General features: G+C 59.2%; 114 protein-coding genes and 2 pseudogenes (2 of these 116 only partly in view). 52 read left to right on the top strand and 64 right to left on the bottom strand.

Features of this window, described 5'->3' with window-relative positions:
* Window positions 1-183, top strand: the end of a protein-coding gene (locus BLW11_RS04935) for a DUF2059 domain-containing protein (RefSeq protein ID WP_048361353.1). Its footprint begins 570 nt before the window's first position; 183 of the gene's 753 nt are visible here — the last part of the coding sequence; the start codon falls outside the window, past its left edge; it ends in the stop codon at window positions 181-183.
* Between the two features lie 41 nt (window positions 184-224).
* Here BLW11_RS04935 and bipL read toward each other — a convergent pair whose 3' ends face one another.
* Window positions 225-1166 carry a phospholipase BipL gene (gene bipL / locus BLW11_RS04930; RefSeq protein ID WP_048361354.1) on the bottom strand — a complete coding sequence of 314 codons (942 nt, stop codon included), beginning with the start codon at window positions 1164-1166 and terminating at the stop codon, window positions 225-227.
* Between the two features lie 110 nt (window positions 1167-1276).
* On the opposite strand from bipL, the gene BLW11_RS04925 reads away from it, so the two are divergent.
* Window positions 1277-1897: a DUF6436 domain-containing protein gene (locus BLW11_RS04925; RefSeq protein ID WP_048361355.1), complete on the top strand. Its 621-nt coding sequence runs from the start codon at window positions 1277-1279 to the stop codon at window positions 1895-1897.
* Here BLW11_RS04925 and BLW11_RS04920 read toward each other — a convergent pair.
* Window positions 1890-2744 carry a hypothetical protein gene (locus BLW11_RS04920; protein WP_048361356.1) on the bottom strand — a complete coding sequence of 285 codons (855 nt, stop codon included), beginning with the start codon at window positions 2742-2744 and terminating at the stop codon, window positions 1890-1892. The two genes, BLW11_RS04925 and BLW11_RS04920, sit on opposite strands and share 8 nt — an antisense overlap.
* A 681-nt stretch (window positions 2745-3425) precedes the next feature.
* On the opposite strand from BLW11_RS04920, the gene BLW11_RS04915 reads away from it, so the two are divergent.
* Complete coding sequence (locus tag BLW11_RS04915) at window positions 3426-5807, top strand: penicillin acylase family protein (RefSeq protein WP_048361357.1); 2382 nt, start codon at window positions 3426-3428, stop codon at window positions 5805-5807.
* A gap of 51 nt (window positions 5808-5858) precedes the next feature.
* Here the strand turns inward: BLW11_RS04915 and ubiA are convergent, their stop codons facing one another.
* Window positions 5859-6749: a 4-hydroxybenzoate octaprenyltransferase gene (gene ubiA / locus BLW11_RS04910; RefSeq protein ID WP_048361358.1), complete on the bottom strand. Its 891-nt coding sequence runs from the start codon at window positions 6747-6749 to the stop codon at window positions 5859-5861.
* The gene (locus BLW11_RS04905; RefSeq protein WP_048361359.1) at window positions 6749-7312 is read right to left on the bottom strand and encodes a chorismate--pyruvate lyase family protein; all 564 of its coding nucleotides are present in this window, start codon (window positions 7310-7312) and stop codon (window positions 6749-6751) included. The genes ubiA and BLW11_RS04905 overlap by 1 nt, the downstream gene beginning before the upstream one ends.
* 202 nt (window positions 7313-7514) lie before the next feature.
* On the opposite strand from BLW11_RS04905, the gene BLW11_RS04900 reads away from it, so the two are divergent.
* The 4 genes from BLW11_RS04900 (at window position 7515) to BLW11_RS04885 (ending at window position 9899) form a co-directional block, all read left to right on the top strand.
* A complete protein-coding gene (locus BLW11_RS04900) occupies window positions 7515-7682 on the top strand; it encodes a rubredoxin (protein ID WP_003437744.1) in 168 nt (55 codons plus the stop codon).
* 39 nt (window positions 7683-7721) lie between these two features.
* Window positions 7722-8870: an NAD(P)/FAD-dependent oxidoreductase gene (locus tag BLW11_RS04895; protein ID WP_048361360.1), complete on the top strand. Its 1149-nt coding sequence runs from the start codon at window positions 7722-7724 to the stop codon at window positions 8868-8870.
* A gap of 189 nt (window positions 8871-9059) precedes the next feature.
* Window positions 9060-9335, top strand: a complete 276-nt coding sequence (locus BLW11_RS04890; protein WP_048361361.1) for an HU family DNA-binding protein — start codon at window positions 9060-9062, stop codon at window positions 9333-9335.
* A 183-nt stretch (window positions 9336-9518) separates the two neighbouring features.
* Entirely contained in the window at window positions 9519-9899 is a 381-nt protein-coding gene (locus tag BLW11_RS04885; protein ID WP_048361362.1) for a hypothetical protein, read from the top strand.
* Window positions 9900-9974: 75 nt separating this feature from the next.
* On the opposite strand, the gene BLW11_RS04880 is transcribed toward BLW11_RS04885, so the two are convergent.
* The 6 genes from BLW11_RS04880 to exbB all read right to left on the bottom strand — a co-directional run bounded on the left by BLW11_RS04880 (window position 9975) and on the right by exbB (window position 16768).
* Window positions 9975-11369 (bottom strand): aminoacyl-tRNA deacylase and HDOD domain-containing protein, encoded by a 1395-nt coding sequence (locus BLW11_RS04880; RefSeq protein WP_048361363.1) that lies wholly within the window; start codon window positions 11367-11369, stop codon window positions 9975-9977.
* Window positions 11370-11448: 79 nt separating this feature from the next.
* Window positions 11449-13524 (bottom strand): ATP-dependent DNA helicase RecG, encoded by a 2076-nt coding sequence (gene recG / locus BLW11_RS04875; protein ID WP_048361469.1) that lies wholly within the window; start codon window positions 13522-13524, stop codon window positions 11449-11451.
* An 8-nt stretch (window positions 13525-13532) separates the two neighbouring features.
* A complete protein-coding gene (locus BLW11_RS04870; protein ID WP_048361364.1) occupies window positions 13533-14453 on the bottom strand; it encodes a hydrogen peroxide-inducible genes activator in 921 nt (306 codons plus the stop codon).
* A 159-nt stretch (window positions 14454-14612) separates the two neighbouring features.
* On the bottom strand, window positions 14613-15359 hold the full coding sequence (locus tag BLW11_RS04865; protein WP_048361365.1) for a TonB family protein: 747 nt from the start codon (window positions 15357-15359) through the stop codon (window positions 14613-14615).
* A complete protein-coding gene (exbD, locus tag BLW11_RS04860) occupies window positions 15356-15781 on the bottom strand; it encodes a TonB system transport protein ExbD (RefSeq protein ID WP_016782713.1) in 426 nt (141 codons plus the stop codon). The genes BLW11_RS04865 and exbD overlap by 4 nt, the downstream gene beginning before the upstream one ends.
* 6 nt (window positions 15782-15787) lie before the next feature.
* Complete coding sequence (gene exbB, locus BLW11_RS04855) at window positions 15788-16768, bottom strand: tonB-system energizer ExbB (RefSeq protein WP_048361366.1); 981 nt, start codon at window positions 16766-16768, stop codon at window positions 15788-15790.
* A 189-nt stretch (window positions 16769-16957) separates the two neighbouring features.
* Here exbB and BLW11_RS04850 point away from each other — a divergent pair, with 189 nt between their 5' ends.
* Window positions 16958-17815, top strand: coding sequence for an SDR family oxidoreductase (locus BLW11_RS04850; RefSeq protein ID WP_048361367.1), 858 nt, complete (start codon window positions 16958-16960; stop codon window positions 17813-17815).
* Window positions 17816-17837: 22 nt separating this feature from the next.
* Here BLW11_RS04850 and BLW11_RS04845 read toward each other — a convergent pair whose 3' ends face one another.
* The 6 genes from BLW11_RS04845 to BLW11_RS04820 form a co-directional block, all read right to left on the bottom strand.
* Complete coding sequence (locus tag BLW11_RS04845; RefSeq protein ID WP_048361368.1) at window positions 17838-18581, bottom strand: hypothetical protein; 744 nt, start codon at window positions 18579-18581, stop codon at window positions 17838-17840.
* 67 nt (window positions 18582-18648) lie between these two features.
* Entirely contained in the window at window positions 18649-19029 is a 381-nt protein-coding gene (locus BLW11_RS04840) for a RidA family protein (RefSeq protein WP_019410296.1), read from the bottom strand.
* 24 nt (window positions 19030-19053) lie between these two features.
* A complete protein-coding gene (spoT, locus tag BLW11_RS04835; protein ID WP_016782708.1) occupies window positions 19054-21159 on the bottom strand; it encodes a bifunctional GTP diphosphokinase/guanosine-3',5'-bis pyrophosphate 3'-pyrophosphohydrolase in 2106 nt (701 codons plus the stop codon).
* Window positions 21160-21219: 60 nt separating this feature from the next.
* Window positions 21220-21483, bottom strand: a complete 264-nt coding sequence (gene rpoZ, locus BLW11_RS04830) for a DNA-directed RNA polymerase subunit omega (protein ID WP_003437783.1) — start codon at window positions 21481-21483, stop codon at window positions 21220-21222.
* Between the two features lie 168 nt (window positions 21484-21651).
* A complete protein-coding gene (gmk, locus tag BLW11_RS04825; protein WP_048361369.1) occupies window positions 21652-22272 on the bottom strand; it encodes a guanylate kinase in 621 nt (206 codons plus the stop codon).
* Window positions 22273-22285: 13 nt separating this feature from the next.
* A complete protein-coding gene (locus BLW11_RS04820) occupies window positions 22286-23149 on the bottom strand; it encodes a YicC/YloC family endoribonuclease (RefSeq protein WP_048361370.1) in 864 nt (287 codons plus the stop codon).
* A gap of 194 nt (window positions 23150-23343) precedes the next feature.
* Between BLW11_RS04820 and rph the strand changes: the two genes are divergently transcribed.
* Together rph and BLW11_RS04810 are read left to right on the top strand one after the other, a co-directional pair.
* Window positions 23344-24066: a ribonuclease PH gene (gene rph / locus BLW11_RS04815; protein WP_048361371.1), complete on the top strand. Its 723-nt coding sequence runs from the start codon at window positions 23344-23346 to the stop codon at window positions 24064-24066.
* Between the two features lie 34 nt (window positions 24067-24100).
* Window positions 24101-24469 carry a DUF4870 domain-containing protein gene (locus BLW11_RS04810; protein WP_048361372.1) on the top strand — a complete coding sequence of 123 codons (369 nt, stop codon included), beginning with the start codon at window positions 24101-24103 and terminating at the stop codon, window positions 24467-24469.
* Window positions 24470-24529: 60 nt separating this feature from the next.
* Here the strand turns inward: BLW11_RS04810 and BLW11_RS04805 are convergent, their stop codons facing one another.
* Window positions 24530-25309 (bottom strand): exodeoxyribonuclease III, encoded by a 780-nt coding sequence (locus tag BLW11_RS04805; protein ID WP_003437806.1) that lies wholly within the window; start codon window positions 25307-25309, stop codon window positions 24530-24532.
* A gap of 82 nt (window positions 25310-25391) precedes the next feature.
* Here BLW11_RS04805 and pyrE point away from each other — a divergent pair, with 82 nt between their 5' ends.
* Entirely contained in the window at window positions 25392-26033 is a 642-nt protein-coding gene (pyrE, locus tag BLW11_RS04800) for an orotate phosphoribosyltransferase (protein ID WP_048361373.1), read from the top strand.
* A gap of 163 nt (window positions 26034-26196) precedes the next feature.
* Here the strand turns inward: pyrE and argB are convergent, their stop codons facing one another.
* The 4 genes and pseudogenes from argB to coaBC all read right to left on the bottom strand — a co-directional run bounded on the left by argB (window position 26197) and on the right by coaBC (window position 30345).
* Entirely contained in the window at window positions 26197-27102 is a 906-nt protein-coding gene (gene argB / locus BLW11_RS04795) for an acetylglutamate kinase (protein WP_048361374.1), read from the bottom strand.
* Between the two features lie 25 nt (window positions 27103-27127).
* Window positions 27128-28504: pseudogene (locus BLW11_RS04790) on the bottom strand (phosphomannomutase/phosphoglucomutase); the annotation flags it as partial.
* A gap of 171 nt (window positions 28505-28675) precedes the next feature.
* Window positions 28676-29131: a dUTP diphosphatase gene (dut, locus tag BLW11_RS04785; RefSeq protein WP_019828201.1), complete on the bottom strand. Its 456-nt coding sequence runs from the start codon at window positions 29129-29131 to the stop codon at window positions 28676-28678.
* Window positions 29132-29136: 5 nt separating this feature from the next.
* Window positions 29137-30345, bottom strand: a complete 1209-nt coding sequence (gene coaBC / locus BLW11_RS04780) for a bifunctional phosphopantothenoylcysteine decarboxylase/phosphopantothenate--cysteine ligase CoaBC (RefSeq protein ID WP_048361376.1) — start codon at window positions 30343-30345, stop codon at window positions 29137-29139.
* A 110-nt stretch (window positions 30346-30455) separates the two neighbouring features.
* On the opposite strand from coaBC, the gene radC reads away from it, so the two are divergent.
* The gene (gene radC, locus BLW11_RS04775) at window positions 30456-31130 is read left to right on the top strand and encodes a RadC family protein (protein ID WP_048361377.1); all 675 of its coding nucleotides are present in this window, start codon (window positions 30456-30458) and stop codon (window positions 31128-31130) included.
* A gap of 3 nt (window positions 31131-31133) precedes the next feature.
* On the opposite strand, the gene BLW11_RS04770 is transcribed toward radC, so the two are convergent.
* On the bottom strand, window positions 31134-32720 hold the full coding sequence (locus BLW11_RS04770; protein ID WP_048361378.1) for an ABC transporter substrate-binding protein: 1587 nt from the start codon (window positions 32718-32720) through the stop codon (window positions 31134-31136).
* A 500-nt stretch (window positions 32721-33220) separates the two neighbouring features.
* Between BLW11_RS04770 and rpmB the strand changes: the two genes are divergently transcribed.
* Complete coding sequence (gene rpmB / locus BLW11_RS04765; protein ID WP_019410280.1) at window positions 33221-33454, top strand: 50S ribosomal protein L28; 234 nt, start codon at window positions 33221-33223, stop codon at window positions 33452-33454.
* Window positions 33455-33465: 11 nt separating this feature from the next.
* On the top strand, window positions 33466-33621 hold the full coding sequence (gene rpmG, locus BLW11_RS04760) for a 50S ribosomal protein L33 (RefSeq protein WP_003437824.1): 156 nt from the start codon (window positions 33466-33468) through the stop codon (window positions 33619-33621).
* An 84-nt stretch (window positions 33622-33705) separates the two neighbouring features.
* Here the strand turns inward: rpmG and BLW11_RS04755 are convergent, their stop codons facing one another.
* Together BLW11_RS04755 and BLW11_RS04750 are read right to left on the bottom strand one after the other, a co-directional pair.
* Window positions 33706-33999: a hypothetical protein gene (locus tag BLW11_RS04755; RefSeq protein ID WP_048361379.1), complete on the bottom strand. Its 294-nt coding sequence runs from the start codon at window positions 33997-33999 to the stop codon at window positions 33706-33708.
* Window positions 34000-34226: 227 nt separating this feature from the next.
* Window positions 34227-34589 carry a cupin domain-containing protein gene (locus BLW11_RS04750; protein ID WP_048361380.1) on the bottom strand — a complete coding sequence of 121 codons (363 nt, stop codon included), beginning with the start codon at window positions 34587-34589 and terminating at the stop codon, window positions 34227-34229.
* A 169-nt stretch (window positions 34590-34758) separates the two neighbouring features.
* On the opposite strand from BLW11_RS04750, the gene BLW11_RS04745 reads away from it, so the two are divergent.
* On the top strand, window positions 34759-36252 hold the full coding sequence (locus BLW11_RS04745; RefSeq protein WP_048361381.1) for an aldehyde dehydrogenase: 1494 nt from the start codon (window positions 34759-34761) through the stop codon (window positions 36250-36252).
* Between the two features lie 137 nt (window positions 36253-36389).
* Window positions 36390-37538 (top strand): MFS transporter, encoded by a 1149-nt coding sequence (locus BLW11_RS04740; protein WP_048361382.1) that lies wholly within the window; start codon window positions 36390-36392, stop codon window positions 37536-37538.
* 1 nt (window position 37539) lies between these two features.
* Here BLW11_RS04740 and BLW11_RS04735 read toward each other — a convergent pair whose 3' ends face one another.
* Together BLW11_RS04735 and BLW11_RS04730 are read right to left on the bottom strand one after the other, a co-directional pair.
* Window positions 37540-39090: a phospholipase D family protein gene (locus tag BLW11_RS04735; RefSeq protein WP_048361383.1), complete on the bottom strand. Its 1551-nt coding sequence runs from the start codon at window positions 39088-39090 to the stop codon at window positions 37540-37542.
* Window positions 39091-39125: 35 nt separating this feature from the next.
* Window positions 39126-40547 carry an aminotransferase-like domain-containing protein gene (locus BLW11_RS04730; protein ID WP_048361384.1) on the bottom strand — a complete coding sequence of 474 codons (1422 nt, stop codon included), beginning with the start codon at window positions 40545-40547 and terminating at the stop codon, window positions 39126-39128.
* A gap of 169 nt (window positions 40548-40716) precedes the next feature.
* On the opposite strand from BLW11_RS04730, the gene BLW11_RS04725 reads away from it, so the two are divergent.
* Entirely contained in the window at window positions 40717-40950 is a 234-nt protein-coding gene (locus BLW11_RS04725; RefSeq protein WP_048361385.1) for a DUF1127 domain-containing protein, read from the top strand.
* A 118-nt stretch (window positions 40951-41068) separates the two neighbouring features.
* Here BLW11_RS04725 and BLW11_RS04720 read toward each other — a convergent pair whose 3' ends face one another.
* Window positions 41069-42370: an NAD(P)/FAD-dependent oxidoreductase gene (locus BLW11_RS04720; protein ID WP_048361386.1), complete on the bottom strand. Its 1302-nt coding sequence runs from the start codon at window positions 42368-42370 to the stop codon at window positions 41069-41071.
* A 147-nt stretch (window positions 42371-42517) separates the two neighbouring features.
* On the opposite strand from BLW11_RS04720, the gene BLW11_RS04715 reads away from it, so the two are divergent.
* Window positions 42518-42871 carry a YkgJ family cysteine cluster protein gene (locus tag BLW11_RS04715; RefSeq protein ID WP_003437837.1) on the top strand — a complete coding sequence of 118 codons (354 nt, stop codon included), beginning with the start codon at window positions 42518-42520 and terminating at the stop codon, window positions 42869-42871.
* Window positions 42872-42998: 127 nt separating this feature from the next.
* On the opposite strand, the gene BLW11_RS04710 is transcribed toward BLW11_RS04715, so the two are convergent.
* Window positions 42999-43487: an Lrp/AsnC ligand binding domain-containing protein gene (locus tag BLW11_RS04710; protein WP_048361387.1), complete on the bottom strand. Its 489-nt coding sequence runs from the start codon at window positions 43485-43487 to the stop codon at window positions 42999-43001.
* 156 nt (window positions 43488-43643) lie between these two features.
* Here BLW11_RS04710 and dadA point away from each other — a divergent pair, with 156 nt between their 5' ends.
* The 6 genes from dadA (at window position 43644) to BLW11_RS04680 (ending at window position 49783) form a co-directional block, all read left to right on the top strand.
* The gene (dadA, locus tag BLW11_RS04705; protein WP_048361470.1) at window positions 43644-44945 is read left to right on the top strand and encodes a D-amino acid dehydrogenase; all 1302 of its coding nucleotides are present in this window, start codon (window positions 43644-43646) and stop codon (window positions 44943-44945) included.
* Complete coding sequence (locus BLW11_RS04700) at window positions 44917-45270, top strand: RidA family protein (protein ID WP_048361388.1); 354 nt, start codon at window positions 44917-44919, stop codon at window positions 45268-45270. The genes dadA and BLW11_RS04700 overlap by 29 nt, the downstream gene beginning before the upstream one ends.
* A 102-nt stretch (window positions 45271-45372) precedes the next feature.
* A complete protein-coding gene (gene alr / locus BLW11_RS04695) occupies window positions 45373-46446 on the top strand; it encodes an alanine racemase (protein ID WP_048361389.1) in 1074 nt (357 codons plus the stop codon).
* A gap of 126 nt (window positions 46447-46572) precedes the next feature.
* A complete protein-coding gene (locus BLW11_RS04690) occupies window positions 46573-47121 on the top strand; it encodes a cupin domain-containing protein (RefSeq protein ID WP_048361390.1) in 549 nt (182 codons plus the stop codon).
* Window positions 47122-47302: 181 nt separating this feature from the next.
* The gene (locus BLW11_RS04685; protein ID WP_048361391.1) at window positions 47303-47716 is read left to right on the top strand and encodes a c-type cytochrome; all 414 of its coding nucleotides are present in this window, start codon (window positions 47303-47305) and stop codon (window positions 47714-47716) included.
* Between the two features lie 144 nt (window positions 47717-47860).
* Window positions 47861-49783: an acetyl-CoA hydrolase/transferase C-terminal domain-containing protein gene (locus BLW11_RS04680; protein WP_048361392.1), complete on the top strand. Its 1923-nt coding sequence runs from the start codon at window positions 47861-47863 to the stop codon at window positions 49781-49783.
* Between the two features lie 114 nt (window positions 49784-49897).
* On the opposite strand, the gene BLW11_RS04675 is transcribed toward BLW11_RS04680, so the two are convergent.
* Window positions 49898-50470, bottom strand: a complete 573-nt coding sequence (locus BLW11_RS04675) for a xanthine phosphoribosyltransferase (protein WP_048361393.1) — start codon at window positions 50468-50470, stop codon at window positions 49898-49900.
* A 56-nt stretch (window positions 50471-50526) separates the two neighbouring features.
* Window positions 50527-52536, bottom strand: a complete 2010-nt coding sequence (rep, locus tag BLW11_RS04670; protein ID WP_048361394.1) for a DNA helicase Rep — start codon at window positions 52534-52536, stop codon at window positions 50527-50529.
* A gap of 262 nt (window positions 52537-52798) precedes the next feature.
* Between rep and BLW11_RS04665 the strand changes: the two genes are divergently transcribed.
* The gene (locus tag BLW11_RS04665; RefSeq protein ID WP_048361395.1) at window positions 52799-54469 is read left to right on the top strand and encodes a putative bifunctional diguanylate cyclase/phosphodiesterase; all 1671 of its coding nucleotides are present in this window, start codon (window positions 52799-52801) and stop codon (window positions 54467-54469) included.
* Between the two features lie 22 nt (window positions 54470-54491).
* Here BLW11_RS04665 and BLW11_RS04660 read toward each other — a convergent pair whose 3' ends face one another.
* Window positions 54492-55892, bottom strand: a complete 1401-nt coding sequence (locus tag BLW11_RS04660; RefSeq protein ID WP_048361471.1) for a NorM family multidrug efflux MATE transporter — start codon at window positions 55890-55892, stop codon at window positions 54492-54494.
* Window positions 55893-56045: 153 nt separating this feature from the next.
* Between BLW11_RS04660 and BLW11_RS04655 the strand changes: the two genes are divergently transcribed.
* A complete protein-coding gene (locus BLW11_RS04655) occupies window positions 56046-56966 on the top strand; it encodes a LysR substrate-binding domain-containing protein (protein ID WP_048361396.1) in 921 nt (306 codons plus the stop codon).
* Between the two features lie 10 nt (window positions 56967-56976).
* Here BLW11_RS04655 and BLW11_RS04650 read toward each other — a convergent pair whose 3' ends face one another.
* From BLW11_RS04650 to BLW11_RS04640, 3 genes are all read right to left on the bottom strand, one after another.
* Window positions 56977-58470: a YifB family Mg chelatase-like AAA ATPase gene (locus BLW11_RS04650; RefSeq protein WP_048361397.1), complete on the bottom strand. Its 1494-nt coding sequence runs from the start codon at window positions 58468-58470 to the stop codon at window positions 56977-56979.
* A gap of 225 nt (window positions 58471-58695) precedes the next feature.
* Window positions 58696-59118 (bottom strand): bleomycin resistance protein, encoded by a 423-nt coding sequence (locus BLW11_RS04645; protein ID WP_048361398.1) that lies wholly within the window; start codon window positions 59116-59118, stop codon window positions 58696-58698.
* Between the two features lie 43 nt (window positions 59119-59161).
* Window positions 59162-59422 (bottom strand): accessory factor UbiK family protein, encoded by a 261-nt coding sequence (locus BLW11_RS04640; RefSeq protein WP_048361399.1) that lies wholly within the window; start codon window positions 59420-59422, stop codon window positions 59162-59164.
* Between the two features lie 416 nt (window positions 59423-59838).
* Between BLW11_RS04640 and glnK the strand changes: the two genes are divergently transcribed.
* From glnK to sutA, 3 genes are all read left to right on the top strand, one after another.
* Window positions 59839-60177 (top strand): P-II family nitrogen regulator, encoded by a 339-nt coding sequence (gene glnK / locus BLW11_RS04635; protein ID WP_002555808.1) that lies wholly within the window; start codon window positions 59839-59841, stop codon window positions 60175-60177.
* Between the two features lie 34 nt (window positions 60178-60211).
* Window positions 60212-61549, top strand: a complete 1338-nt coding sequence (locus BLW11_RS04630) for an ammonium transporter (RefSeq protein WP_048361400.1) — start codon at window positions 60212-60214, stop codon at window positions 61547-61549.
* Between the two features lie 481 nt (window positions 61550-62030).
* Window positions 62031-62357: a transcriptional regulator SutA gene (gene sutA, locus BLW11_RS04625; RefSeq protein WP_048361401.1), complete on the top strand. Its 327-nt coding sequence runs from the start codon at window positions 62031-62033 to the stop codon at window positions 62355-62357.
* 223 nt (window positions 62358-62580) lie between these two features.
* Here the strand turns inward: sutA and BLW11_RS04620 are convergent, their stop codons facing one another.
* The 6 genes from BLW11_RS04620 to lptM are packed head-to-tail and all read right to left on the bottom strand — an operon-like array spanning window position 62581 to window position 67141.
* Window positions 62581-63270, bottom strand: a complete 690-nt coding sequence (locus BLW11_RS04620) for an HAD family hydrolase (RefSeq protein ID WP_048361402.1) — start codon at window positions 63268-63270, stop codon at window positions 62581-62583.
* A complete protein-coding gene (xerC, locus tag BLW11_RS04615; RefSeq protein ID WP_048361403.1) occupies window positions 63267-64163 on the bottom strand; it encodes a tyrosine recombinase XerC in 897 nt (298 codons plus the stop codon). The genes BLW11_RS04620 and xerC overlap by 4 nt, the downstream gene beginning before the upstream one ends.
* The gene (locus BLW11_RS04610; RefSeq protein ID WP_048361404.1) at window positions 64164-64880 is read right to left on the bottom strand and encodes a DUF484 family protein; all 717 of its coding nucleotides are present in this window, start codon (window positions 64878-64880) and stop codon (window positions 64164-64166) included. It abuts the gene before it with no gap.
* Window positions 64881-64893: 13 nt separating this feature from the next.
* Complete coding sequence (gene dapF, locus BLW11_RS04605) at window positions 64894-65724, bottom strand: diaminopimelate epimerase (RefSeq protein ID WP_048361405.1); 831 nt, start codon at window positions 65722-65724, stop codon at window positions 64894-64896.
* Between the two features lie 4 nt (window positions 65725-65728).
* On the bottom strand, window positions 65729-66976 hold the full coding sequence (gene lysA, locus BLW11_RS04600) for a diaminopimelate decarboxylase (RefSeq protein WP_048361406.1): 1248 nt from the start codon (window positions 66974-66976) through the stop codon (window positions 65729-65731).
* A gap of 9 nt (window positions 66977-66985) precedes the next feature.
* Entirely contained in the window at window positions 66986-67141 is a 156-nt protein-coding gene (lptM, locus tag BLW11_RS04595; protein ID WP_019828266.1) for an LPS translocon maturation chaperone LptM, read from the bottom strand.
* Window positions 67142-67344: 203 nt separating this feature from the next.
* Here lptM and cyaY point away from each other — a divergent pair, with 203 nt between their 5' ends.
* The 3 genes from cyaY (at window position 67345) to rnk (ending at window position 68539) form a co-directional block, all read left to right on the top strand.
* Window positions 67345-67677 carry an iron donor protein CyaY gene (gene cyaY / locus BLW11_RS04590; RefSeq protein WP_048361407.1) on the top strand — a complete coding sequence of 111 codons (333 nt, stop codon included), beginning with the start codon at window positions 67345-67347 and terminating at the stop codon, window positions 67675-67677.
* Entirely contained in the window at window positions 67674-67928 is a 255-nt protein-coding gene (locus BLW11_RS04585) for a DUF1289 domain-containing protein (protein ID WP_162837870.1), read from the top strand. The genes cyaY and BLW11_RS04585 overlap by 4 nt, the downstream gene beginning before the upstream one ends.
* A gap of 197 nt (window positions 67929-68125) precedes the next feature.
* Window positions 68126-68539 carry a nucleoside diphosphate kinase regulator gene (gene rnk, locus BLW11_RS04580; RefSeq protein WP_048361409.1) on the top strand — a complete coding sequence of 138 codons (414 nt, stop codon included), beginning with the start codon at window positions 68126-68128 and terminating at the stop codon, window positions 68537-68539.
* Window positions 68540-68555: 16 nt separating this feature from the next.
* Here the strand turns inward: rnk and BLW11_RS04575 are convergent.
* A pseudogene (locus BLW11_RS04575) lies at window positions 68556-69818 on the bottom strand (class I adenylate cyclase); the annotation flags it as partial.
* 160 nt (window positions 69819-69978) lie between these two features.
* Entirely contained in the window at window positions 69979-70227 is a 249-nt protein-coding gene (locus BLW11_RS04570) for a TIGR02647 family protein (RefSeq protein ID WP_048361411.1), read from the bottom strand.
* Window positions 70228-70504: 277 nt separating this feature from the next.
* On the opposite strand from BLW11_RS04570, the gene oscA reads away from it, so the two are divergent.
* From oscA to BLW11_RS04545, 5 genes are all read left to right on the top strand, one after another.
* Window positions 70505-70687 (top strand): sulfur starvation response protein OscA, encoded by a 183-nt coding sequence (oscA, locus tag BLW11_RS04565; protein WP_048361412.1) that lies wholly within the window; start codon window positions 70505-70507, stop codon window positions 70685-70687.
* A 67-nt stretch (window positions 70688-70754) separates the two neighbouring features.
* Window positions 70755-71768 (top strand): sulfate ABC transporter substrate-binding protein, encoded by a 1014-nt coding sequence (locus BLW11_RS04560; RefSeq protein ID WP_048361413.1) that lies wholly within the window; start codon window positions 70755-70757, stop codon window positions 71766-71768.
* 90 nt (window positions 71769-71858) lie between these two features.
* Window positions 71859-72677: a sulfate ABC transporter permease subunit CysT gene (gene cysT / locus BLW11_RS04555; protein ID WP_048361414.1), complete on the top strand. Its 819-nt coding sequence runs from the start codon at window positions 71859-71861 to the stop codon at window positions 72675-72677.
* A 13-nt stretch (window positions 72678-72690) separates the two neighbouring features.
* Window positions 72691-73563 (top strand): sulfate ABC transporter permease subunit CysW, encoded by an 873-nt coding sequence (gene cysW, locus BLW11_RS04550; protein WP_048361415.1) that lies wholly within the window; start codon window positions 72691-72693, stop codon window positions 73561-73563.
* A 3-nt stretch (window positions 73564-73566) separates the two neighbouring features.
* Complete coding sequence (locus BLW11_RS04545) at window positions 73567-74547, top strand: sulfate/molybdate ABC transporter ATP-binding protein (protein ID WP_016782648.1); 981 nt, start codon at window positions 73567-73569, stop codon at window positions 74545-74547.
* 120 nt (window positions 74548-74667) lie between these two features.
* Here the strand turns inward: BLW11_RS04545 and BLW11_RS04540 are convergent, their stop codons facing one another.
* Both BLW11_RS04540 and prlC read right to left on the bottom strand, forming a co-directional pair.
* Complete coding sequence (locus BLW11_RS04540; RefSeq protein ID WP_048361416.1) at window positions 74668-74946, bottom strand: YheV family putative zinc ribbon protein; 279 nt, start codon at window positions 74944-74946, stop codon at window positions 74668-74670.
* Window positions 74943-76994: an oligopeptidase A gene (prlC, locus tag BLW11_RS04535; RefSeq protein ID WP_048361417.1), complete on the bottom strand. Its 2052-nt coding sequence runs from the start codon at window positions 76992-76994 to the stop codon at window positions 74943-74945. Before prlC ends, BLW11_RS04540 begins: the two co-directional genes overlap by 4 nt.
* A gap of 101 nt (window positions 76995-77095) precedes the next feature.
* Here prlC and BLW11_RS04530 point away from each other — a divergent pair, with 101 nt between their 5' ends.
* The gene (locus tag BLW11_RS04530; RefSeq protein ID WP_048361418.1) at window positions 77096-77644 is read left to right on the top strand and encodes a gamma carbonic anhydrase family protein; all 549 of its coding nucleotides are present in this window, start codon (window positions 77096-77098) and stop codon (window positions 77642-77644) included.
* Window positions 77645-77667: 23 nt separating this feature from the next.
* The gene (locus BLW11_RS04525; RefSeq protein ID WP_048361419.1) at window positions 77668-78315 is read left to right on the top strand and encodes an HAD family hydrolase; all 648 of its coding nucleotides are present in this window, start codon (window positions 77668-77670) and stop codon (window positions 78313-78315) included.
* 334 nt (window positions 78316-78649) lie between these two features.
* Here the strand turns inward: BLW11_RS04525 and BLW11_RS04520 are convergent, their stop codons facing one another.
* Complete coding sequence (locus BLW11_RS04520) at window positions 78650-79129, bottom strand: Mpo1 family 2-hydroxy fatty acid dioxygenase (protein WP_048361420.1); 480 nt, start codon at window positions 79127-79129, stop codon at window positions 78650-78652.
* A gap of 120 nt (window positions 79130-79249) precedes the next feature.
* Here BLW11_RS04520 and BLW11_RS04515 point away from each other — a divergent pair, with 120 nt between their 5' ends.
* From BLW11_RS04515 to BLW11_RS04505, 3 genes are all read left to right on the top strand, one after another.
* Complete coding sequence (locus BLW11_RS04515; RefSeq protein ID WP_048361421.1) at window positions 79250-79831, top strand: alpha/beta hydrolase; 582 nt, start codon at window positions 79250-79252, stop codon at window positions 79829-79831.
* Between the two features lie 49 nt (window positions 79832-79880).
* On the top strand, window positions 79881-80774 hold the full coding sequence (locus BLW11_RS04510; protein ID WP_048361422.1) for a sigma 54-interacting transcriptional regulator: 894 nt from the start codon (window positions 79881-79883) through the stop codon (window positions 80772-80774).
* 184 nt (window positions 80775-80958) lie between these two features.
* Window positions 80959-81741 carry a MetQ/NlpA family ABC transporter substrate-binding protein gene (locus BLW11_RS04505; RefSeq protein WP_048361423.1) on the top strand — a complete coding sequence of 261 codons (783 nt, stop codon included), beginning with the start codon at window positions 80959-80961 and terminating at the stop codon, window positions 81739-81741.
* 51 nt (window positions 81742-81792) lie between these two features.
* Here BLW11_RS04505 and BLW11_RS04500 read toward each other — a convergent pair whose 3' ends face one another.
* Window positions 81793-82956, bottom strand: a complete 1164-nt coding sequence (locus BLW11_RS04500; protein ID WP_048361424.1) for an AAA family ATPase — start codon at window positions 82954-82956, stop codon at window positions 81793-81795.
* A 126-nt stretch (window positions 82957-83082) separates the two neighbouring features.
* Between BLW11_RS04500 and BLW11_RS04495 the strand changes: the two genes are divergently transcribed.
* The 4 genes from BLW11_RS04495 (at window position 83083) to BLW11_RS04480 (ending at window position 89190) form a co-directional block, all read left to right on the top strand.
* A complete protein-coding gene (locus BLW11_RS04495; protein ID WP_048361425.1) occupies window positions 83083-84174 on the top strand; it encodes an efflux RND transporter periplasmic adaptor subunit in 1092 nt (363 codons plus the stop codon).
* Window positions 84171-85238 (top strand): efflux RND transporter periplasmic adaptor subunit, encoded by a 1068-nt coding sequence (locus BLW11_RS04490; RefSeq protein WP_048361426.1) that lies wholly within the window; start codon window positions 84171-84173, stop codon window positions 85236-85238. Before BLW11_RS04495 ends, BLW11_RS04490 begins: the two co-directional genes overlap by 4 nt.
* Window positions 85235-88297, top strand: coding sequence for an efflux RND transporter permease subunit (locus BLW11_RS04485; RefSeq protein WP_048361427.1), 3063 nt, complete (start codon window positions 85235-85237; stop codon window positions 88295-88297). The genes BLW11_RS04490 and BLW11_RS04485 overlap by 4 nt, the downstream gene beginning before the upstream one ends.
* Before the next feature lie 152 nt (window positions 88298-88449).
* On the top strand, window positions 88450-89190 hold the full coding sequence (locus BLW11_RS04480; protein ID WP_048361428.1) for an SDR family oxidoreductase: 741 nt from the start codon (window positions 88450-88452) through the stop codon (window positions 89188-89190).
* A gap of 166 nt (window positions 89191-89356) precedes the next feature.
* On the opposite strand, the gene BLW11_RS04475 is transcribed toward BLW11_RS04480, so the two are convergent.
* From BLW11_RS04475 to BLW11_RS04445, 7 genes are all read right to left on the bottom strand, one after another.
* Window positions 89357-89983, bottom strand: coding sequence for an ABC-type transport auxiliary lipoprotein family protein (locus BLW11_RS04475; protein ID WP_048361429.1), 627 nt, complete (start codon window positions 89981-89983; stop codon window positions 89357-89359).
* Window positions 89980-90918 (bottom strand): MlaD family protein, encoded by a 939-nt coding sequence (locus BLW11_RS04470; RefSeq protein ID WP_048361430.1) that lies wholly within the window; start codon window positions 90916-90918, stop codon window positions 89980-89982. The genes BLW11_RS04475 and BLW11_RS04470 overlap by 4 nt, the downstream gene beginning before the upstream one ends.
* Window position 90919: 1 nt before the next feature.
* The gene (locus BLW11_RS04465; RefSeq protein ID WP_193790196.1) at window positions 90920-91711 is read right to left on the bottom strand and encodes an ABC transporter ATP-binding protein; all 792 of its coding nucleotides are present in this window, start codon (window positions 91709-91711) and stop codon (window positions 90920-90922) included.
* Window positions 91712-91719: 8 nt separating this feature from the next.
* Complete coding sequence (locus BLW11_RS04460; protein WP_048361432.1) at window positions 91720-92850, bottom strand: ABC transporter permease; 1131 nt, start codon at window positions 92848-92850, stop codon at window positions 91720-91722.
* A 79-nt stretch (window positions 92851-92929) separates the two neighbouring features.
* Window positions 92930-93970: a DUF5924 family protein gene (locus tag BLW11_RS04455; RefSeq protein WP_048361433.1), complete on the bottom strand. Its 1041-nt coding sequence runs from the start codon at window positions 93968-93970 to the stop codon at window positions 92930-92932.
* 130 nt (window positions 93971-94100) lie between these two features.
* Window positions 94101-94766, bottom strand: coding sequence for a fumarylacetoacetate hydrolase family protein (locus BLW11_RS04450; RefSeq protein WP_048361434.1), 666 nt, complete (start codon window positions 94764-94766; stop codon window positions 94101-94103).
* A gap of 131 nt (window positions 94767-94897) precedes the next feature.
* Window positions 94898-96292, bottom strand: coding sequence for an FAD-binding oxidoreductase (locus BLW11_RS04445; protein WP_048361435.1), 1395 nt, complete (start codon window positions 96290-96292; stop codon window positions 94898-94900).
* Between the two features lie 206 nt (window positions 96293-96498).
* Between BLW11_RS04445 and serA the strand changes: the two genes are divergently transcribed.
* On the top strand, window positions 96499-97728 hold the full coding sequence (gene serA / locus BLW11_RS04435; protein WP_048361436.1) for a phosphoglycerate dehydrogenase: 1230 nt from the start codon (window positions 96499-96501) through the stop codon (window positions 97726-97728).
* Window positions 97729-97788: 60 nt separating this feature from the next.
* Here the strand turns inward: serA and BLW11_RS04430 are convergent, their stop codons facing one another.
* Window positions 97789-98226: a DUF4399 domain-containing protein gene (locus BLW11_RS04430; RefSeq protein ID WP_048361437.1), complete on the bottom strand. Its 438-nt coding sequence runs from the start codon at window positions 98224-98226 to the stop codon at window positions 97789-97791.
* A gap of 138 nt (window positions 98227-98364) precedes the next feature.
* On the opposite strand from BLW11_RS04430, the gene BLW11_RS04425 reads away from it, so the two are divergent.
* Window positions 98365-99021: a transporter substrate-binding domain-containing protein gene (locus BLW11_RS04425; RefSeq protein ID WP_048361438.1), complete on the top strand. Its 657-nt coding sequence runs from the start codon at window positions 98365-98367 to the stop codon at window positions 99019-99021.
* 118 nt (window positions 99022-99139) lie between these two features.
* Here the strand turns inward: BLW11_RS04425 and BLW11_RS04420 are convergent, their stop codons facing one another.
* Genes BLW11_RS04420 through BLW11_RS04410 form a run of 3 tightly spaced genes read right to left on the bottom strand, consistent with a single transcriptional unit; the run spans window position 99140 to window position 102930 of the window.
* The gene (locus tag BLW11_RS04420; protein WP_048361439.1) at window positions 99140-100393 is read right to left on the bottom strand and encodes a c-type cytochrome; all 1254 of its coding nucleotides are present in this window, start codon (window positions 100391-100393) and stop codon (window positions 99140-99142) included.
* A gap of 12 nt (window positions 100394-100405) precedes the next feature.
* The gene (locus BLW11_RS04415; protein WP_048361440.1) at window positions 100406-102190 is read right to left on the bottom strand and encodes a GMC family oxidoreductase; all 1785 of its coding nucleotides are present in this window, start codon (window positions 102188-102190) and stop codon (window positions 100406-100408) included.
* Window positions 102191-102192: 2 nt separating this feature from the next.
* Window positions 102193-102930 carry a gluconate 2-dehydrogenase subunit 3 family protein gene (locus tag BLW11_RS04410; protein WP_048361441.1) on the bottom strand — a complete coding sequence of 246 codons (738 nt, stop codon included), beginning with the start codon at window positions 102928-102930 and terminating at the stop codon, window positions 102193-102195.
* A 291-nt stretch (window positions 102931-103221) separates the two neighbouring features.
* Between BLW11_RS04410 and BLW11_RS04405 the strand changes: the two genes are divergently transcribed.
* Entirely contained in the window at window positions 103222-103863 is a 642-nt protein-coding gene (locus BLW11_RS04405; protein ID WP_048361442.1) for a dual specificity protein phosphatase family protein, read from the top strand.
* A gap of 5 nt (window positions 103864-103868) precedes the next feature.
* Here BLW11_RS04405 and BLW11_RS04400 read toward each other — a convergent pair whose 3' ends face one another.
* Window positions 103869-105878, bottom strand: coding sequence for a M3 family metallopeptidase (locus BLW11_RS04400; RefSeq protein ID WP_048361443.1), 2010 nt, complete (start codon window positions 105876-105878; stop codon window positions 103869-103871).
* A gap of 309 nt (window positions 105879-106187) precedes the next feature.
* Window positions 106188-107243, bottom strand: coding sequence for an aminopeptidase (locus BLW11_RS04395; protein WP_048361444.1), 1056 nt, complete (start codon window positions 107241-107243; stop codon window positions 106188-106190).
* A 97-nt stretch (window positions 107244-107340) separates the two neighbouring features.
* Between BLW11_RS04395 and BLW11_RS04390 the strand changes: the two genes are divergently transcribed.
* Window positions 107341-107757, top strand: a complete 417-nt coding sequence (locus BLW11_RS04390) for a PA0061/PA0062 family lipoprotein (protein WP_048361445.1) — start codon at window positions 107341-107343, stop codon at window positions 107755-107757.
* Here BLW11_RS04390 and BLW11_RS04385 read toward each other — a convergent pair.
* Both BLW11_RS04385 and BLW11_RS04380 read right to left on the bottom strand, forming a co-directional pair.
* Window positions 107749-107994 carry a DUF1161 domain-containing protein gene (locus tag BLW11_RS04385; protein WP_048361446.1) on the bottom strand — a complete coding sequence of 82 codons (246 nt, stop codon included), beginning with the start codon at window positions 107992-107994 and terminating at the stop codon, window positions 107749-107751. The genes BLW11_RS04390 and BLW11_RS04385 overlap by 9 nt on opposite strands.
* Window positions 107995-108153: 159 nt before the next feature.
* Window positions 108154-108585 (bottom strand): OsmC family protein, encoded by a 432-nt coding sequence (locus BLW11_RS04380; RefSeq protein ID WP_048361447.1) that lies wholly within the window; start codon window positions 108583-108585, stop codon window positions 108154-108156.
* A 215-nt stretch (window positions 108586-108800) separates the two neighbouring features.
* Between BLW11_RS04380 and BLW11_RS04375 the strand changes: the two genes are divergently transcribed.
* Window positions 108801-109805: an LLM class flavin-dependent oxidoreductase gene (locus BLW11_RS04375; RefSeq protein ID WP_048361448.1), complete on the top strand. Its 1005-nt coding sequence runs from the start codon at window positions 108801-108803 to the stop codon at window positions 109803-109805.
* 120 nt (window positions 109806-109925) lie between these two features.
* Here BLW11_RS04375 and BLW11_RS04370 read toward each other — a convergent pair whose 3' ends face one another.
* A complete protein-coding gene (locus BLW11_RS04370) occupies window positions 109926-110150 on the bottom strand; it encodes a DUF1161 domain-containing protein (protein WP_048361449.1) in 225 nt (74 codons plus the stop codon).
* Window positions 110151-110269: 119 nt separating this feature from the next.
* The gene (locus BLW11_RS04365) at window positions 110270-110485 is read right to left on the bottom strand and encodes a dodecin (RefSeq protein WP_048361450.1); all 216 of its coding nucleotides are present in this window, start codon (window positions 110483-110485) and stop codon (window positions 110270-110272) included.
* A 154-nt stretch (window positions 110486-110639) separates the two neighbouring features.
* Here BLW11_RS04365 and BLW11_RS04360 point away from each other — a divergent pair, with 154 nt between their 5' ends.
* A complete protein-coding gene (locus BLW11_RS04360) occupies window positions 110640-110966 on the top strand; it encodes an ElaB/YgaM/YqjD family protein (RefSeq protein WP_048361451.1) in 327 nt (108 codons plus the stop codon).
* On the opposite strand, the gene BLW11_RS04355 is transcribed toward BLW11_RS04360, so the two are convergent.
* Window positions 110963-111550: the 3' portion of a LysR family transcriptional regulator gene (locus BLW11_RS04355; RefSeq protein ID WP_048361452.1), read on the bottom strand. 303 nt of this gene lie beyond the right edge of the window; 588 of the gene's 891 nt are visible here — the last part of the coding sequence; its start codon lies beyond the right edge, outside the window; its stop codon occupies window positions 110963-110965. The two genes, BLW11_RS04360 and BLW11_RS04355, sit on opposite strands and share 4 nt — an antisense overlap.

Genomic DNA, 111550 nt, shown 5'->3' with positions numbered 1-111550 from the left:
CAGATCGCAGGTGAGCTGGATAACACATTGCTCTACGTCTATCGCGACCTGTCTGACCCGGAGCTGGAAGAATTCGTCACCTTTGCTGAATCGTCTGAAGGCAAAACCTATTACCAGGCCGCGCTGGCCGCGATCCGCGCCGGGCTGGCGGTGGGGCAAAGTACTTCCAACCTGACTCAATAGGCCTGCTGTTTCAAATGTCCCTGTGGGATTTTTATCGCAGATCAGAAGTACTTATCCAGAAACGCGAAATACCTTTCGCGAATCTCAGCCGTTTCATTCGCCAGATGGTGCCGCGCTTCAGGCAACAACAGCACCTGAGGCTGTTTGAACTTGGCCTTCAACACCTCAAGGTTATGCGGCCAATCCACCGTTTTGTCGGCCTGCCCCTGGATCACCAACGGCTGACGCGCACACGGTGGCGCGCCTTCGATGCGCGGAATCCAGCGCGACAGCGCCCCCACCCAGGCCGTTGGCAGACGTACCGGTTGCAGCGGATCAGCCTGCAGGAACGGCAAGAAATCCGGGTCGTTGGAGTTCTCGCTGAAACGGCGGGCAATGCCTTTGACGAAAGGGCGCAGCAGGTAATAGCTGAGTTTTGACCAGCGCCAGCCCATGGGCCGAACCAGCGGCGAGAGCAGGATCGCCTGTCCCTGAGCCGGGCTTTGCGCCCCGTAGTGCAGCAGATGATCCAACACAACCGCGCCCCCCGTGCTCTGCCCGCACAGATGCCAGGGCTGCGGCAGTTGCAGCGATTGCGCCTCGATAAACAACCCCTGCAACGCCGCCTGATACTGCGTGAAATCGTCGATGCTGGCCCGCTCGCCACTGGACAGTCCATGCCCCGGCAGGTCACAGGCAATCACCGCGAACCCCCGGTTCAGGCCCCACTCGATGACATGCCGATACAGCCCCATGTGATCGTAAAACCCGTGGATCACAAACAGCGTCGCCACCGGCGCCGACTCCGGCCACCACACCTGGCTGACCAGCTCGTAACTGCCCGCGCTAAAACGCCCCAGCTGGCGCTTGACCGCCACCGGGCGGTGGGGGAAATCCAGCCCGTAAAAGTGCTGATACGCCAGGCCCTCACTCGATAACGGCTGACCCGCGACCAAGGGCTGCAAGCTGGCGCGCAAGGAATCGGGAGTAAACGGGGCTGGCATAAGGGTTTCCAAACAGAGCGGGGGAATGACGAAACAAGCTTTATAGACCGTCGATGTTCATCTGTCAGGTCAAGCATGGCAAGCTACGCAGCCCTCCAGGAACTATTTGCATGCCGGTGCCCACCTTCAAGACTCTGCTGGCCTGCCTGCTGACGCTGATCTGCGCCGTGGGTTTGTGGGTCGCTTACGACTGGTTTCAGGGCCGCTACATCCGTGCCTTCAGCGATCAGACCGCACTGTTCGCCGGGGATGTGCTGAGCCTGCCCGCCGAACTGTCCGGCCCGGGACCGATCCGCGTGGTGCACTTCTGGGACCCGGCCTGCCCGTGCAACGTCGGCAACCAACAGCATCTGACCGAGCTGCTGGCGCACTATGTGCCCCTGGGCGTCGAGTTCTATTCAGTGCAAAAGCCCGGCACCCAGGGCCAGTTGCCCGCCACTCTGGGCGCCATCAAGCCCCTGGCCAGCCTGCCCGGCGCCGAGCACCTGAGCGCCAGCCCGGCAGTGGCCATCTGGGATCACAGCGGCCAGCTGGCCTATTTCGGCCCCTACAGCGAAGGCGCCACCTGCAACGCCAGCAACAGCTTTATCGAGCCGATCCTGCAGGCATTGAGCGAAGGCCGCCCGGTCAAGGCCACTCACACCATGGCCGTAGGCTGCTATTGCCCGTGGCCAAAGCCATCACTCAGTCTCCCGAAGGCCAGCATCAAAACACCCACCGAGATCAACTAACCACTGCCCGGCCATTGCGGTACTGGTACAGATGGGCGTTAAGCGCCGAGCCCAGAAACAGCGTGCAGGTCGTGCGCTCATGCTCCGAAGGGCGGGGCTCCAATTGCGCCACGCCGTGGATATTCGCCCTGACCGGTGTTGCCAGGCGCTCGGTCAACACCTCGAAGTAGCTGCCGAAATTGATGATGAAATAGCCTGGCAAAGGATTGATCGCGCGTATCTGCCCATCAACCCAAGCGAACATACCGGGCTCAATGGAACGCCGCACCGTCACCCAGCCGGGGTCGCGGTGAAATTTGCAGCCCCGGGCATTTTTCGAAGAGCGGAAATGGTTGAACGCCAGCATCTGGTAGCCGCCGTTATCGCTCAGGCCTCCCGACACCCGGGGCCAGTCGGCCACGGGCAGCTCCAGAAACGCCAGTGTGTTGCGCAGCACATGCAAACCGATCGACGCCATGTGTGCCCCCGGCATCGCGACTGCTTGCGGCAACAGGTGCCAATTGCCGCGCTCGATGTAGAAGTTCTCCCACTGATCGTCGGGGCGATCAAAATAGCCCTGGTAGAGCCCGGGCACCTCCATATCGCGATAACCGCCGGCAGGCAGGTAAAATTGCCGCGCAAACTGGTCGACGGGCTCGCACACCAAACCTCGGGGAATTTTCAGCAGGAAAAAACCCTGGCTGATGCTGCGGACAAAACCATCGGCTGAATCGAACACCAGCCGGCTGCCCGAAAGCCGCGCCCGCTCCAGCGCCAGGGCCGGATACATGGCTTGCGCGTGCGCCTGAAGCAACGGCGAGGGCAAGGTGAGGCCGCCACGGTAGCTGGCGCTGCGGGGGTCAACCATGGGCGCAAGTACTCGGACATGGACAAGCCCTGCAGCATCGCTGCCCGGTGAAACGCCGCTCCATGCCCCCGCACCGGGCAGGCAGGCAGCCCAGCGCGGCCTGTCCACCCGCAGGTACTTTAAGTAGCAACAGGACTTGCTTAACTGCACCGCACACACTTTCGTTGTTTTTAAATACCCATTTATTATTCATAAGCCTTGCGCAGCTCAAGTGGCCATCAGGGTAATTCATCGCATACACCTTCCGGATTAAAAGTGCTCTGGCAAATCTCCCGCTTATTGTTATCAATCAACTCACGCGTATCACACACGCCATGTAAAACGCGTATCGGGCAATAATTAAAACACCCTGATCACGGGCGGCTAATAGTTGCGTGACCCCGCCAGCCCGCCCATGAAAGCCAAGCGTAATAATTCAGTTCAACAAGATTGATCGTAACGAGCCTATTCAAAAACCAAGTCAGGCCAAACTATTGTGTGCTGTATATAAATCACGCCACCTACTTATAGATAGGTAGTCTGATCCGCACAACGTATTGCAGCGTAGGATGCAAGCACTAATATCGTAGGCCGAAACCTACATATAATTAAACGAACTCCCGCACTACTTGAAGACTGACTTTCTCTATCAAGTCCAAGCCCCTACACTCGCCGTAGCACTCACCCGTCAAAGGACGCTCCATGAAACGCAGCCTGACCGTCATCGCCCTTATCGTCGCCGCCCTCGCAGGCGGCGGGGTCTGGTACGTGCAAAGCAAGCTGCCCGAGCGTCAGGGCCAGGCTGCGCTGGACGGGCTGCAAGGGGTGGTCACGGTGCGTTATGACGAGCGCGGGGTGCCGCATATTCGCGCGGGCAATCAGGCTGACATGTACCGCGCCCTTGGCTATGTGCAGGCGCAAGACCGGCTGTTTCAGATGGAAATCATGCGGCGCCTGGCCCGGGGTGAGCTGGCCGAAGTGCTGGGGCCCAAGCTGGTCGATACCGACAAGCTGTTTCGCAGCCTGCGCATTCGCGAGCGGGCGGCCAGTTACCTGAGCGAGCTGGATCAACAGTCTGCGGCCTTTGTGGCCCTGCAGGCGTATCTGGACGGGATCAATCAGTACCAGGCCACCCACGCTAAACCCGTGGAGTTCGACCTGCTGGGCATCACCCCACGGCCCTTTACCGCTGAAGACACCATCAGCGTTGCCGGTTACATGGCCTACAGCTTTGCCGCAGCCTTTCGTACTGAGCCGCTGATGACGTACGTACGCGATCAATTGGGCAGCGACTACCTGAAAATCTTTGACCTCGACTGGCAGCCCCAAGGCGTATTGGCCCCGGCACTGGCGGCCAGCGACTGGAAAACCCTGGGCGCGCTGGCCCAACTCAGCGACCAGGCCCTGAGCCGGGCCGGCTTGCCGCAGTTTGAAGGCAGCAACGCGTGGGCGGTATCGGGCGCACGCACGCAAAGTGGCAAACCGCTGCTGGCAGGTGACCCGCATATCCGTTTTTCAGCGCCATCGGTGTGGTACGAAGCCCAGCTCTCGGCGCCCGATTTTGAGCTTTACGGCTACCACCAGGCCCTGGTGCCGTTTGCCTTTTTGGGCAACAACCGCGACTTTGGCTGGAGCCTGACCATGTTCCAGAACGACGATCTGGACCTGATCGCCGAGAAGACCAATCCGGACAATCCGAACCAGGTCTGGTACCACGGCCAGTGGGTCGACATGACCCGCACCGAGCAACAGATTGCGGTCAAGGGCGAAGCACCGGTGACGCTCACCCTGCGTCAATCGCCCCACGGGCCGATCATCAACGATGTACTGGGCGCCACGGCGGGCAACACCCCGATCGCCATGTGGTGGGGCTTTTTGGAGACCAAAAACCCGATCCTGGAAGGTTTCTATCAACTCAACCGCGCGGACAGTTTGAGTAAGGCCCGCACGGCCGCCACGTATATCCAGGCGCCGGGGTTGAACCTGGTGTGGGCCAACGCCAAAGGTGACATCGGCTGGTGGGCGGCCGCGCAACTGCCCAAGCGCCCGGCCGGGGTGAACCCGGCGTTTATTCTGGATGGCAGCACCGGCCAGGCTGACAAGGACGGGTTTTACCCGTTCAGTGCCAACCCACAGGAGGAGAACCCGCCACGGGGCTATATCGTGTCGGCCAACTTTCAGCCGGTCTCACCGGCTGGCATCGAGATCCCCGGGTACTACAACCTGGCGGATCGCGGCCAGCAATTGAATCGCCAGCTCAGCGAGCCCGGCGTGAAGTGGAACCTGAAGAACAGCCAGGCACTGCAACTGGGCACCACAACCGACTATGGGCAACGTGTACTCAAGCCGCTGCTGCCGGTACTGCGCGAAGTGGTCAGCGACCCGGCTGAACGCAAACTGGTGGAACAAATGGCGCAGTGGAAAGGCGATTACCCGCTGGATTCGACCGCCGCCACGCTGTTCAACCAATTCCTGTTCAGCCTGACCGAGGCGGCCATGCGGGACAAATTGGGCGATGCTTTTTTTGACGCCATGCTGAGCACCCGAGTGATCGATGCGGCCTTGCCGCGTCTGGCCCAAAGCCCCGACTCCCCGTGGTGGGACAACCGCACGACAACGCAAAAAGAGACCCGGGCCGACACGGTCAAGGTGGCGTGGCAGGCCAGTATTGCCCAGCTCAAGGCCACGCTGGGCGATGACCCTGCGCAATGGCGTTGGGGTCGCGCCCACACCCTGACCCACGACCACCCGCTGGGCCGGCAAAAACCGCTGGACTGGCTGTTCAACGTAGGCCCCTTCGCCGCCCCCGGCAGTCACGAAGTACCGAACAACCTCAGTGCCAAGCTCGGCAACGCACCCTGGCCGGTGACCTACGGCCCGTCTACCCGACGCCTGATCGACTTCGCAGACCCATCCCACGGCCTGACCATCAACCCGGTAGGGCAAAGCGGCGTGCCGTTCGATAAACACTACCGCGACCAGGCCGAGTCCTACATCGAAGGCGACTACGACATCACCCACATGGATGAAGCCGAAATCCAGCTCAACACCCGCAGCACTTTGCAGCTGACACCGGCGAGGTGAGGCAACCCCGGCACATTGGGCTCCAGCCAGGGTTAGCGCACTGGCTGTCGACTAACGCAGCGCATAATCCAGAACAATCCCCACAAAGATCGCCAATCCTGCCCAGTGGTTATGCAGAAAGGCTTTAAAGCAGCGCTGCGGGTCACGGTTGCGGGTGTACCAGAACTCCCACACAAAGCATGCCGCTGCCGCCAGCAGGCCAAGGTGGAACCAGCCCCCGAGCTCAAAGTGCGAGCCCGCCAGCAGCAGGCAGCCCAAGGCCAGGCCTTGCAAAGTAAGGATGATCACGCGGTCGGCATCGCCAAACAGGATGGCAGTGGATTTGACCCCGATTTTGAGGTCGTCCTCACGGTCGGTCATGGCGTAATAGGTGTCGTAGCCCACAGTCCACAGCAGGTTGGCGATGTACAGCAACCAGGCTGCAGCAGGCAGGCTGCCGGTTTCAGCGGTGAAGGCCATGGGCATCCCCCACGAGAACGCCGCGCCCAGCACCACTTGCGGGTAGTAGGTATAGCGCTTCATGAACGGGTAGCTGGCGGCCAGGGCCAGACCGCCGAATGACAGCCAGATGGTCGGGGCATTCGTGCACAGCACCAGCAAGAAACTGACCCCCATCAGCAACGCAAAAAACACGAGTGCTTCTTTGCTGCTGATTTTTCCGCTGACCAAGGGCCGCTGTTCCGTGCGTTTGACGTGGCCATCCACCTTGCGGTCGGCAAAGTCGTTGATCACGCAGCCACCGGCTCGAGTCAGGATCACGCCGAACACAAAGATCAGCAGATTGCTCAACGACGGTACGCCCTTGGCGGCGACCCACAACGCCCACAGGGTCGGCCACAGCAGCAGGTAGATGCCGATGGGTTTGTCCATGCGGGTCAGCTGGATAAAGTCCCACGCGCGAGGGTTCAGGCGATTGAGCGATTTGAGCAGGCGCACATACATCAATTGTTCTCCGACCGGGCACTCAGGGCGGCCCACAGTTTGGGTAAAAACACTTCGGCCACCAACACGCTCAGTGCTCCGCGTACAAAGCGCGAACGCCGTGCCCACAAGTGATCGGCCTGATCGGCCAGCGGCAACCAGTCCCGCGGGTAGTGGCACACTTGCAGCGCGCCGCGCTCAAACGCCTGATCGCAAAACAGCAGCTCACCCAGGGAGCGGGTGCCCAGCGCGTCCATGTTCAGGCCGCCATCCTCCAGCGCACTTTTGACCACCACGCTGCGGGCAAACACCCACGGCTGGCCGTGGCCGCGCAAATACACTTCACGTACCCAGCCCTGAGCCCCCTGAGGCAGGTTCAACGCTGCACATTCGTCTGGGCGGAATACCTGCATGCCTTCGAAAAGCGGAAGCACACTGAAGGAATTTTCGGAAACTGCAGTGAGACGCCTAGTCAGGGAACCTTGGTCAAACAGCCAGTCCATGGCCTGTGCGTCAGGCAGCGCAGGAAGTTGGCCTTGTTCAAGCCAGACAGGGGAGATCAGCGGGGAAGTTATGTGCGGCACGGTGGGTCATAATTGGCAGCCATTGAGGCCGGCGAGCTTATCACGCCGGTTCCTGAATGAGCGCCCGAGGGCTTGTTGGCAGTATTCGTGCTTGCATCTGCCTGTCGTCATCAGTACAAAACGCCCTGAATTTGATGAGCAACACAGCCGGCGTTAAAAGTCTGTGGTCTCGTCCAGGCCTGAATCTCTAGGAAGTACCCCCATGAAAAAGTGGCAATGCATTGTATGTGGTCTTATTTATAACGAAGCCGACGGCTGGCCGGATGATGGCATCGCCCCCGGTACACTGTGGCAGGACGTCCCTGAAGACTGGCTGTGCCCAGACTGTGGTGTCGGAAAAATGGATTTCGAGATGATTGAAATCAACTGATTGACCCTTTAAAAACCTGATGGACCTATGGAGATTGGAATGAGCGCACCTGTCGTGATCGTTGGCACCGGGCTGGCTGGCTATAACCTGGCCCGGGAGTTTCGCAAGCTGGACAGCGAGACACCGCTGCTGCTGATCACCGCCGATGACGGGCGTTCCTACTCCAAGCCAATGCTGTCCACCGGTTTTGGCAAGAACAAAGAGGCCGATGGTCTGAGCATGGCTGCACCCGAAGCCATGGCCGGGCAACTCAAGGCCCAGGTGCGCACCCACACACGTATCAGCGGGATCGACCCCGGCCACAAGCAGTTGTGGATTGGTGAAGAAGCGGTGCCGTATCGCGACCTGATCCTGGCGTGGGGCGCCCAGACCGTGCAGGTGCCGGTAGAGGGCGATGCCCAGGACGCCATCTTCCCGATCAATGATCTTGAAGATTACGCACGCTTTCGTGCCGCCGCGGCAGGCAAGCGCCGTGTGCTGATCCTGGGTGCCGGGCTGATCGGCTGCGAATTTGCCAATGACCTGATCGCTGGCGGCTATGAAGTTGATCTGGTTGCACCTTGCGAGCAAGTAATGCCAACCCTGTTGCACCCGGCGGCGGCAGCGGCGGTTCAGACCGGGCTTGAAAGCCTGGGCGCCCGCATGCACCTGGGCCCGGTCATGACGCGCCTGCAGCGCACTCAGGCCGGGCTGGAGGCCCATCTGTCAGATGGCAGCGTGATCCCGTGCGATGTGGTGGTGTCCGCCATCGGCTTGCGCCCGCGCATTGATATGGCCGCCGCTGCCGGCATTCAGGTCAACCGCGGGATCGAAGTCAATCGCCAGCTTAAAACCTCCCACGACAACATCTACGCGCTGGGCGACTGTGCCGAGGTTGAGGGTTTGAGCCTGCTGTACGTGATGCCGCTGATGAGCTGCGCCCGCGCACTGGCGCAAACCCTGGCCGGCAACCCGACGACGGTCAGCTACGGGCCCATGCCCATTACGGTCAAGACCCCGGTTTGCCCGCTGGTGGTTTCACCCGTGCCACGTGGCTACGAAGGCGTGTGGACTGTGGAAGGGCAAGGCGGCGATATCAAGGCACTGTGCCGCGACGCTGATGGCAAATTGCTCGGCTATGCCCTGACCGGTGAAGCGGTTCGCGACAAACTGGCGCTGAACAAAGAGTTGCCTGCACTTTTGGCGTAAACACTGCTCGATCTGTCGTATACGCCATTGCCTTGACTCAACAAAGCCCATACCGAGGCTGGCGCCGGCCTTGGCCGCGTGCCATTCTCACACCGGTCTGCCGCAGTTTAGAGCCTGCGGCGCCTTGGGCGCTGCTCCGTAGAGAGCAGCACGGACATAACAACAAAAAACCGTCAATGAGGCTTCATCATGCGTAAACCAGATCTCGCCAACGCTATCGCTGAAAAGGCTGACCTAACCAAAGAACAAGCCAACCGCGTACTCAATGCAGTGCTTGAAGAAATCACCAATGCACTGCACCGCAAAGACAGCGTCACGCTGGTCGGCTTCGGCACCTTCATTCAGCGCCATCGCGGTGCCCGTACCGGACAAAACCCGCAAACCGGTCAGCCGGTCACCATCAAGGCCAGCAACACCGTAGCGTTCAAGCCAGGCAAGTTCCTCAAGGACAGCGTTAATCCTTAAGGGCCTGAAGAATGGGCAGGCTGGCGCTGCCGGCAGCCCATTCTTGATAGTTAACGGGTCGATTGTGCGGCCATAAGTGGCAAAACCCATCCCATCAGCGCCTATCTCTGCACAAATATGGTGTTCTTCGCTCAAATCGTTACACTGCGCCGGCCATTTTTTATTCCCCCCGAGGCCGCGCACATGAAATTTCGTTTTCTACTCTGGATGCTGGGCTTTTTGATGGGCAAAGCCAGCCGCAAAAACCCTGCCTTTGCGCAGCAACTGGCTGACAAGGATCTGGTTTTCCAGCTGCAGACCCTCGACGGCAAAGTGGCACGTCATTTCAAAGTCAAAAACCAGCGCATCACCAACCATGCGGGCCTGTACCCCGAGCCTGCGTTTTCCATCGCCTTTAAAGATGCCGCCTACGGCTTCGCCACGCTGCAGGCGAAGAACAAGCAGCTGGCGTTTATGACCGGGATTCAGGACAAGTCGATTCAGATCAAAGGCAACCCGGCACTGGTGATCTGGTTCCAGGGCCTGACCAAGTACCTCAAGCCGCGTAAAAAGCCGAAAGCCTGAGATCAAAGCCCCCTCACCCCAACCCTCCCCCAAAGGGCGATGGAACTGATTGGGAGTGGCTTGGGGAGATGCGTTTTAAGGCTGACCGAACTGCGCCACCATTTCACGCAGCATCACTTCAGCCTCAAGCACTTTGCCGACCACCGCTTCTGCCTTGTCACGGGGCACGCCCAAACGCTCGAACAACGCGTCCGGCAACGGCGCACAATCCCCGTGCCCAATGCCTCGGCTGCGCAGCAACCCCAGCGCAACGCACACCAGATTCGGATAGTCGCTATCAGTGCCGATGTAGGCCGGATCATGTTGAAAGCGCACGGCGACCGTCAACTCGCCCGGCATGCCCCAAAACCCCATCAACCAAGCCCCCATCTGCTCACGACTGATGCCCAGCAAATGCTGTTCAATCAGGCTGTGGCTGACGTGCGGGTTAACCTCAAGATGACGGCAGATCAGCGAAAAATGCGGCGGAAATACGTGGGCCAGCAGTAAATAGCCGAAGTTGTGCAACAGCCCCGCCAGATAAGTCAGGCCGACTTCCGGGCGTTTTTCCCGAGGCATGGCACGGGTCAACCCCTCAATAACCGCTGCGGTGTAGATCGATTGCTGCCAGTAGGGCGTGCTTGATTGCGGGTTGTCCTTGGGCAGGCCCAGGCTCTTGCCCAGCGACAGGCTCAGCGCCAGGTTGATCACCAGATCGACCCCCAGCACGCGCACGATGGCGTCTTCGACCGAGCGAATCTTGCTTTGCGACGCGTAGTACGACGATGACGCCCAGCTCATGACTTGTGCCGCCAGGGCCGGGTCGGTTTCGACAACACTGGTAATTTCGTCGATGGTGACGTCGGGGTCGGACCGCAGCCGCATGATCTTGCGCACACTCTCGGCCAGCGGCGGCAATTCGATGGTGGCTTCGAGCCGTTGCTGGATGCGCCGCGCCGTGAACGCCTGGACCGCCCGGGTAATGGCTTCACCGTCATCACCGGTATGATCCAGCTTGATTTCACTCAAGGGCTCGCCAAAACGGCCAGCACTGGCATTGTTGAGCAGGCGCTTGAAGTCCTTTTGAGTCACTTCCAGCAACAAACCCGGCTTGCCGGCGCTGATCAACAGCGCGGGTTGCAGCAACAGCTGCTCTTCGTACAGGCAGGGCGAGTTGATCAGCGCTGGCAAGCCGGGCAGCTGGGTCAGGCCGTGCTTGTCGAGCATGCGTTCCAGACGCTCTGCCGAGACCGCTGTCATGCGCCGCCCGATCAAATCGGCCAGGCGGTTGAGATCCAGCAAATGATTTTGCGTGAACAACACCATCAGGACGCCGACCGTGTCATCGAGCAGTACGGCCTGTACCTTTCTGGCAGGATCGAGCCCCGGGTGATCGGGCACTTCGCGATAGGTGATGGCCAGGTCACCGAGCAGTTGCCCAATTACCGACGGCGTGCGCAAAACGACAGGGGCACTGGCAACTTCAGTCATGGTCGGCATCCGTTCTTTACAACCCAAATTTGATAACCCGTTACTTGATCGGCCGCAGGTCCATTTACTGAACGATTTTTTACACCTGCCCGTATTGCTGCCCGTGACGCAGCCAGCGGTCCAGCAAGGGGCTGACATGGCTTGGCCAACGCTCAATCAGTGCCTGGGCGGCGTCGCGTACGGCAGGCAGCAGGTCGGCATCGCGCATCAGGTCGGCAACCTTGAATTGGAGAAGACCTGTCTGGCGGGTGCCGAGCATTTCGCCAGGGCCGCGCAACTCAAGGTCTTTTTCGGCGATCACAAAGCCGTCGTTGGTTTCACGCATGATGCCCAGACGCTGGCGGCCAATTTGCGAAAGCGGCGGGTGATACAGCAGCACACAATGGCTCGCGGCGCTGCCCCGGCCAACACGCCCACGCAGCTGGTGCAGTTGGGACAGGCCCAGACGCTCGGGGTTTTCGATGATCATCAAGCTGGCGTTGGGCACGTCAACGCCCACTTCAATCACCGTGGTTGCCACCAGCAATTGCAGTTCACCGGCCTTGAACTGGGCCATGACGGCGGCTTTTTCGGCTGCTTTCATGCGCCCGTGAATCAGGCCTACACGCAGTTCGCCCAGAGCGCTGGAAAGGTCTTCGAAAGTGGTTTCGGCCGCCTGACACGTCATCTCTTCAGACTCTTCGATCAGGGTACAGACCCAGTAGGCTTGCCGCCCCTCGGCACAGGCGGCTCGCACCCGCTCAATCACTTCAACTCGACGCGTGTCGACCACCAGCACAGTGTTGACCGGAGTTCGGCCGGGCGGCAGTTCGTCGAGGATCGAGGTGTCGAGGTCGGCGTAAGCGCTCATGGCCAGAGTGCGCGGGATCGGGGTGGCGGTCATGATCAACTGGTGCGGGCACATCACGCCGCCCACGCCTTTGTTGCGCAGCGCAAGGCGTTGCTGCACGCCGAAGCGGTGCTGTTCGTCGATGATCACCAGCGCCAGGTTCTTGAACTGCACATGGTCCTGGAACAAGGCATGGGTGCCCACGACCATGGGTACGCCGCTCGCGATCTGCTCCATCGCCGTCACCCGGGCCTTGCCTTTAAGTTTGCCGGCCAGCCAGGCTACTTCGAGCCCCAGGGGCTCGAGCCAGCGCTTGAAGTTGATGAAGTGCTGCTCGGCGAGGATTTCCGTGGGTGCCATCAGTGCTACTTGATAACCCGCCTCAAGCGCCTGCAAGGCCGCCATCGCAGCAACGACCGTCTTGCCCGAACCCACGTCGCCCTGAATCAGGCGCAGCATGGGTTCCGGCTGACTGAGATCGTAGGCAATTTCGTTGCCTACGCGGGCTTGGGCGCCCGTCGGCGGGAAGCCCAGATTGGCTAGAAACTGCACTGGCAGCTTTTGCGCCTTGGGCAAGACCGGCGCCCGCAGGGAACGCAGGCTTTCGCGCAGACGTTGCTGGGACAGCTGATGTGTCAGCAGTTCTTCAAAGGCCAGACGGTGTTGTGCCCAGTGATGGCCCAAGGAGAGTTCTTCGACATCGGCATCGGCGGGTGGCTGGTGCAGATAGCGGATGGCTTCGGCCAGCGGGGCCAGCTGGTAATCCTTGGCCAGTTCACGCGGCAGCCAGTCGGGCAAGCTGCGCGGGCCAAGCATGTCCAGGCTCTGCAGGCTGAGCTGGCGCAAGCGCTGCTGGGTCAGGCCTTCGGTTGTGGGGTAAATCGGCGTCAGCGTGGTGTCGATGGGCGGCGGCTCATCACCGGTAATGGCGCGGTATTCGGGGTGGTAGATCTCCAGCCCCGAGGAGCCGGGCCGGACTTCACCATAGCAACGCACCTCAGTACCGCGTTTGAGGCTTTCTTTTTGCGCATTACTGAAGTGGTAGAAGCGCAGGCTCAAGCCCCCGGTGCCATCGTTGATGCGCACCAGCAAGCTGCGACGCTTGCCCATGACCACGTCGGCACCGATGACCCGGCCTTCGACCACGGCATCCTGGCCGGGGCGCAGGGCGCCAATCGGCACCACGCGGGTACGGTCCTGGTAGCGCAATGGCAAATGGAACAGCACATCCTGTACGTTTTCCAGTCCCACCTTGGCCAATTTCTCGGCCATGGCCTCGCCCACGCCCTTGAGCGCGGTGACCGACACATTCGACAACTCGGTCATCGGCGTACTTACTTCGCAGCAGGCGGCTTGGCCACCGAACACAGACGGATCGAGTCCGCGAGGATTTCAATCGCCTTTGGCCGCGGGAAGCTGGCTCGCCAGGCGATGGCCACGGTGCGAAACGGCACTGGCGGGGTCAACGGGCGCACGGCCAGGATGCCGGGAGCGTAGTGATGGCTATCGACCGCCGACAACGGCAGGATCGAAATCCCCAGACCTGACGCCACCATGTGACGGATGGTTTCCAGCGAGCTGGATTCAACCGTGGTATGCATGGCGCCATCATTGCCTTTGGCCACTGTCGGGCAGGCTTCAAGCACCTGATCGCGGAAGCAGTGCCCTTCACCCAGCAACAGCAAACTCTTGTCGTTGAGCAGCGCGGCGTCGATGGTTTCTTTTTGGGTCCACGGATGCTCGCTCGGCATCAGCACGTAGAACGGCTCGTCGTACAGCGGCAGGGTCAGCACGTCTGCTTCCTGAAACGGCAGGGCGATGATGATCGCATCCAGCTCGCCGTTGCGCAGTTTGTCGCGCAGCACGTGGGTGAAGTTTTCTTCGATATACAACGGCATCTGCGGGGCAACCCGGTGCAGTTGCGGGATCAGATGCGGGAACAGGTACGGGCCCACCGTGTAGATCGCACCCACTTTGAGCGGGGCAGTCAGCTGGTTCTTGCCGGCCTGGGCCAGTTCGCGAATGCCTTGGGCCTGCTCCAGCACTTTTTGGGCCTGGGCCACGATGGCTTCACCCACCGGAGTCACACGCACGGCGCTTTTGCTGCGCTCGAAAATCAGCACACCGAGTTCGTCTTCCAGTTTTTTCACACCCACCGACAAGGTCGGCTGGCTGACGTGGCAACGCTCAGCGGCGTGACCGAAGTGCTGCTCTTGGGCGAGGGTAACGATGTAGCGTAACTCTGTAAGCGTCATAGCGGCGTCCCTGTGGTTGCGGGCCAAGCATAGCGGCTGCAATCGATAGACGCACGTTATCAGACATTACCCTCAGAGCTACAGTCGCTAATCAATGGCGGGGCTGATTTATCTTGCTCACAGATGCACAAAGGGCACCCTGAGGTGCCCTTTGCGGTGTTATCGCCGACGTTTATCGATGGAATAAACGAAGGGTGCCACGATCTCGATACTGCCATTGGTCAGCATTTCAGGCGGTGGCTTGGGCAACGGCTGTGCCCGGCGGATCATTTCCAGGGTGGCCCGGTCCAGATCAGCATTGCCAGAGCGCCCTACCAACTCGTAGGACAACACCTTGCCTTCAGCATCCACCACGAAGCGCAGACGGTTCAGACCTTCCTTGCCGCGGGATTGAGCAGCAGGCGGGTACTTTTTGTACTTGCCCAAGTGGCTGAGCAAAGTACCTTCCCAACTGGCTTTGGCTGCCAGTTGTTGCGCCGACGGCCCCGGGGCCGGTGCAGCGGATTTCTCGCTGGTGTTCTTGGTCGGCGTCGCGTCGCTGGGTTTCTCTTCTGAAGGCTTCTCTTTGACCGGGTCCGGTTTTTCCACAGGCTTGGGCGGTTGAGGCTTTTGCTTGGGTTTGACCGGTTTGGGCACGGAAATCTTCGGTTTAGGCGCTTCGGCCAGCTTGGGTATCGGCAACTCTTCCACTGGCGCCGGCGGTTGTGGCGGTGTCACCACTTTAGGCGGCGCAGGAGGAGGCGGTGCCGGCAGGGGTGCCAGATCAACCATCATCGCTTGCGGCGGAAGTTCGATCGCGCGCGGGCTGGACCATTGCAGGGCAAGAATCACTGCCACTGCATGGACACCCAATACCACGGCCAGGCTGGTTGCGTAACGCGTCATCTTTTGGCGCGCTATGGTCATTTCTTGGCTGCCGTCTCAAGTCCGACCAGACCCACCTTCAAGTAACCGGCTGCGCGCAAAGCATCCATCACGCTCATCAGGTCACCGTAGTCCACGCCCTTGTCGGCCTGGAAGAAGATCGTCGTGTCTTTGTTGTTGTGGGTCCTGGCATCCAGGGTCGGGCCCAAAGCCTCAACCGTAACCGGTTCTTCGCCCAGGTACAGGCGCTGATCAGCCTTGACGCTGAGGAACACGGGTTTCTCAGGCCGAGGTGCCGGTTTGGCGCTCGAAGCGGGCAGGTCAACCTTGATATCCACAGTGGCCAGCGGTGCTGCCACCATGAAGATGATCAGCAGTACCAGCATCACGTCAATAAAGGGGGTGACGTTGATTTCATGGTTCTCGGCGAGATCGTCATCGCCTTCTTTTAAATGCAGGCCCATGGCCGGTTACCCCACTTTCACCATGTGCGGTTGCGAGCTACGCTCGGGCGGCAGGTGATCGAGGTCACGGCTAACCAACAGCAACACTTCAGCAGACGCATCCGCCACCTGAGCCTTGTAGCCGGTGATGGAGCGGGCGAAAACGTTGTAAATCACTACGGCAGGAATCGCTGCAACCAGACCCAGTGCCGTGGCCAACAGGGCTTCAGCAATACCCGGCGCTACGACGGCCAGGTTGGTAGTCTGAGTTTTGGCGATACCGATAAAGCTGTTCATGATGCCCCATACCGTACCGAACAGACCGACGAACGGTGCAGTGGAACCGATGGTGGCGAGTATGCCCGTGCCGCTGCTCATGTTGCGGCCGCAAGCGGCTACCAGACGCTCAAGACGGAAGCTCACACGCTCCTTGATGCCTTCTTTTTCGCGGCTATTGGCCGACAGGCGCATTTCTTCGAGGGCGTCCTGCACCAGCAGGTGGGCCAGCGTGCCTTCTTTGGCCGCAGTGTCGCTGGCTTCTTTAAGGGTACGGGCTTTTTTCAGATGGGCGATTTCAACCCGCAGACGACGCTTGGCGCCCAGGACTTCAAAGCCTTTGGCAATCCCGATGGTCCAGGTAATGATCGAGGCGATGGCCAGACCGATCATCACGATTTTGACGACGATGTCCGCGTTTTTGTACATGCCCCAAGGCGACAGGTCATGGGCCATGCCCAGGCTGTTATCTTCTTCGGCAATAATTTGCGGCGCGTCATCGGCCGGGGCAACAGCGCCCTCAACCAGTGTAGGATCAGTCGCACCCGGTGTTGCAACAGGTGCCGGGGCAGCAGCCTCAGTGGCGGCGTGTACAGCTGGGGCAGCAGGTTCGTCGGCAAATGCCGCGACCGGTGCCAACATCAAGCTGAACATTAGCGCCGCAACCCCACGCCAGACGCGTGTTGGGCTCAAAGGCTGGGTTGGCGAAGCGGTGGGATGATTGCGTGTCATGCTAGCCGGACCTGAGAAAAGTAATGAGTTAATGCCCTACAACGCGGTGTAAGACCAAGGGCAAAATGATGCGTTATTATTGCAAGTAATTCTTGTTAACAAAAGCAATAGCATCTGTTTTTTTCGAAAGCCACGACTTTGGTCGTGTCTATTTAGGTCATTTTGTAACTCTTCATTAGGAATCTTGAGATGCCCAAAGCCTCTGTTTTGATCGCCGGATGCGGTGATATCGGCAGCCGCATGGCCACTCAGTTGCTCACCAATGACTGGCAGGTACACGGGCTTCGGCGCTCGATCGAGCGGCTGCCCGCGGGTGTCATCGGGGTGGCTGGCGATTTGTTCAGCGAGCAGTGCCCGGCGCACTGGCCATCGGGAGAGATCGACTATGTGGTGTACAGCGCCGCTGCAACCGAGCATGACGAAGCGGGTTACCAGGCGGCGTATGTGGACGGGTTGAAGCACACCCTGAGCTGGCTCAAGCAACACGGCCAGAAGCCAAAGCGGCTGCTGTTTGTCTCCAGCAGCAGCGTTTTTGCCCAGAAGGACGGGGAATGGATTGACGAGACCTCACCCGCCCAGGCAACAAACTACTCGGGGCGAATCATGCTCGACGCCGAGCAGGTGGCGCTCAACAGCGGTATTGCCGCCAGTGTGGTGCGTTTGACCGGGATCTACGGGCCGGGACGTGAGTGGATGCTGGGGCAGGTACGTAAAGGCTATCGCGTAGCCATCGACCCGCCGATGTATGGCAACCGCATCCATGCCGACGACGCGGGCGGCCTTCTGGCCTTTTTGCTTGAGGCTGACCGTCAGGGTAAAGCCCTGGACGACTGCTACATAGGTGTCGATAACGCACCGGTGCCACTGGCCGAAGTAGTGGGCTGGTTACGTGAACGCCTGGGAGTGACCGAGTGGGCTGCCGAGACAAGCACCCGCCGGGCGGGCAGCAAGCGCTGCAGCAACGCCCGCGCCAAGGCACTGGGCTGGGAGCCGCGCTACTCGAGCTATCGCGAGGGGTATGCCGGGATTCTGGACGGCAAAGCGTAGATTTATGGGGAAACCGCAGCAGCTATAACAGTTTCTCCAACACCCACTCGCGCTTGCCCGGGTAAAACTGGGGCATGTCATCCGGAGCGGAGGCGTCCAGCGCCTGGAAGATTTCAAGCCGGCGGCCATCGCGCACAAAAATGTGCGCAGCGCCCGTCTCACCCTGCTGTAACCACAGGCTGTCGTACTCGCCACTCATCGATGCGCAATCACCCGCCAGGCACAGTACGTAACGCTGGGTATTGGGCAGGCCCTTGACCTGACCGTCCGCTGAAAACGTCACAGGGTTGCCCTGGCCCGCACCACTGACGACACGCCACTGCCCGCCCATATAAGCGGAGTTGAGTGCCGCCTCAAAGCTCGTACCCAATGGCGCGTCGCTTGCAACATTGACCTGCGAGCGCACAAAAGGCTGGCGCGGCTCTGCATCCGTCTCGGCCTGGATCAGCGTTTCACCTTCCAGGCTCAAGCCGGTGGATCCACTGCCATAAAAGCTGACCTGCCACCCACCATCGTCTTCAGGCAGCAATTTGCCTTCAACCCGTTCAAAGCCGTTGGTGTAATTAGCCGTAGCGTTTTTGGCGTCGATGTCCCATTCAAGGTTCGGCCCGTAGGCCAGCAGGGCTTCGCGCAAGTTGCCGCCATTGGCAGCTGCGTCGATTGCGGCCTGATTGATCCAGACACCACTGATGTCGCGGTGGGCGGGTACGCTGGCACAACCCCCCAGAACAACAGTGAGCAGTGACAACACGAGCGCTTTGCGCATGGCGGGGTCCTTTTGAAACAAGGAGGAGCGGGGGTTGGCGCAGCATGAAGACGCTGCGCCGAGGGTGTTACTCAAGTACCAGAATAGCGTCCATCTCTACCTGCGAACCCTTTGGCAGGGCTGCAACGCCGATGGCGGCGCGGGCCGGGTATGGCTGCTCGAAGTACTTGCCCATGATCTCGTTGACCTTGGCGAAGTGGCTCAGGTCTGTCAGGAAGATGTTCAGCTTGACGATGTCCTTGAACGAACCACCCGCGGCTTCGGCCACCGACTTCAGATTTTCGAAAACCTGAACGGTCTGGGCTTCAAAGCCTTCAACCAGCTCCATGGTTTTTGGGTCCAGCGGGATTTGACCGGACATGTAGACAGTATTGCCAGCTTTGATCGCCTGAGAATAAGTACCGATTGCAGCAGGTGCCTTGTCGCTGGTGATAACAGTCTTGGACATGGGTGACTCCTTGTAATTAGATGGCTACGCACGCATACGAGTGATGCGGATAACCCCGGTAAGGGCGCGCAGTTTTTTGATCACGCGAGCCAGGTGCACGCGGTCGTGCACGCTGACCACCAGTTGAACGACGCTGATTCGACCATCGCGTTCGTCCATGCTGATCTTTTCGATGTTGCCGTCGGCGGCGTTTACGCTGCTGGCCAGCAGCGCAATCAGGCCGCGCTGATGTTCCAGCTCGACGCGCAACTCGACGTTGAATTCGCCGGTAACGTCCTTGGCCCACGAAAGCTGGATGCATTTTTCGGGGTTATGGCGGATTTCACTGATATTGCGGCAGTTGTCCAGGTGCACAACCATGCCTTTGCCCGCGGACAGATGACCAACAATCGGATCTCCCGGGATCGGCGTACAGCATTTGGCGTAACTGAGCACCAAACCTTCCGTACCGCGAATCGCCAGCGGACCTTCCGGGCTCGGCAGTGCCTCGCCTTCACCCAACAGACGTCGGGCCACCACGTAGGCCATGCGATTGCCCAGGCCGATGTCTTCGAGCAGGTCTTCGATCTGCTCCAGACGATACTCCTGAAGCATTGCCTGGACGCGCTCGGCCGGGATTTTATCCAGCGCACTGTTGAAGCCGTTGAGCACCTTGTTCAGCAGGCGCTCGCCCAGATTGACCGACTCGGAGCGACGCTGCAGCTTGAGCGCATGACGGATATGCGTGCGCGCCTTGCCGGTGACCACAAAGTTGAGCCAGGCCGGGTTGGGACGCGCGCCGGGCGCACTGACGATCTCGACCGTGGAGCCACTTTGCAGCGGCTCGGACAACGGCGCGAGCCGGCGATTGATCCGGCACGCAATACAGCTGTTGCCCACGTCGGTGTGCACCGCGTAGGCGAAGTCGACTGCCGTGGAGCCTTTGGGCAGCTCCATGATCCGGCCTTTGGGCGTGAAGACGTAGACCTCGTCCGGGAACAGGTCGATTTTCACGCTTTCGATAAATTCGAGGGAGTTGCCTGCGCGCTGCTGCATCTCCAGCACGCCCTTGACCCACTGCCGCGCCCGGGCGTGTGTACCCGTGTGCTGCTCGTCGCCACTGGATTTGTACAGCCAGTGGGCGGCGATACCGTTGTTGGCCATTTCTTCCATCTCACGGGTACGGATCTGAATTTCGATCGGTACGCCATGCATGCCAAACAGGGTGGTATGCAACGACTGATAGCCGTTGGCCTTGGGAATGGCGATGTAATCCTTGAAACGCCCCGGCAGGGGTTTGTACAAATTATGTACAGCACCCAGCACGCGGTAGCAGGTATCGACCTTGTCGACGATGATCCGGAACGCGTAAACGTCCATGATCTCGTTGAAGGCCCGGCGCTTGCCGCGCATTTTTTTGTAGATACCGTAGATATGCTTTTGACGACCGCTGACTTCGCCCTGAATGCCATCAATGGCCAGACAGTGGCTGAGCGATTCTTCAATTTTATTCACGATCTCTTTGCGATTGCCCCGGGCGCGTTTGACGGCCTGATAAATGCGCGCGGAGCGCATCGGGTACATCGCCTTGAAACCGAGGTCTTCGAATTCGATACGAATGCTGTGCATACCCAGCCGATTGGCAATGGGTGCATAGATTTCCAGGGTTTCCTTGGCAATCCGTCGGCGTTTTTCGCCGGACAGCACTTCGAGGGTACGCATGTTGTGCAGCCGGTCAGCCAGCTTCACCAGAATCACGCGAATATCACGCGCCATGGCCATGGCCATTTTCTGGAAGTTTTCAGCTTGGGCTTCGGCCTTTGTTTCGAAGTTCATCTGAGTCAGCTTGCTGACCCCGTCGACCAGATCGGCCACGGTTTCGCCGAACTGCGCGACTAGCGCTTCCTTGGCAATACCGGTGTCTTCGATTACGTCATGCAGCATGGCCGCCATCAGGCTTTGATGGTCCATATGCATATCGGCAAGGATGTTTGCCACTGCCAGCGGATGCGTGACATAAGGCTCGCCGCTACGTCGGCGTTGGCCGTCGTGGGCTTGTTCTGCGTAGAAGTACGCCCGGCGGACCAGATTGACCTGGTCCGGGCCGAGGTACGCCGACAAGCGATCGGCGAGGGCGTCTATGCTCGGCATGAGGAAACCTCCTGCCAAAACTTTTTACCCTTCGCCGTGCTATGTCGACCGGGCATAGGCTTAGTTCGCCTCGTTGGACTCGTCCTCGAACGCTGCGAACAGCGGTTCGTCTTCGACGATTTCAGCGTTAGCGATAAACTCGTAGCTCATCAGGCCTGCAGCGATTTCACGCAAGGCAACAACGGTCGGCTTGTCGTTTTCCCACTCAACCAGTGGCTCTTTACCGCCGGTGGCCAGTTGACGGGCACGCTTGGTAGAGAGCATGACCAGCTCAAAACGGTTATCCACGTGTTCTAGACAGTCTTCAACGGTTACGCGGGCCATGGTCTTCCTCGTAGCAAATGCAATATGCGCGCTGCCCGGATGGGCGAGCGGACTAAACAGTTTAAAAAATCACCAGCCATTAGGGAAGCGCTGATTTTTCGGGCGTTGCCCCAAAAACCTCTGTAAGCGCCAATGTAAAGCCCTTACAGGGGTTTTGGGAAGCGCTCTTTAACCGAGCAATTCGGCCAGTAATTTGCCGAAACGCTGCTGCTGGCGCTTTTGCTGGAGCCGGTTGGCCCGGAAAATGGCCTTCAGGTCCTCGAGTGCCAGAGCAAAATCGTCGTTGATGATCAGGTAATCGTAGTCAACATAGTGGCTCATTTCACTCACGGCTTCGCGCATGCGGCCGTCAATGATTTCGCTGCTGTCCTGACCGCGATTGTCCAGACGCTGACGCAAGGCTTCCTGGCTAGGCGGCAAGATGAAAATCGAGCGCGCCTGGGGCATCAGCTTGCGAACCTGTTCGGCACCTTGCCAGTCGATTTCCAGAATCAGGTCGTGACCTTCATCCAGTGTTTGCTGCAAGTGGCTCTGGGACGTGCCGTAAAGGTTGCCGAACACTTCGGCGCGCTCCAGAAAGTCACCGTGCTCGATCATTTTCACGAACTCTTCGCGCTCGACAAAATGATAGTTCACGCCGTTCACTTCACCTGGGCGCATGGCACGGGTGGTGTGCGAAACCGAAACCCGGATCTGCGGCTCAACGTCGATCAACGCTTTGACCAGGCTGGTCTTGCCTGCGCCCGAAGGTGCAGAAACGATATAAAGGGTGCCAGTGCTGTGGGTCATGTCAGGGGATGCCTTACTCAATATTCTGTACTTGTTCACGCATCTGCTCGATCAACACTTTGAGGTTGACCGCCGCTTGAGTGCTGCGTGGATCGAATGCCTTGGAGCCCAGGGTATTGGCCTCACGGTTAAGCTCTTGCATCAGGAAGTCCAGACGACGGCCTGCGGCACCACCCGACTTGAGCACGCGACGCACCTCAAGAATATGGGTGCTCAGGCGGTCCAGCTCTTCGGCCACATCGCTTTTTTGCGCCAGCATGACCATTTCTTGCTCAAGACGCTGCGGATCAAGCTCGGCCTTCATGTCGGCAAAGCGATCCAGCACCTTTTGACGCTGGGTGGCGAGCATCTGCGGTACCAGTTCGCGCAGGGTGTCGACATCGCTTTCAATGGCACTCAAACGTTCGCTGATCAAGCGAGCCAGCTCCGCGCCTTCGCGCTCGCGGCCGCTCTTGAGCTCCTGCAGACCTTGTTTGAACAGTGCCAGCGCCTGACTGTTCAGGGCTTGCGGGTCGCTGGCATCCGCCACCAGAACACCGGGCCAGGCCAGTACTTCCAGCGGGTTGAGGGCAGCCGGCTGCTTGATCAGGCTGGCGATGGTTTCAGCGGCGGCCACCAGTTGCGCCGCGCGCTCACGATCAACCTGCAAGGGCTTGCCCGTGGTTTCTTCAGTGAAACGCAAGGTGCATTCAAGCTTGCCCCGCGAAATGCCCTGACGCAGCGCTTCACGCACCGCACCTTCGAGGTCACGGAAAGATTCAGGCAGACGCAGGTGCGGCTCCAGGTAGCGGCTGTTGACCGAGCGCAGCTCCCAACTCAGGGTGCCCTGAGTGCCGGCGCTTTCGACGCGGGCAAAGGCGGTCATGCTATGCACCATGGACGGTACCTCGCGATTCAATGAATTAAGCCTGACGGCAATTAAGACCGACAATTGTAACGCAGTGCAGCGGGTGGCCCCAAATGACGTCGGTCGTAAATACGCTCTCACGACGACAAACCGACGCGTCCTGCGCCGTCATGGCCTTTCCTTTATAATGCTCGGCAGTTTTCCGTCCCGTACAGGTATCCCACATGAAACGTCCAAGTGGTCGCGTTGCCGATCAGCTCCGCCCGATCCGCATCACCCGCAACTACACCAAACACGCAGAGGGTTCTGTACTGGTCGAGTTCGGTGACACCAAAGTCATCTGCACCGTCAGCGTCGAGAACGGCGTGCCGCGCTTCCTTAAAGGCCAGGGCCAGGGCTGGCTGACTGCCGAATACGGCATGCTCCCACGCGCTACCGGCGATCGTAACCAGCGTGAAGCCAGCCGCGGCAAGCAAGGCGGGCGCACCCTGGAAATCCAGCGCCTGATCGGCCGCTCCCTGCGTGCAGCACTGGACATGTCCAAGCTGGGCGATATCACCCTGTACGTTGACTGCGACGTGATCCAGGCTGACGGCGGCACCCGCACCGCATCCATCACCGGTGCCATGGTTGCACTGATCGACGCACTGAAAATCATCAAAAAGCGTGGCGGCCTCAAAGGCGGCGACCCTATCAAGCAGATGATCGCAGCGGTATCGGTTGGCATGTACCAGGGTGTTCCGGTCCTTGACCTGGACTACCCTGAAGATTCGGCAGCCGAAACCGACCTGAACGTAGTAATGACCAGTTCCGGTGGTTTCATCGAAGTTCAGGGCACCGCCGAAGGCGCGCCGTTCCAGCCTGAAGAGCTGAACGCCATGCTCGCGCTGGCACAGAAAGGCATGAACGAAATTTTCGCCCTGCAGCAAGCTGCATTGGCCGATTGATTGTCCAAGCCTTAACGACTACCCGGAGAACGCCATGAGTGAGCTGGACCTTTCAAAACCCGAACCGAGCCGCGACGCTCGTAAATGGGCCATGTTTTGTCATTTCTCCGCGTTCCTCGGGATGTGGTTTCCGTTTGGCAGCCTGATCGGCCCGCTGATCCTGTGGCAGATAAAGCGCGAAAGCGATCCCTTTATCGACGACCAGGGCAAGGAAGCGCTGAACTTTCAGATCACCGTGGCAATTGCTTCGGCTATTTGCTACCTGCTGATGTTCGTTCTGATCGGCTTCGCCCTGCTCGGCCTGGTGCTGATCGGCGCAGTGGTGCTGGTGGTGATTGCAGGCGTCAAGGCCAATGACGGGGTGGTGTACCGCTACCCCTTCACCTGGCGCCCGCTCAAGTAAATCAGCGCCCACAAAAAAGCCGACAGCGATGTCGGCTTTTTTGTATCAACGAAAAGACACTTAGATTGTCAGTGTCCAGTCGTAGTCCACGATCAATGGCGCATGTTGCGAGAAGCGTGGCTGACGCGGCAAACGAGCGCTTCGTACAAAGCGACGCAAGCCCGGTGTCAACAACTGGTAGTCGAAACGCCAGCCCAGATTAAGCATCTCGGCTTGTTCGTTGTCCGGCCACCAGCTGTACTGGTCACCTTCACGACTGACTTCACGCAGGGCATCGACATAGCCCATGTTGCCGACAATCTCATCCATCCAGGCCCGTTCAGGCGCCAGGAAACCAGGCGATTGCTGGCTGTCACGCCAGTTTTTAATGTCGAGTTTCTGCTGCGCCACATACAACGAGCCGCAGTAGATGTACTCACGACGTTTGCGGCGCTGCTTATCAAGGTAGCGTGCAAAATCGTCCATTAGCTTGAATTTTTGATTCAAGTCTTCATCGCCGTTCTGCCCCGAAGGGAGCAGCAAGGTCGCGATGCTGACCTTATCGAAATCGGCTTGCAGGTAGCGCCCGTAGCGATCGGCCGTCTCAAAGCCCAGCCCAGTGATGACTGCTTTCGGTTGCAACCGCGAGTACAAAGCCACACCGCCTTGGGCAGGGACTTCAGCTTCGCAGGCATAAAGAAAGTAGCCATCGAGCTGGTAAGCTGGATCGTCCAGTTCAAAGGCGGAGGCGCGGGTGTCCTGCAGGCAGATAACGTCGGCATTCTGAGCTTGCAGCCAACTGAGCAAACCGCGCTCGACTGCCGTCTGAATACCATTGACGTTCACACTGATGATCCGCATAAATGGCCCCAAAAATCACGTGCGTGTATGATACACGCGGTCTTACTAATTAGCTAAATCCGTGGTATCTGGGGCTTTTTTCATGCAAGCGTATCAGCGCGACTTCATCCGTTTTGCCATCGATCGCGGCGTACTGCGCTTCGGTGAGTTCACCCTGAAGTCGGGGCGTACCAGTCCTTACTTCTTCAATGCCGGCCTGTTCAATACAGGTTCTGCGCTGGCTCAACTGGGGCGCTTCTATGCTGCCGCCATCGTTGACAGCGGCATTTCCTTCGATGTGCTGTTTGGCCCGGCCTACAAGGGTATCCCCCTGGCCGCGACCACCGTTGTCGCACTGGCCGAGCACCACGACCGCGATCTTCCGTGGTGCTTCAACCGCAAGGAAGCCAAGGCACACGGCGAAGGTGGCAGCCTGGTTGGCTCGCCGCTCGAAGGCGATATCCTGATCATCGACGACGTGATCACGGCCGGCACCGCCATCCGTGAAGTCATGCAGATCATCCAGGCCCAAGGCGCCAAGGCCGCAGGCGTGATAATTGCCCTGAACCGTCAGGAACGCGGCAATGGCGAGCTGTCGGCGATCCAGGAAGTCGAACGCGACTTCGGGATTCCGGTGATCAGCATCGTGTCGTTGAACCAGGTCTTGCAGTACCTGGCCGAAGACGAAACGCTCAAGCAATACCTGCCAGCCGTTGAAGCGTACCGGGCGCAGTACGGGATTTAACCCCCGCCCATGACTCACTAGAAGTGTGGGAGCGAGCCTGCTCGCGAAGAGTTGAAGAGCCGCGTGGTTCTTGACGGCCTTCGCGAGCAGGCTCGCTCCCACAGATTTTCAAGTAAAAAAAGCCCCGCCCGGCGATTACCGGGCGGGGCTTTTTCAGTTCGGTTTAAACCGATTTGCTGTTGGTAATCAGCGTACCCACACCGGTGTCGGTGAAGATTTCCAGCAGTACCGCGTTCGGTACACGACCGTCGACGATATGCGCCGTGGTCACGCCACCTTGCACAGCTTCCAGCGCACAGCGGATTTTCGGCAGCATGCCGCCGTAGATGGTGCCATCGGCAATCAGGTCGTCCACCTGGGCAGTGGTCAGGCCGGTCAGGACCTTGCCCTGCTTGTCCATCAAGCCCGCGATGTTGGTCAGCAACATCAGCTTTTCAGCTTTCAGTGCTTCGGCGACTTTACCCGCCACCAGATCGGCGTTGATGTTGTAGGACTCGCCGTTTTCACCCACGCCAATTGGCGCGATGACCGGGATGAAATCACCCTTGGTCAGCATGTGCAGCAGGTCCGTGTTGATCCCGACCACTTCACCCACATGACCGAAGTCGATGATTTCCGGGGAGGTCATTTCTGGCGTCTGGCGGGTTACCACCATTTTCTTGGCCCGGATCAGCGTGGCGTCTTTACCTGTCAGGCCGATGGCGCTGCCGCCATGGCGATTGATCAGGTTGACGATTTCCTTGTTCACATGGCCGCCGAGCACCATCTCAACCACATCCATGGTCTGCGAGTCGGTCACGCGCATACCGTCGATGAAATGACTCTCGATGGACAAACGCTTGAGCAGATCACCGATTTGCGGCCCGCCACCGTGAACTACGACCGGGTTGATACCCACGGCCTTCATCAACACGATGTCACGGGCAAAACCGGTTTTAAGCTCGTCGTTCTCCATGGCGTTGCCGCCGTACTTGATCACCAGCGTCTTGCCGACGTAACGGCGAATGTAGGGCAGCGCTTCGGACAAAACCTTGGCGACGTTGGAGGCGGCATCACGTTCGAGGGTCATTCAGGGCTCCGGTAGAACAAGTCGATCAAAACGGTAGTTGGAGATCAGGGGCCACACGCCCGAGCTGGGCGTGAAAGACGTCCTTGATACGTTGCAGTTCGGCCTCGGTTTCGGCCTCAAATCGCAGCACCAGCACCGGCGTGGTATTGGACGCGCGAACCAGGCCCCAGCCATGCGGGTAGTCGACCCGCACGCCATCAATGGACGTCAGCTCGGCGCCGTCACCCCATTGGGCGTCGTGCAGGGCTTCAATGATGCTGAATTTGCTCTCATCCGTCACATCGATATTGATCTCAGGCGTGGAAATATCGTTCGGGAAAGCCTCAAACAGCTCTTCGCACGTCTCCTGACGCTTGCTGAGGATCTCCAGCAGGCGCGCAGCGCTGTAAATACCGTCATCGAAACCGAACCAGCGCTCTTTGAAAAAGATATGCCCGCTCATTTCACCGGCGAGCAAGGCACCGGTTTCTTTCATCTTCTTTTTGATCAATGAATGGCCGGTCTTCCACATCAGTGGCCGACCGCCACACTCTTCGATCCAAGGTGCCAGGCGGCGTGTGCATTTCACATCGAAAATGATCTCGGCCGCCGGGTTGCGCTCCAGCACATCCTGGGCGAACAGCATCAGTAAGCGATCCGGAAACACCATGGTGCCCGTATTGGTCACTACACCCACGCGATCGCCATCACCATCAAAGGCCAACCCGATATCGGCATTGGTCTCTTTAACCTTGGCGATCAAATCCACCAGGTTTTCTGGTTTGCCGGGGTCCGGGTGATGGTTGGGGAAGTTGCCATCCACCTCGCAGAACAACGGAATCACCTCACAACCCAAGGCCTCAATCAGTTGCGGTGCAATTACACCCGCAGCACCGTTGCCACAGTCCACCACTACTTTCAGACGCTTGACCAGCTTGATGTCCTGAGTAATTACATCTGCGTAGCGCGACAGAATATCTACACGCTCGATGCTGCCCTCGCCCCAGCTCAGATCGTTGGTTTTCAAACGCGTGTGTAGCGCCTGAATCTGTTCGTTGGCAAGAGTATCGCCCGCGATCACGATTTTAAAACCGTTGTAGTTCGACGGGTTATGGCTGCCCGTGAGCATTACGCCCGACTTGCCCGCCAGCACGTTAGCCGCGTAATACAGCGCTGGCGTCGGCACCAGGCCCACATCGCTGACCTTGCAGCCACTGTCTGCCACACCCTGTATCAAACGCTCGACCAATTCAGGGCCGGACAAGCGACCGTCCCGCCCAACTGACACGTGTGGCTCGTTCTTGGCCAGACTCTCGGCACCAATAGCTCGGCCAATCCAGTACGCGGTTTCAGCGGTCAGGGTTTGGGGGACCACGCCACGAATGTCGTAGGCGCGAAAAATGCTGTCTGGGAATTGGGGGGCGACCGAAGCTTGGCTAATCATTGCAGAGGGGACTCCATGTTCTGAGGATTCGGGAGGGGGCGACATCGATGTGGACAACGAAGAGGGTAAATACATCTGCGTGAATTTCATCCTGAATTACCACGCCAAACGGATCAGGTCAGGCAGAACGCCTGACCTGACACGGCATGCTCAGAGCTTGCCGGAATGGCCGAAACCACCAGCGCCACGCTGGCTTTCGTCGAATTCTTCGACCAGCTCAAAATGCGCCTGCACCACCGGCACCAGCACCAGCTGAGCGATACGCTCGCCGATCGTGATGTTGAATGCGGTCTGGCCACGGTTCCAGCACGAAACCATCAATTCACCCTGGTAGTCAGAGTCGATCAGACCAACCAGGTTGCCCAGCACGATACCGTGCTTGTGACCCAGGCCCGAGCGCGGCAGGATCAGCGCGGCAAGGCCCGGATCGCCGATGTACACCGACAGGCCGGTCGGGATAAGCAGGGTCTGACCCGGCTCCAGAACGGTGTCTTGTTTAAGCATGGCGCGCAGGTCAAGGCCGGCGGAGCCGGGCGTGGCGTACTGCGGCAGCGGGAATTCGTTACCAATGCGTGGGTCGAGGATCTTGGCTTGCAAAGCGTGCATACGAGTTAAACCTGGTTCAGACGTTCGGCGATAAAAGTGATCAGCTGGCGGGCAATCTTGCCCTTGCTGGTCTGGGCAAACACAGTGGCGTGCAGTTCGCGGTCAATCACGCTGCACGCGTTTTCCTCGCTGTTGAAGCCAATGCTGGGGTTAGCCACATCGTTGGCGACAATCAGGTCGAGGTTTTTATCCTTCAACTTGCGCGCAGCGTAATCGAGCAAGTGCTCGGTTTCTGCGGCGAAGCCGACACTAAAAGGGCGGTCAGGACGCGAAGCGATGGTGGCCAGAATGTCTGGATTACGCACCATCTGCAGCAACAGGCCGTCGCCCTTGGTAGGGTCTTTCTTGAGTTTTTGCGGGGCAACGACTTCCGGGCGGTAGTCGGCAACCGCCGCAGAAGCGATAAACACGTCACACGGAATCGCCGCCTCACAGGCTGCGAGCATGTCACGGGCACTGACCACGTCAATACGGCTGACCCGGTCCGGGGTCGGCAAGTGCACCGGACCGGTAATCAGCGTCACGCGGGCACCGGCTTCGACCGCCGCTTCGGCCAGGGCAAAGCCCATTTTCCCGGAGCTGTGGTTGGTGATGTAGCGCACCGGATCGATATTTTCCTGGGTCGGGCCAGCCGTGATCAGCACGTGCTTGCCGGTCAGCAACTGACGCTGGAAGCACTCGGCGGCGCAGTGCACCAGGTCATCGGCTTCGAGCATGCGACCGAAGCCCACGTCACCACAGGCCTGGCTCCCGGAGGCCGGGCCAAACACGCGCAGACCGCGACTTTCAAGCAATCGGGTATTGGCCTGGGTCGCCGGGTCACGCCACATGGCCTGGTTCATCGCAGGCGCGATAGCCACCGTTGCATCGGTGGCGAGCACCAGTGTGGTCAGCAGATCATTCGCCAGGCCTTGGGCAAGACGGGCGATCAGGTCGGCCGTCGCGGGCGCGATCAGCACCAGGTCCGCCCACTTGGCCAGCTCGATATGGCCCATGGCGGCTTCTGCCGCAGGGTCGAGCAAGTCCAGATGAACGGGGTGCCCGGACAGGGCCTGCATGGTCAGGGGGGTGATGAACTCACTGCCGCCACGGGTCATGACAACGCGCACTTCTGCGCCTTGATCGAGCAGGCGGCGAACCAGCTCTGCACTCTTGTAAGCAGCAATGCCGCCGCCGACGCCCAAAACAATGCGTTTTCGATACAGCCGCTGCATAGGCCTGCCTTTTAGTTCGATGATGACTGCGCGGAAAATGGCCAAATGCCACGCAAAAATGATGGGCTAAGATAACACAGCGACTGTCAGGGAACTCACAAGGAGGTGTTATGAGCATAAGAGATTGGCCCGCGGCGGAACGTCCGCGAGAGAAGCTTTTGGAGCACGGATCATCCAGCCTTTCCGACGCCGAACTGCTGGCCATCTTCCTGCGCACCGGGGTTTCGGGCAAAAGCGCGGTCGATCTGGCCCGTCATTTACTCACTGAATTCGGCAGCCTGCGAGCCTTGCTGGAAGCCGATCTGCGCGCGTTCTGTCGCCAGCTCGGGCTGGGCCCCGCCAAGTTCAGCCAGTTGCAGGCGGTGCTGGAAATGAGCCGCCGTCACTTGGCCGAACGCCTGCGCCGCGACTCCGCGCTAGAGAGCCCGCAAGCGGTTCGCGACTACCTGAAGTCGCTTCTGCGCCATGAACCCCACGAAGTTTTCGGCTGTCTGTTTCTGGACTCCAAACACCGCATGCTGGCCTTTGAAGTGCTGTTCAGAGGCTCCATCGACAGCGCCAGCGTTTACCCGCGCCAAGTGGTCAAGCGCGCCCTTGCCCATAACGCGGCAGCTGTGATCTTTTGCCACAACCACCCCTCGGGCATCACCGACCCCAGCCAGGCCGACCGCACGCTGACCAAGCGCCTCACCGAGGCGCTGGATCTGATCGAAGTACGAGTGCTGGATCACTTCATCATTGGTGATGGCGAACCGCTGTCGATGGTCGAATACGGCTGGATGTAAGGCTCAGGGCTTGAGGCTGACCGTCGAAAAGTCCTGACGTCCAAAAGGACTCACCTGATAACCCTGCACATTACTTCGGGTTAGTGCGTAGGCCGTTGGATGCGCCAGCGGCAGCCACAACGCCTGCTGCTGGATCAGTTCTTGAGCCTTTTGATACAACGCACTGCGCTTGTCCTGATCGCTGAGGGTTTTACCCTGGCTGATCAAACCATCCAGGGTCTTGTCGCAATAGCGCGCAAAATTGGTACCGGACTTCACTGCCGCACACGAAAATTGCGGCGTCAGGAAGTTATCCGGATCGCCGTTGTCACCCGCCCAGCCCATAAACAGCAGGTCGTGCTCGCCCGCCTTGGCGCGACGGATCAGCTCGCCCCACTCGATAACCCGGATGTCTGCCTTGATCCCGATCTGGGCCAGATCGGCCTGCAGCAACTGCGCGCCCAGACTCGGGTTGGGGTTTAGCACGCTGCCTGTAGGGCGCGTCCAGATGGTGGTTTTGAAACCGTCTTTAAGACCGGCCCTGGCCAGAAGCTCGCGGGCCTTTTTCGGGTCGTGGGCATACCCCGGCAAGTCCTTGGCGTAACTCCAGGTGGTGGCAGGGTAAATGCCGTTGGCCGCCTGCGCGCTGTTTTCGAATACGGCCTTGAGGTAGGTGTTCTTGTCGAAGGCCAGGTTGATGGCCTGGCGCACCTCTGGCTTGTCCAGCGGTGGATGCTGGCTGTTAATGGCCACAAACGCAGTCATGAAGGCCGGGGTTCGAGTCACCGCCAACGCAGGGTCTTTGCTGGCGGCTTCCACATCCAGCGGCTTGGGCGAAAGTGCAATCTGGCACTCATTGCGCCGCAGTTTTTGCAGGCGCACGTTGGCGTCCGGGGTGATGGCAAAAATCAGCCCATCAACCGCGGGTTTGCCTGCGAAGTAGTCCGGGTTGGCCTTGTAGCGCACCACGGCATCTTTCTGGAAACGGTTGAACACGAAAGGCCCTGTACCGATCGGCTGACTGTTCATCAGCTCCGGAGTGCCGGCTTTCATCAGCTTGTCGGCGTATTCGGCCGAATAGATCGACGCAAAACCCATGCTCAGCGCCGGCAAAAAGGTCGAATCCGGGTGGCTCAGGGTGAAGCGGACGGTTAGCGGGTCCGGGGTTTCGATCTTTTTGATCAACTCAGGCAACTGCAAGGATTGCGCGTGGGGGAAACCGCTTTGCGCCACCTTGTGCCACGGGTTGGCGGGGTCCAGCATGCGCTCGAAGCTGAAACGTACGTCTTCGGCATTCAACTCACGGGTTGGCGTGAAGTAAGGCGTGCTATGGAACTTGACCCCGGGACGCAGTTTGAAGTCGTACACAAGCCCATCAGGGGACACTGACCAGCTTTGCGCCAGCCCCGGCACCAACCGGGCCGCCTGGGCGTCAAAGTCCACCAGACGGTTCATCAGCACGTCTGCCGAGGCATTGGTGGTACTGAGAGAGTTGTACTGCACCACATCGAACCCTTCAGGGCTGGCCTCGGTGCAAACGCTCAAGGTGGCCGCCTGGGCCAACGGGCTCAAGCCAAAGGCAAGCAAAAAGGGGATGGCAGCAAGGCGCATGAGTTGTTTCCTGTGCAAGTCGATGAGTACCATCTGCAAGTGCAGTCTGGAAAACTCTTACCCTAGTGTTCTGCTCGCCAAATGACTACTTTTTAATCGTATTACGGGCCTGTAGCCGCTGCCGAAGGGTGCGAACAGTTGCAAAACAGCCTGTTTTCCGGCACTTCCACACTCCCTGTCGCAACCCGCAGCAGCGCACACAGGTGCAATTGCCACCTGAAACCTTTCACCCTGCGACGAGCGGTAAAACCCAGTCAGGCATAGACGCCGCGTGGATTGGCGTTAAAATGGCAGCTTCATTAATCACACCAAATCACACTGCTTGTTGTTGCTCTTTAGTCTTTCTGGTATAAAGCAGCGCTCTTTTCTAGGGGCCCGGTTCCTGCTTTGTAGGTGTAGCCGGTAAGACCCTTAAAGAAACGCGGCGCCTGGCGCCATGACTGAGAGATTAAGCGGCCAACCCATGCCGGGTTGGGCATGTGGTTTTAGAGGGCTGAGGCATGTCGAGAGTCTGTCAAGTTACCGGTAAGGGTCCGGTGACTGGGAATAACATTTCCCACGCAAATAACAAAACCCGTCGTCGTTTCCTGCCGAACCTGCAGCATCACCGCTTCTGGGTTGAAGAAGAGAAACGTTTTGTGCGTCTGCGCGTATCTGCTAAAGGCATGCGTATCATCGACAAGCGTGGCATTACTGTCGTGCTGGCCGAAATCCGCCGTGCTGGCAAGATCTAAGGGAGCTAATCATGCGTGAATTGATCCGTTTGGTGTCGAGCGCTGGTACAGGCCATTTCTACACCACTGATAAGAACAAGCGCACCACTCCGGACAAAATCGAAATCAAAAAATTCGATCCGCGGGTTCGCAAGCACGTGATCTACAAAGAAGCCAAAATCAAGTAATTGGTTTTACTTCTTACAAAAAAGGCCCATATCTCACGATACGGGCCTTTTTTGTTGCCTGTTATTCAGCCTGTGCCGCCATCCTCAGCCGCACATGTAGCTCTGCATGATGTTGTTCTCATCGACGATCACGCGAAGACGATCATACCGATAGTCCTTCGAATAACCCTTGCCGGGCACCTCAACGCGAACCTCTGTTGCACCCGATTCCTTGCGCAGCATTTCCAGCAGGGCAGGCGTTGCTTCAGGCGCAACCAGAAAGTTGATGGTGACGGCTTTGCACTGCCCGGGTTCGTCAGCCATCGCTGGCATCGAGCAAGCACCCAGAACAACACTGGCCGCCAGAACAAGACTTCTTGAAACAGTAGAGTCAGACATAAAACTTCCTTTTTAATAACGTCAAATATGAGCGATAACGCCAAGGGCCTGTCCATTCCATGGATGCCCCGTGCCGTTGTTGGCACCTCCAGATACTGGCCCAGATTGGCGCTGACGGTTATGCCGAAGTGTTTCTGAATTTATGCCCCGAAGGTCCAGGGAGCGGAAACAAAAAAGCCCCGCCATCAATAGATGGCGGGGCTTTCAGGTGCTCTAAATCAGTAGTTTCAAGACTTCTGTTCAAAGACTACGTAAATTTTCCGACACGGCTCCAGCACTTCCCATGTCCCGCGAAACCCTGCCGGGATGACAAAACGATCGCCCGCCCGGAGAGTCTTGGCGCTACCTTCATGATCACGAAGAACGGAAACGCCTTGCACGATTTCGCAATATTCGTGCTCGGTGTAATTGACCGTCCACTGGCCCACAGCACCTTCCCACACCCCGGCACTCATCTGCCCGCACGGGCTGTTGTAGTGATTGTGGATAACTTGTTCGGGGGCGCCCTTGAGCACTTTTTCCGGTGCCGGGCTGAAGCGGTCAGCCTGGGTGTTGGCAGTGCTGAAATCGACGATGGTTGCGATGCTCATGGTTCTTGTCCCCCCGAAATTGCGGTATGTGTGGCCAGAAAGACCAAAGTCTATGTTTATTAAAACGAACAAGCCATGCCGTTTGCGCCACTTGTGTCAAATATATTGAAAGTTCCAGGGCCACTGGTTTAGGGTGACGCTTCCATTTCAATAAGAGGAGGACACTCGAATGACCACCCTGACGCGTGCTGACTGGGAACAACGGGCCCAACAGCTGAAGATCGAAGGCCGCGCCTACATCAACGGTGAATACACCGCCGCAGTCTCCAATGAAACGTTCGAGTGCCTCAGCCCGGTCGATGGCCGCTTGCTGGGTAAAGTAGCCAGCTGCGATGCCGCCGACGCACAGCGCGCCGTAGAAAACGCACGCAAAACCTTTGAGTCCGGCGTGTGGTCGCGACTGGCTCCGGCCAAGCGCAAAGCCACCATGATCCGTTTCGCCGGCCTGCTCAAGGAACATGCTGAAGAGCTGGCCCTGCTTGAAACCCTGGACATGGGCAAGCCCATCAGTGACTCCCTGGGCATCGACGTGCCTGGCGCCGCCGGTGCGTTGAGCTGGAGCGGTGAAGCCATCGACAAGATCTACGATGAAGTCGCTGCCACCCCGCACAACCAGCTGGGCCTGGTGACTCGCGAGCCGGTGGGCGTTGTTGCTGCCATCGTGCCGTGGAACTTCCCGCTGATGATGGCCTGCTGGAAACTGGGACCGGCACTGTCGACCGGTAACTCGGTAATCCTGAAGCCGTCCGAAAAATCCCCGCTGACCGCCATCCGTATCGCAGCTCTGGCCGTTGAAGCCGGTATCCCTGCGGGCGTGCTCAACGTGCTGCCGGGCTATGGTCACACCGTCGGCAAGGCCTTGGCCCTGCACATGGACGTCGACACTCTGGTGTTCACCGGTTCGACCAAGATCGCCAAGCAACTGATGATCTATTCCGGCGAGTCCAACATGAAGCGCGTCTGGCTTGAAGCAGGCGGCAAGAGCCCTAACATCGTCTTCGCCGACGCACCGGACCTGCAGGCTGCGGCCGAATCCGCGGCCAGCGCCATCGCCTTCAACCAGGGCGAAGTCTGCACCGCCGGTTCGCGCCTGCTGGTCGAGCGCTCGATCAAGGACACGTTCCTGCCGCTGGTGATCGAAGCCCTCAAAGGCTGGAAGCCCGGCAACCCGCTGGACCCGGCCACCACCGTGGGTGCCCTGGTGGATACCCAGCAAATGAATACCGTGCTGTCGTACATCAAGTCCGGCCACAGTGAAGGCGCAAAACTGGTAGCGGGCGGTAATCAGATCCTGCAAGAAACCGGTGGAACCTACGTTGAACCGACCATTTTCGACGGCGTTAGCAACGCGATGAAAATCGCCCAGGAAGAAATTTTCGGCCCGGTGTTGTCGGTTATCACCTTCGACACTGCCGAAGAAGCCATCCAGATTGCCAACGACACGCCATACGGCCTGGCCGCTGCGGTCTGGACAGCGGATATCTCCAAGGCTCACCTGACCGCCAAGGCACTGCGTGCCGGCAGCGTTTGGGTCAACCAGTACGATGGCGGCGACATGACTGCTCCGTTTGGCGGTTTCAAACAGTCGGGCAACGGCCGTGACAAGTCGCTGCACGCGTTCGACAAATACACCGAGCTGAAGTCCACCTGGATCAAGCTGTAAACATCTAAACGCTACACCTTGTGGGAGCGAGCCTGCTCGCGATGGCAGCACCGGGTCTGACGGACAGACCGCAGTGTTTTCTTCGCGACCAGGCTCGCTCCCACAATGGTTTTACACAACACAATTGGAGCGCAGACATGCGTTGGGCGACTTATTTCGCCGTGCTGGCCTCGGTCCTCAGTGTCGGCCTGGCATTGGGCGTGAGCATGCCGCTGGTATCGTTTCGACTCGAAAGCTGGGGCTATGGCGGGTTTGCGATTGGCGTGATGGCAGCCATGCCGGCCATTGGCGTACTCGTAGGCGCCAGCGTGGCCAGCAAACTGGCCGCCCGCTTCGGCACGCCCGGCCTGATGCGCTTGTGCCTGTGGTGTGGCGCGCTGTCCATCGGGTTGCTGGCCATATTGCCCAGCTACCCGGTGTGGCTGGTGCTGCGACTGCTGATCGGGGTGGTGCTCACGATCATCTTCATTCTCGGCGAAAGCTGGATCAACCAGCTGGTAGTCGAGCAATGGCGTGGCCGCCTGGTGGCGCTGTATGGCTCGGCCTATGCCTTGAGCCAACTGTCCGGGCCGTTGCTGCTGGGCCTGGTCGGCTCAGAAGACGACTACGGGTTCTGGATCGGCGTTGCATTGCTGACCCTGGCACCCTTGCTGCTGATGGGCCGCGACGGCGCGCCTACCACCGAATCATGCAGCGTGACCTTCAAGGATTTACTGGGATTCTGCCGGGGCTTACCGGCGATTGCGTGGGCCGTAGCTCTATTTGCGGCCTTTGAGGCGATGATTCTGACGCTTCTGCCCATCTACTGCCTGCGCCAGGGCTTTACCGCTGATATCGCACTGGCCATGGTCAGCACCGTGGTGGTGGGCGACGCCCTGCTGCAACTGCCAATTGGCGCGCTGGCCGACCGCCTGTCCCGCCGCTCGCTGTTTACCGGCTGCGCGGTGCTGTTGATGCTGTCGAGCCTGGCGATACCGTTCCTGCTCAATACGCTGCTGATCTGGCCGCTGTGGGTCATCTTCGGCGCCAGCGCCGGCGGCCTGTTCACCCTGTCGCTGATCCTGATCGGCGAGCGCTACCGCGACGACGCCCTGGTGCGCGCCAACGCCCACGTCGCGCAACTGTGGGGCATTGGTTGCCTGATCGGGCCATTGGCCGCAGGGGCGGGCAGCCAGTGGATCAGCGGGCATTCCCTGCCTCTGTTCATGGCCGCCGGGGCTTTGGTGCTGGTGGTTCTGGTGCTGCGCCAAGGGGCGTTCGGGGCAGAGCAGGCAACTGCGTCGTAAGCTACAACATCCTCTCCAGCCCCACACTTTTGCTGAACCACGCATTGAGCCGGCGCCACCAGTTGCCCGGCTCATGGTGCAAGGTGTGCAACTGGCCATTGTCTTGCGTGACCCACACTATCTTGCCCTGCTCCAGGGTCGGCTCATAACTCAAGTCCGGGGCCATGCCTTGCAGCGCCAGCCTGCGGGCTTCGGCGGCCAGTTCGGGGCTGTCCACCAACACACCGACCTCGGTATTCCACAGGCCCGAACGCGGGTCGAAATTGAACGAACCGATAAACGATTTCTGCTGATCAAAAATCATCGCCTTGCTGTGCAGGCTCGAGTCCGAACTCATCCCGTGCTTGAACAAATGAGGGCCGCTGCCAGCGCTGCTGCCCGGCTGGCGGCGCAGCTCGAAGAGTTTGACCCCATGCTCCAGCAACGCTTTGCGATAGGGCGCATAGCCGCCGTGCACCGCAGGCACGTCTGTCGCTTCCAGGGAGTTGGTCAATAAACGTACATCGACCCCCGCATCGGCACGGCCCGTGAGGTACACCAGGCCGGTTTCACCCGGCACAAAGTAGGCCGAAACCAGGATCAGCTCCTTGGTCACCCCGGCCAGTTCCGGCGCCAGTTGCGTGGTCAGCAGCAAATGAGCGTCGGGCTCGTCCCGGGCCAGCACCTTGCTCGGCGCATCCCACAGCGCCTGATTCCAGGCCCAGATCAGCTCTTTGCGCCACACCTCCAGCTGCGGGTTGGTCTCATAGGAGGCCAACTGCTGGTACAGCTCAGTGTTGCGCTGCTGCGCCCGCTTGAGCGAAGCATCCAGTTTTTTGCGCGCCTTGCTCAGCTCATGTGCGGACACGTGCGACGACACAAAGTCGCCAATGGGCTGGCTAAGGGCGCTGTTCCAGTATTGATCGAAGCTGTGGCCCAATTGCTCGGCCACCGGGCCAACGCTGAGCAGGTCGATATCCGTGAAGTTCAGCTCGGGCTTGGCATCGAAATACTCATCACCCAAATTGCGCCCGCCCACAATCGCCACGCTGTTATCGGCCAGCCAGAGCTTGTTGTGCATGCGCCGGTGTTGGCGCGAGAGGTTGAACAGCCGCCCCACGGCCCGGGTCACGCCCGTGCTGCGCCCCAGTTGCAGCGGGTTGAACAGCCGGATCTGGATATTGGGATGGGCCGCAAGGGTCGCCAGAATATCGTCCAGCCCGTCACTGGCGGTGTCATCGAGCAGGATACGCACCCGTACCCCGCGATCTGCCGCCTTGAGCAGTTCGTCAATCAACATGCGGGTACTGAGCCCGTCATGGACGATGTAGTACTGCAAGTCGATGCTGCTTTGGGCATTGCGAATCAGCTCCGCCCGGGCCCTGAAGGCTTCACCGCTGTTGGGCAACAGGCGGAACCCCGAGCGGCCCTGATAGGGCGCGGCCTGAGCCTGGATCGAACGGCCAAAGGCCGAATCTGCGGCTGGCAACGCCTGCGTTGGCTCACGGGGTACGTCCAAGGTCACACAACCTCCCAGCAATACAGCCAAAAACAATGCACAGAGTGATTTCAACGCGTAGAGCCTCGGGCCAGACGTCACGGGGGTGATTACGCAGTTTCTGCCAACAGTTTACTGGCCGCCATCCCCACTTTGCGCACCGCATCTTCTATCTGCGGCGTAGGCTTTGCAGCGTAGTTCATGCGCAGGCAATTACGGTACTTGCCCGAGGCCGAGAAAATACTGCCCACCGCAATCTGTACCCCTTGCTCCAGCAACTCCCGATTCAGGCGCAGGCTGTCAAAGCCTTGTGGCAGTTCCAGCCATAGCATGAAGCTGCCCTGGGGCCGGCTGGCACGGGTGCCGGGCGGAAAATAGCGACTGATCCAGCCCAGCATCAGGTCGCGATTGCGCTGATATTGACTGCGCATTTTGCGCAGATGCGGCTCGAAATGGCCGTTCTTCAAAAAGTCGGCAATCGCCAGTTGCGGCTGCGGCGCCGTGGAGCCGGTGCTGATGTATTTCATGTGCAGCACCCGCTCCAGATAGCGTCCCGGCGCGACCCAGCCCACGCGCAAACCGGGGGCCAGGGTTTTGGAGAACGAGCTGCACAGCAAGACCCGGCCATCATCATCGAAGGACTTGATCGTGCGTGGGCGAGGGTAGGTGTAGGCCAGTTCGCCGTACACATCGTCTTCGATAATGGCCACATCAAATCGCTGGGCCAGGGTCACCAGCGCCCGCTTACGGGCCTCGGGCATGATGTAGCCCAGCGGGTTGTTGCAGCTGGGCGTGATCTGTATCGCCTTGATCGGCCACTGTTCCAGCGCCAGCTCCAGCGCGTCGAGACTGATGCCCGTCAGCGGGTCGGTGGGGATCTCCAGCGCTTTCATCCCCAGCCCCTTGAGGGTTTGCATGGCGCCATGAAAGCTCGGCGAGTCGACCGCCACGATGTCGCCGGGCTCACATACTGCCCGAATGCTGCACGACAGCGCTTCATGGCAACCGGTGGTGATCACCAGGTCCTCGGCACTAAGCTGACAGCCAGAGTCGAGCAGCAGGCGTGCCAACTGTTCGCGCAAAGCCAGCACCCCATAGACGTTGTCGTAATACAGGCCAGGTAAATCCAGGCGCCGGCTGATCTGCGCCAGGCTGCGCAACAGAGGCTTGATGGTCGGCGTGGTGACGTCGGGCATGCCGCGGCCCAACTGGATCACGTCCTTTTGCGGCACGGAACGCACCAGCTCCAGCACTTGCTCCCACTGCGAAATTTCCACCGGTCGTTGGGCCGGCTTACCCATGCCGGGCAACGCCGGCAACTCACGGTCAATGGGCACAAAGTACCCGGACTTGGGCCGTGGCGAAGCCAGCCCATTGTCCTCCAGCAACCGATACGCCTGCTGCACCGTGCTCAGGCTCACGCCATGCTCGGCGCTTAACGCCCGCACCGAAGGCAAGCGGTCGCCAGGGCGATAAAAACCCTGCTCGATGCGCGTGCCCAGCAAGTCGGCGAGGTTGACGTAAAGGGTCATGGCAGAGCTCCCGAAGGGTGGACCAGTACAGATCGAAGGGAAACAAAGGATTCAGCGCCTGAAAAGCCGAATCTGTATGCATGTAAAAGGGTTTTGCTGGATCTGTCATGGTTTTCAGCGCAAGGCCATCATGCAGACTCATGGGAATCGAGTCAAAAGGAGCTGTCTGATGAATGGTTTGAGTGATGTGCGCCTGACACTGCGCAGCCGGGAATTGCTGGCCGAGCATGAAGCCCGTCAAATCGTCAGTGCCCCTGCCGGCCTTGGGCGCTGGGGCCTGTTCTGGCACCGCGCGCGCAGCCGGCGCGTGTTGCTCAACCTGGACGCACAGCAACTGCGGGACGTGGGTTTGAGTCGCGAAATGGCCCAGCGTGAAGGCTGCAAACCGTTTTGGCGTTCGTAACCACAAACCTGTAGCCGCTGCCGCAGGCTGCGATAAGGGGCGAAGGCCCTTCGCCCTTGAAAAAACACGACCCCTTCGGGCTCGATCGCAGCCTGCGGCAGCGGCTACAGGGTTTTATTCAGCGCAGCTCTTTCAACCGATGCCACAGCATCCCCAGCGCCAGCAGCGGCGAACGCAGGTATTTGCCGCCAGGGAAGGTGATGTGCGGGACCTTGGCAAACAGGTCAAAGCCGTTACTGTGCTGGCCACTGATAGCCTCGGCCAGCAACTTGCCCGCCAGGTGAGTCACGTTAACCCCGTGCCCTGAATATGCCTGAGCGTAATACACGTTGGGCTGCGCTTGCAGGCGGCCGATCTGTGGCAAACGGTTGGCACCGATACCGATCATCCCGCCCCACTGGTAATCAATTTTCACGTCTTTGAGGTGCGGGAACACTTCCAGCATTTTGGGGCGCATATACGCCGCAATATCCTGCGGATCGCGCCCCGAATAATGGCAGGCACCCCCAAACAGCAAGCGACGATCCGCCGAAAGCCGGTAGTAATCCAGCGCCACACGTTGATCGCACACCGCCATGTTTTGCGGCAGCAAAGCCCGGGCCTGAGCCTCACTCAACGGCTCGGTGGCGATGATGTAACTGCCCGCAGGCAGCACTTTGCCACTGAGTTGCGGGTTGAGATCCTTGAGATAAGCGTTGCAACCCAGCACCAGGCTTTTGGCCCGCACTGAGCCCTGCGCCGTGTGTACCCGTACTTCGGGGCCGTAATCGATCCGGGTCACCGCGGAATTTTCGAACAGCTTCACACCCAGTTGCGCAGCTGCCGCCGCTTCGCCCAGGGCAAGGTTGAGAGGGTGCAAATGCCCCGACCCCATGTCGATAAGCCCCCCGACATAACGATCGGAGCCCACCACGCTGCGGACCTCGTTGGCTTGCAGCAGTCGGGTTTCATGGCGATAGCCCAAACTGCTCAGCTCTTGGGCCTCCAGGGCAAAACCTTCCAGATCACGGGGTTTGTTGGCCAGGTCGCAATAGCCCCAGGTCAGGTCGCAGGCAATGTTGAACCGCTCGACGCGCTGGCGGACGATCTCCACCGCCTCCAGCCCCATGAGTTTCATTTGCCGAACGCTGTCCTTGCCGATGATGCCTTCAAATTGCTCAAGGCCATGGCCAACGCCACGAATCAACTGACCGCCATTGCGCCCGCTGGCACCCCAACCGATCTTGCGGGCTTCGAGCAACACCACGCTCATGCCACGCTCGGCCAGTTCCAGCGCGGTATTCAAGCCGGAGAAGCCACCGCCCACCACGCACACATCGGCCATTAGTTCGCCTTGCAGTACCGGATGATCGGGCTGCGGCAAGCTGCTGGCGGCGTAATAAGAAGCAGTGTGCTGGCTGCGCGGATCCGGGGCGCTCATGTGCGTAATCCTGATTATTGATGTTTGGAAAATTTGACGGAGCATAAGCCGCGCCATTCCCACGGGGCAAGAACAGCCGGACGGCGCTGTCTAGGGTAGGGGTTTTCAGGCAGACTCTGCGGCCTTTTCAAAATCGGTAAATCCTGGATGAGCTGCAACAGTCACAAGATCCGCTTTCTTCGTCAGCAAATCCCCTCGTTCGAATGCGTGCCGGGTTGCCATGACTGCTGCGGGCCCGTGACCACCTCATCCGAAGAAATGGCCCGTTTGCCGCGCAAGACAGCCGCCGAGCAGGAAGCCGCGATGGACGAGCTTAACTGTGTGCATCTGGGGCCCAATGGCTGCACGGTGTATGAAGAGCGGCCATTGATCTGCCGTCTGTTCGGTACCACGCCGACCCTGCCTTGCCCCAACGGCCGACGGCCGGTGGAGATGATTCACCCCAGCGCCGAGAAGCTGGTCCACGAATACATCGCCAGTACGCGGCAGGTGCTGGTTTAAAAGAGCAAGAGACCCTCACCCTAACCCTCTCCCTGATGGAGAGGGGACTAAAGGCAAAAGCAGATCTGCGCAACGCCTCAAATCGGCTCACTCTCACTCGGGAGAGGGCTGGGGTGAGGGGAAGCTGTCAATCGGCAATCGGCAAGTTCAGGCTCTCTTTCACTTCTTCCATCACGATGTAGCTCTTGGACTCCCGCACATGGGGCAACTTGAGCAGGATGTCGCCCAGCAGCTTGCGGTACGAGGCCATCTCGCTGATCCGCGCTTTCACCAGATAGTCAAAATCGCCTGATACCAAATGGCACTCCAGCACGTGAGGCAACTTCAGCACCGCCCGGCGAAACTCGTCGAAGGTATCGCCCGACTTGTAATCAAGGCTGATCTCCACGAACACCAGCAGGCTGCCCTGCAGTTGCTGCGGGTTGAGCCGGGCGTTGTAACCCATGATGATCCCTTCGCGCTCCAGACGGCGCACCCGCTCGGTACAGGGCGTAGTGGACAGCCCGACCTTCTCTCCCAGCTCGGTAAACGAGATGCGTCCATCGACCTGAAGGATGCGCAAAATGTTTCGATCAATCTTGTCCAGTTCACGCTTTGTTTGATGATTTGTACGCATAGGAGAATCTCCTCCGTGAAAAGGGTTTTGGCCGAGAATTGTCGCCAAATATAGCTTCTTATACAGTGAATTCCACTAGCCAATGCTTCATATACTGCGCTCATCTTCGCTTTGAACAATAAACGTCTGCGGCTGGCCGCGATGAGGGATATGAATATGCGAGTTATGGTATTGGGTGGCGGCGTTATTGGTACTGCCAGCGCCTATTATCTGGCCCGAGCCGGTTTCGATGTGGTCGTCGTAGACCGTCAGCCAGCCGTAGCAATGGAAACCAGTTTTGCCAACGCCGGCCAGGTGTCCCCTGGCTATGCTTCGCCATGGGCCGCGCCGGGCGTGCCGCTCAAAGCGATCAAATGGCTGCTGGAGCGCCACGCGCCTCTGGCCATCAAGGCGACTGCCAATATCGACCAGTACCTGTGGATGGCGCAGATGCTGCGCAACTGCACTGCCAGCCGTTATGCCGTGAACAAGGAGCGCATGGTTCGCCTGTCCGAGTACAGCCGTGACTGCCTCGATGAACTGCGTGCCGAAACCGGTATTGCCTACGAGGCTCGCAACCTCGGTACAACTCAACTGTTCCGCACCCAGGCACAACTGGATGGCGCAGCCAAAGACATCGCCGTACTTAAAGAATCCGGCGTGCCTTTCGAGCTGCTCGACCGCGCCGGCATTGCCCGGGTTGAGCCGGCACTGGCCAACGTCACCGATATTCTGGCCGGCGCCCTGCGCCTGCCGAATGACCAGACCGGCGACTGCCAGATGTTCACCACCCGCCTGGCTGAAATGGCCAAGAATCTGGGTGTCGAGTTCCGCTTCGGCCAGGACATCCAGCATCTGGACTACGCGGGCGACCGCATCAATGGCGTGATGATCGACGGCAAACTCGAAACCGCCGATCGCTATGTACTGGCACTGGGCAGCTACTCACCGCAAATGCTCAAGCCATTGGGGATCAAGGCTCCGGTTTACCCGCTCAAGGGTTACTCGTTGACCATTCCGATTACCAACCCGGACATGGCCCCGACCTCGACCATTCTCGACGAAACCTACAAAGTTGCGATCACCCGTTTCGACAACCGCATCCGCGTTGGCGGCATGGCTGAAATCGCCGGTTTTGACCTGTCGCTGAACCCGCGTCGACGCGAAACCCTGGAGATGATCGTCAACGACCTTTATCCTCAGGGCGGTGATCTGAGCCAGGCCAGTTTCTGGACCGGCCTGCGCCCGACCACACCGGACGGTACACCGATCGTGGGCGCAACCCCGTTCAAAAACCTGTTCCTGAACACCGGTCATGGCACACTCGGTTGGACCATGGCCTGCGGCTCCGGTCGTTTCCTTGCGGACGTGATGGCTAAAAAGACCCCGCAAATCAGCGCCGAAGGCCTTGATATTTCCCGCTACGGCAACCACCAGGAGACTGCAAAACATGGCAATCCAGCGCCAGCTCACCAATGACCGCATGAGCCAGATCGTTGCCCATAACGGTACTGTTTACCTGTCCGGGCAAGTTGGTGACGACATGAACGCCGGGGTTGAACAGCAAACCCGCGAAACACTGGCTAACATCGAGCACTTGCTGGACCTGGCGGGCACTGACAAAAGCCGCATTCTGTCGGTGACCATCTACCTCAAAGACATCGATGCCGATTTTGTCGGTATGAACAGCGTGTGGGACCAGTGGCTGCCTAAAGGCGTCGCACCGGCCCGCGCTACCGTTGAAGCCAAATTGTGCGAACCGGAAATCCTGGTCGAACTGTCTGTCGTCGCGGCACTGCCATAACCTTTTTGCTTCAGTACCAAGTCCCTCTTCCGGCGCGGCACGCGGTTAACGTCGCAGGCCAGCGCCGGTTTTTTATTCAGCAGCCGTTAGAAGCCCGCCCCCATGCGCCCAGCCCGTGCCCTGATCGACCTCCAAGCCCTGCGTCACAACTACCAACTGGCCCGTGAGGTCACGGGGGCCAAAGCCCTCGCTGTGATCAAGGCCGATGCCTACGGCCACGGTGCCGTGCGCTGCGCCCAAGCCCTTGAGGCTGAAGCCGACGGTTTTGCCGTCGCCTGTATTGAAGAAGCACTGGAACTGCGCGCCGCCGGTATTCGCGCGCCCATCCTGCTGCTCGAAGGTTTTTTTGAAGCCGATGAACTGCCACTGATCGTCGAACATGACTTTTGGTGCGTGGTGCATTCGCTGTGGCAACTCGATGCGATCGAGCAGGCCCAACTCGCCACACCTATCCACGTGTGGCTGAAGCTGGACAGCGGCATGCACCGCGTCGGTTTGCACCCAGGCGACTACAAGGCCGCTTACCAGCGTCTGCAGGCTAGCGCCAACGTGGCGAAAATTGTGCTGATGAGCCACTTTGCCCGCGCCGATGAGCTCGATTGCACCCGAAGCGTAGAGCAGGTCGCTGTGTTCCTGGGCGCTCGCGCCGACTTGACGGCAGAAATCAGCTTGCGTAACTCGCCGGCTGTACTCGGCTGGCCACGCGTGCCAAGTGACTGGGTACGCCCGGGCCTGATGCTGTACGGCACCTCGCCATTCGAAGAACCCCAGGCCACTGCATCACGCCTGCAGCCGGTGATGACCCTGGAGTCCAAAGTGATCTGCGTACGCGAATTGCCTGCCGGCGAACCGGTCGGTTATGGCGCGAAGTTCGTCACCCCAAAACCGATGCGTATTGGTGTTGTGGCCATGGGTTATGCCGACGGCTACCCGCGTCAGGCACCGACCGGCACCCCGGTACTGGTGGCCGGTGTGCGCAGCCAATTGCTGGGCCGGGTTTCGATGGACATGCTGTGCATCGACCTCACCGATGTACCCCAGGCCGGGCTCGGCTCGACGGTCGAACTGTGGGGCAAAAACATCCTCGCCAGTGAAGTGGCCGGCAAGGCAGACACCATTCCTTACCAGATTTTCTGCAACCTGAAACGAGCGCCACGCCTCTATTCCGGGAGCTGATGGGTTGTATCCAATATGCGGGGCCAAATGGGCACCCAGGTTTGAAGTCGAAGTGTTGTAAATACTGAACGCTATCGCCATGATGGCGACTTCTCGACCTGAATCTGACCCCAGGAGGCTCCCGCATTGGACGTCGGTGAACGACTGCAATCCATCCGCAAACTCAAAGGCCTGTCACAGCGTGAACTCGCCAAGCGCGCGGGCGTCACCAACAGCACTATTTCGATGATCGAAAAGAACAGCGTGAGCCCTTCAATAAGCTCCCTGAGAAAAGTGCTGAGTGGCATCCCCATATCTATGGTCGAGTTTTTTTCCGAAGAAATCCTTCAAGAAAACCCGACGCAGATTGTCTACAAAGCCAATGAACTGATCGATATTTCCGATGGTGCCGTGACCATGAAGCTGGTCGGCAAGGCACATCCGAGCCGGGCCATCGCGTTTCTCAACGAGATCTACCCACCGGGCGCCGATACCGGGGACGAAATGTTGACCCATGAAGGTGAAGAAACCGGGATTTTGCTCGAAGGTCGCCTAGAGTTGACCGTAGGTCTTGAGACTTTCCTGCTTGAAGCCGGTGACAGCTACTATTTTGAAAGCTCAAAGCCACACCGTTTCCGTAATCCGTTCGACGTTGCGGCGCGACTAATCAGCGCAGCCACCCCGGCGAACTTCTAAGAACAGAGGCGCCCTGCCTGCATGCAGAGGCACCCGATGATGCATTTCGCCACCTCTATTCCCCCTTTGTCTTTAGGGTTGTTTCAGAGTGGCGGGCTAACCGTTATACTTTCGCCCGCCCGCGAAACCGTGGTTGTGGGCGTGACTAGCCACCATTGAGGGTGTACGCGTGAACCTAATTATGAAAATGCTGGCCGTACCAGCAGCAGTAGTGGCCCTATGGGCAGTCAACGCTCAGGCAGCAACGAACGATGACATCGCAAAACGTCTTGAGCCAGTCGGCAAAGTCTGTGTTCAAGGCCAGGAATGCAAAGGGATGGAAGTAACAGCCTCTGTGGGCGGTGGTGGTGGTATGTCGGCAGATGACATCATTGCCAAGCACTGCAGCGCCTGCCACAGCACCGGCCTGCTGGGCGCACCGAAAATCGGTGACACCGCAGCCTGGAAAGAACGCGCCGATCACCAGGGCGGCCTTGATGGCATCCTGGCCAAGGCCATCACCGGTATCAACGCCATGCCGCCTAAAGGCACTTGCATGACGTGCTCCGATGAAGACCTCAAAGGTGCCATCGAGAAGATGTCCGGTTTGAAGTAAGCCGACACTCTCTAAAAAAGCCGCTGATGGGCGGCTTTTTTGTGCCCGGGATTTGAGCCGGTCCGCACCTCCACACTGGCCTTTGCCAGCAGGAGCACTCACTCTCTATCCCGTCTATATTCAAGGATGGATAAGGAGAGTCAGATGGTGCAGTCATGTTCGATCGAACGCGCAGTCGATGATGTACTGGCGCGTCTACCCATGCATATTCACCTTGGCCTGCCTTTGGGCCTGGGCAAGGCCAACCGATTCGTCAACGCCTTGTATCAGCGGATCAAGCAGCTGCCCGAGCGGCAACTGACGATCTACACCGCCCTAAGCCTCGGCCGCCCGCCACTTGGGGACGGTTTGCAACGGCTGTTTCTGGAGCCTTTTGTCGAGCGGGTATTTGGCGATTACATCGAACTGGACTACCTCGCCGATCTGCATCACAACCACATGCCCGAGAACATCCACGTCGAGCAGTTCTTCATGCAGCCGGGTAGCCTGCTCAACAGCCCTGCGGCCCAGCAGGATTACGTCAGCAGCAATTACAGCCACGCGGCCCGCGACATCAATGCCAGCGGCCTCAATCTGGTAGCGCAACTGATTGCCCGCGACCCGCAAGATGCACGGCGCGTGAGCCTGAGCTGCAACCCCGACATCACCCTCGATTTATTGCCCATGATCGCCAAGCGCCGAGCCGCGGGCGAAACTATTCTGATGCTGGGCCAGGTGCACAGTGACTTGCCCTATATGCCCGGCGACTCAGAGCTCAACACCGACGATTTTGACTACCTGATCGACGACGATGAGCGCACCACGCTATTTTCTACCCCCAACATGCCCGTGACCCTGCAAGACCACTTCATTGGCGTGCACGCCAGCACCCTGATACGCGACGGCGGCACTTTACAGATTGGTATTGGCTCCATGGGGGATGCCCTGAGTGCTGCCTTGCTCGCGCGTCATGGCGACAACGAGGGCTATCGCGCCTTGCTCGACGCGATCGATATCACGCCCTGGCGCACGCTGATTGAGCAGCAGGGCGGGGTCGAGCCGTTCGCCCGGGGCTTGTACGGTTGCAGCGAAATGTTTGTGCACGGGCTGATGGTGCTGGCGGATGCCGGGATTGTGCGGCGCAAGGTCTACCCCGATGCCGAACGGCAAGCCCAGGCCAATGCGGGCACCCTGGACGAAAGCCTGCACAGCGACGGGGTGAGTGTCCACGGCGGCTTCATTCTCGGCCCGCAGAGCTTTTATCAGCGGCTACGGGAACTGCCTCACAGCAAGCGCGCCGAATTCAACATGACTGCCATCAGCTACATCAACGAACTGTTCGGCCAGGAGGCGCTCAAGCGCCTGCAGCGGCGCGATGCCCGCTTTGTGAACAGTGCCTTCACCGCCACCTTGCTTGGCGCGGCCGTAGCCGATCAGCTGCAAGACGGGCGAGTGCTCAGCGGCGTCGGCGGGCAATACAACTTCGTCGCCCAGGGCCACGCGCTGCATGACGCACGCTCGGTGATCATCCTGCGCAGCTGGCGTGAGTCGGGCGGTGATGTTAGCTCCAACATCGTCTGGGAATACGGCCATTGCACCATCCCGCGGCATTTGCGCGACATCGTGATCACCGAATACGGCATCGCCGATTTACGCGGCAAAACCGACCGCACCGTGATCGAAGCGCTGCTCAATATCAGCGACTCGCGCTTCCAGAGCGAACTGATCGCGCAGGCGCAACAAATCGGCAAACTGCCCAAGGACTTTTGCCTCGATCCACGGTTTGCCGACAACAGCCCGGAACGCTTGCAGGGGATTGCCGCGAAGCACCCGCACTTGTTCCCGGAGTACCCGCTGGGCAGCGATTTCAGCGCGCAGGAACAGGACCTGCTGCGAGCGTTGAACTGGCTCAAGAGCAAATTCAAGCTCACGCAGATTTACCAGCTGGGCAAAGCCACGCTGGACGCGCCATCGCCGCAGGCATTCCCTGAACACCTCGCGCGCATGCAGCTGGCCAAGCCTGACGGGTTGCGCGAGGAGCTGTATCAGCGTTTGCTGCTGGCGGGGCTTCATGCAACCAAACACTGATGTAGCCGCTGAGGAGCGAAGCGAGGCTGCGATGGGCAGCGCCGCGGCCCCGGCTTTTGAACGCAAGGTCCTGCGGCCCTTATCGCAGCCTGCGGCAGCGGCTACAAAGCAGAATTACTCGATAAAGGTCACTTTACCGCCTGCCAGGGATTTGACCCGGGCCAGGGATTCTACGCGGTAGCCCTGCGCGTCCAGCTCGGCACGGCCGCCCTGGAACGACTTCTCAATCACGATGCCCAGACCGGCAACGGTAGCGCCGGCTTGTTTGATGATCGAAATAAGCGCCTGCGAAGCCTTGCCGTTGGCCAGGAAGTCGTCGATCACCAACACACGGTCAGTGCTTTGCAGGTGACGCGGGGAAATCGCCACGGTGCTTTCAGTCTGCTTGGTGAACGAGTACACCGTGGCCGACAGCAAGTTTTCAGTCAGTGTCAGGGACTGGTGCTTACGCGCGAAAATCACAGGTACACCCAAGTTCAAGCCAGTCATCACGGCAGGGGCAATACCCGACGCTTCGATGGTGACGATCTTGGTGATGCCCGAATCCTTGAACAAACGCGCAAACTCGTCGCCAATTTCTTTCATCAGCGCAGGGTCGATCTGGTGGTTCAAAAAGGCATCAACCTTCAAAACCTGATCGGAAAGCACGATGCCTTCTTCGCGAATTTTCTTGTGCAGTGCTTCCAACGTAACGTCCTCAAATAGCGCTTATGCGCTGAAGGTAGAGTAAAAAATAGTCGATTCTAGCGTTTTAACATCGCGCGTATGTCGGCCAATGCCGTATTTCCGCGAACCGCTTTCACTTCCGTGGGGGTATCGTCGTTGCCTTCCCAGGCCAGATCGTCCGGTGGCAACTCATCGAGGAAACGACTCGGCGCACAATCGATGATCTCGCCGTACTGCTTGCGCTTGGCGGCGAAGGTAAAGGCCAGCGTCTCACGGGCACGGGTAATGCCCACATAGGCCAGACGCCGTTCTTCTTCAATGGTGTCCGCCTCAATGCTGGAGCGGTGCGGCAGGATTTCTTCTTCCATGCCCATGATGAACACGTAGGGGAATTCCAGGCCCTTCGAGGCGTGCAAGGTCATCATCTGCACGCCTTCAGCACCGTCTTCCTCTTCTTGCTGACGCTCAAGCATGTCGCGCAACACCAGCTTGCCGATGGCTTCCTCGATGGTCATGGCCCCGTCTTCGTCTTTTTCGAGGGTGTTTTTCAACGCCTCGACCAGGAACCAGACGTTGGACATGCGGTAGTCCGCCGCCTTTTCGCTGGAGCTGTTGGTGCGCAGCCAGTTCTCGTAGTCGATGTCCATGATCATGCTGCGCAGTGCAGATATCGGGTCTTCGCCAGAGCATTGTTGCCGCACGCGGTCCATAAAGCGCTTGAAGCGTGCCAGACGATCAGTGAAGCGAGCGTCCAGATGCTCACCCAGACCGATTTCATCGGTGGCGGCATACATCGAGATTTTGCGCTCGGTGGCGTAGTTGCCGAGCTTTTCCAGCGTGGTGGAGCCGATTTCGCGACGCGGGACGTTAATCACCCGCAAGAACGCGTTGTCGTCGTCCGGGTTCACAATCAGGCGGAAGTAGGCCATCAGGTCTTTCACTTCCTGGCGCCCGAAGAAGCTGTTACCGCCCGACAAACGGTAGGGGATCTGATGGTGCTGCAGCTTCAATTCGATCAGTTTGGCCTGGTAGTTACCGCGATACAGGATCGCAAAGTCGCTGTATGGCCGGTCAGTACGCAGGTGCAGGGTAAGAATTTCGACGGCCACGCGCTCGGCTTCGGCGTCTTCGTTGCGACAGCGAATGACCCGGACTTCGTCGCCGTGGCCCATTTCACTCCACAGTTGCTTCTCGAATTCGTGGGGGTTGTTCGAAATCAGCACGTTGGCGCAGCGCAGAATGCGGCTGGTGGAGCGATAGTTTTGCTCCAGCATCACCACTTTCAGGGACGGGTAATCGTCCTTGAGCAGCATCAGGTTTTCCGGGCGGGCGCCGCGCCAGGCGTAGATCGACTGGTCGTCATCACCTACCACGGTGAACTGATTGCGCGTGCCAATCAGGTATTTGACCAGCAAATACTGGCTGGCATTGGTGTCCTGATATTCGTCCACCAGCAGGTAACGGACTTTGTTCTGCCACTTTTCACGGATGTCGGCGTGCTCTTCGAACAGCTTCACCGGCAGCAGGATCAGGTCGTCAAAGTCCACCGCGTTGTAGGCCTTGAGCGTGCGCTGATAGTGGGTGTAGACGATCGCAGCCGTCTGTTCCTTGGGGTTGCGCGCGTTTTCCAGTGCCTGGGGCGGCAGGATCAGGTCGTTTTTCCACGAGCCGATCATGTTCTTGATTTCGTCGACCCCGTCGTCGCCCGAGTATTCCTTTTGCATGATGTCGGTCATCAGCGCTTTGACGTCGGCCTCGTCAAAAATCGAGAAGCCCGGCTTGTAACCCAGCCGCGCATGCTCCTTGCGGATGATGTTCAGCCCCAGGTTGTGGAACGTACACACCGTCAAGCCGCGACCTTCGCCCTTCTTGAGCAAAGTGCCGACCCGCTCTTTCATCTCGCGAGCGGCCTTGTTGGTAAAGGTCATGGCGACGATGTACTGGGCACGGATGCCACAGTTCTGGATCAGGTGCGCGATTTTGCGGGTAATCACGCTGGTTTTGCCGGAGCCCGCGCCGGCGAGCACCAAAAGAGGGCCGCCGACGTAGCTCACGGCTTCTTGCTGCCGGGGATTGAGTCGGGACATGACGAGATTAGGGGTCGTTTATAAAAAGGGCGGGCATTTTAACAGGATGAGCAGATATTGCTGCCTCTGTGCGACGGTGTGACACGACACATCATCTAAATTTGCCGCTTTTGTCAGTTTCGCGCAGGATGCAAAGCGTATTGGCGGCTACCGTAAGGTTAACGCTGTAAATAGGTATTTGATAATCAATGTCATTTGCCATTGGTTGTTTGCACGGCATAATGCCCATCGCCTGATTTTTTGCAGAGTCTAGGGAGCTAGCTTGTCTACGCCTGTCGAACCCTTGCGTTTGCTGCTACTGGCCGAAGAGCCATCTTGGGCAGCGTTATTGCGCGAGTGTCTGAGGCCTATGGGAAGCACGGCCGTCATCATTGGCGCGCCAAGCTGGGAGTCTGTCAGCCATCTGTTCGAGAACGATCGAAATGCGCTGCTCCTGACCACCCCGGCCCTGCAGCCTTGCGCAGGCCGCTGTCGCCTGCCCACTGTTTTGTTGCTCGACACCGAGCCAGCAACCGCGCCCCAGGGTGTCAGCGACTGGCTGGTCAGCAGCACCCTGACTTCCGACGTGCTGCGTCGCTGCCTGCGCCATGTGCGCGAACGCGGCGTGCTGGAAAACACGCTGCTGCGCCTGGCCGAAGAAGACCCGCTGACCGGCATCGCCAACCGCCAGGGCTTCCAGACCCTGCTGGCCGTGCGCCTGGCCGAAAGTGACGGCCGCGGCATCGCTCTCGGGCACCTGGACCTGGACAACTTTCGACACGCCAACGACGCGCTGGGCCACCAGGCCGGCGACCGTCTGATCCTGCATGTGGTGGCGCGCCTCAAAAGCCAGCTTGAAGCCGGCGACCAGCTGGCCCGGCTGGGCAGCGACGAGTTCGCCCTCCTGATCAACACCCATCGCGCCCCGGAACGGGCCGAATGGATGGCCGAGCGCATTACCGAGGTCATGGCAGAGCCCTACTGGGTCGATGGCGAAAGCCTGCTGATCGGCTGCAGCCTGGGCATCGCCCATGCACGGGCCAGCGCCGGGGCCGACCCGTTGATGTGGCACGCACATATCGCCATGCAACAGGCCAAAAGCACCCAGGGCTGTACCTTTCACGTGTTTAACGAGCGCATCAATCGCAATGCCCGCAGCCTGGCCGACCTCGAAAGCGAGCTGCGACGGGCCCTGCGTCGTGACGAGCTGGAGCTGCATTACCAGCCGCGCCTGGACCTGGGCACGGGCCAGATTGTCGGGCTCGAGGCGCTGGTTCGCTGGCGTCACACCGAGCGCGGCTTGCTCGCACCCAGCGAGTTCGTGCCGCTGGCCGAGCAAAGCGGGCTGATCGTGCCGCTGGGTTACTGGGTCATTTCCAGGGCCTTGCGCGATATGCAGGCACTGCGCGAACGCGGGCTGGAACCGTTGCATATGGCGGTCAACCTGTCTTTCCGCCAGTTCCAGGACAGCCAGTTGCTGTCGACCCTCAGCCGCCTGATTACCGAACGGGGGGTTGAGGCGCAGTGGCTGGAGTTCGAACTGACCGAAACGGCCGTCATGCGACGCAGTGATCTGGTCAAGCAAACAATGGATGCCCTGGGCCGACTCGGGGTGCGCTTTTCGCTGGATGACTTCGGCACCGGCTTTTCATCGTTTGTGCACCTCAACAGCCTGCCGATTGCGCTGCTCAAGATCGATAAAAGCTTCGTGGGGGGCATGGAAAGCCGCGAAGAAAATCGCAAGCTGGTCCACGCCATGATCAACCTTGCCCACAACCTCAACCTGGAAGTGGTCGCCGAGGGTGTCGAAACCCCCGAGCAGCTTGCTCTTTTGAGGGGGTTTGGCTGCGACCAGGTGCAGGGTTACTTCATCAGCAAACCGCTGCCGCTGGCAGAGCTGGTGGAGTATTTAACCTTTGGGGCTCAGCAAAAGGTGATGCCGCAGGCAATCTAGGCCTGCGGCGACAGGTCGTGCGTCACGCCGCCTCTAACCCCGCCGTTTTCGCCGCCTTGCGCTCGCGCTTGAGCATGCGCCGCACTTTCCATTCGAATGCCAGGCTCAGGCTGATCGCCGCACAGGCCAGGCCCATTGCCAGACCCCACCAGACACCGGCCGGGCCCCAGCCGAAAGTAAAGGCCAGCATCCAGGCCATCGGTGCGCCAATCGCCCAGTAGCAAAACAGCCCGACCAGAAAGGTGGTCTTGGCATCCTTGAGCCCGCGAATCGCCCCCATGGCGATGGTTTGCGCGCCATCGAACAGCTCAAACCATGCAGCCACCGCCAGCAGGCTGACCGCCAGCTCAAACACCGGGCGGAAAGCGGGGTCGTTGTAATCCAGAAACAAGCCCACCAGTTCCTTTGGCCAGAACCAGAACACCACCGAAAACCCGAGCATCACCACGGCGCCGGCACCGATGCCGACCCGGCCGGCCAACCGCGCCCGCTGCAAGTCACCGCCGCCATAATGCTGGCCGATGCGCATGGTGATCGCATACGACATTCCCGCCGGCACCATGAATGCCGTCGATACGATCTGCAACGCGATCTGGTGCGCCGCCAATTGCGTGCTGCCCATGGTGCCCATGCACAGCGCCGCGAAAGCAAACAGCCCGACTTCCACGGCGTAGGTGCCACCAATGGGCAGGCCCAGGCGCCACAGCTCGCGCAGATACGTCATGTTCAAGCGCGACAGCCCTTTGCGAATGGGGTACGCGTCGTAGGCCGGGTGCCTGTGGATATGCCAGGCAAGCCCCAGCGCCATGCAGGTCGCCACAATCGCCGTCACCAGACCAATCCCCATCAGGCCCAGTTTTGGCAGGCCAAACATCCCGGTAATCAGGGCATAGTTGAGCAGGAAGTTAGCCACGGTACCGATCACGCTGATCACCATGACCGGCATCGGGCGGCCCATGGCGCTGGTAAAACCGCGCAAGGCCATAAAGGTCATGTAGCCGGGCAGGGCCAACGGCAGCAGCATCAGAAACTGCCCCGCCATCTCGACGTTGCTCGGGGTTTGCCCAAACAGCAGCAACACGGGTTTGATGTTCCACAACATGATCGCGCCGCCCAGCGCCAGCGCCCACGCCAGCCAGATGCCCGCCTGGGTCAGTCGGGTGGCGCCTTCAATGTCGCCCGCGCCCTGGCGGATCGACACGAGGGTGCCCACAGCCGCAATCACCCCAAGACAGAAGATCGATACAAATGAGTAGCTGGCGGCCCCCAGGCTGCCGCCTGCAAGAGCCTCAGGACTCAGGCGCGCCATCATCAGGGTGTCGGTGAGCACCATCAGCATGTGAGCCAACTGCGAAGCGATCAGCGGCCCTGCAAGCCGCATGATGGCTTTGAGTTCGATACGTGCAGGATGCTGTTTGGTCATCTGTTCGATTTCTGTAGGTGCGTTGAAAGGCTTGATTCTCGGCGCGTTGAGTGTTTTAAGCAAAGGGATAAAAACGATCATTGGCATGACTAAAACTCATGCAAAACCTAATTGGTCCAGACCACACTCCGCAACACAACAGGACAATTCTCCATGTCTCGTAGTCTTCCTCCGCTTTATGCCTTGCGCGCCTTCGAGGCTGCGGCTCGCCATAGTTCGTTTACGCGGGCGGGCGAGGAGCTGTCGATCACCCAGAGTGCCGTCAGCCGTCATATCAAAACCTTGGAGGCGCATTTCGCCTGCCGGTTGTTTCAGCGCAATGGCCGAAGCCTGCAACTCACCGAGGCCGCCCGCCTGTTGCTACCGGGTGTTCGCGAAGGCTTTGCCGCCCTGGAACGGGCCTGTACCACCCTGCGCGCCGAAGATGACATCTTGCGCATGAAAGCTCCTTCAACCCTGACCATGCGCTGGCTCCTGGCCCGCCTGAGCCGCTTTCGTCACTTGCAGGCCGGTAACGAGGTGCAACTGACCAGCGCCTGGATGGACATTGATCATGTGGACTTCAATCAGGAACCGTTCGACTGCGCCGTGCTGCTGAGCAACGGCCACTTCCCGCCTGACTGGGAAGCCACGCTGCTGTTCCCGGAGATGCTGATTCCGGTCGGCGCCCCCAACTTGCAGGATGAACACCCCTGGGACGCCAAGCGGCTGGCCGCCACTGAATTGCTGCACCCCACACCCGATCGTCGTGACTGGCGCCGCTGGCTCGACTGCATGGGCCTTGACGACCAGGTGTCGCTCAAGGGCGGGCAAGTCTTCGACACCCTGGAGCTGGGCATGATTGCCGCTGCCCGGGGCTATGGCGTATCGATGGGCGACTTGCTGATGGTGGCCGAAGACGTTGCCCAGGGCCGCTTGAGCCTGCCATTCAAGGCCGCGGTGGCCAGCGGTGAAAATTACTATCTGGTCTGGCCCAAGACCCGCCCCGGTGGAGAGCGCCTGCGGCGCCTCAGCGATTTTTTGCAACACGAAGTCGCCGCGATGGAACTGCCGGTAGTGCAGCGGTTGGGGTAAGCCGGCGCGATCACACGCTCACCGGTCGATACTGCAATGCCTCCGCCAGGTGCTTGCGCTCAATGCTTGGCGCCTGCTCCAGATCCGCCAGGGTGCGCGCCACCTTGAGCAACCGGTGCGCGGCCCGAAGTGACAAGGTCATTCGCTCGCAGGCCGCCTCCAGCCATGCAGTGTCGACGTCACTCAAAGTGCATTGGGCCCGCACGCCTGGCAGGTCGAGAAAGGCATTGGCGCAGCCCTGGCGTTGCAACTGGCGCTCACGGGCCGCCGCCACCCGCACGGCCGCACTGGCCGTGGTGTCGTCCGAGGCGCGAGGAGGGTTGAGCGCGGTGCTTTCGCGGGCCACGGTCAAATGCAGATCAATGCGATCCAGCAAAGGGCCGGAGAGTTTGTTGCGATAACGCTGGATCTGTTCCGGGGTGCAGCGGCAGCGGCCCGTGGGCTCACCCAGATATCCACAGGGGCAGGGATTCATCGCCGCAACCAGCTGGAAGCGCGCCGGAAAACGCATACGGTCCCGGGCACGGGCGATCACGATAAAGCCTGACTCCATAGGCTCTCTCAACACCTCCAGCACCTTGCGATCGAACTCGGGAAGCTCATCGAGAAACAACACCCCGTGATGGGCCAGGGTAATCTCGCCGGGTTGCGGCTTGGAGCCGCCGCCCACCAACGCCGGGCCTGAGGCAGAATGGTGCGGCTGGCGAAACGGGCGCTGTGGCCAGCAACTCAACGGCACATGGCTGGCCACCGACTGGATGGCCGCCACTTCCAGCGCCTCTTGCTCGTTGAGTGGCGGCAACAAGCCTGGCAGACGGCTGGCCAGCAGGGTTTTGCCGGTGCCGGGTGGGCCGGTGAACAATAAATTGTGGCTGCCCGCTGCGGCGATCAAGAGCGCCCGCTTGGCTGACAGCTGCCCCTGAACATCGCTCAAGTCGGGGTAGGGCTTGCCCGCCTGCAGCAATCCGCTGGCGACATAGGGCTCGATCACCGAGCGCCCGGCGAAATGCGCCACCACCTGCAACAGGTGTTCGACCGCGATCACCCGCAATCCGGATGCCAGGCAAGCCTCTTCGGCATTGGCCAGCGGCACCACCAGGGCCCGGCCCGCCGCCCGCGCCGCCAATGCGGCAGGTAATACGCCCTGAACGGGCCGGATAGCGCCCGACAGGGCCAACTCCCCCAGACACTCCACCTGCTCCAGCGCCGCAGCAGGCAACTGCCCGCTGGCCGCCAGAATGCCCAGCGCAATGGCCACATCAAAGCGCCCGCCGTCCTTGGGCAGATCGGCGGGTGCGAGATTGAGAGTGATACGCCGGGCCGGGAAATCAAGCGCGCAGTTAAGGATCGCGCTGCGCACCCGGTCCTTGCTTTCTTTAACCGCTGTTTCGGGCAATCCGACCAGGGTTAACGCCGGCAACCCATTGGCCAGATGTGCCTCGACCGTAACGGCTGGCGCCTCTACGCCGACCTGGGCGCGGCTGTAAACGATAGCCAGAGCCATGACTCATTCCTTGAGTTCGAAAAGAACGCATCCTGCGCGAGTCGTCAGCCAAGGTCAGGGGGGGAATGGATACGGGATGTGAATGGGTACGCGAAACGCTGGAAACTCCAGACTTGTTCGCGATGCCGGAAACCTGGTTCATCTGACGGTACGAGGCGATGCCATCGCTGGCAAGCCAGCTCCCACAGGAGTAATTGGGGCTGACTGGTTTTTCCTGCCCGTGACCTATAGCGCTTTGATTCCCAGATCCTCAGCAAAGCGCAACAAGTAGCCATCCGGGTCGAGCACCAAAAAGTTGCGCTCGCCAATCAGCATGTCGTTGCTGCGATACCAGCGTTCTTCAAGGGGTTTGCGCAAGGTGTGGCCTGCCGCTTCAAGGCGGGCAATCAGGCTCTGGGCGTGCGGGCACTTGATCGAGAGGTTCATGCCGCGACCGAACGGCGGCTCCAGCGGACCGACACGCCAGGACGACTCTTCATGGTCGTCCTGCTCCAGCATCAACTGGCTGCCATGAAACGACAAAAACGCAAAATGATGCTCGGGCCGTTGGTACTCGATCCTGAAGCCGAGCACCTCACAGTAGTAGTGAAGGCTACGGGCAAGATCCGAGACGATCATCTCGGGCACCAGCGGGTTCATGACCAGCATATGAAAACTTCCTTGTTTTTGTGAAACGCACCGCCGTTGAGCATTACTCGGTCGGTGGCAACAGTCTGGCTTCCAGCTCGGCCACTTTGGCCTCCAGGCTTTCGAGGCGCGCACGGGTGCGGGCCAGGACCACCATCTGACTGTCGAATTCTTCGCGGCTCACCAGGTCCAGTTTACTGAAGCCACTTTGCAGCAACGCTTTGAACTGGCTTTCGATTTCGTTGCGCGGCAGCGCGGTTTCGCCGCTGAACAAGCGTGAGGCGTGGCCACCAAGGGCGTCGAGAAGGTCTTTGGGCGCAAGCATGGGTAAGGTCCTTAAAACTGATGGCGCCGAGTGTATCACGGGGTCTCACGGCTCATTGCCGGCGGACTTCTGCACATTTTTCGCGCACCCCCGGTACCGGCCACGCACCATCTTCGCGCACAAACACCCCGGTAAATCAGGCAAAAAGCCATCAACTTCCCATAAATCGCTGTAATTGCTGACTTTTCCAGACATGGCAAGGTTTCTGCTTAGTCGTACATGACTCATGCACTGATGCAGCAGCTGTGACGAAGGCAGTGCGGCAGGTGGTTCAAGGAGTGTTTTCATCACCCGCGACTTACACACGTTGTGCAGCCTGAAGAAGGCTAACGACGCGTTACAAAGCCAGACACTGCGCTTAGACTTGAGCCGGGTTTGTTTTCCTGGGGCAAGTCCACCAATTCGGGAGAAGTTTCATGAAGCTAGTCACCGCCATTATCAAGCCGTTCAAGTTAGACGACGTGCGCGAGTCGCTGTCCGAAATCGGCGTACAAGGCATTACCGTTACTGAGGTCAAAGGCTTCGGCCGGCAGAAGGGTCACACCGAGCTGTATCGCGGCGCGGAATACGTGGTCGATTTTCTGCCAAAGGTGAAGATTGATGTCGCCATTGACGACAAGGATCTTGATCGGGTTATCGAGGCGATAACCAAGGCTGCCAACACCGGCAAGATTGGTGACGGCAAGATTTTCGTGGTCAATCTGGAACAGGCTATTCGCATCCGTACCGGCGAAACCGATACCGACGCAATCTAAGCCGCCAAACCCCAACGCCCCAGGAGAAAACACTATGACTCTGCGTAAAATCGCAGGGCTCGGAGCCCTGCTGTCCGTCGTAATGCCTGGCCTGGCCATGGCTGCAGACGAAGTGGCTGCTCCAGTCCTCAACTCCGGCGACACCGCCTGGATGCTGACTGCAACCGCTTTGGTGCTGTTTATGACCATTCCAGGCCTGGCGCTGTTCTACGGCGGCATGGTGCGCTCCAAAAACATTCTTTCCGTGATGATGCAGTGCTTCGCCATTACCGGTCTGATCAGCATCCTGTGGGTCATTTATGGCTACAGCATCACGTTCGACACCACTGGCATGGAGCAGGGCGTCACCAACTTCAATTCGTTCATCGGCGGGTTCGGCAAAGCCTTCCTGGCGGGTGTAACGCCGGCAAGCCTGACCTCATCCACCGCGTTGTTCCCGGAAGCCGTGTTCATCACCTTCCAGATGACCTTCGCCATCATCACCCCGGCACTGATCGTCGGCGCCTTCGCCGAACGCATGAAGTTCTCAGCCATGCTGATCTTCATGGGTGTGTGGTTCACCCTGGTCTATGCGCCGATTGCGCACATGGTGTGGAGCGGCAACGGCGGCCTGCTGTGGGATTGGGGCGTACTCGACTTCGCAGGCGGCACCGTGGTGCACATCAACGCCGGTATCGCAGGCCTGGTGGCGTGCATCGTGCTCGGCAAGCGTAAAGGCTACCCAAGCACCCCGATGGCCCCGCATAACCTGGGTTATACCCTGGTGGGCGCTGCCATGCTGTGGATCGGCTGGTTCGGCTTTAACGCAGGCTCCGCCGCTGCGGCCAACGGCACTGCCGGCATGGCGATGCTGGTGACTCAGATCGCAACCGCCGCCGCCGCACTGGGCTGGATGTTTGCCGAGTGGATCACCCACGGCAAACCAAGCGCACTGGGCATCGCCTCGGGCGTGGTTGCAGGTCTGGTAGCCATCACCCCGGCTGCAGGCACCGTAGGCCCAATGGGCTCGATCGTGATCGGCCTGTCGGCTGGCGTCATCTGCTTCTTCTGCGCCACCAGCCTCAAGCGCAAGCTGGGCTATGACGACTCGCTGGATGCATTCGGCGTACACGGCATCGGCGGCATCGTCGGCGCTCTCCTCACCGGTGTATTTGCAGCCCCGGCACTGGGCGGCTTCGGCACCGTGACCGACATCGCAGCCCAGGTCTGGATCCAGTTCAAAGGCGTCGCCTTCACTGTGGTCTACACCGCGATTGTGACCTTCATCATTCTCAAGGTACTGGATGCCGTGATGGGTCTGCGTGTGGCTGAAGAGGAAGAGGCTGTCGGCCTCGATCTGGCCCAACACAACGAACGTGGCTATAACCTGTAACCACCCCCAAAAAAAACCCGGTTCGCCGGGTTTTTTTTTGCCTGAAACAAGACGATTTTCGCGCCAAAGAAAAGATTTCTCCTGCGCGTTACAGGGGTCGACAAGTTCTACGCTTGTTTATGCGACGGGCGCTTGCAGCGCAACTCGACTATTAGCCGCTTTGCTTTTTTCTTCAGCACGCTAGAATGCGCGCCGAAGGGCAGAAAACAATGCTCGAGTACGACGAAGGCGAGGATGATCTCCCGACGCTTTCAAGGCCCGTGTGCCGTGCTGCTGGAGCATCTGGCACTGGGCGCCTGGCAAAGTGTTTATTCAGGCGAACACCGTGATAATGGCGGTGTTCACCAAGCCCTCTTCACCTTACAACGATGAAGAGGTGTGAGCCGCGGTTTGCCCAAGGCTACTTTTTCACCAGTAGTGGTCGACAGTCGCCACAACTGGTCTATAACTAATCTGCTTTACGTATGTCATGGGGTAGAACATGAGCGACGACGATCTGGAAAATGATGACCTCGAAGTAGGCGAAGACGACGATACCGAAGAGGGCCTGGAAACGGCCGCTGAGGACGTTGCTGACGACGACGGTGGCGAAGATGCGCCGGCCCCTGCGGCCAAAGGCAAATCCAAGGCTGCAGTGTCGGTTGATGACCTGCCCAGTGTAGAAGCCAAAAACAAGGAGCGTGATGCTCTGGCCCGCGCCATGGAAGAGTTTTTGTCCAAAGGCGGCAAGGTGCAGGAAGTTGAGGCCAACGTGGTGGCTGACCCACCCAAGAAGCCTGACAACAAGTACGGCAGCCGCCCTATTTAAGGGCAAGTTGCTGGCTTGAAGAAAAAACCCGCCGTCGCTGCGGGTTTTTTTGTGCCCCCTGTGTAGCCGCTGACGAGGGACGAAGGCTGCGATCGGCGGCGAAGCCGTCGCAGATCAGACACCTCGGCGTTTCAGGGAAAATGAGCACTCAGGGTTTACGGCTGCTACGCAGCCGATCGCGGCCTCGCGCTGCTCGCCAGCGGCTACACGATTTTTGTTGTCGTTAGCCCAGTGTTTTCAACACCGCCGGTAATTCACTCAAGCAGCCAATCTCGGCGTCCGGGGCCTTGTCGCCGTCCCAGTGCTTGCCGCCCGGGTTGAACCACACCGCGCGCAAACCCGCCTGCTGGGCACCGGCAATGTCGTCTCCCGGGTGATCGCCTACGTGTACCGCTGCACCCGCCGCTACGCCACCGCGTAACAACGCCTCATGAAACAGGCGCGCATCCGGCTTGGCGATGCCGATGTCTTCAGCACACAGCACAAATTTGAAGTGGTGCCCCAAGCCGATTCGCCGCACATCTGCGTTGCCATTGGTGACCACGCCCAAGCTGTAATCACGGGCCAGTGCAATCAGGGTCGGTTCAGCCTGAGGGAACACGTCCAATGCGTGACGCGCCTCAATAAAGACCTCAAACGCATCATCAGCCAACGCCGCGGCGTTCACGTAACCCGCATCGTTCAGCGCATGAAACAGGATCCGCCGGCGCAACGCGCTGATCCGGTGCCGCAGCTGCGGCTCGTCGCTCAAGACCTGCTGACGAACGGCCTGAAATGCCTCAACGTCTAAAGCGCCCACTTTTGGTGCATTCGCAACCAGCCATTCGCGCAACACTGCTTCGGCACTCACAATCACCGGGGCGGTATCCCACAGGGTGTCATCAAGGTCGAAGGTAATCAGCTCAATCGTCATTCACTGTCCTTACTGCGTTTGGCCCGTGGGTGGGCGCTGTCGTAGACCGATGCCAGATGCTGGAAGTCCAGATGAGTATAGATTTGCGTGGTCTTGATATCCGCATGCCCCAGCAACTCTTGCACAGCGCGCAAATCCTGGGAGGACTCCAGCAGATGGCTGGCAAATGAATGGCGCAGCATATGCGGGTGCAGGTTTTGCCCCAGCTCGCGCTCACCGGCCGCCTTGACCCGCAGTTGAATGGCGCGCGGCCCAAGGCGCCTGCCGCGCTGGCTGACGAACACGGCGTCATCCTCAGGGTTGGCCAGTGCCCGCAAGGGCAACCACGCCTGCAGCGCCTCCCGGGCCTTCTTGCCGACAGGCAGCACGCGGGTCTTGCTGCCTTTGCCGAGCACTTCCACCAGCCCGTCTGCCAGGTCCAGTTGCCCCAGATTGAGACCGGTCAGCTCCGACAGGCGCAGCCCCGAGGAGTAGAACAACTCCAGAATGGCCTGATCGCGCTGGGCCAGAAAGTCGTCCTCAATAGCACCCTCCAGCAATTGCAGGGCACGGTCGGTATCCAGGGTTTTGGGCAGGCGGCGTTCACCCTTGGGCGGGGCCAGGCCGTTGGCCGGGTCGTGGTCGCACAAGCCTTCGCGATTGAGATAGTGATAAAGCCCGCGCACCGCCGAGAGCAAACGCGCAATGCTGCGCGATGACTGCCCTTGCTGATGCAGGCGTGACACCAGTTGGCGCAGGCGCTGGATATCCAGCGCAGCCCAGCTGGCAATTGATTCTTTGGCGCAAAACCCCAGCACCTTGTTCAGGTCGCGGCGGTAGGCTTCCAGGGTATGGGGCGACACCTGGCGCTCACTGCGCAAGTGAATGCAGTAAGCGTCCAGCTGGCCTTGCATCTAACGTACCGAACGCAGGGCGTTGGTAAAGCGCGGCAACACCCGGCCCAGGACTTCGGCGACATAGCCCAGGAACAGGCTGCCTACCGAGCTCTTGTAGTGTTGCGGGTCGCGACTGGCAATCGCCAGTACACCGTGCAAACCCAGATGGTTGAGCGCTACCACGGCCGTTGAACCGATCTGCTTGCGCTGCTCTTCGCCGAACAGAAAGTCCAGCTCATGCTCGCGCAGGCTGCCGCTGACCGCTTTGCCTTCAGTCAGCAAACCACCCAACGCCCGTTGCGCATCGGCACTGCTGACCCAGCGGCCGACCGGCATCGGGTTGTCGCCAAACAGCACCAGGCTGACGAAAGGGACCTGAAAGTCCTGGCGCAAACTGTCTTCGACGGCAATCACCAGCTCATCAAGGCTGGTGGCGTCCATCAAGGCGAGGTTGAGGCGCCGGGTTTTCTCGAACAGGCGGTCGTTGTCCCGGGCCACGTCCATCAACTGGGACAACCGATGACGCATCTCGATATTACGACCACGCAGCAGCTCCAGCTGGCGCTCCACCAGCGAGATCGTGTCGCCGCGCTGGTGTGGAATGCGCAGCGACAGCAACAGCTCATCGCGCTGGTTGAAGAAGTCCGGATGCGCCTGCAGGTAGGCCGCAACAGTGTCTGCTTGCGAGTTATCCACAGGTGCGTCGAGTTCCAAAGGCTGCGTCTTGTCGGTCATCGGTTGCGCTCGCTCATAAACGGACTTGTCCTTCGTAAACACGCATCGCCGGGCCGGTCATGATCACCGAATGGCCTGGACCGGCCCATTCGATGGACAAACGACCACCGGGCAAATCAAGGATCAGCGGCGAGTCCATCCAGCCCTGGCTGATGGCAGCCACAGCGGCGGCACACGCGCCGGTACCGCAGGCCTGGGTTTCCCCGGCGCCACGTTCCCAGACCCGCAGTTGCCCGCGCTGGCGATCAATTACGTGAAGAAAACCGACATTGACCCGTGCCGGGAAGCGCGGGTGATGTTCAATTTTTGGCCCCAGCTCATGCACCGGCGCGGCGTTGATATCGTCGACGCGCAGCACCGCATGGGGGTTGCCCATGGACACGGCCGCCAACTCAACGGTCTGCCCGTCGACATCCAGCTCATAGCTCAACGCCTGGGCATCGGCCACAAACGGGATCTCGGCCGGGATCAGACGCGGCGGGCCCATGTCGACGCTGATTTGCCCATCGCTGCGCACGTTCAGTTCGATGATGCCGCCTTTGGTTTCGACCTTGAACTGGCGTTTGGTGGTCAATCGCTTGTCGAGCACGAAGCGCGCAAAACAGCGTGCGCCGTTGCCGCATTGCTCAACTTCGGAACCGTCGGAGTTGAAGATCCGGTAACGGAAATCCACCTCCGGGTTGCTCGGTGCCTCAACCAGCAGCAGTTGATCAAAACCGACGCCCGTGTGCCGATCACCCCATTGCTTGGCGTGTTTTGGCAGAATATGCGCGTGCTGGCTGACCAGGTCGAGAACCATGAAGTCATTGCCCAGACCGTGCATTTTAGTAAAACGCAGCAACATGGGTTTACTCCGCCAGCAGGCTTTCGCCAGCAAACAACTCGGCTACGGTCTCGCGACGACGCACTTCAAATGCTTGGTCGCCATCCACCAGAACTTCGGCAGCGCGGCCACGGGTGTTGTAGTTCGAGCTCATGACAAAGCCATAAGCGCCGGCCGAGTGCACCGCCAGCAGATCGCCTTCGGCCAGGGCCAGTTGGCGGTCCTTGGCCAGGAAGTCGCCGGTTTCACAGATCGGGCCGACGATGTCATAAGCACGGGCTTCGGTGTCACGCGGGCGAACCGCAGTCACGTCCATCCAGGCCTGGTACAGCGCCGGGCGGATCAGGTCGTTCATCGCCGCATCGACGATGGCGAAATCCTTGTGTTCGGTGTGCTTGAGGTACTCGACCTGGGTCAGCAGTACGCCCGCATTGGCCACGATAAAGCGGCCAGGCTCGAACACCAGCGCCAGGTCACGACCGTCAATGCGCTCGCGCACGGCCTTGATGTAATCACCGGCCAACGGCGGCTCTTCGTCGCGATAACGCACGCCCAAACCACCACCCAGATCGATATGGCGCAGGTAAATGCCGCAATCGCTCAAGCGGTCGATCAACGCCAGCAGGCGGTCGAGCGCATCGATGAAAGGTTCGAGGGTGGTCAGTTGCGAGCCGATATGGCAATCGACGCCCACCACTTCCAGGTTCGGCAGTTGTGCGGCGCGGATGTACACATCTTCGGCGTCAGCAATGGCGATGCCGAACTTGTTTTCCTTGAGGCCGGTGGAAATGTATGGATGCGTGCCCGCATCGACGTCCGGGTTGACCCGCAGCGAGACCGGCGCGCGAACGCCCATTTCGGCGGCCACAACCTGCAGGCGCTCAAGCTCTTCGGTGGACTCGACGTTGAAGCAGTGCACGCCCACTTCCAGGGCGCGACGCATGTCGTCACGGGTTTTGCCCACACCGGAGAACACGATTTTGTCAGCCGAGCCGCCAGCGGCCAGCACACGTTCCAGCTCGCCACGGGAAACGATGTCAAAACCGGCACCCAAACGCGCCAGGACATTGAGTACACCCAGGTTGGAGTTGGCCTTGACCGCGAAACACACCAGGTGCGGCACACCGTTCAGGGCGTCGGCAAAAGCGTTGTATTGAGCCTCGATGTGCGCACGGGAATACACATAGGTCGGCGTACCAAAACGCTCGGCAATGGCCGTCAGCGCAACACCTTCGGCGAACAGCTCGCCGTTCCGGTAATTAAAAGCGTCCATGGTGTTCCCTTATTGGTGCTTGTGCGATTGCGATTGCGACGACTTCGCTTGGTCTTCCGGGGATTTGCTGTCATCGGGCAGATACAGCGGTCCTTTTTGACCACAGGCAGAAACAAGGCAGGCGACCGCGACGAGCGCAGCAATAGAAGAGATCAGGCGCTTCATGGCGAAATCCTTTGAAAAGCATTAATTGCGCCCGAGTATACCGAGCGCCTACCAGCTTGCCTATGCAGCAGAGCGCGCCATGCGCAAGGCCCTGTGTGGATAATCAGTAGTGGTTGGCGGCAGGTGTCATGGGGTTTGCAATCGGCCTGGAGCGCCCGTATCTTGCGAGCTCCGAGCATGACTAGACATTACGAGGTTCCACCATGAGTTTGACTGAAGCCCGTTTTCACGATCTGGTCGATGCCACCCAGGAAAATCTGGAAGACATCTTCGACGACTGTGATCTGGACGTAGATGTGGAAAATTCCGCCGGAATCCTGACGGTCAAGTTTGAGAATGGCAAAGCCCTGATTTTCAGCCGCCAGGCACCCGTGCTTCAGCTCTGGCTGGCCGCTCCCAATGGCGGTTTCCACTTCGACTACGATGAAAAGCGCAGTTCGTGGAAGTGCGATAAATCTGACGAGTTGCTTAGCGAAATGGTTCAGCGCCTGACCAAGGAACACGCTGGCGCCGAGCTGGAATTTGAAGAGATCTGATAGTGACCGCTCCTGCTAAACCCGCAAAACCGCTTTACAGCAACGTCAGCCCGGCAGTGCCGTCCCCATGTATCAGCACCTGCCGGCTGGATGAACACAAAGTCTGCCTGGGCTGTTTTCGCCACGTCGAAGATATCCGCGAGTGGCGCTCGGCAGACGACCAGCGGCGACGGGTAATCTGTGAACAGGCCCGGCAACGTGTAGCCGCTGCCGAAGGCTGCGATGGGCAGCGCAGCGGCCCTGGCTTTTGAAAGCAAGGTCCTGCGGACCTTTTCGCAGCCTCTGGCAGCGGCTACAAGGATCTGATTGTGCCCGCTCACCCGGCTTGTGTATTTATTTTGCTGTGGTAGTGTCCGGGTACGCCTCGCACTAACGAGGTTCGTCAAAACCCCGCCATTTTCCGGCGGGGTTTTGCTTTTTCGTGCAGAAAAAAGGAGTCTGCCAGGTCATGAGCACCCCAACCCCACTCATTCTCACCCGCCTGGACGTTCAGCGTCTGGAGCATCTCATCGACAGCCTGCCAGAAACGACTCCTGGCATTGAGGCCCTGCAAGCCGAGCTCGATCGTGCCGAAACCATCGTCGGCCACGAAGAAGTGCCCGCAGGCGTTGTGACCATGAACTCGCGTGTGCATTGCCGCGAAGAAAGCAGTGGCAAGGACTACCGCCTGACGCTGGTATACCCAAAAGACGCCAACGCCGACGAAGGCAAGATTTCGATTCTGGCACCGGTCGGCAGCGCGCTGCTGGGCCTGCAAGTCGGCCAGCACATCAACTGGCCTGCGCCGGGCGGCAAGACCCTCAAGCTCGAATTGCTTGAAGTGGAATACCAGCCAAAAGCCGCCAGCGACTTCAGCGCTTAAGATCGCCTGATGGCAGCTCGTCACGGGCGAAATGACTCAGGGACCGATAGCTGACACTCAGCTCACGGGCCAGGGCCCGGCGCTCATGGCTGACCTGCTGCGCAGCCCACTGCGAGCGATTGTCGAGCATCGCCAGGCGATGCTCATCCCAGCCCCATTCGGCGGTCAATCGCTGCAGTAGCCGACGCTGCCATTGCATGCCCTGTGCCGCCACGATACCGGTCAGCTTGTGGTTGACCTTCAGGTACAGGCTGCGACGGACCAGCTCCAGTCGCTGCCGATCACCGCGCGCTTCGAGGTAACGCTCGATGCGCCGGTACACCACCACGTAAGGGTCCAGCTCATCAAGATCCAGCTGGTTGGCGTATACCGCCTGCTTGAAGCGCAGGCTCAGACAGCTCACCCCCGGGTGCTCGCTGGCGTACACCTCGATCAGCAACAGCTTGAGTACCGACTTGTACGGTGACTCCATGCCCTTGAACAATTGCCACAGCCCCGCGCCCAGCAGCTCGCCAGGAGTGATGTGCGCCAGATGCCCAAGGTCAAGGCTCTCGTGGCAGCCAATCAACCGGCGGGTCAGCATCGTGCCGGCAAACTCGTCATACCGGGCTTCCTCATGCGCTGGCACCCACCACCACATCGGCGTGCGCCCTGCGAGCCAGATGGCCGTGCGATAAAACTCATCGAGCAACAGCGTGTGCCTTGGCGCCGCACCATCGTCCGTGTGCAAACGGGCATCCGCTTCACCCTGGGCGAACCGCTGTGCATCGATCAGAAAGAAGTGTGCCTCACCGCCCTGGCTCGCCGCCCAGGCCTCCAGGCGCCGGCATTTTTTGCGCAGTGCCGCCAGCGCAATGTCGCCCAGCCCCGGCGCGAGGCAAATCCACACGTCCATGTCGCTTTGATCGGTCTGGGCCAAGGTGCCGAGGCTGCCCATCAAAAAAAGCCCGTGCACCGGCTGCGGCAGGCTGGAGCTGCACGCGTCAAAAGAAAAGTCGGGGACCAACTGCCGCGCTGCCCCGAGCGTGTGCGCATCGGGCTCATAACCTGACACCCCGGCGGGGGTGCAGTCCGACACATAACCGGGCAGCAACGGGTGATTCACATGAAAGAACAGCGCCAACAAACTCAGTAACCGTTGCTGGGGTGGCGCCAGGCCTTCCATCGCACGGGCCAGTCGCCCTTGGTTGACAGTCAAAAACCGCCCACGCAACTGCTGAAGGAGCTGTCGCTCTTTTCCTTCGCTCAGCGTGGAAGGTGTTGCAGGAGGGCGCGTCATTTCAAGCTCGGCACGCGAGAAAAAGATGGTCGGAGTCTACAGACAGCCGCATGAAAGGCTTAGGACGAAAACGCTTTTCGTCAGCAGATTTTTTACGAGGCTATAAAAAGTGTGCCCGCGGAATCATTGATCACTCAGATCCCGAGGGCGAGGCGTGGCATCAGGCGGTTTCTGTGGACTCGACGAGAATCGTCAGCAGCACTTGAACACTCTGAGCAGCATCACGGCCCAGGCTGGTCAGATAGCCGCCATCAGGCTGATCAATCAGCTTTTTGTCATACAGACGGCGTGCGGCAGCCACTTTTTCCGGCGCGGCATGTTGATGGATTTTCAGGCCCTCAAGGGTACTTTCCAAGTCAAACAGTGCAAGGACTTCCAGTTCGGCAACCAACTCAGGGGTAAACGACATAAAGACTCCAGACTATGCAGGAAAAGACGACAGCTGCTCTAAGGTGATCCCACTCGCGCTGACTGTCCAGTGGCAGTTCCTACCTTTATAAACAGCCTGTCGTGGTAAGGCATTTGGAGTGTAGTCCAACTGTAAGGTTTGGAAACATTCCCTGCTGCGGCATCGATTTATCATTCCGGTTATATAAACATTCTTAAATAGTATTTTTAAGAATATCTGCTCCTCACTACTATTGGTCCTACGCCAGCAGGCACCCCACATTTTCAGGAGCAGCACCATGAGCGCATCTCTACGTAGCGTTGACGGCCAGGACGAAGCAACCATTCTGCGGGAAATCCAGAGTGCGCTGCGGGACCTGCGCTTTGGTGCCGTTGAAATCACTGTGCATAACGCTCAAGTGGTTCAGATCGAACGCAAAGAGAAATTCCGGCTGCAAAACCCGAGTCAAAAAAGCAGCTGACTTACACACAGCGCACTCGCCTGAAGGCGCTTATAAAAACTAAAAATACCCGCTTGGAGCCTCACCTATGTCCCTACGCCGTTACGCTTTGGCCGCGCTGGCCAGTGCCATTTTTGCTGGCTCCGCTGTGGCAAAAGATTACGAATTGCTCAACGTTTCCTACGATCCTACCCGTGAGCTGTACCAGGATTACAACACTGAGTTCACCAACTTCTGGAAAGCCAGCCACCCCGGTGACAACGTCAAAATCCAGCAATCCCACGGTGGCTCTGGTAAACAGGCCCGCGGCGTAATCGACGGCCTGCGCGCTGACGTCGTGACCCTGGCCCTGGCCGGTGACATCGACGAAATCGCCAAGCTGAACAAAGGCTCGCTCCCGGAAAACTGGCAAACCCGCCTGCCGGACGCCAGCACCCCGTACACCTCGACCATCGTGTTCCTGGTGCGCAAGGGCAACCCTAAAGGCATCAAGGACTGGGGCGACCTGACCAAAGACGGCGTATCGGTGATTACCCCGAACCCTAAAACCAGTGGCGGCGCCCGCTGGAACTTCCTTGCGGCCTACGCTTACGGCCTCAAAGCCAACGGCGGTAACGAAGAAAAAGCCAAAGAATACGTAAGAAGCCTGTTCAAGCACGTGCCAGTGCTGGACACCGGCGCACGGGGTTCGACCATTACCTTCGTCAACAACGGTCAGGGTGACGTGTTGCTGGCTTGGGAAAACGAAGCGTTCCTGGCCCTCAAGGAAGACGGCGGCGGTGACAAGTTCGAAATCGTCGTGCCTTCGCTGTCAATTCTGGCCGAGCCTCCAGTGGCCGTAGTCGATAAAAACGCCGAGAAAAAAGGCAACACCGAAATCGCCAAAGCGTACCTCGAACACCTTTACAGCCCGGCCGGTCAGGAAATCGCGGCGAAGAACTTCTACCGCCCGCGTGACGCTGCAGTAGCGGCCAAATACGCACAACAGTTTCCGAAACTGGAACTTGTGACTATCGACAAAGACTTCGGTGGCTGGAAGACTGCGCAGCCGAAATTTTTTAATGACGGTGGCGTGTTCGACCAGATCTACCAGGCGCAATAACCTGCGGGGCGGGCCTTTGGGCCATGCTTAAAGCTAGAACATCAGGCCCGCAATTGGTTGCGGGCCTCGTGCGTTAACCCAAGGACTTTTATGTCGCGTCGTATCTCCCCCGTCATACCCGGCTTCGGGCTGACGCTGGGCTACACCTTGGTGTATCTCAGCCTGATTGTGCTCATTCCACTGGCGGCAATGTTCGTGCATGCCGCCCAACTGACCTGGGACCAGTTCTGGGCCATCATCACCGCTCCCCGGGTGTTGTCAGCGCTGCAACTGAGCTTTGGCACCGCCTTTGTCGCCGCCATCATCAACGGCATCATCGGCACCGTGCTGGCCTGGGTTCTGGTGCGTTACACCTTCCCGGGGCGCAAGGTCATCGACGCCATGATCGACCTGCCGTTTGCCCTGCCGACCGCCGTGGCCGGTATCGCACTGACCGCCCTGTACGCCCCGAACGGCTGGATCGGCCAGTTCGCCGCCGACCTGGGTTTCAAAATCGCCTACACCCCGATGGGCATCACCCTGGCACTGACCTTCGTCACCCTGCCGTTTGTGGTGCGCACCGTGCAGCCGGTACTGGCCGACATCCCCCGCGAGATCGAAGAAGCCGCCGCCTGCCTGGGTGCCAAGCCCCTGCAAGTGTTCCGCTACATCCTGGTGCCGGCCTTGTTGCCCGCCTGGCTGACCGGTTTCGCCCTGGCGTTTGCCCGCGGTGTCGGCGAGTACGGTTCGGTGATTTTCATCGCCGGCAACATGCCGTTCAAAACCGAGATCCTGCCGCTGCTGATCATGGTCAAGCTGGACCAATACGACTACACCGGCGCCACTGCCATTGGCGTGATGATGCTGGTGGTTTCCTTCATTTTGCTGCTGATCATCAACTTGATTCAGCGCCGCATCGAAAAACCGTGAAGGAGGCCTGACCATGTCCAGTTCAACACAAAGCGCCTCATCCGTAGCCAATGCCGCCCGCCGTGGCAGCCCGCTGTCGCGACGTTTGCTGATCGGCTTCGGCTGGTTGTTTTTCACTTTGTTCCTGTTGCTGCCGCTGCTGATCGTCGTGTCCCAGGGGTTGAAAATGGGGGTGGGCACGTTCTTTGACGCCATCCTCGAACCTGACGCCCTGTCGGCTCTCAAGCTGACCATCATCGCGGTGGTGATTTCGGTGCCGCTGAACGTGGTGTTCGGCGTCAGCGCTGCCTGGTGCGTAAGCAAATACAGCTTTCGCGGCAAAAGCATCCTGGTGACCCTGATCGACCTGCCGTTCTCGGTATCGCCGGTGATCGCCGGCCTAGTCTACGTGCTGATGTTCGGTGCGCAAGGCTTCTTCGGCCCGTGGTTGCAAGACCACGACATCCAGATCGTCTTCGCCCTGCCTGGCATCGTGCTGGCGACCATCTTCGTCACCGTGCCGTTTGTGGCCCGCGAACTGATCCCGCTGATGCAGGAGCAGGGCACCCAGGAAGAAGAGGCCGCACGCCTTTTGGGCGCCAACGGCTGGCAGATGTTCTGGCACGTCACGGTTCCGAACATCAAATGGGGCCTGATCTACGGCGTGGTGCTGTGTACCGCGCGGGCGATGGGTGAGTTCGGTGCGGTGTCGGTGGTTTCCGGGCACATTCGCGGGGTCACCAACACCCTGCCGCTGCACGTCGAGATCCTCTACAACGAATACAACCACGTTGCCGCCTTCGCTGTGGCCACCCTGTTGCTGATCCTGGCGCTCTTCATCCTGCTGCTCAAGCAGTGGAGCGAATCCCGTATTAACCGCCTGCGCGCCAGCGCCGCGGAGGAATGAACCATGTCGATCGAAGTCCGTAATGTCAGCAAGAACTTCAACGCCTTCAAGGCGCTGAACAGCATCAACCTGGATATTCACAGCGGCGAACTGGTGGCCCTGCTCGGGCCTTCGGGCTGCGGCAAAACCACCTTGCTGCGCATCATCGCAGGCCTGGAAACCCCGGACGAAGGCAACATCGTGTTCCACGGTGAAGACGTCTCGGGCCACGACGTGCGCGATCGCAACGTCGGTTTCGTGTTCCAGCATTACGCGCTGTTCCGCCACATGACGGTGTTCGACAACGTCGCCTTCGGCCTGCGCATGAAGCCGAAAAAAGAACGCCCGAGCGAAACCCGCATCGCCGAAAAAGTCCACGAACTGCTGAACATGGTGCAACTGGACTGGTTGTCGGATCGCTACCCCGAGCAGCTCTCCGGCGGTCAGCGCCAGCGAATCGCGCTGGCCCGCGCGCTGGCGGTAGAACCTAAAGTGCTGTTGCTGGACGAACCCTTCGGCGCGCTGGATGCCAAGGTACGTAAAGAGCTGCGTCGCTGGTTGGCGCGCCTGCACGAAGACATTAACCTGACCTCGGTATTCGTGACTCACGACCAGGAAGAAGCGATGGAAGTCGCCGACCGCATCGTGGTGATGAACAAAGGCGTGATCGAGCAGATCGGCTCACCGGGCGAGGTTTATGAAAACCCGGCCAGCGATTTTGTTTACCACTTCCTGGGTGACTCCAACCGCCTGCACATCGGCGAAGACCAGCACGTGCTATTCCGTCCGCACGAAGTGTCGTTGTCACGTCACGAACTCGAAGACCACCATGCCGCACAGGTACGCGACATCCGCCCATTGGGTGCGACCACCCGGGTGACATTGAAGGTTGAAGGTCAAAGCGAGCTGATCGAGGTTGAAGTGGTCAAGGACCATGACAGCCTGACCGATCTGGCGCGGGGCGAAACATTGTTCTTCAAGCCGAAGGTGTGGCAAAAAGCCTAAAAAGCACCCTCACCCCAACCCTCTCCCAAAGGGAGAGGGAGCTAAAGGCAGAAGCAGATTTAGATGGCCCCACGAATCAGTCCCCTCTCCCTCCGGGAGAGGGTGAGGGGCTTTTGATCCTCAGGGCTTTTTCAGCTTCGGATTAGGAAAAAACTGCACCGCCTGCACTTTAGGGTCCGGTGTTTTTTTCAGCGCCGAGATATTCACCCGCGTACCCAATTCCTTGGGCACCGACAGCCCTTGCTCATTCAACGTATCCGAATAACCGCAGGCCACGCACTCGCGGTGCGGCACTTCGTCTTCGTTCCACATCATCAACTTGTCAGGCTCGCTGCACGCCGGGCAGACAGCCCCGGCGATAAAGCGTTTTTTGGTCACTTTCACAGGTGCATCACTCATGCTGCCGATTCCTCGGTCAGGCCGCTGTGACGCAACAGCGCGTCAATCGACGGCTCACGGCCTCGGAAATCCTTGAACAACTCCATCGGTGCCAATGAACCACCGCGGGCCAGAATGGCCTGGCGGAATGCCTTGCCGGTTTGCGGGTTGAACACGCCTTCTTCTTCAAAGCGCGAGAACGCATCGGCCGACAACACCTCAGCCCATTTGTAGCTGTAGTAACCCGCCGCGTAGCCGCCCGCAAAAATATGCGCAAAGCTGTTGGGGAAGCGGTTGTAAGCCGGTGGACGCATGACCGACACCTCGTCGCGGATGCCGTCCAGCACCTGCGCCACGCTGCGACCGTCACCGTGGGTGGCGTGCAGTTCGAAGTCGAACAGCGAGAACTCCAGCTGACGAACCATCATCAGCCCGGACTGGAAATTCTTGGCCGCGAGCATCTTGTCCAGCAGGTCTTTTGGCAGTGCTTCGCCGGTTTCGTAGTGGCTGGAAATCAGCGCCAGGCCTTCAGGCTCCCAGCACCAGTTTTCCATGAACTGGCTCGGCAACTCGACCGCATCCCAGGCCACGCCGTTGATGCCGGACACGCCTGCGTGTTCGATCTCGGTCAGCATGTGGTGCAGGCCGTGGCCGAATTCGTGGAACAGGGTGGTGACTTCGTCGTGGGTCAGCAGCGCAGGCTTGCCTGAAACGGCCGGGGTGAAGTTACACACCAGGTTGGCCACCGGGCTTTGCAAGGTGCCGGCTGCCGTGCGACGACGATCGCGGGCGCCGTCCATCCACGCACCGCCACGTTTGTTGGCGCGGGCATAGAGGTCAAAGAAGAAGCGCCCGATGTGCTGGCCGTTTTCCTTGATTTCGAACAGGCGTACGTCCGGGTGCCAAGTATCGAAGCCTTTGATTTCGGCGATTTCGATCCCGTACAACTTCTGCACAATGGCAAACAGGCCGCCCAGCACTTTGTCGATCGGGAAGTAAGCGCGCAGTGCTTCTTGCGACACGCTGTAGCGCTGTTCACGCAGCTTCTCGCCGAAGAAACCTGTATCCCAGCTTTTCAGTTCCGGGGTGCCTTGCTCGGCGGCGTAGGCTTGCAGCTGTTCCAGGTCGCGTGCAGCAAATGGTTTGCTGCGCTTGGCCAGATCGCGCAGGAAGGTGAGTACCTGATCCGGGGTTTCGGCCATTTTGGTGGCCAGGCTCAGTTCAGCAAAGCTGCCAAAGCCCAACAACCTGGCCAGTTCCTGACGCAGGTCGAGAATTTCTTCCATGACCGGGCCGTTGTCGAACTTGCCGGCATTCGGGCCCTGGTCCGAGGCGCGGGTGCAGTACGCGGCGTAGACTTCTTCGCGCAAGGCGCGATCTTGGGCGTAGGTCATGACCGGGAAGTAGCTCGGGAACTCCAGGCTGATCAGCCAGCCGTCCAGATCCTTGGCCTGGGCCGCAGCAGCCATTTGCGCCTTGGCCGATTCGGTCAGGCCTGCCAGCATGGCTTCGTCGGTGATGTGTTTGGTCCAGGCCTGGGTTGCGTCCAGCAGCTGGTTGGAGAACTTGCTGCCCAGCTCCGAGAGCTTGCTCTGCACTTCGGCATAACGCTTTTGCTCCGCTGGCGGCAGGTCAATACCCGACAAACGGAAGTCACGCAGCGAATGCTCAAGAATGGTTTTTTGTGCCTGGTCGAAGTCAGCCACTTGCGGGCTGTGGGCCAGAGCTTCGAAGGCCTGAAACAGTTCGCGGTTCTGGCCCATCTCGGTTGAGTAGGCGCTCAATGCAGGCAGGCAAGCCTCGTAGGCTTCGCGCAGTTCGCTGCTGTTGCACACGGCATTGAGGTGGCTGACCGGGCTCCAGGCCGCGCCCAGTCGATCGTTCAGCTCATCCATCGCCAACACCAGGCCGGCCCATGTCGGGTTCTGGCCCTGGTCCTTGAGGATCGCTTGAATGCCGGCGCGGTTGTCGGCGAGGATCTGCTCGATGGCCGGCTGTACGTGCTCAGGACGGATCGCCGAGAACGGCGGCAGGTCGTAGGGCTGCAAAAGAGGGTTGTTCTCGCTCACGTTGGCACCTTGGCTTAAAGAAACATTGGGCCATCTTAATTACAATCGCCGCTAACCGCAGCACTGCAACGCCCTATTACTGCTAAAGAAGGAAGCTATAGGTGTCCATTCGTCCGTTCCAGCAACACACACCGACCCTGGGTGAGCGCGCCTTTGTTGACCGCTCGGCGGTGGTGATCGGCGACGTCGAGATCGGCGCCGACAGTTCGATCTGGCCACTGACCGTGATTCGCGGCGACATGCACCGCATCCGCATCGGTGCGCGCACCAGCGTGCAAGACGGCTGCGTGCTGCACATCACCCACGCCGGCCCCTTCAACCCCGAAGGTTTCCCGCTGTTGATCGGCGACGACGTGACCATCGCCCACAAAGTCATGTTGCATGGCTGTACCGTCGGCAGCCGCATCCTGATCGGCATGGGCAGTATCGTGATGGACGGCGCGGTCATTGAAGACGACGTGATCGTCGGCGCGGGCAGCCTGGTGCCACCGGGGAAACGTCTGGCCAGCGGCTTTCTGTATGTGGGCAGCCCGGTCAAACAAGTGCGTGAGCTGAGCGAAAAAGAAAAAGCCTTTTTCACCTACAGCGCCGGCAATTACGTAAAACTCAAAGACCAGCATTTGGCCGAAGGCTATCACCTGCCGGTTTAAGCTCATTTTCCAGGAAGCCTTTCATGCATTACCAAAACGTATTGTTCGACCTCGACGGCACCCTGACCGACCCGCGCGAAGGCATCACCCGTTCGATCCAGTTTGGCCTGAGCAAACTGGGCATCGACGAGCCCGACCTGACCCAACTTGAGCACTTTATCGGCCCGCCATTGCTGCAACAGTTCATGGCCACCTATGGCTTTGACGAGGCGAAAGCCTGGGAAGCGATGGGGTTTTACCGCGAGCGTTTTGCCGTGACCGGGCTGTATGAAAACCACGTATTCGAAGGCGTGACACCGCTGCTCGAAGAGCTGGTGGGGCAGGGTCGCCAACTGTTTATCGCGACGTCCAAGCCGCACATCTATGCCCGTGAAATCGCCCGCCATTTTGATTTCGCCAAGCACTTCAAAGTGATCTACGGCAGCGAACTGGACGGTACCCGCACCAACAAGGTCGAGCTGATTGCTCACTTGATGAACGAACAAGGGCTGGACCCGGCACAGACCCTGATGATCGGCGATCGCAAACACGACCTGATCGGTGCCCGCGACAACGGTATGGACGCGGCAGCCGTGGGTTACGGGTTTGGCAGCTTTGAAGAGCTGAACTCGTTTAATCCCAAGTACCACTTTGAAACGCTGGCGCAGCTGCATCAGGCGTTCAGAAAATGAGCTGACACATCCCTTGTGGGAGTCAGCCTGCTGGCGAAGGCATCAGCGCGGTCGTTCAGGCAAACCGCACCGTCTGAATCGCGAGCAGGCTCGCTCCCACAGCGATTTCCAGACCCTAGGCAATCCGCCCCTCCATCGCCCGGCGCAAATCCCCGCGCCAGCCCAGCAAAAACCCCAGCTCCACCACCACAAAAGCTGCATCAAGCGTTCAGAAAATGAGCTGATACACCCCTTGTGGGAGTCAGCCTGCTGGCGAAGGCATCAGCGCGGTCGTTCAGGCAAACCGCACCGTCTGAATCGCGAGCAGGCTCGCTCCCACAGCGATTTCCAGACCCTAGGCAATCCGCCCCTCCATCGCCCGGCGCAAATCCCCGCGCCAGCCCAACAAAAACCCCAGCTCCACCACCACAAACAGCGGCCCTACGATCAGCCCGGTCACATCATCGATAAACGCAGGTTTGCGCCCCTCGTAGTAATGCCCCACAAACTGGAACACCCAGCCCACCACAAATAAACCAACACCCCAACCCAGCCAGGCGGCCGTGCTCAACGCCGCCAGCGTGTGCCCCAGCCACACGCTCAACCCCAGCAGCACCGTCATCAACAACCCCAGGCGCAGCTCAAGGCGCAGATAAAATGCCGCGCTCGCCAGCATCACCAGCACCGCCGGTGAGATCCCTGCCCACTGTGGCCGCGAGAGCAACGTCGCCACGGCGATCACAATCAAGGGGATGCCGATGAAGTGGCTGACAATGTTGCGGCGGTCACGGTGATAGGCGGCGTATTGGCTCAGATGATCGACCAGGCTTTTCATGCTCTGAATCCTCAGAAATTACTTTTTAGTTATAACCAAATAGCTTCTTATTCCTTAGTGAATCTAAAAACCGTCCCTATACTGACTCGGTAACACACATACCGCTGGAGGCGCACACCCATGGGCAACGATTCGATTCGCTATTTGATAGTGCCGGGCTGGCAAGGTTCGTCCGACGATCATTGGCAAACCCACTGGCAAAACAGCTTGCCGAACAGTGCCCGGGTGGAGCAGGCCGACTGGCTGACACCACGCTGCGAAGACTGGATCGCAGCCCTGGCCGAAGCCATTGTCGCCGACAGCACACCTGTGATTCTGATCGCCCACAGCCTGGGTTGCATTACCGTAGCCCATTGGGCCGAGCGTGCGCCAGAAAGCCTGTTGCGCCAAGTGCGCGGCGCGTTGCTGGTGGCCCCGGCCGATGTCGAACGCCCGGCGTGTGCGCCCGCCTTGCGCAACTTTGCACCGATCCCGACCCGGCCATTGCCGTTCCCGAGCCAGATTGTCAGCTCGGACAACGATGCGGCCGTCAGCGCACCGCGGGCCATGGAATTCGCCCGCCAGTGGGGCGCCGAGGTCGGCATCATCAGCGGTGCCGGGCATATAAACGTCAAGTCCGGTCATCAACGCTGGGAGCAAGGCTTCGCCTTTTTGTACCGCCTGCAAACCCGTATCGAACATGGCGCCCTGCGCCGCGCATGAATTTCTGTAACGCCCGCGCCCACCTTTAGGCGGCGGGCGGGAGCCTGCCATGAGCCTGCATGAAACCTTTGGCCAGCCCTTGCTGACCTTTCCCGACGCTGAAAAAAGCCCGCTGAGCATTCGCGCCAAGGCGCTGGTGTTTGTCGACCCTCGTTCGCGCAAGCTGCGCAACGACCTTGAGCTGTTGGCACCCCGTGCATTGCCGGTGCTGATTCGCGGCGAAACCGGCAGCGGCAAAGAGCTGCTGGCCCGGCATATTCACCGCGCCAGCGACCGCTCCGGCCTGTTTGTGTCCGTCAACTGCGGGGCGATCAGCCCCACCTACGCCGACGCCGAGTTGTTCGGCTATGCCGCCGGGGCTCACAGCAGTTCGGCCAGCAGCCGCGCCGGCTGGTTTGGTTCGGCCAATGGCGGCACCTTGTACCTGGACGAAATAGGCGATTTGCCCCTGGCGATCCAGACCAAGTTGTTGGCCGCCCTGGAAACTCACGAAGTCACCCGTGTGGGCGCCCATCAACCGAGCCCGGTGGATGTGCGGCTGGTAGCGGCCACCAGTATCGATCTGGCGCAGGCCGTGAGCGCCGGAAAATTCCACGAGCGGCTGTATCACTACCTCAGCGAAGGGCGCCTGGATTTGCCCGCGTTACGCGAACGGCCTGGGGATATCTTGTCGCTGGCTGAATATTTTTTGGGCATTTACAGCCAGCGCCTGAACCTCCCGGTGCCATTTATCAGCGACAGCGCGCAACGGGTACTGGAACGCCACAGCTGGCCGGGCAATACCCGGGAGCTGGAGAACGTGATTCATTTTGCGTTGCTGGTGAGCACCGGCGAAGAGATCCTGCCCGAGCACTTGAACCTGCCCGACGCCCTGAGCCAGATTGAGTTGTTTATCAAGGGGGCGACAGAACAGGAGTTGGCGGCGATTAAGCAGTTGCTTTGATTCACACAATTTGTAGCCGCTGAGGAGCACAGCGGCTACAGGTTTGGCTCAATTAACTCAAGTGAACAAAAAGGCATAAGAAGCTGAATAAATATTATTATTCGGGAATAAAGAAACTCGGTATTGTCTGTTTCGTCTTCCAATAAAACCGTCGCATGAACGGGCACACACTTAAGGGTATTGCATGAAAAAGGTTCTGTTGTTTACCGCATTGGCGGCTGCTTTGACTGCAGGCCTGGCACAGGCTGGCGAGAAACTGGTCGTGGCTGCAACCCCGGTTCCGCACGCCGAAATCCTTGAGTTGATCAAGCCGGCCCTCGCCAAAGAAGGCGTGGATCTGGAAATCAAAGTGTTCACCGACTACGTGCAACCGAACGTGCAGGTCGATCAGAAGCGTCTGGACGCCAACTACTTCCAGACCCTGCCGTACCTCGAAAGCTTCAACAAAGGCAAAGGCACCAACCTGGTGACCGTGATCGGGGTTCACGTAGAACCGTTCGGCGGCTACTCGAAAAAAGTCAAAAGCCTGTCTGAGCTCAAGGACGGTGCAACCATCGCCATCCCTAACGAAGGCAGCAACAGCGGCCGTGCACTGATCCTGCTGCAGAAAGCCGGTCTGATCGAACTCAAAGACCCAACCAACGCTGTCTCTACCCCAAAAGACATTGCCAAGAACCCGCACAACTTCAAGTTCAAAGAGCTTGAATCGGCAATGCTGCCGCGAGTGCTGGATCAGGTTGACCTGGACATGATCAACACCAACTACGCGCTGGAAGCAGGCCTGAACCCGGCCACCGACGCACTGATTATTGAAGGCGCAGATTCGCCTTACGTGAACTTCCTGGTGGCTCGCCCTGACAACAAGGACAGCCCTGCCATCCAGAAGCTGGCCAAAGCCCTGACCAGCCCTGAAGTGAAAGCCTTCATCGCTGAGAAATACAAAGGCGCGGTGCTGCCAGCGTTCTAAACAACGCCCGCCCCACTGAAAACGCCGACGGCTATTAAAGCGTCGGCGTTTTTATTTGTCCGGCCAATGCCAGGCGGGCTGGTCCAGCAAGCGCTGGCCAACCACATCAGTCTGTCCAAGGTTTTTTTCCAGCACGATGCAGTTGCAGTCCGCATCCTGCTGCAACGCAGCAATCAGCCGCCGGGCATGGGACACGACCCATACCTGAGTGTGTTGCGAGGCGCTGATGATCAACCGTGCCAGCGCGGGCAGCAGGTCAGGATGCAGGCTGGTCTCGGGCTCGTTGAGCACCATCATGCTGGGCGGGCGCGGTGTGAGCAGGGCTGCAACCAGCAACAGGTAGCGCAAGGTACCGTCCGACAGCTCGGCGGCAGATAACGGGCGCAACAACCCCTCTTGATAAAACTCGATATAAAAATGCCCGCCGGGCACGCACTCGATTTTCAACCCGGCGCCAGGGAATGCATCGCTGATCGCGGCATGCAAGGCTTCGGGGTTGCCGACCTCGATGATGGTTTGCAACGCAGCTGCCAAGTCACGGCCGTCGTGATGCAGTACCGGCGTGCGTGTACCCAGTTGCGGTTGGCGCGCAGGCGCTTGGGGGTCGGTGCGAAAGTGATCGTAAAAGCGCCAGCCACGGATGGACTCGCGCAACTGCAACACTTCGGGGGAGGCCTGCAAGCTGCCAACCTGATCGAACAGACTGTCGAACAGCGGCGTGTGCTGTGCCAACACCTGCCAGTTACGGCCATCACGCGCGCGAACCATAGGGCCTTTACGCTCGACCAATTCACTGGCCGGTCGGTAAAAAGGACCCGCCCAGATGCTTTCGTGCTTGATCTGCGGGTCGAGGTTGAACTGCGTCCGTCCGGGTATCGGCAAGCCCAGGGCGATGGCGTAGCTGAAATCTTCCCCGGCAAAACCAAGACGCAGGCGCTTGGTTTCTTGACGCACGCTGGCATGTACATCGACTTCGCCCAACTTCATGCGCCGGGAGATCACCTCAGGTCCCGCCCAGAAAGTCGAGCTCAGCCCGCCTTCCCGGGCCAATGCATTCACCACGCCGCCCTGGGCGGTTTCGGCCAATAACCGCAGGGCACGGTAGAGATTCGATTTGCCGCTACCATTGGGCCCCGTGATCAGGTTAAGTCTGGCCAAGGGCACTACCAACTGGTTGATGGAGCGATAGTTGGCCACAGCCAGGGTGGTGAGCATGGATAACCTCGTAGCTTGAAAAGGAACCGTAGCAGCGGCGGCAATAGAGTCCCACAGACGGTAAACCCTGTTCTACGCTATCAACCGTATCCGGATGTTAAATCAGCGTCACGCAAAGGAGCTTGCATGGCTGGTCCACGAAACACAGGTATTTTGGGCTTGAGCCTTTTGGTGCTTCTGACCGCGTGCGGCAAAGAGGGTCCGAAGGAGCCTTTGTCCCCCAGGGTGTATGTGCAGCAGGTGAGCACTCGAGCGTTCGCTGCGCCCATTCAACTCAGCGGTGATATTCAGGCCCGGGTCGAAACCCAGCTGTCATTTCGCGTAGGTGGCAAGATTATCGAGCGCACGGTGGATGTGGGGGACCACATCCAGGCCCATCATGTGCTCGCCCGCCTCGACCCCAAGGACCTGAAGATTCAGGTCGAGACCGCCCGGGCCAGTGTCGATGCGCAACAGGCGCAAGTGGTGCAAACCCGTGCTGCGTTTATTCGCCAGCAAAAACTGCTGCCAAAAGGCTACACCAGCCAAAGCGAATACGACGCCGCCAACGCCGCCCAACTGAGTGCAAAAAGTGCCTTGGATGCCGCGCAGGCACAGCTGGCCAACGCGCGCGAACAACTGAGCTACAGCAACCTGGAAGCCGAAGCACCCGGCATCATCACCGCACGCCAGGCCGAGGTAGGCCAAGTGGTGCAGGCCACCATGCCGATTTTCACCCTGGCTCGCGATGGTGCAAGGGATGCGGTTTTCAACGTGTATGAATCGCTGTTTATCGAACCGCCCAAAGACCCCACGGTCCAGGTCACGCTATTGAGTAATCCGGCGATCAAGGTCAACGGCCAGATCCGCGAAATAACCCCCACCGTGGCGGCACAAAGCGGCACGCTGCAAATAAAGGTGCAACTGGATGCATTGCCCAAAGGCATGGACCTGGGCTCGATTGTCAGCGTCAACCTGACCCCGCCCCCCAGTCCCAGCATTGAGTTGCCGTGGTCGGCTTTGACCAAGGACATCAGCGAACCCGCGGTATGGATCGCCGACGAACAAAACAACGTGCGCCTGCAGCGGGTCAAGGTCGGGCGCTACCTGACCGGCAGCGTGATTGTCAGCGAAGGTCTCAAGGATGGAGAAAAAGTCGTGGTCGCAGGCGGGCAATTGTTACACCCCGGCATGAAGGTTGAAATCGTCCCCACTCCGGCCCAAGGAGTTCAACTATGAGGCGTTTGTGGGTGATGCCGTTGGCCGCCGCCATGCTGGTGGGATGCTCTGAAAAACAGCCGCCAGAACCCATTCGACCGGCACTGTATGTGGTGGCACGACCAGAGCTTGCTCAAGATCTGGGACGCTTTGCCGGCAATATCGAAGCCCGCTACGAGAGCACCTTGGGCTTTCGTGTTCCGGGGCGCATCGTGCGCCGGTATTACGACGTGGGAACGGTGGTCAAACAGGGCGACATTCTGGCTAACCTCGACCCCACCGATCAGCAAAATCAGTTGCGTTCGGCACAGGGCGATCTGGCCAAGGTGCAAGCCCAACTGATCAACGCCAAAGCCAACGCCCGCCGCCAGCAAGAGCTGTTCGACCGTGGTGTGGGCGCCCAGGCTCAACTGGACACGGCACAAGCCGACCTCAAGACCACCCAGGCCTCGATGCAACAGGCACAGGCGGCGGTTAATCAGGCCCAGGATCAGCTCAGTTACTGCAACCTGCGCGCCGACCATGACGCCGTGATCACTCAATGGCAGGCCGAAGCCGGGCAAGTGGTGAGCATCGGCCAGGAAGTCGTCACCCTGGCACGACCTGAAATCAAAGAGGCGGTGATCGACCTGCCGGGACCGCTGGCCGAGGCCTTGCCCAAAGGCATCGAGTTCCGCGTCGCCGGTCAGCTCGACCCGAACATCAACACCAGCGCCCATATCCGCGAAATCGCTCCACAGGCCGACAGTGCAACCCGCACACGGCGTACCCGCCTGACACTGGACTCGACCCCGGCGGCGTTTCGACTTGGCAGTTCGGTCAGCGTGACCGTCAGCAGCCCGACCGCCGAGCACTTTCAGCTGCCACTGACAGCCATTCAAGAAACCGACGGCCCCCCCCGCGTATGGATCATCGACACAGCAACCCAAACCGTCAGCCCCCGTGACATCACGGTTCTGCGGCGCACTACAAAAAGCGTGTTGTTATCAGGCGGCATAAAAGCCGGCGACATGGTGGTCAGTGCAGGCGTGCACAGCCTCACTCCAGGGCAGAAAGTCAGACTCGATAAGGAAAGCTCGCAATGAATGGGAAGTTCAACCTGTCCGAGTGGGCCCTGAAGCATCAGTCATTCGTCTGGTATTTGATGTTTGTAGCGGTGGTGGCCGGGATTTTCTCGTACATCAATCTGGGGCGCGCAGAGGACCCGTCCTTCGCCATCAAAACCATGGTCATCCAGACCAGATGGCCCGGCGCCACGGTCGATGAAACCCGGCTGCAAATCACCGACCGCATCGAGAAAAAGCTCGAAGAGCTGGATTCCCTCGACTACGTGCAAAGCTATACCCGCCCTGGCGAGTCCACGGTATTTGTGTTCCTCAAGGACACCACCAAGGCCGATGCCATCCCGAATATCTGGTATGAGGTGCGCAAGAAAATCGGCGACATTCGCGGCGATTTCCCCCAGGGCATTCAAGGCCCGGGGTTCGACGATGAGTTCGGTGATGTCTACGGCACCATCTTCGCCTTCACCGGCGACGGTTTCACCATGCGCCAACTGCGCGATTACGTGGAGCAGGTTCGCACCGGCATTCGCGATGTACCCAATCGCGGCAAAGTAATGACCATTGGCGAGCAGGACGAAACTTTCTACCTGGATTTTTCGACCCGCAAGCTGGCAGCGCTGGGCCTTGATCAGCAGCAAATCCTTGAAAGCCTGCAAGCGCAGAACGCCGTTACCCCCGCGGGGGTCATCGAAGCTGGCCCGGAACGCATGTCGGTGCGCACGTCGGGGCAGTTCCACAGTGTTGAAGACCTGGCCGTCGTGAACCTGCGGGTCAACGACCGTTTTTACCGCCTGGCCGACATCGCCGACATTACCCGGGGCTACGTCGACCCGGCTGCCCCCATGTTTCATTACAACGGCAAGCCAGCCATTGGTCTGGCGATCGCCATGATTGATGGCGGCAACATTCAGGAGTTCGGCAAACAACTGCAAGAACGCATTGATGAACTGACCGCCCAGTTGCCGGTGGGGGTGGGCGTACACATGGTGTCCGATCAGGCGCAGGTGGTTGAAGAAGCTGTGAGCGGCTTCACCAGCGCGCTGTTTGAAGCCGTAGTGATCGTGCTGGCGGTGAGTTTCATCAGCCTGGGCCTGCGAGCCGGTTTGGTGGTGGCGATCTCGATCCCGCTGGTGCTGGCGCTGGTGTTCGTGTTTATGGAGTTCACCGGCATTGCCATGCAACGGGTGTCGCTGGGTGCGCTGATCATCGCACTGGGCCTGCTGGTGGACGACGCGATGATCACGGTGGAGATGATGATCACGCGCCTGGAGCTGGGGGAAACCAAGGAGCAGGCCGCCACCTTTGCCTATCACTCCACGGCTTTCCCGATGCTGACCGGTACCCTGGTGACGGTGGCAGGTTTTGTCCCCATCGGGCTCAACAACAGTTCGGCAGGGGAATACACCTTCACCCTGTTCGCGGTGATTGCCGTGGCGATGCTGGTGTCGTGGGTGGTGGCGGTACTGTTCGCACCGGTGCTGGGTGTGCATATCCTGAGTGCCAAGGTTAAACCCAAGTCTGAAGAACCCGGGCGTCTGGCCCGGGCTTTCAACACCGCCCTGCTGTGGTGCATGCGTAATCGCTGGTGGACCATCGGCGCCACGGTGCTGATGTTTGTGCTGTCGGTGTTCGGCATGGGGCTGGTGCAGAACCAGTTTTTCCCGGCATCCGACCGCCCCGAGATTCTGGTGGACCTGAACCTGCCGCAAAACGCTTCAATTCAGGAAACCCTCAAAGTTACCCAGCGGTTTGAAGAGTCACTCAAGGGCGACCCGGATATCGTGCGCTGGAGCTCGTACATCGGCGAAGGCGCGATCCGCTTCTACCTGCCGCTGGACCAGCAACTGCAAAACCCCTTCTACGCCCAACTGGTCATCGTCAGTACCGGACTTGATAGCCGCGACGCCTTGATGGAGCGTCTCAACAAGCGTCTGCGCGAAGAGTTTGTGGGGGTCGGCAGCTTCGTCCATACCCTGGAACTGGGGCCTCCGGTGGGGCAACCGTTGCAGTACCGGGTCAGCGGCAAAAATATCGATCTGGTGCGCAAGTATTCGATCGACCTGGCCACAGTGCTCGACGCCAATCCCAACGTCGGCGAAACCATCTTCAACTGGAACGAACCCGGCAAGGTTCTGCGCATCGACATTGCCCAGGACAAGGCCCGCCAGTTCGGGCTGTCGTCCGAAGACGTGGCCCATGTGATGAACAGCATCGTCAGCGGGGCCGCCATCAGCCAGGTCAAGGACAACATCTACCTGGTCAACATCGTCGGGCGGGCCAACAGCAGTGAGCGCGGCACACCCGAAACCCTGCTCAACCTGCAGATCAGCACCCCGAGCGGCACCTCGATTCCGTTACTGGCCTTTGCCACAGTGCGCTACGAGCTGGAGCAACCGTTGATATGGAGCCGAGACCGGATCCCCACCCTGACCCTCAAGGCCTCGGTGCGTGGCTCAATGCAACCGACCGACCTGGTGGCGCAACTCAAGCCTGACATCGACAAATTCGCCGAAAGCCTGCCCCAGGGCTACACCTTGCAAACCGGCGGTACGGTGGAGCAAAGCGCCAAGGCCCAGGGCCCGATCGCCAAGGTAGTGCCGTTGATGCTGTTCTTGATGGCCACCTTCCTGATGATCCAGCTACAAAGCGTGAAGAAGATGTTCCTGGTGGTGAGTGTCGCGCCGCTGGGGCTGATCGGCGTGGTGCTGGCGCTGGTGCCCACCGGAACGCCGATGGGCTTTGTGGCGATTCTGGGGATTTTGGCGCTGGTGGGCATCATCGTGCGTAACTCGGTGATTCTGGTGACCCAGATCGACCAGTACGAGCGCGACGGATATGACCCGTGGCACGCCGTGATGCAAGCCACCCAGCACCGTCGCCGACCGATCCTGCTCACCGCTGCGGCGGCCAGCCTGGGCATGATCCCTATTGCCCGTGACGTGTTCTGGGGGCCAATGGCTTACGCCATGATTGGCGGCATTCTGTCGGCCACCTTGCTCACGCTGCTGTTCCTGCCTGCGCTGTATGTGGCCTCGTACAAGATCAAGGAGAACAAAGAGCCGCCACCTGCACACGTTTAGTCTGTGAAGGGTCTCTGAGGGGCGGGCTTGCTCGCCCTACAGAGGTGCGATTGTTGTGGGTTTACGAATACCGCAATCAATTCCAGCGTCTTTATCTGTTCAAACGTAAATGTGAACCTGGTCCCACGCCTAATTCCCTACGGAGTGTTGTTATGAGTTCTTCACAACCCAAGGTCGCCATTGTCACCGGCGCATCTCGCGGCATCGGTGCCGTGATCGCCAAACAGCTGGCAAGCGAAGGTTTTGCCGTGGTCATCAACTACGCCAGCAGTGCGGGCGAGGCCACGCGGCTGGTCGCACAATTGCGTGAAGACGGGCATGAGGCGATTGCCGTGCAAGCGGATGTGGCCAATGCCGCTGACGTGAAGCGCCTGTTCGACGAAGCGGAGCAGCAACTGGGCAAGGTCGATGTGCTGATCAACAACGCAGGCGTGCTCAACGTGCTGGCGCTGGCCCAGCACAGCGATGAAATGTACGAGCAGACCTTCAACATCAACACCAAAGGTACGTTCAATACCCTGCGCGAAGCCGCCACCCGGCTAAACGGCGGCGGGCGCATCGTCAATTTTTCGAGCAGTACGGTGGGCATGAACCTGCCGGGTTACGCGGTGTATATCGCCAGCAAGGCGGCGGTTGAGTCGTTGACTCAGGTCTTTGCCAAAGAACTGCGCGGGCGGCAGATTACCGTCAACGCAGTGGCTCCGGGGCCGGTGGCGACGGAGTTGTTTTTACATGGCAAGACCGATGAGCAAATCCAGACGTTTTCCAAGATGCCGCCGCTGGAGCGTCTGGGCCAGCCTCAAGACATCGCCAATATCGTCTCGTTTCTGGTGAGCCCGGCAGCGGATTGGGTCAACGGACAGGTTTTGCGAGCCAATGGCGGGTTGGTGTAGGCAAAAGCAAGAGCAGAAGCGCCCTCACCGTGGCCCTCTCCCGGAGGGCCAGGTGACTGACCGAGTTGATGCTGGATTCAACTCAATACTTTCAGACTGCCAAGACGCTTGAATATCCCCCCATCAACGCCCTCTCCCTCCGGGAGAGGGTTGGGGTGAGGGGCTTTTAACGCTGCGCCTGCCCCTGCTGCATCACCCACTGCACCACTTGCGGCATCAGGGTGTCGCTGGCCTGTCCAAACCCTGCAACCACCCCCGGCACCATGGGATTACTCAGCGGCTGGCGCGCTTCAAAGCGTTTGGAGGCGATCACACGCTGGTCGCTGCTGCGCACCAGACGGGCGTTGTACTGGATCAGCACTTCAGGGCTTTTGCCGTTGTAGTGCGTCTGGAACGCCAACAACTCCCCACCCAACTCATAATCGGCCTGCACGGTGGTGTCATCGGTGCTCAGGCCCTGGATCCGGCCATCCTGCAAGAACGCCTCAAGCAGACGGTTACGCAGCAGCACGGGCGCCGTATCGCTCCAGCGTGCGCCCTTGTAGTTGCTGATCAGGTTGCCCTCTGGCACCACCACGATGTTCTGGCTGTTCAGCGCGCCAGTGGTCATCGGCTTGTCGAGACGCAACGACCACTTCACTGGCGCACTCTGGCTGACGGCCATGGGCGCTTGCGCAGCCGGCAGCCGATACACGTCGACTATCTCGGGTTTGGGCAGAATCGAGCAGGCGCTGAGCAAGCTCAGGCCGGCTGCAAGGACGATGGAGCCTGCCAGGCGATAGGTGCGCTTCATGGGGTGAATTCCTTGTTCTGCTCGCGGCCCAGCAAGTAACCGCTTGGATTGGCTTCCAGGCGCCGCGAGATCGAGCGCAATGTACCGAGGGTTTCGCGCAGTTCGTTGACCGCAGGGCCGAGCTGATTCAGCCCCTGCAGGCCGCTGTTGAGCGAGTCCTCGTTGTTGTTGATCAGTTTATTGATCGTCGACGTGCTCTGCTGCAGCGAAGTCATGGCCTGCTCGGCACTGTTGAACATCTTCTTGCCTTCGGTGCTCAACAGGCCGTTGGCGTTGCGCATCAGCACGTTGGTTTGCTCAAGCGTGACGCTGGCCTGCTTGCCCACCTGGGCCAGCTGTTTCAACGTCTGGCTGATGTCGCCGCGCTGGCCGGCAATGGCCGTGGTGGTTTGCTCAAGGTTGTCCAGAGTCTTGCTGACACGGTCGACGTTGTCGTCAGAGAACAGGCGGTTGGCGTTGTGCAGCAATATATTGACGTTGGCCAACAAGTCGTTGCCATCGGTCAGCAGCCGGGCGATCGGGGAAGGCGAGGCGATAATCTCCGGCAGCTTGCCGTCTTTGCCCTTGAGGTCCGGGCTGTTCGGGTCGCCGCCACTGAGCTGGATGATTGAAGTACCAGTCACACCGGTCAGCGCCAGCTTGGCCTTGGTATCGACCTTGACCGGGGTGCTGGCGGCCAGACGAATGCGCGCCAGTACGCGGCGCGGGTCTTTGTCGTCCAGGCGCAACTCGATCACGTCGCCGACCTTGATGCCGTTGTATTGCACCGAGCTGCCTTTGGACAGGCCGCTGACGGCTTCGTTGAACACCACTTCGTAATCCTTGAACGTGCTGTCCATGCTCGCCTTGGCCAGCCACAGGCCGAACAGCATGGCCCCGACGACAACCAATACGCTGAACAGGCCGATCAATACATGATGGGCACGGGTTTCCATGTCATTGCTCCTTGAGGTGGGTTGCCGCTTCGTATGCGGCGCGGCCACGGGGGCCATGGAAATATTCATGAATCCACGGGTCGTCGTAGTCTTCGACCTCCGTGATGGGCGCTGCCACCAGCACCCGTTTTTGCGACAACACCGCCACCCGGTCGGTGATGGTGTACAGCGTGTCGAGGTCGTGGGTAACGAGGAACACGCTCAGGCCCAGCGCATCGCGCAGGGTCAGAATCAGTTGGTCGAAGGCCGCCGCACCGATCGGATCGAGCCCGGCAGTGGGTTCGTCGAGAAACAGGATGTCCGGGTCCAGCGCCAGCGCCCGGGCCAGCGCAGCGCGCTTGACCATGCCGCCGGACAGCGAGGACGGGTACTTGTCTGCCGCCGACAGGGGTAACCCCGACAGCGCCAGCTTGACGCACGCCAGGTGCTCGGCATCAGGTCGGCTCAGCCCCGCGTGTTCGATCAGGGGCAGGGCGATGTTCTCTTTTACCGTCAGCGAAGAAAACAGTGCGCCCATCTGAAACAGCACGCCAAAGCGTCGTTCGACCATTGAGCGCGCCTGTTCATCAAGGCTCATCAAGTCCTGGCCAAATACCCGGACTTGCCCTTCAGTAGGGCGACGCAGGCCGACAATACTGCGCAACAGCACGGATTTACCGGTACCGGAGCCGCCGACCACACCGAGAATTTCACCTTTGTACACATCAAGGTCGAGGTGTTCATGCACGGCCTGGCTACCAAAGCGGTTGCACAGGTCACGCACCTCGATCACTGCCTCGCCGGGCTTGCGCAGGGAAGTACTCACCAGCCCATCTCCATAAAGAACAACGCGGCCACGGCGTCGAGGACGATCACGATAAAGATCGATTGCACCACGCTGGACGTGGTGTGGGCGCCCACCGACTCGGCGCTGCCGCTGACTTTAAAGCCCTCAAGGCAGCCCACTGCAGCAATCAGAAAGGCAAAAAACGGCGCTTTGACCATGCCCACCAAAAAGTTCTGCACGCCGATGTCCGAGTGCAGCAGCGAAATAAACATGTCCGGCGAGATGCCCAGCGACACTACGCACACCACGGCTCCGCCGAGGATGCCCGCCATCATGGCCAGGAACGTCAGCAGCGGCAGGGAAATCAGCAGGGCCAGCACCCGTGGCAGCACCAGCAAATCCATCGGATCGAGGCCCAGGGTGCGGATTGCGTCGATCTCTTCGTTGGCTTTCATCGAGCCGATTTGCGCGGTAAACGCACTGGCCGTGCGGCCTGCCAGCAGGATGGCGGTGAGCAACACGCCAAATTCACGCAGAAAGGAAAACGCCACCAGGTCAACGGTAAAAATCCCCGCACCAAAGTTGGCCAGCACCGTGGCACCGAGAAACGCCACTACGGCGCCCACCATAAAGGTCAGCAACACCACAATCGGCGCGGCGTTGAGGCCGATCTGCTCGATATGCGACACCACCGGGGTGATGCGCCATTGCTTGGGCCGGAACAGGTTGCGCGCCAGGGTTTGCAGGATCAGGCCGATAAAACCCAGCAGTTGCAGGGTGTCTTGCCACAGCTTGTAGACCGAGCTGCCGATACGGCTCAACAACAGGATGCCGATGTTTTGCTCTTCGACTTTGACCGGCACACAGAAGTCGCGCATTGAGGAGTAGATCGTTTGCAACAAGGCGCGATCCGCGGCTGGGAGCTTTTGTGCCGTCCGGGTTAGCTGGTTGACGCGCTCGGCACCCAGCAACTCCACCAGCAGCGACGCACCGGCCGTGTCGATACTGGTCACATCGTCCAGGCTGATAGCGGTCTGGTCGTCATACTGCCCGACCAGTTGCTCGGTCTGCTGCTTGAGGCAGGTGTAATGGGCGAGCGTCCAGTCGCCGCTTATCAACAGCCGCGCCGGATTACTGGAAGTGTCTAGTTGGGCATTGCCCGCCATGGCCGTAATAATCGTAAGCTCCCAGCTCAGTACGTTTAAACGCAGACCTTATGTAATAGCACAATCCTGCAAAAGTGTTTCAGTTTGCCGGAACATCCACTGGCGGTGCTTGATCTGGGTTAACCCGGAAGCGTAAAACGCCGATCAATTGCCCATCCTCCGTCAGTACCCGTACTTGCCAGCGACCCACCGGGTTGGGCGGGAAATTCTGCTTGTGGGTCCAGGCGCGGTAGCCCTCTTTGCGCCCGCCACGAATATCGAGCGCAATGCGGTCGACCTCCTGGCCGTTGAGTTGCCAGACGTGATAAATCCGCTCGTTCAAGCCCCGCGGCGCGTTGATCGAGGTGTATGCATACAGGCCACGGCTGCGCAGCTCGTTGACGCTGATGTCTTTGATGCTCTCACCCGGCGTGCGGTCTTGCAGCTGGGTGGTGACGGCCACTTCGGTCATCCACAGCGTGGCCGGTGGCACCCAGGAGCGCAGCAACCAACCGGTGCCGCCCAGCGCGAGCACGATCAAGGGCAGCACCAGCCAGCCGCGCCAGGTCTTGAGCGGCAGGCTCACGGCCAGGCTGGGTATGGAAAGCAGCACGGCGGTGCCCAGCGCCAGCTTGTAACTCTGGGCGGTGGTCAGGTTGAGGATGATCGGTAATGCGGTCAGCATCGCCGCGAACAGGGCGAGGGTGTGCAGGGCCAAGTACAGCCAGCGCCGGGGGGCCAGCCATTTGTAATACAGCGGGTCAGTGATCGTGACCAGCGCGCACGCCCCCAGCAGCCCGGTAAACACAAGCTGGCCGCTGTTCCAGGTGGTGGTGATAAAGAAAAACGGCAGGACGAAGAACAGACTTTCCTGATGGATCATCTGGGTCGCATAACGCAGCAGCGGCGGCGGGATTTCGCGGTTGAACACGCGGGTAAACAGCTGGGTAAAGGTGTTTTCCAGCATCAGCCAGACCCAGCTCACGAGCAGGATCACGGCGATCCAGCGGGCCATGCCCTGCTGGCGGTCCACCAGAATAAAACTGCCCACGCCCGAGCAAAAACCAAACGCCGCAATCAGCCCTGGATAGCGCTTCATCAACTCAAGGACGCGCTGTATGTGGAGGTTCCAGTTAGGCATTCGGCAGTTCACATTCTGTATAGGAAATATCCTCGACAGAATACATGCAGCCGCTGCCGAAGGCTGCGATAAGGTCCGCAGGACCCTCAAAAAAGCAGGGCCACTGCGTCGCAGCGGCTACACGGGTGTTTTAGCGCACGCTACTTTCGAAGCGGCTTACACCCGTCAATTCCAGTACCAGTTCATCGCCCACATTCAGCGGACCAACGCCTGCCGGAGTCCCGGTCATGATGACATCGCCCGCTTGCAGCGAGAAGCACGCGGCCATGTGCTGGATCATCGGCACAATCGGGTTGAGCATCAGGGCACTGTTGCCGTCCTGACGCACTTCACCGTTGATGGTCAAACGAATGCCGATATCGGCCAGGTCAGTAAACGTGCAGCTCGGCACAAACGGCGCGAGCACGCAGGCGCCATCGAACGACTTGGCGATCTCCCACGGCAAGCCTTTGCCCTTGAGCTCGGCCTGCTTGTCGCGCAGGGTCAGATCCAGCCCCGGAGCAAAACCGGAGATGGCATCCAGAACTTCTTCAACGCTGGGGTTATTCGACAAGGGCTTGCCGATCAGCACCGAGATTTCTGCTTCGTAGTGCACTGAGCCGCGTTCGGTTGGAATCGTGAACCCACCGTCCAGAGGTACGACACAACTGCCCGGCTTGATGAAAAGCAGTGGCTCAGACGGGATCGGGTTGTCCAGTTCCTTGGCATGTTCGGCATAGTTGCGGCCGATGCACACCACTTTACCGATAGGAAAGTGAATCCGGGTACCGTCGACATACTGGTGCTGATAGCTCATTGACCGACTCCACTGTTTTGGATTGTGCGCATTTGTAGCCGCTGCCGAAGGCTGCGATGGGCTGCGCAGCGGCCCCTCGAAGGGCCTGAGGGCCTTATCGCAGCCTGCGGCAGCGGCTACAGGTTCTGTGGTTAAACCGCAAAAATCTTGCCCGGGTTCATGATGCCGTTCGGGTCGAACACGGCCTTGAGCGCTTTCATGTACTCGATCTCCACCGGCGAGCGGCTGTAGGTCAGGTAATCGCGCTTGGTCATGCCCACGCCGTGTTCGGCAGAGATCGAACCGTTGTACTTCTCTACGGTTTCAAATACCCACTTGTTCACCGTTGCGCACTTGGCGAAGAACTCGTCCTTGCTCAGGTTTTCAGGCTTGAGGATGTTCAAGTGCAGGTTGCCGTCACCGATGTGGCCAAACCAGACAATTTCGAAGTCCGGGTAGTGTTCGCCGACAATCGCATCAATTTCTTTCAAGAATGCCGGTACTTTCGACACAGTGACCGAAATGTCGTTTTTATACGGCGTCCAGTGGGAAATGGTCTCGGAGATGTATTCGCGCAGTTTCCACAGGTTTTGCAGCTGGGTCTCGCTCTGGCTCATCACGCCATCGAGCACCCAACCTTCTTCCATGCAATGTTCGAAGGTTTCCAGCGCCGCGTTGGCCACTTCTTCAGTGGTCGCTTCAAATTCCAGCAACGCATAGAACGGGCAATCCGTCTCGAACGGCGAAGGCACATCACCACGGCCCATCACTTTGGCCAGTGCCTTGTCGGAGAAGAACTCAAACGCCGTCAGGTCAAGCTTGCTCTGGAACGCGTGCAGCACGGGCATGATGGAATCGAAGTCCGCAGTGCCGAGCACCATCGCGGTAAGGTTCTTCGGCGCACGGTCCAGGCGCATGGTGGCTTCCACCACAAAACCCAGGGTGCCTTCAGCGCCGATAAACAACTGGCGCATGTCGTAGCCGGTGGCGTTTTTGATCAGGTCCTTGTTCAGCTCCAGCACGTCGCCCTTGCCGGTCACCACTTTCATGCCCGCGACCCAGTTGCGGGTCATGCCGTAACGAATAACCTTGATTCCGCCGGCATTGGTGCCGATATTGCCGCCAATCTGGCTGGAACCTGCCGAGGCAAAATCCACCGGGTAATACAGGCCGTTTTCTTCGGCCAGGTTTTGCAGGTGCTCGGTGACCACGCCCGGCTGGCAGACCACGGTGCGGTCGGTCAGGTTGATGCCCAGCACTTGATTCATGTAGTCGAACGACACAACCACTTCGCCATTGGCGGCCACGGCCGCGGCCGACAAACCGGTACGGCCGCCCGAAGGCACCAGCGCCACATTATTCGCGTTGGCCCACAGCACGATGGCCTGCACCTGCTCGGTGGTTTTGGGGAACACAATGGCCAGCGGGGCCGGGGCGAAATGCTTGGTCCAGTCCTTGCCGTAAGCATTAAGGGAGTCGGCGTCGGTCAAGACCTTGCCAGGCTCTACCAGGGTCTTTAGCTCATCAATCAAGGCAGGATGGGTCATCAACAGAACTCTCGAACAATTCATGGTCATCCTGAGAACGCTTCACGTCGCAGGAATGGGTGTTTAGCGGGGCGCTTATGCTAGCATACGACCCCCCCGTAGAATCGAGCCGTAGGACGATTCTCGGTGCCGGTCTTCACGCCGGCCAGGTCAGCTCTCGCTGTCCATTCCCTGCCATTTTTTCTCTGGGACACAGGTTTACGCAGATGAGCAAGACTTCTCTCGATAAGAGCAAGATCAAGTTCCTTCTTTTGGAAGGCGTCCACCAATCCGCTGTTGAAGTGCTCAAATCTGCCGGGTACACCAGCATTGAGTACATCACCAGTTCCTTGCCTGAAGCCCAGCTGAAGGAAAAGATCGCTGATGCCCACTTTATCGGCATCCGTTCTCGTACCCAGCTGACCGAAGAAGTGTTCGACTGCGCCAAGAAGTTGGTCGCTGTTGGTTGTTTCTGCATCGGCACCAACCAGGTCGATCTCAACGCTGCACGTGAGCGCGGTATCGCTGTTTTCAACGCCCCCTACTCCAACACCCGTTCGGTGGCTGAGCTGGTACTGGCTGAAGCGATCCTGTTGTTGCGTGGCATCCCTGAGAAAAACGCTTCCTGCCACCGTGGTGGCTGGATCAAAAGCGCGGCCAACTCCTTCGAAATCCGCGGCAAAAAGCTGGGTATCGTCGGTTACGGTTCGATCGGTACTCAGCTGTCGGTACTGGCTGAAGGCCTGGGCATGCAAGTGTTCTTCTACGACACGGTGACCAAGCTGCCATTGGGCAACGCGACTCAGGTCGGCAACCTGCACGAACTGTTGGGCATGTCCGACATCGTGACCTTGCACGTTCCTGAAACCGCCGCCACTCAGTGGATGATCGGTGAGAAAGAAATCCGCGCCATCAAAAAGGGCGGGATTCTGATCAACGCCGCACGTGGCACCGTGGTTGAGCTGGACGCCCTGGCTGACGCGATCAAGGACAAGCACCTGATCGGCGCCGCCATCGACGTATTCCCGGTTGAGCCGCGCTCCAACGACGACGTGTTCGAAAGCCCGCTGCGCGGCCTGGACAACGTGATCCTGACCCCGCACATCGGTGGTTCCACCGCTGAAGCGCAAGCCAACATCGGTCTGGAAGTGGCAGAGAAGCTGGTCAAGTACAGCGACAACGGTACTTCGGTATCGTCCGTGAACTTCCCGGAAGTGGCCCTGCCGGCTCACCCTGGCAAGCACCGCCTGTTGCACATCCACGAAAACATTCCGGGTGTGATGAGCGAGATCAACAAGGTCTTCGCCGAAAACGGGATCAACATCTCCGGCCAGTTCCTGCAAACCAACGAAAAGGTTGGCTACGTGGTGATCGACGTCGACGCCGAGTCCTCGGACCTGGCGCAAGAGAAGCTGCAGACCATCAAAGGCACTATCCGTTGCCGCGTGCTGTTCTAAAACGCGCTTCAATAAAAAGGGAGACCCTCGGGTCTCCCTTTTTTATTAACGTGTTGAAAACTACTTCACATTGACGGTGATTTTTTTCGAAACGATGGCAGGCTCGAACGGCACGTGGTTTTTGTCGCCCAGCTCCAGTTGCAGGGTGTGCTTGCCCGGCGTCAGGGTGACTTCGGTTTCAGTCTGGGCCTTGCCGAAATGGACGTGATTGGCGTCAGCCGGGATCGGCATGCCCGAGGCCGGCAGCGTGTCGACGTCGATCAGCAGGTGATGGTGGCCAGTGGCAGGGGCCTGATCGCCAGCCGGCGCGAGTGCGACGCCTTCAACGCCGAATTTCACCTTGAAGGTTTTATCCACAGTGGCGCCGTCAGCCGGGGACACGATAAAAACCTTGGCGCCTTCAGGGGCCGGGGTAGTCGGCATACCGGCGGCCGTGGCCATCACCGAAGCGCCCATCAATACAGAAGCCAACGCAACACGAGACAATAAAGCTTTCATTTTTTTCTCCGGTTTTTGCAAAAAACTCAGGCTCCGGACAACTTTGAGACAATCTGTTGTCCAACGCCGCAATTGACCAACATAAAGCAAAGCGCACACCCGTTGCGAATCGCTTGCATCAAATTCAAAGGAGTGACCATGCGTTTTCTGCCAGGCCTGATTCTTTTACTGCCCTTGGTGAGCCCATTGGCTCAAGCCGAACTGATCGACGACGTAAACGACCGGGGCGAACTGCGCATCGCCCTGGAGGCCGACATTGCCCCCTTCAGCTTTAAGCAGGATGGACGTCTGGCCGGCTTTGAAGTGGAACTGGCCGAGCTGCTGGCCCAAGAGCTGGAAGTGCATCCCTCCATTCTTGTTACTGACCGCAATGACCTGCTGTCAGGTGTCGAAAGCGGTAAATACGATGTCGCAATTAACCACATCGCTTTGACCCCCGAACTTCAGGATCGTTTCGACTTCAGCGAACCTTATGGCTATGCCCCTGCGCAGACACTTGTTCGCCAGGAGCCGCCGCGCCCGTCCAGCACCCTGGAAAAAATCCAGGATCAGCTGTTAGGCGTAGCTCAGAGCGGCCCCTTTGTCGAACATCAGTCATTGGTAGTCGTGGCGGACAAGCAGCCGGTCGCGCAAGCGCCAACCCCGGATCAGGTCGTAGCCATGGCGATTCCTTTCCAGAAAGGCAACCCGGCGTTCCAGGCCAGCCTGGACAAAGCACTGCAGCGGATCAAGGCCGATGGCCGGCTGGAGGCCTTGTCGCAGAAGTGGTTCGGGGTGGCTAAGGATCGGCCCTGAGCCTGGCCTATGTAGCCGCTGACGAGGCTGCGATGGGCTGCGAAGCGGCCCCGCCATTTTGAATGGTCCTGCGGACCTTATCGCAGCCTCGTACCTCGTCAGCGGCTACACATCCATGTTAATCGCGCAAATCCTTCACATCCCCTGCCTTCACTTCACCCGCCTGGTTGCCCCAGCTGGTGCGGATGAAATTGACCACATCGGCCACTTCCTGATCCGACAAGCGCCAGTCGAAAGCAGGCATGGTGAAGGTCGATGGCGCCGTGTGAGTCGCAGGCAACGTCCCGCCTTTAAGCACGATATGAATCAGCGACGTCGGGTCGGCCGACTGAAGCACCGGATTGCCCGCCAGGGCAGGGAACACTCGGGTATAGCCGTGACCGTCAGTGCGATGGCAGGCCGCGCAGTTATCGATATACACCGCAGCACCGCGTTTGCTGTCGTCACCGTTCCACAGGGCATCCGCGACGGCCGGATCGTACTGATGGGGCGTGTCCGCGGGATCAACCGCAGGCAACGACTTCAAGTAGCGAGCGATAGCGGTGAGATCAGCCTCGGACATGTACTGCATGCTGTGTACGATCACATCACTCATGCCGCCAAACACAGCACTGCGATCACTGCGCCCGGTCTTAAGGAACTGCACCAGTTGCTCTTCGCTCCAACTGCCCAGACCGTCCTTGTGATCCCCACGCAGGTTCTTCGCGATCCAGCCTTCCAGTGGTGCGCTGCCTGACAGAAACGCCGGGCTGTCGCTGGCACTCAGGGCTTTTTCCTGCATGGTCAGTGCCCGTGGCGTGTGGCATGCACCGCAGTGCCCAAGGCCTTCCACCAGATACGCGCCGCGACTTGTCACCGCGTCTTGCCCGGCTTGGGGCTTGAAGTCTTCAACCTTCGGAGCAAACAGCCAGCGCCATATCGCCAACGGCCAGCGCATGCTCAGCGGCCACGGAATATCAGCCTCCTGGTTCGCTTGCTCGACAGGTTTTACGCCCTTCATAAAGTAGGCATACAACGCCTGCATATCGGCCTGGTTGACCCGCGCATAGGACGGATACGGCATGGCCGGATACAAGGTGCTGCCATTTTGCGCGACGCCGTGGCGCACAGCCTTGTCGAAATCTTCAAAGCTGTAGCTGCCGATGCCGCTTTTACCCGGCGTGATGTTGGTCGAATAAATCGTACCAATCGGGGTTTCCATCGCCAGACCACCGGCGAACGGCTTGCCGTCCTTGGCGGTGTGGCACGCCACGCAGTCACCGGCGCGCGCCAGGTATTCACCTTGCTTGACCAGGGCCTGCGGGTCGCTGTCTGCGGCCACCGCCGAGAAGCAGGCGAACAGGGTCAGGGTCGCGATAACAAATGCTTTCATGGTCATCGCTCCTTATGCCTGAACCAGTGGGCCGGGGTTTTTCAGGTACTGCTCACGGATTGCCCGGGCCGACCAATAGGTCAACGCGGCAACCAGACCTGTCGGGTTGTATCCCAAACCTTGTGGGAAGGCAGAAGCGCCCGGCACAAACACGTTGTGCACGTCCCAGCTCTGCAAGTAGCGATTCAGGGCGCTGGTCTTCGGGTCTGTGCCCATGATCGCGCCACCGTTCAAGTGAGTGGTCTGGTAGGAGGCCGTGTTGAAGTGGTCGCCGACCTGTTTGCCGATTCGGGCGATGGCTTTGGGGTCCATCGCTTCAGCGATTTTGCCCATTTTCTCCATCATGAAACGGTTCATCTTGATGTCGTTTTCCTGCCAATCGAAGGTCATCCGCAGCAGGGGTTGACCGTAAGCATCGCGATACACCGGGTCCAGATCGAGGTAGTTGCAACGGTAGGACTGATGCGCACCGTGTGAGTCCATCGACACCTGGTGGGTGTAGTAATCGGCGGTTGCACGCTTCCAGGCGCTGCCCCAGGCCGGAGTGCCCGGCGGGTTGGACGTGCCGGCAATCGGTCGGCTGCCGGCCTGGTTGACCCACATCGGCGAGCCCCCGACAAAGCCATGAGGCCCGTGGTCGAAGTTGTCCGCGTTGAAGTCATCGATCGCGACGCCATTGCCCCCCGCACCGATAAAGTTGTTGGTGTGCACGTCTTTGTCGAAGTAAGCCTTGATGGTGCCCATGTTCTGGTAGGCAAAGTTACGGCCCACCACACCTTCGTTGGTGATCGGGTTGTAAGGCTTGCCAATCCCCGACAACAGCATCAGGCGTACGTTATGGAACTGGAACGCGCCCAGAATCACCAGATCGGCCGGTTGCTCGATTTCACGGCCCAGGGCGTCGATGTAAGTCACGCCGGTGGCCTTGGTTTTAGTGCTGTCCAGGTTGACCCGGATCACATGCGCATCCGGGCGCAGCTCAAAGTTGGGCAGCGGCTTGAGCGCCGGCAGGATGTTTACGTTGGGCGATGCCTTGGAATACATGTAGCAGACATAACCGCTGCAGAAGCCGCAGAAGTTGCACGGCCCCATTTGCGCGCCATACGGGTTGGTGTAAGGCCCGGAGGTGTTCGCTGACGGAAGGTTGTAAGGCTTGTAGCCCACGTCATTGGCCGCTTTCTGAAACAGCTGCGCGGAGTAAGTGTTCTTCTGCGACACCAGCGGGAAATTATCCGAACGATCCGGCGCATAAGGGTTGCCGCCTTTGCCTTCGCCGACCAATTGGCCGTTGACTGTCCAGGCCTGACCCGAAGTACCGAACACTTTTTCGGCATAGTCGAAAAACGGTTCCAGCTCTTCATAGCTGACGCCGAAGTCCTGGATGGTCATGTCCTTGGGGATAAAGTTTTTGCCGTAGCGCTCTTCGTAATGGCTGCGCATGCGCAGTTCCATCGGGTCTACCCGAAAATGCACGCCCGACCAGTGCAAGCCTGCGCCGCCCACACCGTTACCCGGCAGGAATGCACCCAGTTGGCGATTAGGCAGGGCCACGTCATTGATGCTGTGACGGATGGTGACGGTTTCTTTGGAGACGTCCTGAAACAGCTTTTTACGCACGCTGTAGGTCAGTTCATCGATCACCTGTGGATAGTTACCGTCCGGGTAGGTGTCCTGCATTGGGCCACGTTCTAGGGCCACAACATTCAGGCCAGCTTCGGTCAGTTCTTTGGCCATGATCGCGCCGGTCCAGCCGAAACCGACGATAACTGCATCAACTTTTTTCATAACGGTCGACATGCTCAAGCCCTCTCGCCGCGGATGGATACTGCCGGGAAGGGGTACTGTTCGTTGCGTTCAACCCAGTCCATAAAATCTGCGCGCGCGCCAGGGAAGCCGATCATGGTCCAGCCGACCATGCCTTTGTTGCCACCGTGAATCGGGTCGCAAAAGAAGCCTTCCTTGGTGTTTTGCAGCAAAAAGCTGAAAAACATCTTGGCCGGGACGTTCTCGAATTTAGGCGTGCCTGCTTCCAGTTTTTTCAGCACTTCGTCTCGGGTAGCGCTGTCTAGCCCAGCAAACGTTGAGTTATAGGCTTTTTTGCAGAACTCCTCCGTGGCAGCGATGCCCAGACGATAGATCTGTTTTGGCACCAGTTTGCTCTGCCAGCCCATCTCAGGCGGCGCGTCGGCATTGAACGGACCTTGCATGAACCACAGCGCGCCACTGGCGTAAGGCGTGTTCATCTGGCGGTCGATATATTCCGGGACGCCTGCTTCCAGGGCGCCGGGGCCTTGCTCGTCTGCCGGGATAAGGCGCGCCACCGCAGCGTTCACGAATGCCCACTCTTCGGCGGTGAAGTAAGTGGGTTCATACGCTGTGGCAGGGGTCGGCGTGCGCTTGGCAGGTTCGGGCGCGGCAGCCGCAGGCGTGGCCATCAGCACAGAACCACCGAGGCCGGTGCTGGCCACAGTGACCACTGGGATCAGGGTCAGGGTTTTGCGCAAAAACTCACGCCGGGGATTGTCTTGCTCAGACATGCGGGGGGCACCTCATCAGGCAGTAACGGATTACAGCCGCTCATTGGCAGCTTTCGTTTTGGCAGCGGAACAGGTCGAACGAACCGAAAGGAACAGGACGCGCAGCAAACATTAGTTACAAATTCTAACAGGCCTTTCCGTCAGGTGAATCGTTTCATGCGTAATTTTGCCGCACCGTCGACGAGTACTGGGCGATCACACATTTTTGACAACTGACTCACAGAGTTTTGATTCGGTTTCGCTCAAGCTGGCGACTTATCCCTCAACCCAACTCAATACGGTCGAACTGACATGCCGAGATCCCGCATCTTTCCTGCTTTGTGCCTGACGTTGCTTGCTCTGTTTACGTTGCCACAGGCCCAGGCGGATGAAGCGTCTGCATCTCGCCCCGCGCAGTGGGCTCAGCCTGTCGCGACGCAGTACAACCTGTACCAGATGTCACCGACCCTCTACCGCAGCGCGTTGCCGGACAGCGCAGCGCAACCGTTGCTGGAGAAGCTCCACATCGCCACCGTGATCAACTTTTTGCCTGAGGCTGACAGTTCCTGGCTGAAGACGCCCGGCGTCACCCAGGTTCAGTTGCCTTACCGCACCAATCACGTAGACGACGCTGATGTGCTGGCCGCATTGCGCGCCATCCAGACGGCTCAGGCCAAGGGTCCGGTATTGATGCACTGCAAACACGGCTCGGACCGCACAGGCTTGATGTCGGCGATGTACCGCGTGGTCATCGAGGACTGGAGCAAGGAAGACGCGCTCAAGGAAATGACCCAAGGCGGCTTTGGTGAAAGCTCACACCACAAGGATGGCGTGAGCTACATGATGAAGGCGGACATCCCGCAGTTGCGTGCAGCCTTGAGCAGCGGCGCCTGCAGCACCAGCGCGCTGGCCTCGTGTGCGGTCATGAACTGGTTCAAACCCGCCAAGTCCTGAGGCGGTCAGAAACCTTCGGGCGGTTTGCCCATGAACATCTCGAAGGACTCCAGCAGCGGGCGCTCTGCGCCCGGTGTGTAAAACGCCTCACGAAATGCCTGGCCAGTGTCTGCGTTGAAAACGCCATCGTGTTCGAACCGTTCAAACACTTGCCGGGCCAGGCTTTGGGACCATTGGTAGGCGTAATACCCGGCGTCATAGCCCGTCACCATATAGTCGAACGCCTGTGCAAACCGGTCAGTCTCTGGCCAGGTCAGCGGTTGTACCTCCTTCCTCGTACTGACCAGAACCTCTTGTACGCTGCGACCATCGCCATAGGTTCGGTGCAGCTCAAAATCAAACAGTGAACGCATCAACTCATCGGCCGTTCTGAGCCCAGAGGCGACTTTTCTGGCGTCCAGAATCTGATCAATCTGCTCGCTGCTCAGCCCTTCGTCTGTCTTATAGTGGCGAGCAATCCAGAGCAGACTCTCCCTCGACCAGCACCATTCTTCCAGCATCTTGCCCGCGAACTCGCTGGCATCAATCCCCAGGCCCCTGATACCCGACAGCTCGCGCAGCGAACTGCGTGTGAGGACTTGTTGCAAGCAGTGCCCGAATTCATGAAAAAGCATGCTCAGTTGCAAATGACTGAGCATGGACGGCGCATCGGCGCCGGGAGCGCCAAAGTTGCCATGAAAGATCGCCACCGGCAGCGTGACCCGACCTTGGGCATCGACCCGGCGGTTGCGGGCGGGCTGTGTCCAGCAACCGTCCATTTTGGGGGCGCGCCAATAGGGGTCGACAAAGATATGCCCCAGCAGGCTTTCACCCTCCCGGACTTCAAACAACTGAACGTCGGGATGCCAGCTACTGAAGTTTTTTTGCTTGATCAGGCGTACGCCGAACAGTTGTTGCACCACCAAAACCAAGCCTTCCAGCACGCGATTGAACGGGAAGTAAGCGCTCAATTCAGCCTCGGATATATCAGACTGACGGGCACCCATCATTTGCGCCAAATAGGCGTAGTCCCACGCGCCAAGGTCGGTGTAGCCCAGTAATGCGGCCGCATCACGGAGTACCTGGGCCTGACTGTCGAGCAGAGGTTTTTCGCTGGCAATACGCGATTTTATAAAGCTCAAAACCTGCGCCGTCGACGTTGCCATCTTGGTTTGCAGGCTGTATTGCGCATGACTTTCGTAGCCCAACAGGGCTGCTCTCTGCTGGCGCAACTCCAGCAACTGCTCAAGTACCGGGCCGTTGTCATACTCAAGGGCCTTCGGTCCCTGATCCGAGGCACGGGTGCTGTAAGCGGTGAACAACTCCTGGCGTAATGCCCGATTTTCACTTTGGCTGATGACGTCGGTATAAACGGCCTCTTCTTCAAGAGTCAGCAACCAGCCATCACGCCCGGAAGCCTTGGCCCGCAGTGCCAGCTTTCTTTTGAGGTGGGCACTCAGTCCGGCTAAGTGGCTTTCGTCGGTGATGTGCTTTTCCCAGCCACTGTTGGCGGCCTGTACGTTGTCCAGGAAGACCCCTTCAAGCCCACCGATCATGTCATTGAGCGTGGTGAGCGCCTTCATGTCAGCGGCAGGCAAGTTCACGCCTGCGATACGCCAGTCATTGAGTTTTTTGGCCAGCAACGTTTTCCGGGGCGCACTGAATTGCCCCGCAGCCTCGCTGTTGGCGAGGGTCTGATACGCCTGGAACAGGGGCACACTCTGTCTCACTTCGGAGTACCACGCGCTGATTTCCAGGCGGCACGCACCGACGGCGGCATGCCATTGTGCGGGTCTTGGCAATTGACCCAAGGTCTCGAGCACATCGCCCGCTTCGTCCAGCCGAGCCTGCAGTTCATCCATCGCCAGCACTAACCCGTCCCAGGTGGGGTTCAAAGACTGGCTGGCAATGATGTCCGCCATGGCCTTGCGGTTGCCGGTGACTATCTGAAGGATGGCCGGCTGCAGGTGCTCAAGCCAGATGTCCTCATACGGCACGAGATCATGGGACTGTAAAAGTGGATTGCGATCGCTCAAGTTCAAACCTCCTGTCTGTTGCGTCGTGGCGAATCGCGCCAGACGACGCGGGAGCACAGACTAAAAGTCGGGTTGAGGACCTATGTCATACCGGGGTACCGCACACACCTGGCCATGTGCGTTTAAAGGCGAGGTGATTTCGACCGCCACGGGGTAAGCCCTACAGCTCGCATAAGGCATCAGACAGAGCAGATGCAGTAATCACTGACCATCAATAAAGCTTATTCACACGCCCTCACGGTGCATGGGGGAACGCACCGTCATATTTCAGGATCAGTTGTGTGTGCAGCATTTTCACACCTGACACCGTCAGACAGGCGGCGGTGTCGCCCATTGCTGCAAGGCCGCCTTGCGCTGCGCCATTGGCAGTTTGCCCAACTGCTCAACCTGACCATAAAACACCTGCCAATCACCGCCCGAGTGCTTGAACAGCGCAGCAAAGGCAGGCACCCATTGATCGTAAAGACCGAAGGGCAAGAGTTTGGCGTTATTCATCGGCGCATTGATCCATGCATCAAATCGGTTATTCCCTGCCCATTGCTGATCACGCAGCTGACGGTAATCGCGGCGCATTCGGTCGAATTGCGCAGCTTTGCGCTGACGCATCTCCTGAGCCGGCAAAGGCTGCGCATAGAGTTTCTGCAGGCGCTGGCGAGTGTCGAGCACCAGTGCGGTGAATTGATCGCGTTGCTGCAGGCTGTTGGCGCTGGACGGTGGCAGGCCTTGCCTGGCGCGCCATTGGCGGGTGCCTTCCTGTTCGACGAAGCTGGCAAAAGACTCGTTGAATTCGCTGTCGTCTTTCACATAAAAACGCTGATGCGCCAACTCGTGAAAAATCAGCGTGGCCAGGCGCTCATCGCCCCAGGTGAGCATGCTGTTGAGGATCGGGTCGTCAAACCAGCCCAGCGTCGAGTAGGCCTCAACCCCGCTGACCAGTACGTCTTTGCCTTGCTGACGTTGCAGGGCCGCTTCGCCTCGCGCTGCACCCTGGCTGTAATAGCCGCGGTAGGCCACGCACCCGGCAATCGGAAAACAATGAGTGACGGGGTTGAGGGAAAACTCTGGCGTGGCAAATACATTCCAAACCACATAAGGCCGTTTGAGGTCGACGTACAGGCGGTAGCTCCGGTTGTCCGGCAGGTGCAGGTGCTCACTGGCAAAGGTTCTGGCGGCCTGGGCCCGGGCCAGGTGTTCGCGCAAGGCTGACGGTTGCTGCGGGTCGGCAATCACTTTGGCTACCGGTTCGCGGGCTTGTAGCAGTTGCCGTTGGCCGTCGGCCAATTGCGCGTAATACGAAGCACTGGAACAGCCATTGATCAGCGGTATCAGGGCAATGGCAAGCAGGCAGCGAACACGCGGCGTCATAAAGCGATCCCGGCGGCAGAGTGGCGCAAGATTAGCCGTACGGGGGTTTGCATGCCATACAGCTATGCTTGTAGTTCAAACCTTTGTGGAATTAGCCATGCGCACGTTTATGCTTTTGCTGACGGCCTGCCTGCTGAGCGCTTGCGTCAGTACACCCTTGCCCGAGCCGGATCCGAAAATGGCCTGGGTCGACCTTGAAACACAAACCGGCAAGCTGGTGATGGCCGAGCGTCTGGATAACCAGCGCATGCCTGACGGCCGCTATTTTCAAGTCACACCCGGCCGGCATGAGTTGATGGTGCGTTTCGATTTCGAGATCTTTGTCGGCGGCATGGGCATGTTCAGCGATCCGCAAGAGCGCCTGTGCTATGTCACCCTTGATTACGATGACTTCCAGCCCGGCCAGCGTTACAGGCTCCAGGCGCGCTCGCTGGGCTTCAACGCCTACGCCCGACTGTACAACGCAGCGGGCAAGGTGGTGGCCGAGGAGCGGCAGGTCAATTGCTTACCGTGACGCCTGGCGATCGTTGTTCTGATAGATGATTTTTTTGCTGCCGTATTCGCACGACCCGACCACCATGTTCTCGTCATGGACTTCTTCATTGGTCACGATTTCAATCGTGTAGGACGACACATTGTTGGCCTGGATCTTGGCCTCGATTTCATCCTTCAGTTCTTCACACGGCTTGGGGGCTGCCAGCGCCGAGGTGGCCATGGCGCAACAGATAACCGCTAGAGCAAAACGTTTCATGGTGAGACTCCCTTGAGGCAGTACGCAAAGTCATGATCTGACGCCAGTGGCGTGCATTCGATCACATTTGCCACAGCACAAGACTGATCTGTCGCAGCCAGGGTCAAACTGTTCGGGCCAACGCCGCCTCGCTTGCGACAAGCGGGGCGGCGTACAGGGTCAGCTCACCAACGTGGCATCGAGGGTGATTTTGGCGTTCAGCACCTTGGACACCGGACAGCCTTCTTTGGCCTTGGTGGTCAGTTCGTCGAATTGCGCCTGGGTTGCTCCGGGCACCTTGGCTTTAAGCACCAGGTGCACGGCGGTAATCGCAAAGCCGCCGTCCACCTGGTCCAGCGTCACTTCAGCGCTGGTATCGATGCTGTCAGCCTTGAGCCCGGCATCGCCGAGGATCATCGACAGCGCCATCGAAAAGCAGCCTGCATGGGCTGCGCCAATCAGTTCTTCGGGGTTGGTGCCCTTGCCGCCTTCAAATCGCGCCTTGAAACCATACGGCGCTTCGCGCAGTACCCCGGTTTCCGTGGAAATGGAGCCGATGCCGGTTTTAAGGTCGCCTGCCCAATGAGCCGATGCTTTCTTTTTAATACTCATGCGTGCCTCCTGAAGAACGGCGCGAAGGTTTCACGCCATGACTAAGGTTGTGAGGGTAGTCGGCTTCACAAAGTTCACATTGTCAGACCAGTCGTCTTTTTTAGTAGCTCAATTCCCCGCCTGCCATTGAAACTCGGGTATATGCCCATATTGCTGTAATCACTGGCGGGCCAAGCGAGCGCTTGAGCCTGCACCCCACTTGGAGTAGCCGGCTGATGAAACGACTGTCTGACATCAAATTCTCGACCCTCGACCTGGTACCTGTGCGTGAAAATGGCAGCGCTGCCCAGTCGTTGCGCAATTCGCTGGACTTGGCACAGCACGTAGAAAAGTTCGGCTACAACCGTTTCTGGGTTGCTGAGCACCACAACATGGACGGCATCGCCAGCTCGGCGACCTCGGTATTGATCGGTTATCTGGCCGGTGGCACCTCGACCATTCGTGTGGGTTCGGGCGGTGTAATGCTGCCCAACCATGCGCCGCTGGTGATCGCCGAGCAGTTCGGCACCCTCGAAAGCCTGTACCCGGGGCGTATCGATCTGGGCCTTGGCCGTGCGCCGGGTTCCGACCAAATGACCGCCCGTGCCCTGCGCCGCGAACGTTCGGGCAGTGCGGATGAGTTCCCTGAGGACGTGGCCGAGTTGATGCGTTACCTGGGGCCACGTACCCCGGATCAACGGATTATCGCCATGCCGGGTACCGGGACCAACGTACCGGTGTGGTTGCTGGGCTCCAGCCTGTTCAGCGCACAACTGGCGGGGGAGCTTGGTTTGCCTTACGCCTTTGCCTCGCATTTCGCACCCCGCCTTATGCACGAAGCGATTCGCGTGTACCGCAATCACTTCAAACCGTCGGCAACTCTCGACAAACCCTACGTGATGCTCGGCATTCCGCTGGTAGCAGCGGATACCGATGAGCAGGCCGAGTATCTGGCCACCTCGGTTCAGCAACGGATTCTGGCGTTGATGCGCGGGCAAAGCCTGGTGCAGCGCCCACCGGTCGATTCGATGAACGGCCTGTGGCTGCCCCACGAAAAAGAGGCGGTGATGAGTTTCCTGGGCCTGGCGATGGTTGGCAGCCCGCAGAAAATCAAGGCTCAGCTGGATGTGCTGGTCGAGCAGACCCAGGCCGATGAACTGATCTTTACCTGTGATTTGTATGAGCACGCTGACCGCATTCGCTCGTATGAGTTGCTGTCACAGGTAATGAAAGAGGCCTAACGCAAAAACAAATGTGGGAGCGGGCCTGATCGCGATGGCATCGACGCGGTTCAATTGAAACACCGCGCCGTCTGGCATCGCGAGCAGGCTCGCTCCCACCGTTTTTGCTACGCGCAAGACTTAGCCGCGTTTGTAGATGATTTCCTTGGTACCGCCTTCGCAGGTACCCACTACTTTACCGTCAGCCGAAGAGCCTTTTTCCACGGCTGTCAGCGAATAATGCTTGGCGCCATTGGCCTCAATCTTCGCGGCAATTTCACCCTTTAGCTCTTCGCAAGGCTTGCCCGCGGCAAACGCCGTTCCTGCCAGACTCAGCAAACCTACAGCCAATAAAATCTTTTTCATCGGATACATTCCCCGGTCAAAACAAAAAGGGTGCAATGCGCATGTGCCGCATTGCACCCAGACGGTGTAGCGGACTTTATGGCAAACGGCCAGTCCGCGGGTCAAAAGCTTGAGTCAGATCAACTGCTGGCAATCCGAAAGCCAATCTTGAGCGTTACCTGATAGTGGGCCACCTTGCCGTCCTTGATATGCCCACGCGTGTCGATCACCTCGAACCACTCCATATGTTTGATGCTTTTATTGGCCTCAGCCAGTGCATTACTGATGGCGTCTTCTATGCTGCTCGGGGACGAGCCTACCAATTCGACTTTCTTGTAGGTGTGATGGTCAGACATAACGTTCTCCTTTGTCGTAAATCAAAGCCTAGCAGCGATTGTGCTAAATACTTTGTAGGCAATTTGAACGGGAAAGTTCAGGCCAACTGCACTTTCTGAAATCCCTGTAGTCCGACTTAACAAGCACCTCACTCATCAATGCAGGAGAGCCCTAATGGCTAGCAATTCCCTACGTAAAGCCTCATTGCAAAGCATGGAAGCAGAGATCGAGAGCCTGCTCAAGTCTCTGGAAAGCCTCAAGCACGACGCTTCCGACGAATCCAAAAAGACCCTGGGTGTCCTCAAGAACAATGCCGAGAACGCGCTCAAACACTCGCGCCATCTGCTCAGCGACGCCTATGAAGAAGTGAAGGACAAGACTCGCGAAACCGCTATCGCCACCCGCGAATACGCGCAAGAGCACCCGTACGCCACCGCTGGCGTTGCCATCGGCGCACTGGGCCTGCTGGCCGCATTTTTGTTGTGCAAACGCGGTAACTAATCGCGCGCAAGCTCAGCCTTGAGCCATTGCGCCAGTTGCCTGGCGCGCCCGTCTGCGGCGCGTTTGGGCAACCATAACGCCAGTTGTGCCGGGGTTTGCTTGAAACCCCATGGCGCAACCAGGCGTCCCGCCTTCAGGTCCTGTGCCACCAAAGGTTCAGGCGCAATCGCCACACCCAGCCCCGCGACGGCGGCTTCAAGCATGTAGTACAAATGCTCAAACCCCTGCCCGTATTTCAATTCCTTTGGCTCGATTGCGTTCTGCTGCGCCCAGCTTGGCCATGCCTGGGGCCGTGAGGTGGTATGCAGCAACGGTTCACCCGCCAGTGCGTTGGCAGGGGCATGACGCAGTTGCTCATAACGGGCATAGCGCGGGCTGACCACCGGACCAATGCGCTCGCTGGCCAACTCGTACACCTGCATATCGGCGGGCCACGGCGGCTCGGCAAATACCAGCAAGGCGTCTAGTCCGGGGCGACGCGGGTCAAGATCGCCTTCACCGGCGGACAAGTGCAAGCGCAGGTCCGGCAAATCAGCATTCAGTCGCCCCAAACGCGGGATAAACCAGCGCGCCAGCAAACTGCC

Origin of the sequence: Pseudomonas deceptionensis, from assembly GCF_900106095.1 — a bacterium.
Taxonomy (GTDB): domain Bacteria; phylum Pseudomonadota; class Gammaproteobacteria; order Pseudomonadales; family Pseudomonadaceae; genus Aquipseudomonas; species Aquipseudomonas deceptionensis.
This window is presented reverse-complemented; position numbering and strand designations above follow the sequence as displayed.

Excerpts from the sequence above, each read along its gene's own strand:
- bipL (WP_048361354.1), bottom strand. The coding sequence starts at position 1,166 with ATGCCAGCCCCGTTTACTCCCGATTCCTTGCGCGCCAGCTTGCAGCCC.
- BLW11_RS04925 (WP_048361355.1), top strand. The coding sequence starts at position 1,277 with ATGCCGGTGCCCACCTTCAAGACTCTGCTGGCCTGCCTGCTGACGCTG.
- BLW11_RS04920 (WP_048361356.1), bottom strand. The coding sequence starts at position 2,744 with ATGGTTGACCCCCGCAGCGCCAGCTACCGTGGCGGCCTCACCTTGCCC.
- BLW11_RS04915 (WP_048361357.1), top strand. The coding sequence starts at position 3,426 with ATGAAACGCAGCCTGACCGTCATCGCCCTTATCGTCGCCGCCCTCGCA.
- ubiA (WP_048361358.1), bottom strand. The coding sequence starts at position 6,749 with ATGTATGTGCGCCTGCTCAAATCGCTCAATCGCCTGAACCCTCGCGCG.
- BLW11_RS04900 (WP_003437744.1), top strand. The coding sequence starts at position 7,515 with ATGAAAAAGTGGCAATGCATTGTATGTGGTCTTATTTATAACGAAGCC.
- BLW11_RS04895 (WP_048361360.1), top strand. The coding sequence starts at position 7,722 with ATGAGCGCACCTGTCGTGATCGTTGGCACCGGGCTGGCTGGCTATAAC.
- BLW11_RS04890 (WP_048361361.1), top strand. The coding sequence starts at position 9,060 with ATGCGTAAACCAGATCTCGCCAACGCTATCGCTGAAAAGGCTGACCTA.
- BLW11_RS04885 (WP_048361362.1), top strand. The coding sequence starts at position 9,519 with ATGAAATTTCGTTTTCTACTCTGGATGCTGGGCTTTTTGATGGGCAAA.
- BLW11_RS04880 (WP_048361363.1), bottom strand. The coding sequence starts at position 11,369 with ATGACTGAAGTTGCCAGTGCCCCTGTCGTTTTGCGCACGCCGTCGGTA.
- recG (WP_048361469.1), bottom strand. The coding sequence starts at position 13,524 with ATGACCGAGTTGTCGAATGTGTCGGTCACCGCGCTCAAGGGCGTGGGC.
- BLW11_RS04870 (WP_048361364.1), bottom strand. The coding sequence starts at position 14,453 with ATGACGCTTACAGAGTTACGCTACATCGTTACCCTCGCCCAAGAGCAG.
- BLW11_RS04865 (WP_048361365.1), bottom strand. The coding sequence starts at position 15,359 with ATGACCATAGCGCGCCAAAAGATGACGCGTTACGCAACCAGCCTGGCC.
- exbD (WP_016782713.1), bottom strand. The coding sequence starts at position 15,781 with ATGGGCCTGCATTTAAAAGAAGGCGATGACGATCTCGCCGAGAACCAT.
- exbB (WP_048361366.1), bottom strand. The coding sequence starts at position 16,768 with ATGACACGCAATCATCCCACCGCTTCGCCAACCCAGCCTTTGAGCCCA.
- BLW11_RS04850 (WP_048361367.1), top strand. The coding sequence starts at position 16,958 with ATGCCCAAAGCCTCTGTTTTGATCGCCGGATGCGGTGATATCGGCAGC.
- BLW11_RS04845 (WP_048361368.1), bottom strand. The coding sequence starts at position 18,581 with ATGCGCAAAGCGCTCGTGTTGTCACTGCTCACTGTTGTTCTGGGGGGT.
- BLW11_RS04840 (WP_019410296.1), bottom strand. The coding sequence starts at position 19,029 with ATGTCCAAGACTGTTATCACCAGCGACAAGGCACCTGCTGCAATCGGT.
- spoT (WP_016782708.1), bottom strand. The coding sequence starts at position 21,159 with ATGCCGAGCATAGACGCCCTCGCCGATCGCTTGTCGGCGTACCTCGGC.
- rpoZ (WP_003437783.1), bottom strand. The coding sequence starts at position 21,483 with ATGGCCCGCGTAACCGTTGAAGACTGTCTAGAACACGTGGATAACCGT.
- gmk (WP_048361369.1), bottom strand. The coding sequence starts at position 22,272 with ATGACCCACAGCACTGGCACCCTTTATATCGTTTCTGCACCTTCGGGC.
- BLW11_RS04820 (WP_048361370.1), bottom strand. The coding sequence starts at position 23,149 with ATGGTGCATAGCATGACCGCCTTTGCCCGCGTCGAAAGCGCCGGCACT.
- rph (WP_048361371.1), top strand. The coding sequence starts at position 23,344 with ATGAAACGTCCAAGTGGTCGCGTTGCCGATCAGCTCCGCCCGATCCGC.
- BLW11_RS04810 (WP_048361372.1), top strand. The coding sequence starts at position 24,101 with ATGAGTGAGCTGGACCTTTCAAAACCCGAACCGAGCCGCGACGCTCGT.
- BLW11_RS04805 (WP_003437806.1), bottom strand. The coding sequence starts at position 25,309 with ATGCGGATCATCAGTGTGAACGTCAATGGTATTCAGACGGCAGTCGAG.
- pyrE (WP_048361373.1), top strand. The coding sequence starts at position 25,392 with ATGCAAGCGTATCAGCGCGACTTCATCCGTTTTGCCATCGATCGCGGC.
- argB (WP_048361374.1), bottom strand. The coding sequence starts at position 27,102 with ATGACCCTCGAACGTGATGCCGCCTCCAACGTCGCCAAGGTTTTGTCC.
- dut (WP_019828201.1), bottom strand. The coding sequence starts at position 29,131 with ATGCACGCTTTGCAAGCCAAGATCCTCGACCCACGCATTGGTAACGAA.
- coaBC (WP_048361376.1), bottom strand. The coding sequence starts at position 30,345 with ATGCAGCGGCTGTATCGAAAACGCATTGTTTTGGGCGTCGGCGGCGGC.
- radC (WP_048361377.1), top strand. The coding sequence starts at position 30,456 with ATGAGCATAAGAGATTGGCCCGCGGCGGAACGTCCGCGAGAGAAGCTT.
- BLW11_RS04770 (WP_048361378.1), bottom strand. The coding sequence starts at position 32,720 with ATGCGCCTTGCTGCCATCCCCTTTTTGCTTGCCTTTGGCTTGAGCCCG.
- rpmB (WP_019410280.1), top strand. The coding sequence starts at position 33,221 with ATGTCGAGAGTCTGTCAAGTTACCGGTAAGGGTCCGGTGACTGGGAAT.
- rpmG (WP_003437824.1), top strand. The coding sequence starts at position 33,466 with ATGCGTGAATTGATCCGTTTGGTGTCGAGCGCTGGTACAGGCCATTTC.
- BLW11_RS04755 (WP_048361379.1), bottom strand. The coding sequence starts at position 33,999 with ATGTCTGACTCTACTGTTTCAAGAAGTCTTGTTCTGGCGGCCAGTGTT.
- BLW11_RS04750 (WP_048361380.1), bottom strand. The coding sequence starts at position 34,589 with ATGAGCATCGCAACCATCGTCGATTTCAGCACTGCCAACACCCAGGCT.
- BLW11_RS04745 (WP_048361381.1), top strand. The coding sequence starts at position 34,759 with ATGACCACCCTGACGCGTGCTGACTGGGAACAACGGGCCCAACAGCTG.
- BLW11_RS04740 (WP_048361382.1), top strand. The coding sequence starts at position 36,390 with ATGCGTTGGGCGACTTATTTCGCCGTGCTGGCCTCGGTCCTCAGTGTC.
- BLW11_RS04730 (WP_048361384.1), bottom strand. The coding sequence starts at position 40,547 with ATGACCCTTTACGTCAACCTCGCCGACTTGCTGGGCACGCGCATCGAG.
- BLW11_RS04725 (WP_048361385.1), top strand. The coding sequence starts at position 40,717 with ATGAATGGTTTGAGTGATGTGCGCCTGACACTGCGCAGCCGGGAATTG.
- BLW11_RS04720 (WP_048361386.1), bottom strand. The coding sequence starts at position 42,370 with ATGAGCGCCCCGGATCCGCGCAGCCAGCACACTGCTTCTTATTACGCC.
- BLW11_RS04715 (WP_003437837.1), top strand. The coding sequence starts at position 42,518 with ATGAGCTGCAACAGTCACAAGATCCGCTTTCTTCGTCAGCAAATCCCC.
- BLW11_RS04710 (WP_048361387.1), bottom strand. The coding sequence starts at position 43,487 with ATGCGTACAAATCATCAAACAAAGCGTGAACTGGACAAGATTGATCGA.
- dadA (WP_048361470.1), top strand. The coding sequence starts at position 43,644 with ATGCGAGTTATGGTATTGGGTGGCGGCGTTATTGGTACTGCCAGCGCC.
- BLW11_RS04700 (WP_048361388.1), top strand. The coding sequence starts at position 44,917 with ATGGCAATCCAGCGCCAGCTCACCAATGACCGCATGAGCCAGATCGTT.
- alr (WP_048361389.1), top strand. The coding sequence starts at position 45,373 with ATGCGCCCAGCCCGTGCCCTGATCGACCTCCAAGCCCTGCGTCACAAC.
- BLW11_RS04685 (WP_048361391.1), top strand. The coding sequence starts at position 47,303 with ATGAAAATGCTGGCCGTACCAGCAGCAGTAGTGGCCCTATGGGCAGTC.
- BLW11_RS04680 (WP_048361392.1), top strand. The coding sequence starts at position 47,861 with ATGGTGCAGTCATGTTCGATCGAACGCGCAGTCGATGATGTACTGGCG.
- rep (WP_048361394.1), bottom strand. The coding sequence starts at position 52,536 with ATGTCCCGACTCAATCCCCGGCAGCAAGAAGCCGTGAGCTACGTCGGC.
- BLW11_RS04660 (WP_048361471.1), bottom strand. The coding sequence starts at position 55,892 with ATGACCAAACAGCATCCTGCACGTATCGAACTCAAAGCCATCATGCGG.
- BLW11_RS04655 (WP_048361396.1), top strand. The coding sequence starts at position 56,046 with ATGTCTCGTAGTCTTCCTCCGCTTTATGCCTTGCGCGCCTTCGAGGCT.
- BLW11_RS04650 (WP_048361397.1), bottom strand. The coding sequence starts at position 58,470 with ATGGCTCTGGCTATCGTTTACAGCCGCGCCCAGGTCGGCGTAGAGGCG.
- BLW11_RS04645 (WP_048361398.1), bottom strand. The coding sequence starts at position 59,118 with ATGCTGGTCATGAACCCGCTGGTGCCCGAGATGATCGTCTCGGATCTT.
- BLW11_RS04640 (WP_048361399.1), bottom strand. The coding sequence starts at position 59,422 with ATGCTTGCGCCCAAAGACCTTCTCGACGCCCTTGGTGGCCACGCCTCA.
- glnK (WP_002555808.1), top strand. The coding sequence starts at position 59,839 with ATGAAGCTAGTCACCGCCATTATCAAGCCGTTCAAGTTAGACGACGTG.
- BLW11_RS04630 (WP_048361400.1), top strand. The coding sequence starts at position 60,212 with ATGACTCTGCGTAAAATCGCAGGGCTCGGAGCCCTGCTGTCCGTCGTA.
- sutA (WP_048361401.1), top strand. The coding sequence starts at position 62,031 with ATGAGCGACGACGATCTGGAAAATGATGACCTCGAAGTAGGCGAAGAC.
- BLW11_RS04620 (WP_048361402.1), bottom strand. The coding sequence starts at position 63,270 with ATGACGATTGAGCTGATTACCTTCGACCTTGATGACACCCTGTGGGAT.
- xerC (WP_048361403.1), bottom strand. The coding sequence starts at position 64,163 with ATGCAAGGCCAGCTGGACGCTTACTGCATTCACTTGCGCAGTGAGCGC.
- BLW11_RS04610 (WP_048361404.1), bottom strand. The coding sequence starts at position 64,880 with ATGACCGACAAGACGCAGCCTTTGGAACTCGACGCACCTGTGGATAAC.
- dapF (WP_048361405.1), bottom strand. The coding sequence starts at position 65,724 with ATGTTGCTGCGTTTTACTAAAATGCACGGTCTGGGCAATGACTTCATG.
- lysA (WP_048361406.1), bottom strand. The coding sequence starts at position 66,976 with ATGGACGCTTTTAATTACCGGAACGGCGAGCTGTTCGCCGAAGGTGTT.
- lptM (WP_019828266.1), bottom strand. The coding sequence starts at position 67,141 with ATGAAGCGCCTGATCTCTTCTATTGCTGCGCTCGTCGCGGTCGCCTGC.
- cyaY (WP_048361407.1), top strand. The coding sequence starts at position 67,345 with ATGAGTTTGACTGAAGCCCGTTTTCACGATCTGGTCGATGCCACCCAG.
- rnk (WP_048361409.1), top strand. The coding sequence starts at position 68,126 with ATGAGCACCCCAACCCCACTCATTCTCACCCGCCTGGACGTTCAGCGT.
- BLW11_RS04570 (WP_048361411.1), bottom strand. The coding sequence starts at position 70,227 with ATGTCGTTTACCCCTGAGTTGGTTGCCGAACTGGAAGTCCTTGCACTG.
- oscA (WP_048361412.1), top strand. The coding sequence starts at position 70,505 with ATGAGCGCATCTCTACGTAGCGTTGACGGCCAGGACGAAGCAACCATT.
- BLW11_RS04560 (WP_048361413.1), top strand. The coding sequence starts at position 70,755 with ATGTCCCTACGCCGTTACGCTTTGGCCGCGCTGGCCAGTGCCATTTTT.
- cysT (WP_048361414.1), top strand. The coding sequence starts at position 71,859 with ATGTCGCGTCGTATCTCCCCCGTCATACCCGGCTTCGGGCTGACGCTG.
- cysW (WP_048361415.1), top strand. The coding sequence starts at position 72,691 with ATGTCCAGTTCAACACAAAGCGCCTCATCCGTAGCCAATGCCGCCCGC.
- BLW11_RS04545 (WP_016782648.1), top strand. The coding sequence starts at position 73,567 with ATGTCGATCGAAGTCCGTAATGTCAGCAAGAACTTCAACGCCTTCAAG.
- BLW11_RS04540 (WP_048361416.1), bottom strand. The coding sequence starts at position 74,946 with ATGAGTGATGCACCTGTGAAAGTGACCAAAAAACGCTTTATCGCCGGG.
- BLW11_RS04525 (WP_048361419.1), top strand. The coding sequence starts at position 77,668 with ATGCATTACCAAAACGTATTGTTCGACCTCGACGGCACCCTGACCGAC.
- BLW11_RS04520 (WP_048361420.1), bottom strand. The coding sequence starts at position 79,129 with ATGAAAAGCCTGGTCGATCATCTGAGCCAATACGCCGCCTATCACCGT.
- BLW11_RS04515 (WP_048361421.1), top strand. The coding sequence starts at position 79,250 with ATGGGCAACGATTCGATTCGCTATTTGATAGTGCCGGGCTGGCAAGGT.
- BLW11_RS04510 (WP_048361422.1), top strand. The coding sequence starts at position 79,881 with ATGAGCCTGCATGAAACCTTTGGCCAGCCCTTGCTGACCTTTCCCGAC.
- BLW11_RS04505 (WP_048361423.1), top strand. The coding sequence starts at position 80,959 with ATGAAAAAGGTTCTGTTGTTTACCGCATTGGCGGCTGCTTTGACTGCA.
- BLW11_RS04500 (WP_048361424.1), bottom strand. The coding sequence starts at position 82,956 with ATGCTCACCACCCTGGCTGTGGCCAACTATCGCTCCATCAACCAGTTG.
- BLW11_RS04495 (WP_048361425.1), top strand. The coding sequence starts at position 83,083 with ATGGCTGGTCCACGAAACACAGGTATTTTGGGCTTGAGCCTTTTGGTG.
- BLW11_RS04490 (WP_048361426.1), top strand. The coding sequence starts at position 84,171 with ATGAGGCGTTTGTGGGTGATGCCGTTGGCCGCCGCCATGCTGGTGGGA.
- BLW11_RS04485 (WP_048361427.1), top strand. The coding sequence starts at position 85,235 with ATGAATGGGAAGTTCAACCTGTCCGAGTGGGCCCTGAAGCATCAGTCA.
- BLW11_RS04480 (WP_048361428.1), top strand. The coding sequence starts at position 88,450 with ATGAGTTCTTCACAACCCAAGGTCGCCATTGTCACCGGCGCATCTCGC.
- BLW11_RS04475 (WP_048361429.1), bottom strand. The coding sequence starts at position 89,983 with ATGAAGCGCACCTATCGCCTGGCAGGCTCCATCGTCCTTGCAGCCGGC.
- BLW11_RS04470 (WP_048361430.1), bottom strand. The coding sequence starts at position 90,918 with ATGGAAACCCGTGCCCATCATGTATTGATCGGCCTGTTCAGCGTATTG.
- BLW11_RS04460 (WP_048361432.1), bottom strand. The coding sequence starts at position 92,850 with ATGGCGGGCAATGCCCAACTAGACACTTCCAGTAATCCGGCGCGGCTG.
- BLW11_RS04455 (WP_048361433.1), bottom strand. The coding sequence starts at position 93,970 with ATGCCTAACTGGAACCTCCACATACAGCGCGTCCTTGAGTTGATGAAG.
- BLW11_RS04450 (WP_048361434.1), bottom strand. The coding sequence starts at position 94,766 with ATGAGCTATCAGCACCAGTATGTCGACGGTACCCGGATTCACTTTCCT.
- BLW11_RS04445 (WP_048361435.1), bottom strand. The coding sequence starts at position 96,292 with ATGACCCATCCTGCCTTGATTGATGAGCTAAAGACCCTGGTAGAGCCT.
- serA (WP_048361436.1), top strand. The coding sequence starts at position 96,499 with ATGAGCAAGACTTCTCTCGATAAGAGCAAGATCAAGTTCCTTCTTTTG.
- BLW11_RS04430 (WP_048361437.1), bottom strand. The coding sequence starts at position 98,226 with ATGAAAGCTTTATTGTCTCGTGTTGCGTTGGCTTCTGTATTGATGGGC.
- BLW11_RS04425 (WP_048361438.1), top strand. The coding sequence starts at position 98,365 with ATGCGTTTTCTGCCAGGCCTGATTCTTTTACTGCCCTTGGTGAGCCCA.
- BLW11_RS04420 (WP_048361439.1), bottom strand. The coding sequence starts at position 100,393 with ATGAAAGCATTTGTTATCGCGACCCTGACCCTGTTCGCCTGCTTCTCG.
- BLW11_RS04415 (WP_048361440.1), bottom strand. The coding sequence starts at position 102,190 with ATGTCGACCGTTATGAAAAAAGTTGATGCAGTTATCGTCGGTTTCGGC.
- BLW11_RS04410 (WP_048361441.1), bottom strand. The coding sequence starts at position 102,930 with ATGTCTGAGCAAGACAATCCCCGGCGTGAGTTTTTGCGCAAAACCCTG.
- BLW11_RS04405 (WP_048361442.1), top strand. The coding sequence starts at position 103,222 with ATGCCGAGATCCCGCATCTTTCCTGCTTTGTGCCTGACGTTGCTTGCT.
- BLW11_RS04395 (WP_048361444.1), bottom strand. The coding sequence starts at position 107,243 with ATGACGCCGCGTGTTCGCTGCCTGCTTGCCATTGCCCTGATACCGCTG.
- BLW11_RS04390 (WP_048361445.1), top strand. The coding sequence starts at position 107,341 with ATGCGCACGTTTATGCTTTTGCTGACGGCCTGCCTGCTGAGCGCTTGC.
- BLW11_RS04385 (WP_048361446.1), bottom strand. The coding sequence starts at position 107,994 with ATGAAACGTTTTGCTCTAGCGGTTATCTGTTGCGCCATGGCCACCTCG.
- BLW11_RS04380 (WP_048361447.1), bottom strand. The coding sequence starts at position 108,585 with ATGAGTATTAAAAAGAAAGCATCGGCTCATTGGGCAGGCGACCTTAAA.
- BLW11_RS04375 (WP_048361448.1), top strand. The coding sequence starts at position 108,801 with ATGAAACGACTGTCTGACATCAAATTCTCGACCCTCGACCTGGTACCT.
- BLW11_RS04370 (WP_048361449.1), bottom strand. The coding sequence starts at position 110,150 with ATGAAAAAGATTTTATTGGCTGTAGGTTTGCTGAGTCTGGCAGGAACG.
- BLW11_RS04365 (WP_048361450.1), bottom strand. The coding sequence starts at position 110,485 with ATGTCTGACCATCACACCTACAAGAAAGTCGAATTGGTAGGCTCGTCC.
- BLW11_RS04360 (WP_048361451.1), top strand. The coding sequence starts at position 110,640 with ATGGCTAGCAATTCCCTACGTAAAGCCTCATTGCAAAGCATGGAAGCA.